85 protein-coding genes and 13 pseudogenes (2 of these 98 cut by a window edge) are annotated in these 115343 nt (G+C 69.8%); 42 read left to right on the top strand and 56 right to left on the bottom strand.

The window, feature by feature from the left end; all coding sequences use genetic code 11:
• Positions 1–352 (bottom strand): IS5 family transposase gene (locus ACO0M4_RS30650; protein ID WP_430374203.1). Its coding sequence is split into 2 segments (ribosomal slippage): positions 1–23 and positions 26–352, totalling 930 coding nucleotides (it extends 580 nt beyond the left edge of the window); the frame shifts between segments, so codons are not numbered across the junction.
• A 237-nt stretch (positions 353–589) separates the two neighbouring features.
• Between ACO0M4_RS30650 and ACO0M4_RS30645 the strand changes: the two genes are divergently transcribed.
• Entirely contained in the window at positions 590–1024 is a 435-nt protein-coding gene (locus tag ACO0M4_RS30645) for a VOC family protein (RefSeq protein WP_430374324.1), read from the top strand.
• A gap of 14 nt (positions 1025–1038) precedes the next feature.
• On the opposite strand, the pseudogene ACO0M4_RS30640 reads toward ACO0M4_RS30645, so the two are convergent.
• The 5 genes and pseudogenes from ACO0M4_RS30640 to ACO0M4_RS30620 all read right to left on the bottom strand — a co-directional run.
• Positions 1039–1467: pseudogene (locus tag ACO0M4_RS30640) on the bottom strand (transposase family protein); the annotation flags it as partial.
• A gap of 117 nt (positions 1468–1584) precedes the next feature.
• A pseudogene (locus ACO0M4_RS30635) lies at positions 1585–1698 on the bottom strand (UBP-type zinc finger domain-containing protein); the annotation flags it as partial.
• Positions 1678–2429 (bottom strand): annotated as a pseudogene (locus tag ACO0M4_RS30630) (histidine kinase); the annotation flags it as partial. The pseudogenes ACO0M4_RS30630 and ACO0M4_RS30635, both read right to left, overlap by 21 nt.
• Positions 2430–2513: 84 nt before the next feature.
• On the bottom strand, positions 2514–5780 hold the full coding sequence (locus ACO0M4_RS30625; protein WP_430374323.1) for an NACHT domain-containing protein: 3267 nt from the start codon (positions 5778–5780) through the stop codon (positions 2514–2516).
• Positions 5777–6118: a trypco2 family protein gene (locus ACO0M4_RS30620; protein WP_430374322.1), complete on the bottom strand. Its 342-nt coding sequence runs from the start codon at positions 6116–6118 to the stop codon at positions 5777–5779. Before ACO0M4_RS30620 ends, ACO0M4_RS30625 begins: the two co-directional genes overlap by 4 nt.
• Positions 6119–6546: 428 nt before the next feature.
• Between ACO0M4_RS30620 and ACO0M4_RS30615 the strand changes: the two genes are divergently transcribed.
• Positions 6547–6738 carry a hypothetical protein gene (locus tag ACO0M4_RS30615; RefSeq protein ID WP_430374321.1) on the top strand — a complete coding sequence of 64 codons (192 nt, stop codon included), beginning with the start codon at positions 6547–6549 and terminating at the stop codon, positions 6736–6738.
• Positions 6739–6907: 169 nt separating this feature from the next.
• Here the strand turns inward: ACO0M4_RS30615 and ACO0M4_RS30610 are convergent, their stop codons facing one another.
• Positions 6908–7255, bottom strand: a complete 348-nt coding sequence (locus ACO0M4_RS30610) for an ArsR/SmtB family transcription factor (RefSeq protein WP_430374320.1) — start codon at positions 7253–7255, stop codon at positions 6908–6910.
• Positions 7256–7370: 115 nt separating this feature from the next.
• On the opposite strand from ACO0M4_RS30610, the gene ACO0M4_RS30605 reads away from it, so the two are divergent.
• Both ACO0M4_RS30605 and ACO0M4_RS30600 read left to right on the top strand, forming a co-directional pair.
• Positions 7371–8480 (top strand): Gfo/Idh/MocA family protein, encoded by a 1110-nt coding sequence (locus ACO0M4_RS30605; protein WP_430374319.1) that lies wholly within the window; start codon positions 7371–7373, stop codon positions 8478–8480.
• 250 nt (positions 8481–8730) lie between these two features.
• A complete protein-coding gene (locus ACO0M4_RS30600) occupies positions 8731–9036 on the top strand; it encodes a hypothetical protein (RefSeq protein ID WP_430374318.1) in 306 nt (101 codons plus the stop codon).
• On the opposite strand, the gene ACO0M4_RS30595 is transcribed toward ACO0M4_RS30600, so the two are convergent.
• From ACO0M4_RS30595 to ACO0M4_RS30565, 7 genes are all read right to left on the bottom strand, one after another.
• A complete protein-coding gene (locus ACO0M4_RS30595) occupies positions 9033–9728 on the bottom strand; it encodes a L,D-transpeptidase family protein (protein ID WP_430374317.1) in 696 nt (231 codons plus the stop codon). The two genes, ACO0M4_RS30600 and ACO0M4_RS30595, sit on opposite strands and share 4 nt — an antisense overlap.
• 316 nt (positions 9729–10044) lie before the next feature.
• Entirely contained in the window at positions 10045–10542 is a 498-nt protein-coding gene (locus tag ACO0M4_RS30590) for a hypothetical protein (RefSeq protein WP_430374316.1), read from the bottom strand.
• Between the two features lie 324 nt (positions 10543–10866).
• A complete protein-coding gene (locus tag ACO0M4_RS30585; RefSeq protein ID WP_430374315.1) occupies positions 10867–11085 on the bottom strand; it encodes a transposase in 219 nt (72 codons plus the stop codon).
• Between the two features lie 162 nt (positions 11086–11247).
• Positions 11248–12861 (bottom strand): multicopper oxidase family protein, encoded by a 1614-nt coding sequence (locus ACO0M4_RS30580; RefSeq protein WP_430374314.1) that lies wholly within the window; start codon positions 12859–12861, stop codon positions 11248–11250.
• A gap of 131 nt (positions 12862–12992) precedes the next feature.
• Positions 12993–13214, bottom strand: a complete 222-nt coding sequence (locus ACO0M4_RS30575; RefSeq protein WP_430374313.1) for a hypothetical protein — start codon at positions 13212–13214, stop codon at positions 12993–12995.
• A 279-nt stretch (positions 13215–13493) separates the two neighbouring features.
• Entirely contained in the window at positions 13494–13868 is a 375-nt protein-coding gene (locus ACO0M4_RS30570) for a hypothetical protein (protein WP_430374312.1), read from the bottom strand.
• 287 nt (positions 13869–14155) lie between these two features.
• Positions 14156–14746, bottom strand: coding sequence for a snapalysin family zinc-dependent metalloprotease (locus tag ACO0M4_RS30565; protein ID WP_430374311.1), 591 nt, complete (start codon positions 14744–14746; stop codon positions 14156–14158).
• 779 nt (positions 14747–15525) lie between these two features.
• Here ACO0M4_RS30565 and ACO0M4_RS30560 point away from each other — a divergent pair.
• Positions 15526–16206 carry a phosphatase PAP2 family protein gene (locus ACO0M4_RS30560; RefSeq protein WP_430374310.1) on the top strand — a complete coding sequence of 227 codons (681 nt, stop codon included), beginning with the start codon at positions 15526–15528 and terminating at the stop codon, positions 16204–16206.
• A 37-nt stretch (positions 16207–16243) separates the two neighbouring features.
• On the opposite strand, the gene ACO0M4_RS30555 is transcribed toward ACO0M4_RS30560, so the two are convergent.
• From ACO0M4_RS30555 to ACO0M4_RS30455, 21 genes are all read right to left on the bottom strand, one after another.
• Positions 16244–17605 carry a glutamate-1-semialdehyde 2,1-aminomutase gene (locus tag ACO0M4_RS30555; RefSeq protein ID WP_430374309.1) on the bottom strand — a complete coding sequence of 454 codons (1362 nt, stop codon included), beginning with the start codon at positions 17603–17605 and terminating at the stop codon, positions 16244–16246.
• A gap of 24 nt (positions 17606–17629) precedes the next feature.
• Positions 17630–18178, bottom strand: a complete 549-nt coding sequence (locus ACO0M4_RS30550) for a dTDP-4-dehydrorhamnose 3,5-epimerase family protein (RefSeq protein WP_430374308.1) — start codon at positions 18176–18178, stop codon at positions 17630–17632.
• Entirely contained in the window at positions 18175–19419 is a 1245-nt protein-coding gene (locus ACO0M4_RS30545; RefSeq protein ID WP_430374307.1) for a polysaccharide pyruvyl transferase family protein, read from the bottom strand. The genes ACO0M4_RS30550 and ACO0M4_RS30545 overlap by 4 nt, the downstream gene beginning before the upstream one ends.
• Entirely contained in the window at positions 19416–20363 is a 948-nt protein-coding gene (locus ACO0M4_RS30540; protein ID WP_430374305.1) for a glycosyltransferase family 2 protein, read from the bottom strand. The genes ACO0M4_RS30545 and ACO0M4_RS30540 overlap by 4 nt, the downstream gene beginning before the upstream one ends.
• Entirely contained in the window at positions 20360–21670 is a 1311-nt protein-coding gene (locus tag ACO0M4_RS30535; RefSeq protein WP_430375325.1) for a hypothetical protein, read from the bottom strand. The genes ACO0M4_RS30540 and ACO0M4_RS30535 overlap by 4 nt, the downstream gene beginning before the upstream one ends.
• A 5-nt stretch (positions 21671–21675) precedes the next feature.
• Positions 21676–22959: a DUF4910 domain-containing protein gene (locus ACO0M4_RS30530; RefSeq protein ID WP_430374304.1), complete on the bottom strand. Its 1284-nt coding sequence runs from the start codon at positions 22957–22959 to the stop codon at positions 21676–21678.
• The gene (locus ACO0M4_RS30525; RefSeq protein WP_430374303.1) at positions 22947–23972 is read right to left on the bottom strand and encodes an NAD-dependent epimerase/dehydratase family protein; all 1026 of its coding nucleotides are present in this window, start codon (positions 23970–23972) and stop codon (positions 22947–22949) included. Before ACO0M4_RS30525 ends, ACO0M4_RS30530 begins: the two co-directional genes overlap by 13 nt.
• A gap of 3 nt (positions 23973–23975) precedes the next feature.
• Entirely contained in the window at positions 23976–24623 is a 648-nt protein-coding gene (locus tag ACO0M4_RS30520) for a PIG-L deacetylase family protein (RefSeq protein ID WP_430374302.1), read from the bottom strand.
• The gene (locus ACO0M4_RS30515; protein WP_430374301.1) at positions 24620–25453 is read right to left on the bottom strand and encodes a glucose-1-phosphate cytidylyltransferase; all 834 of its coding nucleotides are present in this window, start codon (positions 25451–25453) and stop codon (positions 24620–24622) included. The genes ACO0M4_RS30520 and ACO0M4_RS30515 overlap by 4 nt, the downstream gene beginning before the upstream one ends.
• A complete protein-coding gene (locus tag ACO0M4_RS30510; RefSeq protein WP_430374300.1) occupies positions 25453–26685 on the bottom strand; it encodes a class I SAM-dependent methyltransferase in 1233 nt (410 codons plus the stop codon). Before ACO0M4_RS30510 ends, ACO0M4_RS30515 begins: the two co-directional genes overlap by 1 nt.
• Complete coding sequence (locus ACO0M4_RS30505; protein WP_430374299.1) at positions 26682–27923, bottom strand: glycosyltransferase; 1242 nt, start codon at positions 27921–27923, stop codon at positions 26682–26684. The genes ACO0M4_RS30510 and ACO0M4_RS30505 overlap by 4 nt, the downstream gene beginning before the upstream one ends.
• A 2-nt stretch (positions 27924–27925) precedes the next feature.
• Positions 27926–29227, bottom strand: coding sequence for an O-antigen ligase domain-containing protein (locus ACO0M4_RS30500; protein ID WP_430375324.1), 1302 nt, complete (start codon positions 29225–29227; stop codon positions 27926–27928).
• A gap of 1 nt (position 29228) precedes the next feature.
• A complete protein-coding gene (locus ACO0M4_RS30495; RefSeq protein WP_430374298.1) occupies positions 29229–30767 on the bottom strand; it encodes a right-handed parallel beta-helix repeat-containing protein in 1539 nt (512 codons plus the stop codon).
• A gap of 8 nt (positions 30768–30775) precedes the next feature.
• A complete protein-coding gene (locus tag ACO0M4_RS30490) occupies positions 30776–32761 on the bottom strand; it encodes an alginate lyase family protein (RefSeq protein ID WP_430374297.1) in 1986 nt (661 codons plus the stop codon).
• Positions 32758–34950, bottom strand: coding sequence for a bi-domain-containing oxidoreductase (locus tag ACO0M4_RS30485; protein ID WP_430374296.1), 2193 nt, complete (start codon positions 34948–34950; stop codon positions 32758–32760). Before ACO0M4_RS30485 ends, ACO0M4_RS30490 begins: the two co-directional genes overlap by 4 nt.
• A gap of 29 nt (positions 34951–34979) precedes the next feature.
• Complete coding sequence (gene asnB, locus ACO0M4_RS30480; protein ID WP_430374294.1) at positions 34980–36914, bottom strand: asparagine synthase (glutamine-hydrolyzing); 1935 nt, start codon at positions 36912–36914, stop codon at positions 34980–34982.
• Positions 36915–36917: 3 nt separating this feature from the next.
• Complete coding sequence (locus ACO0M4_RS30475; protein ID WP_430374293.1) at positions 36918–38504, bottom strand: Wzz/FepE/Etk N-terminal domain-containing protein; 1587 nt, start codon at positions 38502–38504, stop codon at positions 36918–36920.
• Positions 38501–39898 carry a Wzz/FepE/Etk N-terminal domain-containing protein gene (locus ACO0M4_RS30470; RefSeq protein WP_430374292.1) on the bottom strand — a complete coding sequence of 466 codons (1398 nt, stop codon included), beginning with the start codon at positions 39896–39898 and terminating at the stop codon, positions 38501–38503. The genes ACO0M4_RS30475 and ACO0M4_RS30470 overlap by 4 nt, the downstream gene beginning before the upstream one ends.
• Entirely contained in the window at positions 39895–41175 is a 1281-nt protein-coding gene (locus ACO0M4_RS30465) for a glycosyltransferase family 4 protein (RefSeq protein WP_430374291.1), read from the bottom strand. The genes ACO0M4_RS30470 and ACO0M4_RS30465 overlap by 4 nt, the downstream gene beginning before the upstream one ends.
• A complete protein-coding gene (locus tag ACO0M4_RS30460) occupies positions 41165–42490 on the bottom strand; it encodes a nucleotide sugar dehydrogenase (protein ID WP_430374290.1) in 1326 nt (441 codons plus the stop codon). The genes ACO0M4_RS30465 and ACO0M4_RS30460 overlap by 11 nt, the downstream gene beginning before the upstream one ends.
• Before the next feature lie 73 nt (positions 42491–42563).
• A complete protein-coding gene (locus ACO0M4_RS30455; protein WP_430375323.1) occupies positions 42564–44042 on the bottom strand; it encodes a sugar transferase in 1479 nt (492 codons plus the stop codon).
• A gap of 1360 nt (positions 44043–45402) precedes the next feature.
• Here ACO0M4_RS30455 and ACO0M4_RS30450 point away from each other — a divergent pair.
• The 5 genes and pseudogenes from ACO0M4_RS30450 to ACO0M4_RS30430 form a co-directional block, all read left to right on the top strand.
• On the top strand, positions 45403–45621 hold the full coding sequence (locus ACO0M4_RS30450) for an MbtH family protein (protein WP_430374289.1): 219 nt from the start codon (positions 45403–45405) through the stop codon (positions 45619–45621).
• A gap of 334 nt (positions 45622–45955) precedes the next feature.
• Positions 45956–60292, top strand: a complete 14337-nt coding sequence (locus ACO0M4_RS30445) for an amino acid adenylation domain-containing protein (protein WP_430374287.1) — start codon at positions 45956–45958, stop codon at positions 60290–60292.
• Positions 60289–67869, top strand: coding sequence for an amino acid adenylation domain-containing protein (locus tag ACO0M4_RS30440; RefSeq protein ID WP_430374286.1), 7581 nt, complete (start codon positions 60289–60291; stop codon positions 67867–67869). The genes ACO0M4_RS30445 and ACO0M4_RS30440 overlap by 4 nt, the downstream gene beginning before the upstream one ends.
• Positions 67870–67977: 108 nt before the next feature.
• Positions 67978–68253 carry a hypothetical protein gene (locus ACO0M4_RS30435; protein ID WP_430374285.1) on the top strand — a complete coding sequence of 92 codons (276 nt, stop codon included), beginning with the start codon at positions 67978–67980 and terminating at the stop codon, positions 68251–68253.
• Positions 68254–68326: 73 nt separating this feature from the next.
• Positions 68327–68491 (top strand): annotated as a pseudogene (locus ACO0M4_RS30430) (transposase); the annotation flags it as partial.
• A gap of 143 nt (positions 68492–68634) precedes the next feature.
• Here ACO0M4_RS30430 and ACO0M4_RS30425 read toward each other — a convergent pair.
• The gene (locus tag ACO0M4_RS30425) at positions 68635–68985 is read right to left on the bottom strand and encodes an antibiotic biosynthesis monooxygenase family protein (RefSeq protein ID WP_430374284.1); all 351 of its coding nucleotides are present in this window, start codon (positions 68983–68985) and stop codon (positions 68635–68637) included.
• Positions 68986–69168: 183 nt separating this feature from the next.
• On the opposite strand from ACO0M4_RS30425, the pseudogene ACO0M4_RS30420 reads away from it, so the two are divergent.
• Positions 69169–69270, top strand: a pseudogene (locus ACO0M4_RS30420) (LysR family transcriptional regulator); the annotation flags it as partial.
• Positions 69271–69278: 8 nt separating this feature from the next.
• Here the strand turns inward: ACO0M4_RS30420 and ACO0M4_RS30415 are convergent.
• The gene (locus tag ACO0M4_RS30415; protein ID WP_430374283.1) at positions 69279–69725 is read right to left on the bottom strand and encodes an anthrone oxygenase family protein; all 447 of its coding nucleotides are present in this window, start codon (positions 69723–69725) and stop codon (positions 69279–69281) included.
• A gap of 89 nt (positions 69726–69814) precedes the next feature.
• Between ACO0M4_RS30415 and ACO0M4_RS30410 the strand changes: the two genes are divergently transcribed.
• The 6 genes from ACO0M4_RS30410 to ACO0M4_RS30385 all read left to right on the top strand — a co-directional run bounded on the left by ACO0M4_RS30410 (position 69815) and on the right by ACO0M4_RS30385 (position 75001).
• A complete protein-coding gene (locus ACO0M4_RS30410; protein ID WP_430374282.1) occupies positions 69815–70393 on the top strand; it encodes a TetR/AcrR family transcriptional regulator in 579 nt (192 codons plus the stop codon).
• 601 nt (positions 70394–70994) lie between these two features.
• On the top strand, positions 70995–71624 hold the full coding sequence (locus ACO0M4_RS30405) for a hypothetical protein (protein WP_430374281.1): 630 nt from the start codon (positions 70995–70997) through the stop codon (positions 71622–71624).
• 117 nt (positions 71625–71741) lie between these two features.
• A complete protein-coding gene (locus tag ACO0M4_RS30400) occupies positions 71742–72488 on the top strand; it encodes a YcnI family protein (RefSeq protein ID WP_430374280.1) in 747 nt (248 codons plus the stop codon).
• A 247-nt stretch (positions 72489–72735) separates the two neighbouring features.
• Positions 72736–73356, top strand: a complete 621-nt coding sequence (locus tag ACO0M4_RS30395) for an ATP-binding cassette domain-containing protein (RefSeq protein ID WP_430375322.1) — start codon at positions 72736–72738, stop codon at positions 73354–73356.
• The gene (locus tag ACO0M4_RS30390) at positions 73353–74216 is read left to right on the top strand and encodes a metal ABC transporter permease (RefSeq protein ID WP_430374279.1); all 864 of its coding nucleotides are present in this window, start codon (positions 73353–73355) and stop codon (positions 74214–74216) included. Before ACO0M4_RS30395 ends, ACO0M4_RS30390 begins: the two co-directional genes overlap by 4 nt.
• Complete coding sequence (locus ACO0M4_RS30385; protein WP_430374278.1) at positions 74174–75001, top strand: ABC transporter substrate-binding protein; 828 nt, start codon at positions 74174–74176, stop codon at positions 74999–75001. The genes ACO0M4_RS30390 and ACO0M4_RS30385 overlap by 43 nt, the downstream gene beginning before the upstream one ends.
• Before the next feature lie 67 nt (positions 75002–75068).
• Here ACO0M4_RS30385 and ACO0M4_RS30380 read toward each other — a convergent pair whose 3' ends face one another.
• A complete protein-coding gene (locus ACO0M4_RS30380; protein WP_430374277.1) occupies positions 75069–76721 on the bottom strand; it encodes a class I adenylate-forming enzyme family protein in 1653 nt (550 codons plus the stop codon).
• Entirely contained in the window at positions 76718–78490 is a 1773-nt protein-coding gene (locus ACO0M4_RS30375; RefSeq protein WP_430374276.1) for a CoA transferase, read from the bottom strand. The genes ACO0M4_RS30380 and ACO0M4_RS30375 overlap by 4 nt, the downstream gene beginning before the upstream one ends.
• 242 nt (positions 78491–78732) lie before the next feature.
• Between ACO0M4_RS30375 and ACO0M4_RS30370 the strand changes: the two genes are divergently transcribed.
• Positions 78733–79857, top strand: a complete 1125-nt coding sequence (locus tag ACO0M4_RS30370; protein ID WP_430375321.1) for an acyl-CoA dehydrogenase family protein — start codon at positions 78733–78735, stop codon at positions 79855–79857.
• A gap of 83 nt (positions 79858–79940) precedes the next feature.
• Here ACO0M4_RS30370 and ACO0M4_RS30365 read toward each other — a convergent pair whose 3' ends face one another.
• Both ACO0M4_RS30365 and ACO0M4_RS30360 read right to left on the bottom strand, forming a co-directional pair.
• Positions 79941–81080: a sugar ABC transporter permease gene (locus ACO0M4_RS30365; protein ID WP_430374275.1), complete on the bottom strand. Its 1140-nt coding sequence runs from the start codon at positions 81078–81080 to the stop codon at positions 79941–79943.
• Positions 81077–82330 (bottom strand): MFS transporter, encoded by a 1254-nt coding sequence (locus tag ACO0M4_RS30360; RefSeq protein WP_430374274.1) that lies wholly within the window; start codon positions 82328–82330, stop codon positions 81077–81079. Before ACO0M4_RS30360 ends, ACO0M4_RS30365 begins: the two co-directional genes overlap by 4 nt.
• 298 nt (positions 82331–82628) lie before the next feature.
• Between ACO0M4_RS30360 and ACO0M4_RS30355 the strand changes: the two genes are divergently transcribed.
• Both ACO0M4_RS30355 and ACO0M4_RS30350 read left to right on the top strand, forming a co-directional pair.
• Positions 82629–83429 (top strand): PE-PGRS family protein, encoded by an 801-nt coding sequence (locus tag ACO0M4_RS30355; RefSeq protein ID WP_430374273.1) that lies wholly within the window; start codon positions 82629–82631, stop codon positions 83427–83429.
• A 323-nt stretch (positions 83430–83752) separates the two neighbouring features.
• Positions 83753–84337, top strand: a complete 585-nt coding sequence (locus ACO0M4_RS30350) for a sigma-70 family RNA polymerase sigma factor (RefSeq protein ID WP_430374272.1) — start codon at positions 83753–83755, stop codon at positions 84335–84337.
• A 399-nt stretch (positions 84338–84736) separates the two neighbouring features.
• Here ACO0M4_RS30350 and ACO0M4_RS30345 read toward each other — a convergent pair whose 3' ends face one another.
• Complete coding sequence (locus ACO0M4_RS30345) at positions 84737–85039, bottom strand: hypothetical protein (RefSeq protein ID WP_430374271.1); 303 nt, start codon at positions 85037–85039, stop codon at positions 84737–84739.
• Positions 85040–85470: 431 nt separating this feature from the next.
• On the opposite strand from ACO0M4_RS30345, the gene ACO0M4_RS30340 reads away from it, so the two are divergent.
• Positions 85471–86028 (top strand): DUF3291 domain-containing protein, encoded by a 558-nt coding sequence (locus ACO0M4_RS30340; RefSeq protein WP_430374270.1) that lies wholly within the window; start codon positions 85471–85473, stop codon positions 86026–86028.
• Between the two features lie 1005 nt (positions 86029–87033).
• Here the strand turns inward: ACO0M4_RS30340 and ACO0M4_RS30335 are convergent.
• The 4 genes and pseudogenes from ACO0M4_RS30335 to ACO0M4_RS30320 form a co-directional block, all read right to left on the bottom strand.
• On the bottom strand, positions 87034–87651 hold the full coding sequence (locus ACO0M4_RS30335) for a TIGR03086 family metal-binding protein (protein ID WP_430374269.1): 618 nt from the start codon (positions 87649–87651) through the stop codon (positions 87034–87036).
• A 153-nt stretch (positions 87652–87804) separates the two neighbouring features.
• Positions 87805–88395: pseudogene (locus ACO0M4_RS30330) on the bottom strand (transposase); the annotation flags it as partial.
• 317 nt (positions 88396–88712) lie between these two features.
• Positions 88713–88892, bottom strand: a complete 180-nt coding sequence (locus ACO0M4_RS30325; protein ID WP_430374268.1) for a hypothetical protein — start codon at positions 88890–88892, stop codon at positions 88713–88715.
• Between the two features lie 203 nt (positions 88893–89095).
• Positions 89096–89404 carry a transposase gene (locus tag ACO0M4_RS30320; protein WP_430374267.1) on the bottom strand — a complete coding sequence of 103 codons (309 nt, stop codon included), beginning with the start codon at positions 89402–89404 and terminating at the stop codon, positions 89096–89098.
• 332 nt (positions 89405–89736) lie between these two features.
• Here ACO0M4_RS30320 and ACO0M4_RS30315 point away from each other — a divergent pair, with 332 nt between their 5' ends.
• The gene (locus ACO0M4_RS30315; protein WP_430374266.1) at positions 89737–90234 is read left to right on the top strand and encodes a DUF317 domain-containing protein; all 498 of its coding nucleotides are present in this window, start codon (positions 89737–89739) and stop codon (positions 90232–90234) included.
• A 28-nt stretch (positions 90235–90262) separates the two neighbouring features.
• On the opposite strand, the gene ACO0M4_RS30310 is transcribed toward ACO0M4_RS30315, so the two are convergent.
• Positions 90263–92104: an acyl-CoA dehydrogenase gene (locus ACO0M4_RS30310; protein WP_430375320.1), complete on the bottom strand. Its 1842-nt coding sequence runs from the start codon at positions 92102–92104 to the stop codon at positions 90263–90265.
• A 278-nt stretch (positions 92105–92382) separates the two neighbouring features.
• Between ACO0M4_RS30310 and ACO0M4_RS30305 the strand changes: the two are divergent.
• The 3 genes and pseudogenes from ACO0M4_RS30305 to ACO0M4_RS30295 form a co-directional block, all read left to right on the top strand.
• Positions 92383–92679, top strand: a pseudogene (locus ACO0M4_RS30305) (enolase C-terminal domain-like protein); the annotation flags it as partial.
• A gap of 197 nt (positions 92680–92876) precedes the next feature.
• On the top strand, positions 92877–93203 hold the full coding sequence (locus ACO0M4_RS30300) for a plasmid stabilization protein (RefSeq protein ID WP_430374265.1): 327 nt from the start codon (positions 92877–92879) through the stop codon (positions 93201–93203).
• Positions 93204–93261: 58 nt separating this feature from the next.
• A complete protein-coding gene (locus tag ACO0M4_RS30295; RefSeq protein ID WP_430375319.1) occupies positions 93262–93744 on the top strand; it encodes an SDR family NAD(P)-dependent oxidoreductase in 483 nt (160 codons plus the stop codon).
• Here ACO0M4_RS30295 and ACO0M4_RS30290 read toward each other — a convergent pair.
• Positions 93629–94567, bottom strand: a pseudogene (locus ACO0M4_RS30290) (IS630 family transposase); the annotation flags it as partial. The gene ACO0M4_RS30295 and the pseudogene ACO0M4_RS30290 overlap by 116 nt on opposite strands.
• A gap of 147 nt (positions 94568–94714) precedes the next feature.
• On the opposite strand from ACO0M4_RS30290, the pseudogene ACO0M4_RS30285 reads away from it, so the two are divergent.
• Positions 94715–95517 (top strand): annotated as a pseudogene (locus ACO0M4_RS30285) (winged helix-turn-helix domain-containing protein); the annotation flags it as partial.
• 283 nt (positions 95518–95800) lie between these two features.
• Here ACO0M4_RS30285 and ACO0M4_RS30280 read toward each other — a convergent pair.
• Positions 95801–96091, bottom strand: a complete 291-nt coding sequence (locus ACO0M4_RS30280) for a hypothetical protein (protein ID WP_430369030.1) — start codon at positions 96089–96091, stop codon at positions 95801–95803.
• Positions 96092–96132: 41 nt separating this feature from the next.
• Between ACO0M4_RS30280 and ltrA the strand changes: the two genes are divergently transcribed.
• The 4 genes and pseudogenes from ltrA (at position 96133) to ACO0M4_RS30260 (ending at position 98927) form a co-directional block, all read left to right on the top strand.
• Positions 96133–97563 (top strand): group II intron reverse transcriptase/maturase, encoded by a 1431-nt coding sequence (gene ltrA, locus ACO0M4_RS30275; protein ID WP_430369029.1) that lies wholly within the window; start codon positions 96133–96135, stop codon positions 97561–97563.
• Between the two features lie 133 nt (positions 97564–97696).
• Positions 97697–97975 (top strand): annotated as a pseudogene (locus ACO0M4_RS30270) (transposase); the annotation flags it as partial.
• A 242-nt stretch (positions 97976–98217) separates the two neighbouring features.
• Positions 98218–98535, top strand: coding sequence for a hypothetical protein (locus tag ACO0M4_RS30265; RefSeq protein WP_430374264.1), 318 nt, complete (start codon positions 98218–98220; stop codon positions 98533–98535).
• Positions 98532–98927, top strand: coding sequence for a GNAT family N-acetyltransferase (locus ACO0M4_RS30260; protein WP_430374263.1), 396 nt, complete (start codon positions 98532–98534; stop codon positions 98925–98927). Before ACO0M4_RS30265 ends, ACO0M4_RS30260 begins: the two co-directional genes overlap by 4 nt.
• A 277-nt stretch (positions 98928–99204) precedes the next feature.
• On the opposite strand, the gene ACO0M4_RS30255 is transcribed toward ACO0M4_RS30260, so the two are convergent.
• On the bottom strand, positions 99205–99462 hold the full coding sequence (locus ACO0M4_RS30255; RefSeq protein ID WP_430374262.1) for a DUF4267 domain-containing protein: 258 nt from the start codon (positions 99460–99462) through the stop codon (positions 99205–99207).
• Positions 99463–99678: 216 nt separating this feature from the next.
• On the opposite strand from ACO0M4_RS30255, the gene ACO0M4_RS30250 reads away from it, so the two are divergent.
• On the top strand, positions 99679–101049 hold the full coding sequence (locus tag ACO0M4_RS30250) for a Tn3 family transposase (protein WP_430374261.1): 1371 nt from the start codon (positions 99679–99681) through the stop codon (positions 101047–101049).
• A 206-nt stretch (positions 101050–101255) separates the two neighbouring features.
• On the opposite strand, the gene ACO0M4_RS30245 is transcribed toward ACO0M4_RS30250, so the two are convergent.
• On the bottom strand, positions 101256–101879 hold the full coding sequence (locus tag ACO0M4_RS30245; RefSeq protein ID WP_430374260.1) for a type III effector protein: 624 nt from the start codon (positions 101877–101879) through the stop codon (positions 101256–101258).
• A gap of 128 nt (positions 101880–102007) precedes the next feature.
• On the opposite strand from ACO0M4_RS30245, the gene ACO0M4_RS30240 reads away from it, so the two are divergent.
• From ACO0M4_RS30240 to ACO0M4_RS30225, 4 genes and pseudogenes are all read left to right on the top strand, one after another.
• On the top strand, positions 102008–102439 hold the full coding sequence (locus ACO0M4_RS30240) for an Hsp20/alpha crystallin family protein (RefSeq protein ID WP_430374259.1): 432 nt from the start codon (positions 102008–102010) through the stop codon (positions 102437–102439).
• A 101-nt stretch (positions 102440–102540) separates the two neighbouring features.
• On the top strand, positions 102541–102936 hold the full coding sequence (locus ACO0M4_RS30235; protein WP_430374258.1) for a DUF2267 domain-containing protein: 396 nt from the start codon (positions 102541–102543) through the stop codon (positions 102934–102936).
• A 66-nt stretch (positions 102937–103002) separates the two neighbouring features.
• Positions 103003–103446, top strand: coding sequence for a DUF2267 domain-containing protein (locus tag ACO0M4_RS30230; RefSeq protein WP_430374257.1), 444 nt, complete (start codon positions 103003–103005; stop codon positions 103444–103446).
• Positions 103447–103580: 134 nt separating this feature from the next.
• Positions 103581–103799: pseudogene (locus ACO0M4_RS30225) on the top strand (DUF4158 domain-containing protein); the annotation flags it as partial.
• Positions 103800–104178: 379 nt separating this feature from the next.
• Here the strand turns inward: ACO0M4_RS30225 and ACO0M4_RS30220 are convergent.
• The gene (locus ACO0M4_RS30220) at positions 104179–104895 is read right to left on the bottom strand and encodes a TetR/AcrR family transcriptional regulator (RefSeq protein ID WP_430374256.1); all 717 of its coding nucleotides are present in this window, start codon (positions 104893–104895) and stop codon (positions 104179–104181) included.
• 115 nt (positions 104896–105010) lie between these two features.
• Here ACO0M4_RS30220 and ACO0M4_RS30215 point away from each other — a divergent pair, with 115 nt between their 5' ends.
• The gene (locus tag ACO0M4_RS30215; protein ID WP_430374255.1) at positions 105011–105718 is read left to right on the top strand and encodes an NAD(P)-dependent oxidoreductase; all 708 of its coding nucleotides are present in this window, start codon (positions 105011–105013) and stop codon (positions 105716–105718) included.
• 176 nt (positions 105719–105894) lie between these two features.
• Positions 105895–106065 carry a hypothetical protein gene (locus ACO0M4_RS30210; protein WP_430374254.1) on the top strand — a complete coding sequence of 57 codons (171 nt, stop codon included), beginning with the start codon at positions 105895–105897 and terminating at the stop codon, positions 106063–106065.
• Positions 106066–106069: 4 nt separating this feature from the next.
• On the opposite strand, the gene ACO0M4_RS30205 is transcribed toward ACO0M4_RS30210, so the two are convergent.
• A complete protein-coding gene (locus ACO0M4_RS30205; protein ID WP_430374253.1) occupies positions 106070–106645 on the bottom strand; it encodes a hypothetical protein in 576 nt (191 codons plus the stop codon).
• A gap of 227 nt (positions 106646–106872) precedes the next feature.
• On the bottom strand, positions 106873–107526 hold the full coding sequence (locus ACO0M4_RS30200) for a hypothetical protein (RefSeq protein ID WP_430374252.1): 654 nt from the start codon (positions 107524–107526) through the stop codon (positions 106873–106875).
• Positions 107527–107718: 192 nt separating this feature from the next.
• On the opposite strand from ACO0M4_RS30200, the pseudogene ACO0M4_RS30195 reads away from it, so the two are divergent.
• A pseudogene (locus ACO0M4_RS30195) lies at positions 107719–108012 on the top strand (alpha/beta hydrolase); the annotation flags it as partial.
• 44 nt (positions 108013–108056) lie between these two features.
• On the opposite strand, the gene ACO0M4_RS30190 reads toward ACO0M4_RS30195, so the two are convergent.
• Positions 108057–109511: a serine hydrolase domain-containing protein gene (locus ACO0M4_RS30190; RefSeq protein WP_430374251.1), complete on the bottom strand. Its 1455-nt coding sequence runs from the start codon at positions 109509–109511 to the stop codon at positions 108057–108059.
• Positions 109512–109645: 134 nt separating this feature from the next.
• On the opposite strand from ACO0M4_RS30190, the gene ACO0M4_RS30185 reads away from it, so the two are divergent.
• Together ACO0M4_RS30185 and ACO0M4_RS30180 are read left to right on the top strand one after the other, a co-directional pair.
• Positions 109646–110371: a TetR/AcrR family transcriptional regulator gene (locus ACO0M4_RS30185; protein ID WP_430374250.1), complete on the top strand. Its 726-nt coding sequence runs from the start codon at positions 109646–109648 to the stop codon at positions 110369–110371.
• 429 nt (positions 110372–110800) lie between these two features.
• A pseudogene (locus ACO0M4_RS30180) lies at positions 110801–111088 on the top strand (alpha/beta hydrolase family protein); the annotation flags it as partial.
• Positions 111089–111097: 9 nt separating this feature from the next.
• Here ACO0M4_RS30180 and ACO0M4_RS30175 read toward each other — a convergent pair.
• Entirely contained in the window at positions 111098–112108 is a 1011-nt protein-coding gene (locus ACO0M4_RS30175) for an NADP-dependent oxidoreductase (protein WP_430374249.1), read from the bottom strand.
• A 111-nt stretch (positions 112109–112219) separates the two neighbouring features.
• On the opposite strand from ACO0M4_RS30175, the gene ACO0M4_RS30170 reads away from it, so the two are divergent.
• Together ACO0M4_RS30170 and ACO0M4_RS30165 are read left to right on the top strand one after the other, a co-directional pair.
• The gene (locus ACO0M4_RS30170) at positions 112220–112810 is read left to right on the top strand and encodes a TetR/AcrR family transcriptional regulator (protein ID WP_430374248.1); all 591 of its coding nucleotides are present in this window, start codon (positions 112220–112222) and stop codon (positions 112808–112810) included.
• Positions 112811–113793: 983 nt separating this feature from the next.
• Positions 113794–115343 carry the 5' portion of a ricin-type beta-trefoil lectin domain protein gene (locus ACO0M4_RS30165; RefSeq protein WP_430374247.1) on the top strand. It continues 127 nt past the right edge of the window, so only the first 1550 of its 1677 coding nucleotides appear in the window; it begins with the start codon at positions 113794–113796; the stop codon falls past the right edge of the window.

The raw sequence follows: 115343 nt of genomic DNA, 5'->3' as shown, positions 1-115343 counted from the left end.
CCGACGGCGGATCGGTGCGTGCGCCTGCCGCATGCTGATGCGCGCGGACGATGGTGGAGTCCACCGAGATGTCCCAGTCGATTTCACCCGCTGCATCGGCCGCGGCCTGGACCTGTTGCAGCAGTTGTTCCCACGTTCCGTCAGCCGACCACAACCGGTGCCGTTCATAGACCGTCTTCCACGGTCCGAAACGTTCCGGCAGGTCACGCCACTGCACTCCGGTCCGCACCCGGTACAGAATCCCGCCAATCACCTGCCGGTGATCTCGCCACCGGCCACAACGCCTGTTGCTGACCGGCAAGAACGGCCGCAGCCGTTCCCACTCTTCATCACTCAGATCACCCCGCCCCATGCCCACATCAACGACCCGGGCACGGAGTAGTCACATGATCGACCGGACAAGTCCTAGCTCGGCCACGGCCGCTCGTTCATCGACTTCCTCCGCCTTCCCTACGGTTGGAACTGCCAGATGCGCCGGCTCACGCTCGAAGACGGCACGGCCCTGGTGCAACGGACCACCCACCCCACCCCAGACCCTGATTGATGCCGTCACCAATGGGCAACAGAGACCTCTTGCTATGGTGCGCCGATGTCATCGATCAAGCAGTTCCAAGTCACCTTCGACTGCGCAGAGCCTGCGCGCCTCGCCGCTTTTTGGTGCGAGGTGTTGGGGTACGTCGTACCGCAGATCCCGAAGGGGTTTGCCACTTGGGAGGACTACCATCGCTCACTGCCGCCTGAGGATCAGGTCATCTACTTCCCATGCAGTGATCCCTCGGGTGTGGGCCCGCGCTTGCTCTTCCAGCGCGTTCCCGAAGGGAAGATCGTCAAGAATCGGGTGCATCTTGACGTGCGGGTCGGCACCGGGCTCGTGGGTGAAGAGCGCCTCGCCACACTGGAGGCCGAATGCGCACGACTGGTCGCGCTCGGTGCCGTACACCTGCGAACGCTGCTTGCCGATGACGACAACGAGTCGTGCATCCTGATGCAGGACATCGAGGGCAACGAGTTCTGTCTCGACTGAGCATCCTCCGAGCCGGCGAGGTTGTGAAGTCTGGCGATGCCGAGCATCGCGGTGTGACTGCCGTCTCTCTTCGGGCGGCAGTCACCAAGGATCTTCCAAGTCATCATCCGCGCGAGGACGTGCTTGACACAGGCCCGGACCTTGCGGTGGGAGGTGTTGTGCTCCTCCTTCTGCGCAGGCAGTTCGGTCTGGCCGCGTTCGCGGCGGTGCGGGATGACCAGGCCGGTACCCCGATAGCCGCCGTCCGCGACGACGAGCCGGGTTCGGCGTCGATGACGACCTGGTGGTTGGCCGGGTACCGGTAGTTCTTCGACTGCTCGGCAACCGTGTGATCCCGTGTCGAGCGACGGCCCGAGGCAGCCGATGATGCGGTCGGCGGCCGACTTCGACACCCCGAACGGCGGGGCGAGTTGCCGCAGCGTCAAGTTCGAACGCCAGTAGGCCGGGTGGCTCTCAGGGGGAGCCAGGGCCGGACCCGAGGCGTACACCTCCGAGCTCTCGTAGTTGTAGAACCAGGTTTCGCCCGGTTCGAAGCTGCGGATCACCGGGTGCTCGGTGCCCCGGGCGTGGGCCGTCGCGTGCTTGGCGGGTGAGTCGTCGCAACAACCGATGTGGCCGCACTGTGCGCAGCGTCGTAGATGGAACCACCAGCCGCCACTGGCGTCCGAAAGCACCAGCAGGGTGCTGTCCAGCAGTTCATGGACGTTTGCGACCTGGTAGGGAGCTCGATCGAGTTGCGAGTACTGCTTGGCTGCCGTGACAAGAACCGAGACGCGAGTGGTCGACTCCTCGATCTCGTTCATCAACAGTTCGGTTTCCACGGTGTAGTTGAGCCACCGCACGGCACTTTCGAGAATGTCGCCGTCCACGGCTGCGGCGACCTGGTCCAGCCAGTCGGTGTCGAGGCGGGCCTGTACGAAGGTCGGCGCGAACTGCCATGCGTCTCCGATGCCGTGGTCGTCCAGCCAATCGGAGAGGGCGTCCTCCCGGTCCGAGGCTTCCAGCGGGCTCAGGGTGGTGGCCTGGCAACGCGCTCGGCTGTGCGTTCTTGGACCTCGACGAGCGTCTTCAGGGCGTCGCGCCGGTACGGGCGTGTCGCGATGATGCCGAGCTTGTGGCGCATTCCGGCAACACGTTCGCGGAGTGCGGAGGTGGCTCGCACGGCCGCGGCGGCCGGGTTGTTCAGCTCATGGGCCAGCCCTGCGGCCAGGGTCCCGAGAGCCAGGAGCCGTTCTCGCTGGCCGACGGCCTCCTGGGCGTTCTTGGTCCCGAAGAAGAGACCTTCCAGCAGGTGCACGGCCGTGGGAAACCACTCGCGCATGATCGCGGCGAAGGTATCCGCGGGCAGCACGAAGAAGCGTGCGGGCTCGATGACACGCAGGGAGCTGTTGTACACCCGCTGTGCGGGTGATCCGGCTTGCGATCTCGCTGCCCCTTGAATACCGCTGACTTCAGGGTGGCTGTGCCGTGAGGAGCGGGCGAGACGGCCTCACTCCCACCGAAGCTGGTCCTTGGTGAAGGCTTCGGCTCCGCGGATCCGGCCATCGCCGCGGGCGAACCCGCAGAGCCGGACGCGCGGCTGCGGCATACGCGCCAAAGGGGCCAGGTCAATTGTCTGGCGGCTGTCTGCGCGGGATACGAGTACGAGCTCGGTGAGGGCCGGCAACGCGGTCGGCAGGTGGGCGAGGTCCACGTTCCGGGGCGCTTCGGTGAGGATCAGGAGCAGGTGGGTCACTCCGGGGTGAGCCAGGGTCGACGGTAGCGAGTAGTCCCTCTCGGACGCGACGTTGAGGTGGGTGAGGGCGGGCAGGTCGCGGAGTTCGCCCATGGCTTCGGCTGCCTCGTGGTACAGCCCCAGGTGCGTCAGGGAAGTCCAACCTGCCGTGTGCGCGGCCCAGTCGTTTGGCATCGCGATAAGGGACAGCGTCTTCAGGCCGGGGAGCGAAGGCAGTGAGTAGACGGCTCTGCCGTGGTCCCGGCCCCATCCCACGTGGGCGATGGACGCCTCGGACAAGGTGAGGGCACCGGAGAGACCAGTCCCGAGGTCGAGTTGGGACAACGTGCGCGCCTGGGACAGCGCGGCGAGCGAGATGCCGTTACGCAGGCTCGACTCGACGAGGTGTACCTTCCCAACGCCGTGCTCGTCGGCGAACGTGGCCGTCGCTTCGATGGGGAGGGCCTTCTGCACCACGAGTGTTTCAACGTTGCCTACGAGCCGGGCGTGGTCGAACTGATCGAGGGAGTTGATCGGCAGGACGCTCAGGTGCAGACCCGCCAGCACGTCGTCGACGTACTCCCGGCCGGGGAAGCGGTCCCATGTCGTGGCGAGTGCGGAGGACAGTTCCTGGCGCCGCTCGCGCGGGATCTGGGTGAGGAACCGGAGCGCCTCTGGACCTCCGACCTCGTTGGCCAGGAACACCGCGTGGAGACAGAGCTGTGGATCCTGCCAGTCGAAGTCCCGTTGCAGAGCCACCAGAAGATCCGGGCCCACCGCCGCGTACTGGCTGAAGTCGGGGCGCCCCACGGCCGCGTCCTGACTGAAACCGGTGTGACCACGCCGCTTCTTGGCGATCGTGCGGAAGGACTTGGCGACCCCGGCGATCAGGGACTTCCGGTCCTCCGCTGACATCTGCACCGCGTACGGGATGCACGACGCCGCGGCCATCCGCATCCGTGCCCGTTGGTCGCGATTCGACACCAGTCGTAGTTTCCGGCGGAATTGGGCGACGAACTCACCGGTATCTGCCAGGTTGCACTGGCTCATCGCGAAGTGCAGGACGTCGTCCCAGGTCTCCTCCCCGGCGTGGCCGGCCAGTTGCCCGAAGGCGCGCTGGGCGACCATGTCCGTGGCCGCGAGGTAGTCCTGGAAAGTGCGGTGGCTGAAGCGCAGCGACTCCTCACTGCGTGCGACGAGCAGTCCGCTGCGCTCTTGCAGGGCCTTGCGGATGTCCTCGGCCGAGTGGGTCCCGGCGTCGAGGCCGAGGCTGAGCAGTCGGCCCTGGACCTTCTCGTCGAACCGCTCCGGGGAGATCTCCCGCTCTCCCTCGGTCGTGAGGTACCCGGCGATCCAGGACAAGATCGCGCGGCGCTGGTGTACGTCGAGGCGGGGAAGCGGGTCGGAAATGTTGCGGTCCGCGTCGCGGAGGCCGAGCATCATGTCGATGGTCCGGGCGTACAGCTCTTGACGGAAGCGCGGGAGCCGAGTGCCGTGCACCTCGTGGAGCTTGCACAGGACGGCGCACAGCAGCGGCGTCGCGGCGAGTGCGGACAGGTCCTCCGAGGCGTTGATATGCCTGGTCAACGCCCTTTCGAGGGTGAGCAGCAGGCCGATGCGTTTCTCGCGCTCCTCGTCTGCGAGCCGTGAGGAACGGATGCCGATGATGGCCGCCTGGTGCCATTTGTGGATGAGCTCGGCGCGCTGGTCCTCGTTGAGTTCGAGGAGCCTCAGCTCGACGAAGCCGAGCCGGTCCGGTGGAGTCCAGTGGTGCAGCGCCTCGGGCCGCCCAGTGACCATGATGTGCAGCGAGGGCGCACTCCTCAGCAGCTGATTGATCCAGCGGAGCACGCCGTCGCGGTGCGCCTCCAACACCTCGTCCAGACCGTCCACGAGCAGCAGTGCGCGGTCTTGCTCCAGCATGCGACGGACCCAACCGTCCGGGGGAGTGGAGCCGTTCGCCATCTGGTTGAAGTGGAGGAACTGCTCGGGTTGCGGTGGAACCCCGTCAAGGCCCTCGACCTGCTTCCACCGGGGCGCGTACATGTCCCGCAGGCGGATCAGGAAGGGGACGCGGTCGTTGAAGGGCTCCAGCGGGCCCGTGCACGAGCGGCTCGCCATGGAAACCGCCAGCCATTCCAGGAGAGTGGACTTGCCGGCCCCGGGCTCGCCCCGCAGCAGCAGCCGGGGGTTCTTCGGGATCAGCTGCTCGACTGGCCGCGAATGATCGTTGGACGACAGGCGGCTGGTGGGCAGCCCCGCATGAAGGCTGACGTAGGCGTGCTCGATGGCGATGTCATCCGTGAGATGCCCTTGCATCCCCAGCCCGAACAGCTCGATGTGCCCGTGGCGGAGGATCACCTCCTTGCGGTACGTGTCGAGGAAGGAGGCGTCGCGGGCCTCCGACTCGGTGATCGGTTGGAGGACACGGAGCACCCTGTCGGCCAGTGGCACGGCATGGAAGAAGGCGCCGATCGGTGCGGCTTCGAGCCGGGAGTGGCCCCAGCCGGCCGAGTCGCGGACGATGACGCCCACCAGCCACCGCCCGGCGTGGAAGACCGGGGCACCCGACATGCCCCGCCAGGGCGACGGCCCCTCGGGAGGGTGGCCGACGAGTTCGAGAGAGAGGTAGCCGTGCCCGTCGGCGCTGTTCGACGCGATGCGGAAGTCGGCCTCAAGTGGGGCGACACCGGAGGTCACCCTGGTCATGACGGCCGGCAGCCCGAGAGCTGCACAGTCGTCAAAACGGGCGTCGGCCGCCAGTTCCCTCCTCTCCACGTCAGGCAGCTCGTCCTGATCGGCCAGGTCCTCGCCCGCGAGGAGGAAAGCCACCTCACCTGCGACCTTCAACACCTCGGCCGACGTGCTGCGCAGTGTCTGCAGGCGGCACACACGCAGTTGGGCGGAGGGAATGTCCGCAACCACATGACCTGCGGTCAGCACCACGCGACCGTGGAGGAGGTATCCACTGCCACGGACCTCGTCGTCCTCCGTGGTGATGGCGACGAGGCGACCGCGGGCGGGGTGACGGGGAACGCTCATCGAACGAGACGGTGACCGGAGTCGGTGTTGCTGATCTCCGGGCTCTCACCGGTGGAGGCCGAAATCGGGGTGAGGTTGAACTTCACTCGATGCGTTTGCGCCGTCGAGCGCCGTGCGTCGGCATCGGCCGATACCACCCACGCCTTCACCCCGCCCTTGACGCTGCGGTCGCGGGTGAGCGCAACAGTGAATTCGAGCTCTATCGGCCCGATCTGGAAGCGGACGTCCGAGCCCGGGTCGGTCGCGGCGGCCTCGGTGATCTGGGCCCGCAGGGCCTGTACCGCCGAGACCAGATCGATCTGAGCGCCGATGTCCGCATGGTCGCGCGAGTTCGGCATGGGTGGCCAACTCTCCTGTCTAGCCGGGTGGTTTCCACGTCCCATGATGCTGCACCGGATCGCCCGCGCGCAGGTGATCCGGTGGCCGGGCACCGCCTGCCCGCAGACTCGCAGTCGCCTCGCGATACGGGGGACGGGCACCGAACGTACGCGCTCCCAACTGGGACCGTCGGCCAGGGCGTAGCACGAGGTGGGGCCGGTAGCCGCCGATGATGGATCCCCATGGCCTGGTCCTGAATATGGTTATTCCGTAGCAGGGTTGGTCTTCTCAGCCTCGGTACGAGTGCGACCAGAGCCGCTTCCGAAGGGGCCCGCGCGCAGCCAACGGCGGTTCGCCTTTCAGGAGTTCAGCCCGACGTGGCGCCACTTCGGTGTGCAGTGCCCGGCCTGGGCAACGTCGTACTCCGGCCCACCGCTTTCGATGCGCCGTGGGTGGCAGACAAGCGGCGGGTGATGACGCCCGGCTGGTACCCGTCGTCTGGGACGGTACCGAGGCCAGGATCGTCGGGGGACACCGAGCGGCCTTCCTCCAAGGCGCCGCCGTGGGCGACGCGCTCGCCGCGATCACCTCCGACTGGACCGACGGCAGCCCGGCACCGCTGGTCCTGACGACCGGTTGATGGCTGCCGGTGTCACGTCAGGTCCAGCAGTCGCTTGTCTGCCCGTTCCTCACTCGCCGCGCGCCCTGCTCACCGGACCCGGCGGCGCGCCAGACGCAAGGGACGCCGAGAAGCGCCGCACCGTCGGCCGGCCGGTGACGGGAGCTTCGATGTGGTGCGGGCGTGACGTTCAGTCCGTGCCGCCTACCGCCACCTCCCGCCCGGCCCCCTCCTGCAGCACGAGGTCGAGCAGCCCGGGGAAGCGGCGGTCCAGTTCCTCGCGGCGCAGGGTGTTCACCCGCCGGGTGCCCGCGTCCCGCTGCCGGAGCAGTCCGGACTCCCGGAGGATCTTGAAATGGCGGCTGAGCGCGGACTTGGCGACCGGAAGTCGGAACGTCCCGCAGGCGACCTCGGCGTGCACGCCGAGCGTCACGACGATGCTCAGCCGGATCGGGTCGGCGAGGGCGCTCATGATGACAAAGAGGTCCAGGTCCCGTTCGTCGGGGTGGACCAGGGGTGAAGAGGTTCGGCTGGCCATGGATCCAGTATCCATGACCACAGCCTCATGTTCACATTCACGCGAACATGGGCTACGGTCGTGATCATCGGCCGCGGGACGCCCTGCCCCGCTCCGCAGCACCAAGGAGACACCCATGCCTGCCACCCCCTCACGCCGTTCCCCCATAGGCGTCGGCATCATCGGCCTCAGCGCCTCCGGTGGCTGGGCGGCCACCGCCCACCTGCCCGCGCTGCGTGCGCTGGACGGCTTCGAGGTCCGCGCGCTGTCCGCCTCCAGCGCCGCCTCCGCCAAGGCGGCGGGCGAGAAGTACGGCATCCCGCTCGCCTTCGGCACCCCCGAGGAACTGGTGCGGCGCGACGAGGTCGACCTGGTGGTGATCACGGTGAAGGTGCCCCAGCACCGGGAGCTGGCGCTGGCCGCGCTGCACGCCGGGAAGATGGTGCTCAGCGAGTGGCCGCTGGGCAACGGGCTCGCCGAGGCCGAAGAGCTGGCAGCCCTCGCCGAATCCAAGGGGCTGCGCACCTTCGTCGGCCTACAGGCCCGCTCCGCTCCGCCGGTCCGCTACGCCCGCGATCTGATCGCCTCGGGGTACGTCGGAGAGGTGCTCTCCACCAGCGTCATCGCCTCAGGGCGCGGCTGGGGCGGGGAGATCCCGAGCCGCAACGCCTACACCCTCGACCCGGCCAACGGCGCCACCATGATGACCATCCCCTTCGGCCACACCATCGACGCGCTCACCATGACCCTCGGGGAGTTCACCGACCTCGGCGCGACCCTGGCGATCCGCCGTACGTCCGTGCGCGACGAGACGACCGGCGAGACCCTGCCGATGACCACACCTGACCAGCTCGTCGTCAACGGCGTACTGGAAGGCGGCGCGGTGGCCTCCGTACACTTCCGCGGCGGCCTGTCCCGCGCAACCGACTTCCACTGGGAGATCAACGGAACCGAAGGCGATCTGCTGCTCACCGGCAGTTCGGGCCACCTCCAGTTCGGCCAGGTCACCCTCCACGGCGCCCGGGGCGAGGAGACGAACCTCAAGGAACTGCCAGTTCCCGCCTCGTACGAGACGCTTCCCCAACTGGCCGGCCGCCGCACCGAGATGGCGTACACCATCGCCCACGCCTACGAGCAGATCCGCGCCGACCTCGCCAACGGCACCCACCACGTCCCGGACTTCGCCCACGCGGTACGCCGTCACCGCCTCCTGGACCGGATCGAGCGCGCATCCGCCGAAGCCTGACCCGCCCGCACACGCGACAAGGCGGCGCGCCCAACGGCACGCCGCCGCAGTGCACCTACGGAGACGTTCGGTGTGAAGTCGGTGGTGACGGATGATGATCCCGGCAGTAGGTCTGGTTCATGCGCGGAGATCCCGGCCCGTTCGCCAACTGCGGCCACGATGGGTGGGGTCCGCCAGGATTCTGAAGCCGCCGGCCACCAGCGAGCTTCGGCTCGGCTGAGCGCCCCGTGGACGGTGGGATGATGCGACGGTGACCACTGTCCCATCTCTGCCGCCCCGCGACCGCGCTCTCGGACGCGGCGTCAGCACCCTCATTCCACAGTCCGGTTCAGACGTCGCGCCGGCCACGGAGCAGGCCGCGGCCGCGCTGGCCGCGCTGGAGACGGTGCCGGTCCAGGCCGGACTGCTGCAGGCCGCCGCGGTGCTGCTGGAAGAACGGGCCCGCATCAGCGAGGACCAAGCCGAACGGGCGGCCGCCGGCACCACGGCGGCATTGCTGCGCCGCGCCCTCGACGGCCGCCGCGATGATCGTTCGGAGCCCTCGCCCTCGTTCTAGTAACGAGTGATCGCGGTGGGTCCGGAGGTGGTTCCGATCGCGATGTGCGGCCGCTGCCGGGGCTTGGCCCAGGCCAGGATCCGGCGCACTGCGTCCGCGGGCGCGGAGACACAACCCGACGTCGCCGCCCGCCCGTTGACGTGCAGAAAAATGCCCGCGCCCCGGCCGCGTACCGGTTTGTTGTAGTTGAAGCCGATGACGAGCGCGTGCGCGTACTGGGTGCCGTAGTCGGCAAGGTGCTCGGACTCGGCGGCGCGGCAGTCGGCGGGCAGCGGCTCGGCCCAGCGGTTGTAGGCGCGCGAGCGATTGTCCTGGCACCACCAGGAGTTCCGGTTCACCCGGCGGTAGGGCGCCGAGGTCCCGCTCGGCGCGGCCTTGATCCCGAAGCCGTAGGGGAGGTCGTACAGACCGGCGGGGGTGGTGTCGGTGCCCTGTCTGCGCTTGCCGCCCTCGACAAGCCCCTTCGCCCCGAACCGGGCGGGCGCGCTGCCGGCCACGACCCACTTACCGCCCCGCCGATCCCACCAGGCCAGCGTCCCCGTCGTGGCGCCGGCGCGGGGCGCGACGGCGGTGATCAGCTGACTGCCCCCGCCGGTGTCGGCCAGCCGGTCCGGCAGCGGCGGACCGCTGCTGTCCGGGGTCAGAGCGAACAGGACGGCAAAGAGTGCGACACCGGCAGGTACGACGGCCACGGCAACCCCCGAAGGGAGAGGGACGGTTGCTCAGAAGTTACTGGGCGGCAGCGGAAGAGGCAGCCTGGGCAGGCAGTCGATGCCTGTGCAATGTGGTCGGTCAGCGCTACAGCGATTGTCGTGACGTGGGGACAGCGGACTTTCTGCGGGGAAGTCTGGGCGGCTCCGAACTCTGGGCGTTGGCTGGGCTTCCCCGAGAAGCCCAGCCAACTGGCCTTTTATTCCGACTGCGGATCGAGCTGACTCCAGCAGCCTGGCCCTGAAGAGGTCATGAGGGTCCCGGACCGGACTGTGGCGCGGACACCGGGCCCCGGTGTCACTCCCCGCCGTCCCCGCCTACCGCGCGTGCCGGGCCTTCCCCGCCTTCCCTGGCCTCCCCACCGTCCTTGCCTTCCTTGCCGTTTCTGCCTTCCCCGGCTTCCTTGCCGTCGTTGCCTTCCCTGGCCTCCGAGCCGCCGCCCTTGCCTCCGCGACCACCCTCGTCTTCGCCTCCGCCCTTGCCTCCGCGACCACCCTCGTCTCCCTTGAAGGTGAAGCTGTTGTCGCAGCCCATGGACGAGCCCATTCTGGTGCTCTGGGCACCCGGGGAGCCCTCGCCGCCGAGCGCGTTGCCCAGCACGCCGTTGAGGATCCCGACCTCGCCGAGGACGTCGACGTTGAGGTCGTGCGACCGGCACTGGCTGCCTTGCTTGATGTCGAAGTCGGTGCCCATCCCGCCTTCCCTCCCGCCGTTGGCGTAGGCGCTGCCGGCGCCGAGGAAACCAAAGCTGCCGATGACGAGGGTCACGACGGCAGCCTTCTGAAGCTTGCGCATTTCTTCTCCGGTGGTCGAACGGACGCAGTCCGTGATATAGCAACTTCGTACAGTCACAAGAGACTAATGCGAAATATGCCGCAGGGAATCGGCGACGCGCCGGATCCATGGCCATCGCGAACGAGTGGCTGTCCGGGAGCCGTCCCGCACCCTGAGCAGGTCAGGACATCGACCGGCCGCGACAGGCGCAGACACTCCGCCCCAACGGCCCTACCTGGAGCTGGCGGCAGCATTGGCCAGGATCCGGCTGAAGCCCCGGATGCCGAAGGCCCGAGCGGGGGCCGCAGTGAAGGTTCGGATTGTTCGGGGGGCTCGTCGGTGGTGTCACGAGCGCGGCAGAGCCGTGGTGGGGAAGCGGAAGCTCCTTCCAGGGCGCGCACACTGCCGGGTCCGGAAGCGGGACAGCAAGATCGGGGCGGAGCCAGTGTCCGTCAGCTCCGCCCCGATCGCGTACTTCCAGTCGATTGCGAGCACGGCCCTCGCCGCCGCCTGCCGGTCGGTCAGGTTCTCCGTGAACTGCAACACGGTGACCAGCGACAACATCGCCGGCGACAGGCCCGATGCCCTGCGTCGGCGAACGGCTCATCCGCGAACATCTCGCCCAGCCGGCTCACGGTAGTCGTTCTCGATGCGCCGGCGGAGTTCGGCCAGGGGGCCCAGGGGGCCCAGGGCGGCCAGTGGGTTATCGGCGGGTGCCTGCTGGCGTCACCTCTCCGCCTTGTAGCCCAAGACCGTCATCATCCCCGACTCCGAGTGGTAGACGTTGTGGCAGTGCAGCATCCACAGGCCGGGGTTGTCGGCGTCGAAATCGACGGAGACCTTCTTGTCCGGCAGGACGATGGTGGTGTCCTTGCGGGGGCCGCCGTTGGGCAGCGCGAAGGTGTGTCCGTGCAGATGCATCGGGTGCCACATCTTGGTCGTGTTGTGGAAGGTAATCCGTACCCGCTCCCCTTGGTGTACGGGATACCGCTGTGATGCCGTGTACGGCTTCCCGTTGATCGCCCAGTCCCAGTCTTCCGCGGAGCCGGTCAGATCCATCTTGATGATGCGGTCGGGTTCGCTGTCCGAGAGCCTCACCGATGCGGCGGCCTTGAACTTGTCGGCGCTCAGCCCCCCGCTCCTCAGCTCCTTCGGGCGGGTCTTCACGTCTGGCGCCTCGCCGTCGCCGGTGCGCAGCAGGGCCTGTGCGGTCTGGTTGTTGCTGCCCGCGGAGAGCGCGGTGAGCGGGAAGACGCCGTCCTTCGCGGTGACCAGGACGTCAAAGCGCTCGCCCATCGCGATCAGCAGGCTGTCGGTCTGCTTGTGCTTCACCGGGTAGCCGTCGGTGTGCGTCACGGTCATGTTGTGGCCGCCGAGCGCGACCCGGTAGGCGGTGGCGGCGGCCGCGTTGATCAAACGGATCCGGATCCGGTCGCCGGGTTTGGCACGGAAGGTCTCCCGGTCCCTGGCCACCCGGCCGTTGATCAGGTGGAAGGCATGCTCCACGTCGTCCGAGGGATCGTCGGACATCAGGTGCCCGGCGCGTCTCCGCATCCGAGACATGGCAGCCGCCGACCGACTGCCGCTCGCCTGCATGCCGTCGTGGCCATCGGCCCCGCTGGGCTTGTTCTTGTTGAGCTTGGCCAGCATCGCGTCCGGAGTCATTCCGTCAACCCCGTCGAGCCAGTCGTCGATCATGACGACCCACTCGTGGTCGTACGCGAGGGGTTCGCGGGGATCCTCGATGATGAACGGTGCGTACAGCCCGCGGTCCAGCTGCACGCCGACGTGCGAATGCAACCAGTGCGTACCGGGCCTGGTGACCGCAAAGGTGTAGTCGAGGGAGGCGCCGGCTCTCACGGAGCGCTGGGTGACGGCGGGGGAGCCGTCCATGTCGTTGCGGATCTGCACCCCGTGCCAGTGGACGGTGGTGGAGTGCGGGAGGCGGTTGTGGAGGGTCAGGGCGACCTTGTCGCCCGCCGTGACCCGGACCTCCTTGCCGGGTAGCAGGCCGTCGTACGCCCAGGTTTCGACGATCTGGCCGCCCATGTCGAACTTGTCGATGGCGGCGGTCATCGAGAAGCGGCGTAGGGGGCCCGACCCCCGGCTGCGCTCCTTTCTGATGACCTCCGGACCGTCAGGGGCGACATAGCTGGACGGGGAGGAGTGGGAGCCGTGCGAGCCGTGGCCGTCGTGGGAGTCAGGAGGGGGAGGCGTGTGGTGGGAGTGGTGCCTGCCCTTCTTGGCGTCCAGGGCGGCGGCCCCGGTGGAGGTCAGCAGCCCGCTGCCGGCGGCAGCCATACCTACGCCGAGCAGGGAACGTCTGGAGTGTGTACGCATGGGAAACCACCTCGTGGTGATCGTGTCGGTGCGATGTGTGGGCGGCGAGGAGGCGCTACCGCGCACTCCTGGGGTGTCGGCGGCGGGACGCGCTCCCATACGCGCAGCACCGACAGCCGGGCAAGGAGTCTCTAGCCCGGCGCCGGGCATATCGACCACAGCCCGCGCGGCCGACAGGCCGGGCGGGCGGGCGCCGGGCCGTACTCCCGGGGGCCGTTGTGCGGGCTGGCACCGAGGAGGGCGAGCAGGGCCGGCGTTCGAAAGGAGAGCACAGCCGTACAGACCGAGGCGGGGCCCATGGCGCCGCCGTCGGTGTCCGCGACCGACCGTTCGGCTTCCTGGTGCACCGTCATGTGGTCATGATCATGTGCACCTTGGCGCGTCGTCATGCGGTGATGCGCCATCTGGGACGCCGCCCTGGGCAGGGGCTCAGCGGTACGGTCGGCTCCGGGCGTCAGCGTCTCGCGCCCGTGTCCTCGATCTGAGGCTGGGCGGGGGTGGTCGTCGAGCTGCTCCTCCTGGTGCTCGCCCTGTGGCCCCGCGGCGACCCGCCATCCCGGCCGAGCCGCCGCCGTCGTCCGCCGTCAGTGCGCTCCTGGGCGGCCGGCCTGCCGGGCACCGGCCTCTCGGATTCATGGACGACGCCGTGCGAGGACGGCAGCGCCCGGCATCGTGAGGGCAGTGCCGAAGGCAGCCCAGAACACGAGCTTGCCGGTCAGCCCGTTGACCGTCCGCAACTCCCCGTCAGCGTGCAGGCAGAACGAGTCGGGCGGGAAGTACTGCACGATCGGAGTGCCCGTGCGGTAGCACGGAGACGTATCGGGAAATAGGCCCCCCTGCGCTCGCTGCGAGAGGGCCCCTCCGACAATCATCGCCAGCCCTCCAGCCAGCAAAAACACAGCCAGCACCCAGACAGGCACCCGCAGCCGGCGTCCCAGCAGCCAAACTACGGCTGTCGGCAAGAGGAAGACGGCGAGCAGAGCGGACAGCAAGAGCAGTTCCTTCATGATCCGATTACAGCATCGGGAACTCATCACCCCAGTTGCCTGGCGGGGCAGGCCGATGACCATCGCCGTCCGCGGCCGTGCCTGGGGCGGCGTCGGCCGTCTGGTCGACGCGTGCGGGCTTGCGGTTGCGTCGTGTTCGTCGCGACCTGCGGCTGCCCGTCCGCTGTTCGCGACCGGGCTGGGCGTCTGTTCCGGTGGCCGCGCCGTGTTGCTGTTGGTCTACGCCGGCATACGACCCTGTGGGCCGGTAGGCCACCTGTGTTGAGTGGGGCTGGCCTGCTGGCCAGTCAGCGCGAGCCGGTGAGGACCCGGCCGGACCAGATGTCGATCACCACCTGGTGGTGATGCGGGCGCACCGTCGGCGTGCCGGCGGCGTAGTTCTTGTCGACCTGTGCCGCCTCGGTCGCGTCCGGCTTGGCGTTCGTGCAGGACGTGCCGGGGCCGTGGCCGGACATGAGTTCCGAGCACGGGCCGCTGTAGTCGTCGGGCAGCCCGAGGATGTGCCCGGTTTCGTGCGCCGCGATCCGGGTCGCGTCGTAGCCCTCGTCCACCGCTTGCTGGCCCAGCTGCACGTCACCGTTGCCGCCGGGGAAGATCGGCCCCAACGTGGTCTGCGGCCAACCGCTGGTCGCCTCGTAGACGTAGTCGGCCGAGCCGGGGGTGCTCGTCGGCTCCAAGCGCACGTTGTGCACCGCGTCGTTCCAGTTTTGCACGGCCTGCTTGATCGGGCCCGCCCACTGACCGGCACCGCTGGCGTCGTAGGTCAGGGTGACCACAGCCTGGGTCGCGTGCGGCGCGGAGTGCGCCGAAGCGACGCCGACCGTAGTGCCCAACAGGGCCGGGATGAGCGCCGTCAGGGCGGCTATTCGTTTGATCATGAGCCTGGTACGCCTCCTTGAGTCTCAGCTGCTGTCCGCAGTAAACGAGTTCGTCGCGAACACGACAACCTCTCTGTCGGTGATCGGGCTCAGCGGCTGCCAAGTTGGCTCGAATGCATAGGAGTTGGCAGAGGGGCGGAACTCGGGCCGCGGACGACCAGTCGATCACGCCGTCAGGTTTGGTGATCCTGCGCTTCTTGAAGGCGGAGGTGTCGTTCTCCCTGCAGACCTCGACGAACCGGCCCCGGCGGAGTCGGGCTTGACTGGACCGGGCGTCATCGAGCTGGCGGTCGACGCCGGCCTCCAGGTCGAAGCGGTCGGAGGAGACGCGGAGGCAGGCGCCTGGGCGTATGGGGGCGTACGAGGCCAGGTGGGCGTAGAGGTTGGGGGTGACTTGCCCGCCGCGGGCGTGCGCGGAGACTTCGAAGTCCTCCCAGGCGGGGGCGGCGAATCTTGCCCCTGCGGGGTAGGAGGTCGAAGGGGGGCGGTGAACCGGATTGTTGGTTAGGGTGACAACTGGAGGCCGATTCCGATGTGTTGGCCAGGCTGACAGCCAGGCTGGCGAGTTCGGGGCTGCACAGGCTGACGGCTCCCGCGGCGCCGTACAGGCCAGGAGCGGGTGTCCGCGGGGTGGTTATGGTCGCCGGAGGGTGGGTCGGACACGACGGGGGGCTCGCGTTGGATCGCCTGACCGGGGCGGACCTGGAAGTCCGCCCAACCCAGTTCGTGCTTGACGGGTTTGTGGTGGTGGCCGTGACGATGCCGGACGAGGTGGGCGGGTGACCGGCCGGCCGGGGCCCGCGGTGCTGCCCCGGTCGCTGCGCGCGTGGCTCGGGCTGATTGCGGCCCTCGCCGCGTTGGTGGTCGTCGTGCTCGGGGTCCGGTATGCCGACGACGGCAAGCCCGGCATGGTGGATGCGTGGATCTGGGCGGCGGTGGACGGTGTGGGGCCGTCATGGCGGTCGGTCGCTCTGGCCATGGACTTCTTGGGGGAGCCCGTAGGAGCGGTGACGCTGGTCGTGGCCACCGTGACGGGCTGCCTGCTGCTTCGGCGTCCTCGCGCAGCGGTGTTCGCGGTCGCCGGGGTCGGCATGACCGTGGGGACGGCGACGCTGGTCAAGTCCCTGGTGGGGCGCACCATTCACGGCGACAATCTGTCCTACCCGAGCGGGCACACTGCCTTCTTCACCGCGCTCTCCCTCGTGGTGGCGCTGCTCGCGACCGGCCGACTCGGCCTCGGCAGGACGGCCGGCACGTTGCTCGTGCTCGCCGCGGCGCTGGTGGCCGGCGCCGCCATGGGTTGGGCGCAGGTCGCCCTGGGCGCGCACTACCCGACCGACGTCCTCGGCGGCTGGTGCACCGCGCTCGCGGTGATGTCGGCGACCGCGTGGCTGGTCGACCGGATGGCCGACTGGCTGGCCGATCGGCTGGCCGACGCCGATCGACACAAGCGTCGCTGACATCACGTCACGTCACGTCACGTCACGCCAGGTCAGGTCACGCGAAGCGGCGGAATACGGGCTTCACGGGGCGCCCGGCCAGCCAGGGGGTGGGGTCAGCGGCGTCCAGTGCCTTCCGGTACACCGCACATGCCTGGGCCACCACATCGACGGTGCGGTCGATGTCGGCGTCGCCGAGCGCGCTGCTCACCACGAACGACGGGGCCAGCACTCCGCCCGCGAGGAGCCGGCGCAGGAACAGGGTGCGGTACTGCTGCGACGGCCGCAGCTTCTCGTCGAGGGTGGCGAAGACCAGGTTGCTGGCCCGGCCCCGGACGACGAGGTGGTCGCCGACGCCCATGCTCGCCGCGGCGTCGCGGACACCCGCGGCCAACCGCTCACCGAGGGCGTGCAGCCGCGCGGTGATCCCCTCCTCGGTGTAGGTGGTCTGCACGGCCATCGCGGCGGCCAGGGAGTGCGTTTCCGCACCGTGCGTGGTGGACAGCAGGAACACCCGGTCGCGGGAGTGACGCAGTCCGCCCCGCTCCATCAGGTCCCGGCGCCCGGCCAGTGCGGAGACGGCGAACCCGTTGCCCAGCGCCTTGCCGAACGTGGAGAGGTCGGGGACCACGCCGTACAGGCCCTGGGCGCCTGCCTCGGACCAGCGGAAGCCGGTGATCATCTCATCGAAGATCAGTACGCAGCCGTGCCGGTCGGCCAGTTCGCGCAGGCCGGTGAGGTATCCGGGCGGAGGCTCGATGTGGCCGGCGGGTTCGAGGATCAGGCAGGCGACCTCGTCCTCGTACCGGGTCAGGAGTTCTTCGGTGGCGGCCAGGTCCCCGTACGGGAACGAGATGGTGAGCTCGGTGGTGGCCGCCGGGATGCCGGCGGACATCGGTGTGGTGCCGATGAACCAGTCGTCGACGGAGAAGAACGGATGGTCGCCGCAGATGGCTACCCGCGGGCGCCCGGTGACGGCGCGGGCGAGGCGCACCGCGGCGGTGGTGGCGTCGGAGCCGTTCTTCGTGAACTTCACCATCTCGGCGGTGGGCACCGTGGCCAGGAAGCGTTCCGCGGCCTCGACCTCCACGATGGACGGCCGGACGAAGTTGCTGCCGCGGTCGAGTTCCCGCCGCACCGCCTCGATCACGCGTGGGTGGGCGTGGCCGAGGCTGACCGACCGCAGGCCGGAGCCGTACTCGATGTAGCAGTTGCCGTCGACGTCCCATACGTGGGCTCCGCGGCCGTGGCTGATGACCGGGGCGAGGTGCTCGGGGTACTGGTCGTCGCCTTTGGCGTAGGTGTGCGCGCCCCCGGGGATCAGAGCGTGCAGCCGCTCGTTGGCCTGCCGCGACCGGGGCAGGAGGAATTCCTGGGTCTCCTCGGTCTCCTCGGCCTCTTCGGTTCGTTCGGTGTCCACGCCGGCCTCAACTCTCCTTGTGCTTCAGGAATTCTGCTTCAGGACCTCGGCGAGGCTCGGCGCCTCCCGGTCCCGCTGGGACATCGACGCGGCCGGCAGCGGCCAGGGAATGGCGAGCTCCGGGTCGTCGAAGGCGATCGTCACGTCCTCGGCCGGGTCGTGCGGGCGGTCGATCCGGTACGAGGTGTCGGCGGTCCCGGTCAGCGCCTGGAAGCCGTGCGCGCATCCCGCCGGGATGTACACGGTCGCCTGCGTCTCCCCCGACAGCTCGAAGAAGGCCCGGCCGAGGTAGGTCGGCGAGCCCGGGCGAAGGTCCACGACGACGTCGAAGATCTTCCCGGACGAGCAACGCACCAGCTTGGCCTCGCCGTTGCCGGAGCGCAGGTGCAGGCCGCGCAGCACGCCCCGGACCGAGCGGGAGACGCTGTCCTGGACGAAGGCGGTCGGGTCGAGGCCCACTGAGCGGACGACGTCGGCGTCGAAGGTGCGGCAGAAGAAGCCGCGTTCGTCGGCGTACGGCGTCGGCTCGAAGAGATACGCGCCGGCGATCTCCGGGACTTCGGTCGCTTTCATGCAGCCTCCTGCTGTGCGTGGGCACGGGTGTCGGTGTGGTCGTTCGCCCGGAACAGGGCAGTGGTCAAGTCGTGGAACTGCTGCGCCAGTTGGCGGGCAGCGACCTCGTTCCGTTCGGCGAGGGTCTGCCGCAGCTGTGCCGATCGCCGCTCCAGCTCCCGGAACTGCTCCAGCAGCCGGTCGGCGTCGACCTCGCGCGCCGGGTGGCAGTAGGCGGCGAGGCCCATCCGGTCCATGAGCGCGTCGCTCTTCGCGGCATAGCTGAGGGCGAGCGTCGGCGTGCCGACCTTCAGCGCGCAGATAAGGTTGTGGTAGCGGGTCGCCACCACGGTGTCGGCAGCCGCCGTCTCCTTCATCAGGTCGGCCAGCGAGCCCGCCTCGGCGGCGGTGACCAGCGGCGAGTCCACCGCGTCGAGGATCGCGGCGACCACTGGCGCATCGCACTCGTCGCCGGTGAGCAGCCGGACCGGCCTGCCGTCCTCGACCAGCGCGCGGACGAAGCGCGTTGTCCCGTCGAGGTAGCGCCGGTGGATCTCCTCGGCCCGGGCGCGGTCGTCGTTGCCGCCGTGGAAGTCCATGACGCCGACGCAGACCGGGCCCGGCGGGCCCGAGAGCTCGGGGGGCGGCGGCGTAGGCAGGGCGAAGGCGAGGTCCGGGTAGACCTCGTCGCGCGCGGTGTCCACGCCCATCGCCCGCATCGCGTCGCGGGACAGGGCGTCCCGGTACGAGCGGTACGTGGCCAGCCGCGCAGACCAGCGCACCAGTGCCCGGGTCGCCCGGTCGCCGATCGCGTCGGCGCCGACGCCGACCAGCGCGACGCGGGTGCCGAACAGCCGGCCGGTCGCGCAGAGCAGGAACAGTGAGTACGGGAAGCCCCACGGCCGCAGCGGCAGTGTGGCCTCCAGGACGCCCATGCCCGGCACGATCACCACGTCGTGCCGCCGTACCCAGGCAGCGGTGCGGACGGCGTCGACGAGTTTGCCCAGGCCCTTGGCCGCGATCGCGCTCGCACGTGACGCGGTGCGGTACTCCCCGCGGTACCAGTGCAGCCGTGTCGCGGGGATCCGGTACCGGGTCGTGACGACCTCGGGTCCGCCGCACAGCGCGTCCACGACTGCCGCCGAGTGCTCGGCACGGAGGTACCCGAGCACGGCCTCAAGCGACCCGTCGTTGCCGAGGTTGCCGGCGCCGAGCAGGCCGAACACCCCCACGCGCACCGGAGTTTCCCTCGCGGACGTCATGCCTGTGTTCCCTCCCGGCCGGCGACGAGGGCGTCGACGGAGACGGTGAGCAGACCCGGGTCGACCGGGGCGCGGTCCTCGACCCGCTCGCCGGCGCCCGGCCGGACCCGGCTGGTCACCCATGCGGTCAGGTGGCGGAAGCACGTGCGTCGGTCGGCCGGGGACAACGGCGCCCGTCGGATCGCCGAGGCGAAGCCCCAGACGTACTCGGCGAGCAGCCGGGGCGTTGGGTGCAGCGGGCCCGCCCGGCGCGGGTCCAAGTTGACGCACCGGGAGCGCTTGGAAGGGTTCGCCCGTTCGGCGCGGGTGGGGTGGTCGCGGCGGAAGTACAGCAGCTCCGGCACCTGGTGGAAGGGCCCGTGCAGGACGATCTCGGCGACGAACGTGCGGTCCGCGTGGTGGTAGCTGTCGTGCGGCCTCACCCGGCGCAGCACGTCGGCCCGCATTACCCCGTAGAAGTCGTCACCACCGGGCTCGAACAGGAAACTGCGGAAGCGCTCCGGCGCGTGCGGCGAGTCGGTGGCGAGCCCGTACTCGTACGGGACCTTCACCTGGCTGTCGCCGTCGATGACCGCCTGGCCGGAGTGCGCGAGGATCACGTCCGGCCGCTCGTCCAGCGCCTCGACGCAGCGTCGCAGCAGGTCGCGGGCGTACAGGTCGTCGTGCGAGGCCCACTTGAACAGCTCGCCGCGGCATTGGGTGAACACGTAGTTGTGGTTCGGTGCGGCGCCGATGTTCTTCGGCAGCCGGAGGTAGCGGATGCGCGAGTCCCGCGCGGCGTACGTGCGGCAGATCTCCTGCGTCCCGTCGGTCGAGGCGTTGTCGGAGATGACCAGCTCGAAGTCCTCGTAGGTCTGGCCGAGCAGGGCGTCGAGCGATTCGGCGAGGTACTCCTCGCCGTTGTACACGGGAAGGCCGATGCTCAACCGGGGATGGGGGGTCATGGCGTCCTCACTTCGCGGATGGGGTTGTGGTGGTGCTCGCGCAGGGCGGACCGCAGCTGCAGCCACCACGCGGCCGAGCCGCAGACGGTCGCGGCGGCGACGCCCCAGGCCGAGCCGACCGTGCCGGCCACCGCCGCACCGCCGAGCCCGCCGATGACGTAGCAGGTGGAGGCGAACAGCTGGCAGCGCAGGCTGCGTCGTGCCGCGGCGAGCGCGCGCAGCCCGGCCGCCGCGCCGGTGCCGAGGCCGGCGCCCGCGACGCCCAGCGTGACCGGCACGATGAGCGCCGAGGCGGAGCTCCAGACGTCGCCGAGCACGAGCCCGCCGATCCGGTCCGGTATCAGCAGCAGCGCCCCGCCCCAGAGCAGCGCGGCGACGGCCTGTCCGCCGCCCAGCACGAGGCAGAACGTGCCAAGGCGGTCCGGGGCCCGCCGCAGCACCCGTGCCGCCTCCGCGACGGTGACCAGCGAAAGACCCATCAGCACAGCCATGAACGGGCCGAGCAGGAGCTCGGCTCCGCGGACCACACCCACCGCGCTGACCCCGACGATCGCGCCGAGCCCGTACGCCCGCAGCTGGCTCGCGCCGCTGACGCCGACGTTCTCGATCAGGTACCGGTAGCCGAGGTCGCGGTGGTCGCGAAGCCACTCGCGCGCTCCGGTCATCCGGGGCCGGATCCCGGACTGGAGGCAGCCGTACACCGCGGCCACCGCGGCGGATCCGCCCCAGGCGAGTACGAAAGCGGCCACGCTGCCCACGCGCGCCGCCAGCACCATGGCCGGGACGAGCGCGATGGCCCACACCAGGTCGTTGACGAACGCCTTCCGCCCAGTGCCGGCGGCGAAGAACGCGTACCGCCAGGCATCCTGTAGCAGCAGCCCCGGCAGCATGACGCCGAGGCAGGCGAACGCGGGCCCCACGCGGCCGCCGATGGCAAGGCCGACCACCAGACACGCCGCGCCGATGGCGGCACCGACGCCGAGCGCGGTGCCCGACGACCGGGCCACCGCCCCGCGCCAGGACGCGTCCGAAACGCCGCTGAAGCGCACCACGAGCGGGTCGGTGGCCAGCCCGCGGGAGACGCTGAGCACCACGCCGTAGGTCACCCAGGCCAGGCTGAACACGCCGAACGCGGTCAGCCCGAGCGAGCGGGCCACGTAGATCCCCACCGCGAAGTTGGACACGCTGGAGGCCGCCTGGTCGGCCAGTCCCCAGGACAACCGGCCGACAACGGCCCGCTTGGCGGTCCGCCGGGCGTGTCCGGCCGGGGCCGCCGATGCCGTCGTCTTCTCCCCCTCGGTGGTCATCGGCGTCATGCCTTGATCAGCCCGGCGCCGTGCAGGGCGCCGGCCGCGGCGGCGACGGTGTCGAACGGCAGCCCGGACCGCTCGGTGACGTCCAGCAGACTGTGCTCGCCGTCGGAGAGGTTGAGCACCCAGAGCATGGCCATCTCGGCCTGCTTCGCGTCGCTGCGGCCGCCGAGCGAGTCGTACAACCCACGCCGGCCCAGCTGTGGTTCGCCGTAGGGGCTGAGGTTGAGGTACCGCCGGTTGCGGTCGAGGACGGCGAATGCCTCGCGGCAGACGGCGAGTGTGTCCGCCATCGCCTCCGGGGAGACGAAGTCCAGGTTGTCCGCCGAGGTGTGGTACTCGGGGTAGCGGGCGTACGGGGTCCGGCTGAGCGAGCCCACACCGAGATCGAACCCGGGCGAGCAGAACTGCCGCTCGTCGTAGCCGTACGGAGTGAACTCGGCAACGTGGTGCGGGCGTTCGGAGGCGAGCAGGACGTGCCGCAGCACCCGGTCGATCTCCGCGTCGCCGCGCCTGCTCCGCTTGTACGTCAGCCGGCCCGGGTCGCCGGCGCAGGCCAGGACCAGGCCGTGCTTGACCTGATCGATCCGCTCCGCGTTGCGGGCCAGCCAGGTGATCGCGCCGATGGTGCCGGGCGCGTAGATGAACCGGTAGGTGTAGTACGGCGTTTCCTGCGCGAGCGCGCGGGCCAGGAACGTCGCCACCGCGATGCCGGCCAGGTTGTCGTTGGCCAGCGACGGGTGGCAGACGTGGCAGGAGACGATCACCTCGTCGGGGACCTGACCGGGGACCACGTGCTCGGCGTAGGTGAGGTGGCCGTCCGCGAGTGTGGAGTCGATGCGGACCTCGTACTCGCCCTCCGGCAGCGCGTCCAGGGTCTCCTGGGCCAGGCAGAACCCCCATTGCGGCTGGTAGTAGCTGGTGCGGTACGGCACCCAGGTGGGGTGGTCCGGCAGGGTGTGCAGGTGTTCGCGCAGCTCGGCCAGCGGCATGGTCGCCGCCACCGGCACGCTGTAACCCAGCACGTGCAGGCTGGACTTGGCGAAGTCGACGACCCGCCTGCCCGTGGTGTCGGCGATGTACGCGTCCCGGATGTTCCACTCCTGCGGCACCGTCCAGTCCAGCACCTGAGTCCCGGTCGGCACCTCGTGCACCTGCAGCGGGACGTACTCGCCGACGATCTCCAGGGTGGCGCGCACACCGTCGCCGGTGATGCTCCGGCACAGCGGGTACAGCCGCTCCACCAGCGCGTACATCTCTTCGCCGGCCGTGGTCATCGGCGCCACCGCAGGGTGTCGTCGACGGCACCGACGTCGCACGCCGCGCGCAGCACGGCAAGACGGGTGAAGCGCCGCTCGAAGTCCTCCCGGGCCAGGCCGAACTTCCGGTAGGCGTCGGCGAGTTGGAGCGCGCCCCGCTCCACCGTCCACTCGCAGTCGAAGCCGGGGATCGCCGTACGGAACCGGGAGAAGTCCACCCGGTACGAGCGCGGGTCGGCACCGTTCTCGCCGGTGATCCTCACCTTGGCGCCGGACACCGCCTCGGCGACCTGCCCGGCGATCTCGGCGACCGTGACGTTGTTGGCCTCACTGCCGATGTTGAACGCCCGGTCGTGCACCGCTTCCCGCGGCGCGATCAGCGCGGCCGTGAAGGCCCGGGCGATGTCGGCGGCGTGCACCAGCGGGCGCCAGGGGGTGCCGTCGGAGAGCACCAGCACCTCGCCGGACAGCAGCGCGTGGCCCACCAGGTTGTTCAGCACGATGTCGGCGCGCAGCCGGGGTGAGTAGCCGAAGGCGGTGGCGTTCCGCATGTACACCGGGGTGAAGTCGCCGTCGGACAGCGCGTGCAGGTCGTCCTCCACCCGCACCTTGGACTCCGCGTACGGCGTCACCGGGCGCAGCGGGGCGTCCTCGGCCACCAGGTCGTCACCGCCGGCGGCACCGTAGACCGAGCAGGTCGACGCATACAGGAAGCGTCGTACTCCGGCGTCGCGGGCCAGTTGGGCAAGGCGTACGGACGCGCGGTGGTTGATGTCGTAGGTGAGCTCCGGTGCCAGCGATCCGAGCGGGTCGTTGGACAGCGCGGCCAGGTGGATCACCGCGTCGACCCCGGCCACGTGTTCGGCCGTGACGTCTCGCAGGTCCACCTGATGCCCCGGCGGGTCCGCGGGCGTCGGGCCGAGGACGCAGTCGGCGAACAGGCCGGCGTCAAGGCCGAAGACCTCGTGCCCGGCGGCCGTGATTACCGGGGCCATCACGGTGCCCAGGTAGCCCTGGTGTCCGGTCAGCAGTACGCGCAAGGTTCAATCCCCCAGGTTGAGAGTGAGTTTGGTGACGGCGAACGCCTCGGCGTAGCGCGCGTGGCATTCGATGCCGCGGATCCGTGCAAGACCGAGGAATGCCTCCCGGTCGTACCAGGGCCGGTGCCGCTGCGAGGGGTAGTGCTCCTGCAACAGCCGCACCTTCTGTTCGGCGATCTCCGGCGAGAGCAGCTGGTACGCCGTCGGGCGGCCGAGATCCCCGTCCCACTTGACGATCTCGTAGCCGAGCACGAGGTGGTCGCGGAACGCGGTGGGTACCAGCTGCGCCAGGCCGCGGTGGTCCTGGTGCGCGTCATCGGTGCGCGGGGCCAGCACGAGATCCGGTTCGGTCCCCGCGCGCAGCTCCTCGACCGCGGCCTTGGCCTCCTCCCAGCGCGCGGGCAGGCGGCCGTCCGGCAACTTGAGCACGGTCAGGTGCAGTTCGGCGCCCGGACAGAAGGCGGCGAGCGCGGCCCGCTCCTCCTGCTCCCGCTCGCTGCCGCCGCCGGAGAGCACCAGCGCGTCGATGCGGATACCCGGCCGCGCGAGGCACATCGTCAGCAGCGTGCCGCCGGCGCCGATGGCGATGTCGTCGCAGTGCCCGCCCACCGCGACGATCCGGTCCAGGCGCCCGGCGCCGAGCCGGATCACGCGCTGGCTCCGGCGCAGTCCCTGCTGCCGGTCGCGCTCGCCCCCGCGTCGTCCCGTTCCCACACGGCCCACGGGCGGTCGCCCCGGGCGTAGGCGGCGTCGAGCGCGGCCCGCTCCTTCACGGTGTCGGTCGGCTTCCAGAAGCCGCGGTGCTGGTGCGCCATCAACCGGCCGCGCTTGGCGAGTTGGGCGCATCCGTCGGCGACCAGGTCCCCGTTCTCCGGTATGTGGTCGAAGACCTCCTGGCGGAGCACGAAGTAGCCGCCGTTCTCCCACAGCGGCAGTTCGCTCACCGCGGTGATGCCCCCCACCAGGCCGTCCTCGCCCAGGTCCACGCAGTGGAACGAGGACTGCGGTGGCACCACCATCATCGACGCGCCGGCGTCGCGCCGGGCGAAGGAGTCGATCATCTGGGGCAACGGGGCGTCGGTGAGCACGTCGGCGTAGTTGGCGAGGAACATCTCGTCGCCGTCCAGGTGGTGCCGCACCCGGCGCAGCCGCTCCCCGATCGGCGACTCGACGCCGGTCTGCGCGAACGTGATCGTCCAGTCGGCGATGTCGGTGGACAGCAGCTCGGTCCGCCCGCCCCGCAGCACGAAGTCGTTGGACGTCGTCTCCTCGTAGTTGAGGAAGAAGTTCTTGATGTGGTGGGCCCCGTATCCGAGACACAGGATGAACTCCGTGTGCCCGAAGTACGCGTAGTAGCGCATGACGTGCCAGATCAGCGGCCGCGGGCCGACCATCGCCATCGGCTTGGGCGCTTCATCGTAGACGCCGGCTCCGCTGCGCATACGCAGCCCGTAACCACCGCAGAACAGAACGACCTTCATCACTTAACCTCGACAATGCTCAGTTCCGGGATGGGGAAGACCAGCCGGCCGCCCCAGTCGTGCACGAAGGACAGCTGCTCGATCAGCTCGGCCCGCAGGTTCCACGGGAGGACGAGGACGTAGTCCGGTCTGTCGGCGGCTATCTGCTCGGGCGGCAGGATCGGAATGCGGGTGCCCGGGGTGAACCTGCCGTGCTTGTAGGGGTTGCGGTCGACGGTGTACGGGAGCAGGTCGGGGCGGATGCCGCAGTGGTTGAGCAGGGTGTTGCCCTTGCCCGGGGCGCCGTAGCCGACGACCGTCTCGCCGCGCTCGGCCGCCTCGATGAGGAACCGCAGGAGGTCCCGGCGCACCTTGGCCACCCGGGCGGAGAACTCGGTGTACCCGGACAGCTCCTGCAGCCCGGCGGCCTTCTCCCGGTCAAGGACGTCGGACACACGCTGCGTCGGCTCCCCTGCCACCTCTGTGGGCCGGGCCCACAGCCGGATGGAGCCGCCGTGCGTGGGCAGCAACTCGACGTCCACGAGCGCGAGTCCGCCGCTCGCCAGCGCCCGGATCGCGGACGCGACCGTGTAGTACTGGAAGTGCTCGTGGTAGATCGTGTCGTACTGGTTCTCCTCGATCAGGGTCAGCAGGTGCTGCACCTCGATGGAGACCCAGCCGTCGTCGGCGACCAGGGCTCGCAGTCCCTGGGTGAACCCGACCACGTCGGGGATGTGTGCGTACACGTTGTTGGCCACGACCAGGTCCGCCGGGCCGTGCTCGGCGCGGACGGCCGAGCCGGTATCCGGGGCCAGGAACTCCGTGAGCGTGGGCACACCCGCGTCCCGCGCCGCGGCACCGACGTTCACCGACGGCTCGATGCCGAGGCAGCGGATCCCCCTGTCCACCATGTGCCTCAGCAGGTACCCGTCGTTGCTCGCGACCTCGACCACGAAGGAGTCGGAGCCGAGAGCAAGGCGCTGCACGGCGTCGGCGACGAACGTGCGCGCGTGCTCCACCCAGGACGTCGAGTAGGAGGAGAAGTACGCGTACTGCGTGAACGTCTCCTCCGGCGTGATCAGCGGAGGGATCTGCGCCAGCCAGCAGTCGGTGCAGACCCGCAGGTGCAGCGGGTACGCCGGCTCCGCCGTGTCCAGTTGGTCCGCGGCGAGGAAGCTCTCACATGGTGGCGTCGCCCCAAGATCGACGACGCTCGCCATCGCTTCCGAGCCGCAGAGTCGGCATCGTGTCATCTACTGTCCCCATCCCCCCTGTTCGCGCGGGTGTCCCCGCCGCGAGCCAGTGCTGACCGACCCGCGATCGCGGTGCGGTATCCATCCACCAGGCGCTCCAGGCCGACGGCCGGGCTGAAACCCTGCTCGTAACGGCGCCGGGCTGCCTGGCCCATCTCCCGGTTGCGGCCCGGTTCGGCCGCGATCCGGCGTATGCAGGACGCGAGCGAGGCGGGCTCGCCCGGCCGGTGCAGCAGTCCGGTCACCCCGTCCTCGACGAGTTCGACGAAGGCGCCGTGACCGGCGGCGACGGTCGGGACGCCCGCCGCCATCGCCTCGACGACCACCAGGCCGAACGCCTCCAGCCACGTCGAGGGAGCCACCACGGCGACCGACCGCGCGATGGCCTGCCGGCACTGAGCCGTGTCGTACAGGCCGACGTACCGCACGTCGCCCCGGGCCGCCGCCCAGGCGGTCACCTCGCGCTCCAGTGGCCCCGTGCCGGCGATCACGAGCGGCACGCCCACACCGCCGCTCGCTGCGATCTCGTCCCACGCGGCCATGAGCAGCCGCACGCCCTTGGCCTCCGCGAGCCGACCGAGATAGAGCAGCTGCTCGCCGGCGCCCGATCGGCGGGCATCCGGGTCGGGCACGAAGTTGTGTTTCACCGCCAGCCGCTCCGCCGGCATGCCGGCCCGCACCAGGACGTCGCGCTGCGCCGCGGAGATACAGAAGAACCGCTCCACGCCGGACCACCACCGCCGCCGGTTGACCGACAGGCTGACCGCGAGCGGCACCGTCGCAAGGCGGGAGCCCCGGTAGCAGCCGTGCCGGACGGCGGGCAGCGGCGTCGCCCCGACGCACTCGGTGCACGGCCGACCGTCCCGTTGCAGCGTGCCGGGCGGGCAGACCTGGGTGTAGTTGTGCAGCGTGGCGACGGCGGGCACGTCGGCGTCGGCGCAGGCGGCCAGCACCGCCGGCGACAGGAGCGGGAAGACGTTGTGGACGTGCACCACGTCCGGCCGTTCGGCACGGAGCCGGCCGGCGAGTTCCGCGCGGACCGCCGGATTCCACGGCACCAGCAGCGGCACCGCGGCCTTGCCCAGCAGGGACCGGGCGGCGATGTCGTCGCTGCGCCGCTCGAACACCTCGACCCGGTGGCCGGCCGCGCGCAGCAGCGCCACCTCCTGGTCGACGACCTTGTTCTCCCCGCTCGGCTGCGCCGAGGAGTAGCGGTTGTGCACCACGAGGACATGCATGTTCAGGTCACCTCCGATCTCCGGGCCCATCCCGGGATGCGTCGTCGAGGGACGCCGGGCGTCGCGAGGGGCGTGGCCGCGGCGGGTGCCGCCAACAGCGAGGCGGCCACGGCCAGATGCAGCAGATACGGCGAGGCGTCGCCCAGGCCGGCCTCGGTGTACGACGCGATCGCGCAGTAGCTGATCAGGAAGATCGCGCAGGCCCTCGGCAGCGACGGTGGCCGCAGCAACGCGACGCCGCCCAGCACGATGATGATCGCCGCCACGAGGGCGACGCCGATCAGACCCTGCTCGTTGTAGACGGCCAGCCAGCTGTTGTCGATCGGCAGCCCGCCGAACGACTTGTCGCCCAGGCCCACGCCGAACAGCTGCTCCGAGGTCGTCCGGGGCGCCGCCAGCAAGGCGTCCCACACCTTGGCCCGACCGGTGAGGCTGGAGAAGTTCTCCTGGCTCTGTCCGCGCAGGAACCACGCCTCCAGCACGGAATCGAGCGCCACCGCGGCCACCGCCGCGCACAGCACCGCCCAGGTGAAGAACCGGCGGGCGGCGGCGCTGGTCAGGATGAGCGAGCCGATCGCCAACGCCAGCCCGATGAACAGGCCGAGCGTGGCCGTCCGGGTATGGGTCAACGCGAGCAGGACGAGTGACGGCACAATGACGACCGCCGCGCTGGCCCTGTCGGTCCGGCGGCCCAGTACGAGCAGCACGGTGAGCCCGATGATCACCGCGGCGTACTGTCCGATCTGGGGCGGAGTCAGCGGCCACAGCGCGCCGACAAGGCGCCCGCCGTAGAGGTCGGGCATGGCCGCACCCGGTGAGACGACCAGGCCGGCGGCCACCGACCCGAGCACTGCGAAGTACATGCGTATGTGGTGCCGGACGAACGTCGGGCCGCCGTCCCACCAGCGGCTGAGCAGCCACAGCGTGCTGACGAAGAGAGTCAGCCGGAAGCAGCGGAACAGCGCGCCGAACCCGGACTCCAGGTGCGCACTGGAGATCACGCTCGACACCAGCAGCAGGGTGAGCAGGAACAACGAGGCGCTGGGCCGGATGCGCAGCCGGGCATTGAGAGTGAGCGCCAGCGTGAACGCGGCGACCAGCGCGCCCATGGTGACCAACTGGATGAGGGAGCGGGGCAGCGGAATGATGGTCTTCGCCCCGGCGGAGCCGAGCGTGTTGAGGATCAGCAACCCCCAGACGATCCCGACGATCTTCGGTGTGCCGGCAGGCCGCGGTTCTGCGCCGGGCCGCGTTCCCGCCGTAAGTCCGCCCGGCAGCCCACCGCGCGTCACGTCCCCGCCCATCTCAACCACCGGCCTGTGGGTCGAGGGTGCTGCCCGCGTCCTGTTGGTACGGCGTGCCCTGCCACTGCCCGAAGTCGAGCACCTGGCTGGGATCGTGGGCGACGAATTTCCACGGTCCGAGGTAGACGTTGTCGTGCCAGCGGTTGTGCTGCTTGCCGGTGATCGCATCAGCCACCCGTTCGCCCTTGTACGGCGACCAGTCCGGATAGGTGCCGTAGTTGGCCAGCACCGCCATGCGGTCGCACTTCGCCGTGCACTTGACGACGGACTTGTCCAGCACGAAGCGGTTGCCGTGGATGTCCACCCGCTGGGTCTTCCACCGGCAGTCGGCGTAGAGCGGTGTGCTGGTGATCGCCGGCTTCACGCAGCGGTCGGTGTCCCGCAGCAGCAAGGTGCAGTCACCGGACGAGGTGTTGGCCGGGCTGTTGCAGAACCGGTCGGCGTTTTCCCACAGGGTGATCCCGGACCAGTTGTCCTCCAGCACGTTCCGGTAGATCTCGATCTTGTCGGTGCGGGCTCGGATCCGTGGTTCGCCGCCGGACTCGGACAGGTAGACGGTCGCGAACGGGAAGTTATCGCCGCGGTCGGCTGCCTTGCGGCCCTCGACCCAGTTGTTCCGCCGGATCGTGTTGTTCCGGATGACCGCGTTGTAGCTGGTCTCGTAGATCAGGGCGGCTCCGTCGTTGGCCTCGATCACGTTGTTCTCGATGCGGAAGTCGTTGTTGTTGGTGTCCGCCCACAACCCTGTTCCGCGGTTGTCGTGCACCCAGTTGCCGCGTACGTCGGCGCCGTTGACGGCCCAGAACTTCACGCCTCCGGTGCAGCCGCAGCCCGGCTGCCGCCGTTCCCAATCGCCGGTGTTGTTGCCCACGATCTCGTTGCCCTCGACCACCAGGTCGCTGACCCGGCCGCCGGTCGTGTACGCGTTCATGCCGTACTGTCCGTTGTCGCGCAGGCAACTGGCGCGGACCCGCTGATGGGCACCGGCCATCAGCCCGGCCCCGGAGTTGTTCTGGATCGTCGCGTGCTCGATCACCCACCCGTCGGCCGAGTCATGGTTGACCACGCCCTCGTTCTGCGGCGCGACGAAACGCTGCACGGTCAGGTAGCGGATGGTGACTTCGGGGGCGGTACCGCCGAACGCGTACTGGTTCTTCTCCTGGCCGTCGAGCACCGCGCCGGGCGCACCGAGGTAGCGGTCCCCCTCCTTGGGGATGACCTGGGCGTAGCGATCCGGGTCGAGCCTGTGCTTGCCCGCTCGAAGCCAGAACGTGGTGTTCGGGGGGGTGCTCTTGGTCTTCGCTGCCAGGTCACCGACCACCGCGGGGTCGACCGTCACCGCGCCCGCCGGCGCGTTCGTCGGCCCGGCCGCGGGCTTGGCGCACACCCGAGCCACGGACGTGGACGGTGCCCCGGACGTGGTGGGCGCGGCGGTCGGCTTGGCCCCGGCGCCTTGTGTGCTCTCACAGCCGGTCGCCGCCAGCAGGGCCAGCGCCAGCGGTGCCGCCGCCAACGCCCAGTGCCGCCTCTTGATCCCCACGCGCCCCCCTAGCCGCGGAACCTGAGCACGGTGGTGAACTCCCCCAACAGCGCAGTGCCGTCTGCGAAGCCGGTGCCGACCAGCGTGGTGGTGGGTTCCTTGCGCCCGAAGCCGGCGGAGTACCAACCCAGCGGCGGGTCACTCTCGCCGCGATGCGCCCGCCAGCTCAGCTGCCCGGGCAGATCGAGCACCGCGGAGCGCCCCTCGCCGTCCCGGATCCAGGTGAGCTCTGCCCGGTTCTCCACCAGGTCCGCGGTGATCGCCGGGCCGAGGTGGAACGCCAGGCGTACGGCCTGGCGCGGGCCGCGGACCTCGTCGACCACCCTCAACTCCTGGTGCGCGGCGGTCAGTTCCACCCGGCGGCGGTGCACGGAGTGCTGGTAACCGTCGTGCTCGGCACACCAGCGGGCTGTCCCCCCGTTGGCGGCGCCGGACGTGTCCACGGCCAGGACGCGGCTCTTGGCATGCCGGGTCCACAGGAACGGGCCGCCGGAGACGGACTGGTCACTGCCGTCCAGCTCCAGGGTGTTGTGGCCGAGGGTCGACCGGAAGTACCGCCGCCACTCGGGTTGCCCGTGGTAGCAGAACGTCCCCGGGTCGGCGAGCACATCGACCCCGTCGTGCCGTACCTCCACGGACAGCGCGTCCGCGTGGGCATGCGCGGCGATGGACAGGAAGCCGTGCGGACCACCATCGCAGCGGCACCAGATCCCTGCCGGACCGCGCAGGATGGTCATACCCGCGTCGGCGAAATGGGCCGGCCGGCTTGCCGGGCGGGTCACGGCGGGCGCGGTTCCCTTTTTCGCGTACGGCCGGATGAGCGCGGCCAGCAGCGGGGTGCGCACATCGGTGCCGGTCACCGTCGGCCACCAGGCGAGCCGGCCGAACACGGCGTCCCCGGTGGCCAGCAGCGAGGCCCAGCGGTCGGTGCCCGCCCCGTCCACGACCAGACCCTGCCCGTCGTCCGCGTCCCCCTGGCGCGGCGGCCGCAACCGGCCGTCCACGACGGCCGCGAGCGCGTCGGTCATCCGCAGCAGCACCAGCCGGATCGACGCGGGGACCGGCACGCCTGCGGCATCCGCCTCGGCCACCGCGGCCAGGCCGAGCTCCAGTACGAGTCCGTGATACTCGGTCGCCAGCTCGCGGTTGAGGCCGGAGCCGAAGGTGTTGCCGCGCAGGTGCCGCTCCAGCGACCGCAGCGCGCCGGCCTGCCAACGCGCCGAGGAGGGGAACCACCCGAACGCGCAGGCCGCGGCGAACTGCCCGGCGGCCTCGGCGATGACGTGGTTGTTCGACGAAGACCCCCGGCTGGGGAAGGCGGCCAGCCAGCGCTGGTGGTGCCAGATCTGGTTCAGCGCCACCGGGTTGCCCTCGAACAGCCCGGCCGCGCCCGGCCAGCCGTCGAGCAGCCGGCGGATCCACACCCAGGACAGCAGCCGGATGCCCAGCTCGATGCCGCTGATCCAGTGCACGCCGCGCAGCGGTGGGTTGGCCGCCCACCACGACCGCAGGTGCTCGGCCACTCGCTCGGCGTACCGCTCGTTCCCGGTGATCGCGTAGGCGGCGGCGAGCACGGTGAGGTACTGATGCCGGGACGGTTCCCAGATCTGCTTGATGTCCCCGACCGCGTCCTCGTTCCGGTACGGCACGTCGAAGGCGTAGCCCCACGGAGCCCGGCGCCCGGTCTTCGGGTCGTACCACCAGTCCGGGTCGGACAGGTCGTCGCGGACCACCCCGAAGTACTCGGCGTGCCCGTCCATCAGCCGGTCCGCTTCGGCGATGAGACGTTTCGCGGCGTCCGGAGGTATCGCGGCGATCGTCCCGGCGGGCAGTACCGCGGTGAACCGGGCGCCGGTCACCCTCGGGCAGTGGGGCCGCGCCGACCGCCACCGCCGCCTGCGCACCGCGTCGCCCACCCGGCCGCCGACCTCCCGCGGTCCCATCCGGGACAGCCGCCGCAGGTACCAGCCCGGACTCCCCGAGCCCACAGTCATCGCGCCCTCGCCAACGTCACCGGCGCGCCGCCGGCCAGGCCGGCCTGCACGGCGAGGGTGGCCGCCGTGGTGGCGACCAGCGACTCCAGGGACACCGGCATCGGCCCGCTGGTCCGCACGGCCTTGATGAACGCGGCCAGTTCGGCGGACTGGCCCTTGTCCCGGGCCTTGGGCAGCCGCGAACTGGCCCACCGCTTGCGGCCGTACACAGCGGCACGGACGAAGTCGTCGAGCCGCAATACCTTGCCGTCCGCGACCAGGTCCAGCGTCTCCTTGGGGAAGCCGGGCGCGCCGCTGGTGACGTAGCTGATGGTGGCGGTGGAGCCGTCCGGGTAGCGCAGCACGACCTGGAGGTCCTCGTTGCCGGAGGTGGCGACCGCGTACACCGAGACCGGGTCGGCCTCAAGCAGCCAGCTCGCCGTGTCGATGAAGTGCCCGCCCTCACCGGCGAACCGCGAGCCCTCAGTGCCCTGTTGGAGGTACCAGCTGCCGTGCTGCAGCCGGCCCGCGTTGACCAGGTAGCGCAGGCTCGCCGGTCCGGTCCGGGCGCCGAACCGCTTCCTGGCCTCGTTCAGCAGCGGCGCGAACCGGCGGTTGAAGCCCACCTGGAGCCGGTCGTTGCCGGACTCCTCCACCGCCGCGAGCACGCCGGCCAACTCGTCCTCGGTGAGCGCCAACGGCTTCTCCACGAACACCGCCTTGCCGGCCAGCAGCGCCCTCCGGGTCAGTTCGGCGTGCGAGCTGTGCCGGGTGACCACGAACACCGCGTCGATGGACGGGTCGCCGAGCACGGCGTCGAGATCGGTGGTCGCCTCGGCGAAGCCGAACTTCCGCTGCGCGTTGGCCGCGGACAGCGCCGTCGTGGTGACGACGGTCGACAACTCGACGCCGTCGCGCTGTGCCAGATGCGGCAGCAGCATCGACGTGGCGTAGTTTCCCGCGCCGACGAACGCCAGCCGCACCGGCGCCTTGGCGGACCGCGCCGGGGTGGGCGCCGTGCCGCTGCCTCTCTTCACCGCGGGCACGGCGACCGCCGGGGCCTCCGCCTCCGCAGCTTGGCCGGGGTGGGCGGGATACCGGAACAGCACAGCCACGGCCTTGAGATCGCCGTCCTTCAGGCGCTGGTACGTCTCGACGGCGTCATCGAAGTCGGCGATGTGGGAGACCAAGGGCTCCACGTCGACGCGGCCGCGGGCGACGAGGTCGAGGAAGCACGCCAGGTTGCGGCGCTCGGTCCAGCGCACGTAGCCGATCGGGTAGTCCCGCCCCTCCAGCTCGTACTCCGGGTCGTAGCGCCCGGGGCCGTAACTGCGGGAGAACCGGACGTCGAGCTCCTTCTCGTAGTACGCGTTCCACGGCAGGTCCAGGCGGCACTTGCCGATGTCGACGACCCGGCCGCGGTCCCGGCAGAGCCGGGCGGCCAGCTCGACGGGTTGGTTACTGCCGCCGCCGGCGGCCAGGTACACCTGGTCCACGCCGTGACCGCCGGTGAGCTCGCCGACGGCGGCTTCCACGGCCGCGGACTCGGGATCGCCGCAGACCGCGGCGCCCAGGCGCTCCGCGAGCTCGCAGCGCACCGGGTCGGGGTCGACCCCGACGACGCGGACTCCCGAGGCGGCGAGGAGTTGCACCACCAACTGCCCTATCAGCCCGAGGCCGATGACCAGCGTCACGTCGCCGAGCTGTGGCTCGCCGCGGCGGACGCCCTGCAACGCGATCGACCCGACGGTGCCGAAGGACGCGTGCCGCGGCGCGAGGCCGTCCGGCACCCGGGCGTAGAGGTTCTTCGGCACCCAGTTCAGCTCGGCGTGCAACGCGTGCTCATTGCCGGCACAGGCCACGAGGTCACCGACCTTCACCTCGTCGATCCCGGTGCCGACCTGCTCGACCACCCCGCACAGCGAGTACCCCAGCGGCGTGTAGGAGTCCAGCTTGCCCATCACCTTGCGGTAGGTGGCGGGCACCCCGTTGGTGGCCACGCTCTGCATGACCTTCGCCACCTGGTCCGGCCGGGAACGGGCCTTGCCCAGCATCGACATGCCGGCCTCGGACACCTTCATGAGCTCGGTCCCGGTGGATATCAGCGAGTAGGCGCTGCGGACCAGCACACCGCCCGGCTTGCACCCCGGCACCGGCACGTCGAGCACCGTCAGCTCGCCGCTCTTGTAGTTCTGCACAACCTGTTTCACCCGAAGTCCCCTTGTTTCTACGCCGTCTTCTACGTCGCCGAGCGAGCGCTCCGGCCCGACCCGGAGGTCGCGCCGCGGTACCAGTACTCGAGGGTCAGTACGTGCCACAGATGCTTGGAGAAGTCCCGCTGCCCGGCGGCGTCCTCGGCGACCATGCGCGCCAGCGCGTCGCGCCGCAGCAACCCGGAACGGACGAGCACACCGTCGTGCACCACCTCACGCACCAGCGGTGCCAGATCCCGGCTCATCCAGGCGCGCAGCGGAGCGCTGAACAGGCCCTTGGGCCGGTAGACGATCTCCCGCGGCAGGATCGAGGTGGCCGCCTCCTTGAGGACGGCCTTGCCCTGTCGTCCGACGATCTTGCGATCGCCAGGCACGGCGAACGCCGCCCTGACCACCTCGACGTCCACGTACGGCACCCGCACCTCCATCGACGCGGCCATGCTCGACCGGTCCGTGTAGGCGAGGTTCAGGCCCGGCAGGAACATCCGGGCGTCGCCCAGGCACATGCGGTTGACGAAGTCGTCGAGGTCGTTGTCCTGATAGATGTCCGCATGCTCGGTGAGCACGTCCTCGACCGTCCCGGCCAGGTCCGGATCGAGCAGGGCGAGCAGTTCGTCCTGGTCGTACATCGTGTAGCTGCGCCGGAACGCGGTCTCCTCCGGCAGATCGGCGAAGGAGAGGAACCGCTTGGCGAAGCGCACCGACCGGTACCCCCGGCGGGCCGTGGCGACCGGCAACCGGTCCACGGCCCGGGACAGGCCGCGCCGCAGGGGTCGCGGGACGCGCTGATAGCGCAGTGCGATCAGGTTGGCCAGGTGCTTGCGGTACCCGGCGAACAGCTCGTCGGCGCCCATCCCCGAGAGCATCACCTTGACCCCGGCCTCCCGGGCGGCCGAGCAGATCAGGAACGTGTTGATCGCGGCGGGGTCGCCGATCGGCTCGTCCAGGTGGTACGTCATCTGCGGCAGCAGGTCGAGCACATTCGGAGCGATCTCGATCTCGTGCAGGTCGACGCCGAACCGCTCGGCCACCTGCCGGGCATAGCGCAGGTCGTCCGGCATCGCCTCGAATCTGGCGTCCTCGGCGCGGAACCCGATGGTGTAAGCGGAGATCCCAGGCCGGTCGCGGGCCGCCAGCGCGGTCAGGTAACTGGAGTCAAGACCGCCGGAGAGGAAGGTCGCCACGGGTACGTCGGAGAGCAGGTGGCGCCGGGTCGACTCCGCCACGATGGCGGCCAGGTCCGGACGCTCACCGCTCCGGGCCCGCTCCCGGCCCTCGGCGGCGACCTCCTTCAGGTTCCAGTACCGGCCGCGCTCCACCCGGCCGTCGGGCCGGCACCTCAGCCAGCTCCCCGGCGGCAGCTTCTCCGCCTCGCGGAACGCGCACCGTGAGTCCGGCACCCAGTAGTACAGCAGCGAGGCCACCAGCGCCGCATGGTCCACCTGCAACGATCCGCCACTCGCGGCGGCGAGCGCCTTGAGCTCGGAGGCGAACGCCAGGCCCGCACCGCGCCGGAGCAGGAACAGCGGCTTGATGCCCAACTGGTCACGGGCGAGCACCAGTTCACCGGTTCGCTCATCGAAGATCCCGAACGCGAACATGCCGCGCAGCCGGGGCAGGCAGTCCGTGCCCCAGCGCCGCCATGCCTCCAGCACCACCTCGGTGTCGGAGGTACCGCGGAAGCGCACCCCGGCGGCTGCCAGCTCGGCCCGCAGCTCGGGCGCGTTGTACAGCTCGCCGTTGTACGTCAGGGCGAGGCCGCCCGAGACCATCGGCTGGGCGCCGGTCTCGGACAGGTCGATGATGGCCAGCCGGCGGTGCCCGAGGTGCACTTCGCCGTCACCGACGGGGTGGCTGTACCGGCCCGCCCCGTCCGGACCGCGGTGGGCGAGGGTATCGGTGAGCCGGTCGGTCACGACCTTCCCGTCCGGCCATCGGTAAGTCCCAGCGATGCCACACATGTCCTACCGCGCCTCCTGGTCGTTGTCCGGGACCCGTCCCCGAGCTCTCAACTCCTCCCCCAGCCTTCGGCCGGGAGGGGCCCCCAGAGCAGGGGAGGCCCCACTGGCCCACGTCGGCTGCCGCTCCGCCCGCCGCAGGCCCGTACCGTTCTGCCGGGCCGGCTGCTCGCTCCGGCCGCGCAGCGCGGTCTGCACGCCGTCCCACAGCGTGCCGTCGGTCCGGTCCCGCGGATCGGGGTCGATCAGCACCACACCGATCACCGGAATGCGCTGGTCCGCGAGTTGTCGCGCCACGGTGTGCAACCATGCGGCGCTGCCGTGCCCGGCACGCACGACGAGCACGGTCCGGGTACCGAGGTACTGGAGGTCGGTCCACGCGGTGCCGGGCGCCACCGAGCCGACGCCGAACCAGCGCTCCTCATACGACACGGCCGCGGCACGCTCGCCGCTGACCACGCTCGGACCTCCTGGCTTCTGGCGGCGGCCCGCGAGCCGCGAGCCGGGCAGACCATCGATGATCACCACTGGCCCGTCCGGTGCCAGGGACCCGGCGAGGTCCAGGGCGATCGCGCTCGTGCTGGGTGCACAGCCCAGTTCCAGCAGCGACACCGGTTCCGCGGAGCCACGCACGGTGCGGGCCAGGGACACGATGAGCCGTTCGCGTGCCGCCCGAATCCGACGGCGCTGCCATAGCCTGCCCGACCGGCGGGGCAGCTCCGCGATGACCGAGGCGCCCAGGTTCGCCGCGATGTCCCGGCGCAACACGGGGCGGTCCGCCACCACCACGCCGATCGCGGCCAGCGCGAGCCCCAGGACAAGTCCGACGGCGAGCCCGATCGCGGCGTTGGTGGCAGCGGCCTTGGGCAGGGACTGTTGCACCGCCCGCGGGGCGTCCACGATCTGCGTGCCGGCGATGACCCGGGGCGTGCCGGTGCGCGCCTCCTCGGAGCGCTGGTCGAAGTCGGCGATCCGCGAGTTGAGCTCGGCCCGGCGGGCGAAGAGCGACTCGATGCTCGCGGAGTCTTTCGCCTTGCTGTCCGGCGATCGGTCTCCTATCGCCTTGTTGACCTGGGCGAGCTCGTCCCGCATGCGGTCCCGCTGGTCGCCCAGGGCCTTGGCCTCGGCCTTCGCGGCTGCCCACATCCGCCGCACACGGTCCGCGACGAACGCATCGGCCAGCGCCTTGGCGCGGGCCACCGCTTCCGCGTCGCTGCCACCTGTCACATCGATCTGCAGCAGGTTGTTGGTCAGGCCGGTACCCCGGTAGTCCTTCATGAAGTCCGCCGGTTTTTCCGGGGACTTCAGGGACTTCAGGGCCTGGTCGGCGATCTGCGTGGTCCCCAGCAGCGCGACGTCGGTGCGGATCAGCGTTCCGGGGTCGTTCGGCTGGTCCTCCTGATGCGCGACCAGCACCTTGGTCACCGCGCTCGGTGGCGGCGGCAGCAGGACCGCCACGGCCGTGCCGACGAGCAGCCCCAGGAGCGCCATGGACCACCAGAGGCGGCGCCGCCTGCGCACCGCCACCACCAGTGCGTGCAGGTCCAGCAGCGGAGCGGCGGCCGACGACTCCGACGTCGTACTCGTCGTCACCCTGGACCTCCCGTCGCGTCGCTACCCACCGCGAGCGCCGGTATGGCGGCATCCCGAGGACGGCCGGCAGACCGCGTCGAACGGGACCGGACCGCGCCGGCGAGGACGATGCCGACGACCTCGTGCTTGGCGTCCGCACACGCCTCGGCGATGCCGGCGAGCTCCCCTGCGGTCCAGCTGCCCGCGCTGAGCACGACCAGGGCACCGGACTCGTCGTCGCGGTCCGGCACCATCGGCCGGTCCACCGAAACCCCCACCACCCGCAGCATGGGGTATCCCGTGCTCGAAGAGCTTGGGGAAGGATCGTTCTCGGCCTCGGCGACGAGCCGCCCGGCGGCCCGGTGGGCGATCTCGTCGCCGTCCGGGACGACAACCAGCAGCCGCCGGGGGAGCGGAAGTTGACTCCGAAGGCGGGCGTACACCCGCCGGTAGCGGATCTGCCTGCCGGCCTCGTCGCCGGACGTCCGCGGGGTGGGTATGTCCCACCGGACGTCGACGCCCAGCAGCCAGCGGATCCGGGCCCGCGGGCCACGGCGTTCCGGCCGGTGCGCGGGCCGTTCATCAGGTACGTCGACGGTACCCAGCAGCACCGAGCCCAGCGCCGCGGCGATCTCCGGTTCGGTGCGCGGTCGGCGACTCATCCGCGCGGCGGTGAGATGGCCGATGACCGCGAGCAGGAAGAACAGCAGCGCCCCGGCGACGATGAGCTGCACTCTCGTCGGCGGTGCCTCGCCAGCTGGCCGGGCCGCCGGCCCCATGACGACCATGTTGGCCTTGTTGGCAGCCGGGGCGGCCTGGTCCAGCTTGTTGGTGGCCTCCTGCAGCGCGGTGCGCAGCTTCGCGAGCTCGGTGCGGGTCTGCACGCTCGCCACGGTCTGCCCCGGATCGGCCGCATCCGCCAGCTCGGTGATCCGGCGGCTGGTCTGCACCACCATCTGCCGCAGTGCCTCGGGCTGTGTTGCCGCTTCGGGATCGGTGTTGTCGCCTACGAGCCGTGCGGCGAAGGTAACGAACTGCTGGACCACCTGGTCGGAGAGCTGCTGTGCGCGCTCCGGGGTGTCGGCCGTGCCCGAGATCGTGATGATGTTCCCGTCGGCGGCCTTGGCGCTCACCCGATCCTGCAGCTCGCGGCCGCTGACCCCGGGCCAGCCGAGGGTGGCCGCCGCGCGGTCGACCACCGTCGAACTGGTCGCGATATCCACCTGGGTCAGCAGCTCGCGCTCCTCCCACTGCCCCGGCAGCAGTACCGATGCCGACGCCGTGTAACTCGGCGGAAACAGCAGAGAGGCGCCGTAGCCGACGAGCGCACCCACCACGGTGAGGACGGCGAGAAGCCGCCAGCGCCGACGGATAATCCGCCCGATCGTGACCAGGCGTATCGTGTCCTCGCTCAACGGCGGGGCCTCCGCCCTGCCCGGTACGGGTCGCCCGCCGAAACCGGAGTGCGGTCACGGCAGGCAGCGGCGTAGGCGGCGAGCAGCAACGCTTGCGAGTTCCGCCAGGAAAGCTGCCCGCTGATCCGCTCCTGGCCGATCTTGCCCATCCGGGCCCGTTTCTCCGGGTCGTCCAGCAACAGCGCGATGAGCCTGGCGAACTCGGCCTCGTCGTTGGCGGGCGCGTAGACGGCGGCGTCGCCGGCGGAGACTCGCGCCTCCCGGAGGTCGAACGAGACGATCGGTCGGCCCATCGCCATGTACTCCAGGACCTTGTTCATGGTCGACACGTCGTTGAGCGGATTGCGCGGGTCGGGGGAGAGGCACACGTCCGCGGTGGACAGATAGCGCACCAGGTCGGCGTCCGGAATGCGCCCGGTGAACTCCACCTGCTCACTGAGCCCGAGCCGCCGGGACAGTTCCACCATCGCGTCGAAAGCGTCGCCGGCGCCGACGAACACCGCATGCCAGTCGGTCCGCCCGAGCTCGTCGCGCAGTTTCGCCAGGGCCCGCAAGGCATAGTCGACGCCGTCCTGCGGGCCCATGACGCCGAGATAGCACAGCAGTTGAGGCTTGCCATGCTTCAACTCCGGTTCGGGCGGCACTGGTTGGAACCGCTCGATCTGGGGTGCGCTGCGCACCACGAAGACGTCCGCCGGCCGTTTGCCGCCACGGCGCACCGCGACGTCCCGGTAGCTCTCGTTCGTGGCGAGCACGACGTCCGCGGCCCGGTAGGTCAGCCGTTCCAGCGCGCACACGGCGCGGTAGAGCAGATCTTCGCCGCGGTCGAACCGGGAGAGGTACAGCTCGGGTACCAGGTCGTGCTGGTCGAAGACGAACCGCGCGCCGCGCCGCTTCAGCCACAGTGCCGGCAGGAACAGCAGGTCGGGCGGGTTGCAGGCGTGGACCACGTCGACCGGGCCGACCTTGCGGGCCAGCCGGGCCGTATGCCACAGCGCCGATCCGTACTCCCGCAGGTAGCCGGCCGGTCCTCCGGTGGCCGCGCGCAACGGGTAGCGGTGGATCCGCACCCCGTCGATCTCCGCCTCCGGTTCCGTGTCCCGCTTCTCCCCACGGGGGCAGACGACGTGCACCTCCCAGCCCGCGTCGCGCAGCGTCGTGCACTCCTGCCACACCCGCCGGTCGAACGGCACCGACAAGTTCTCCACCAGGATCAGCGCGCGCCGGGCCGCCCCGTCGCCGCTGCCTGTGTCACCAAACGACGTGTCACCAAGCAAGGCCCATGTACCCCGGTTCGGCCCGGCGCGCCTCGGCGTCGGGAAGGCGGATGAGGTCGACTATCACCAGGCCGCCGCCATGGGGCAGCGCCGACACCACGGCCGGATCCCTGGTCCCGACCAGGCACACCTCGGCGTGCTCCAGCACCTCCTCGACGGAATCCGCGAGCAGCTGCGCGAGGTGCGGCAGCCGGGTCTCGATGTACTCGCGGTTCGCGCCGAGCAGCCGGGACAGGCTCACGTTGGCATCGTGGATCCGCAGGTCGTAACCCTTGCCGAAGAGCAGCTCCGCCAGCTCGACGAGCGGGCTCTCGCGGAGGTCGTCGGTGCCGGGTTTGAAGGACAGCCCGAACAGGCCCACCCGGCGCTTGCCGGTGCGCTCGACCAGGTCCACCGCGCGCTGCAGATGGTCGGAGTTGGAGGGCAGCACGTGGGCGAGGATGGGCACCGAGACGTCGGCCCGCTGTGCCGCGTGGACCAGGCTGCGCAGGTCCTTGGGCAGGCAGGAGCCACCGAAGGCGAAGCCGGGCCGCAGGTAGGCGGGGCTGATGTTCAGCTTGCGGTCGGCCAGGAACACGTCCATCACCTGGTGCGAGTCCACCCCGAGCGCCTGGCACACCGCGCCCAGCTCGTTCGCGAAGCCGATCTTGAGGCCGTGGAACGCGTTGTCCGCATACTTGATCGCCTCGGCCGTCGGCACCGGCACCCGGAACACCTCACCGGGCAAGCCGTCGTACAGCGCCACCACCGCATCGCCGCTTGCCGGGTCGAGCTCGCCGATGACGGTTTTGGGCGGGTCGAAGAAGTCCCGCACGCTGGTGCCCTCGCGCAGGAACTCCGGATTGACCGCGACCCCGATGTCCACTCCGACCGTGCCGCCGACGTACTTCTCCAGGATCGGTACCAGCAGGTTCAGGCAGGTGCCCGGGAGCATGGTGCTGCGGAACACGACGGTGTGCCGCCCACTGCGCCCACCGTGATCCGCCAGCGCGGCACCGATCTGCTCGGTGACCCGCTCCAAGTACGTGGTGCACAGGCTGCCGTTGGGCTCCGACGGGGTGCCCACGCAGACCAGCGACACCTCGCTGCCCATGATCGCCTCGCGGACGTCGCCGGTGGCGCGCAACGCTCCGGTCCGCACGACCTCGGCGATGAGTTCGCCGATCCGCTCCTCGACCACCGGGGCCTTGCCGTCGTTGACCAGGTCGACCTTCACCTGGTTCACGTCCACCCCGATGACCTCGTGACCCATACTGGCCAGGCACGCGGCCGACACGCAGCCCACGTAGCCGAGCCCCAAGACGCTTATTCGCATGACTCGTTCCTCCCCCCAGGCAGGCCCCTTCGGCCTGCGGTCCGTGCGCCGGTCCGACGACGATCCCCGCGCATCAGTAGGCCCCCTGTCCTTGGAGCACCGCACGCAGCGTCTTCCACAAGATCACTGTGTCGAGGGCGAGCGACCAGTCCTCCACGTACCGCAGGTCCAGTCGGACGGCCTCCTCCCACGGCAGGTCGCTGCGTCCGCTGATCTGCCACAGGCCGGTGAGCCCGGGCTTGACCAGCAGCCGCCGCCGGATGTCCGGGCCGTACGCAGCGGACTCCTCCGGCAGCGGAGGCCGCGGACCGACGAGCGACATCGATCCCGTGAGCACGTTGAAAAGCTGCGGGAGCTCGTCGATCGAGTACCGGCGCAGCACCGTTCCCACCCGGGTCACCCGCGGGTCCCGGCGGAGCTTGAACAGCAGACCGGCGCCCTCGTTGCGGTCGGCCAGCTCGGCACGCGCCCCGTGGGCCCCGGCGACCATGGTGCGGAACTTGAGAATGGTGAACTCGCGGCCGTCCTTGCCGACCCTGCGCTGGCGGTAGAACGCCCCGCCCCGACTGTCCACCAGCACGAGCAGCCCGACGAGCGCCATCAGCGGCGCGAACAGCATCAGCAGGATCGCCGCGCCCAGCCGATCGACGACCTCTTTGACCGCCCGGCGCCCCCCGGTGAAGGTTGGCATGCTGACCCGCAGCAGTGGGATCCCGAGCACCGCGTCGACGTGCAGCCTCGGGCCGGCCACCTCCATCAGCACGGGGGCCACGACCATCTCGGCATCGCTGCCTTCGAGGTTCCAAGCCAGCCGCTGCAGCCGGTCCGGTGACCAGTGCGGGTCCGGTGTGACCGCGACGACACGGTAGCCGTCGCGGTGGACGTGACCCGCGACGTCCGCCAGTCGGCCGACGACCGGCACCCCGTCCAGTTGGTCACCGTCGAGCCCGAGACCGTCCGTCGTGCACACCGCATCGACCCGCCAACCGAGGTGCGGGAACTTGCGGGTTCGGGTGATCAGGTCGTGCACGGTGGCCAGGCTCCCGGCCGCGAGCACCGGTCGCAGACACCGTCCTTCCTTCCGCTGTTTGTGCAGCCAGAGGCGCAGCAGATACCGCGCGGTCATGGTGATGAGCGCGATCGCGGGGATCGCGACGAATATCCAGAGCTTGATGTTGTGCGAGGCGAGGGCGATCCCGCCGAGCGCCAGTACGACGGTCGCCGTGAACAGTGAGCGTCCGAGCCGGCGGAATTCCTCGGCACCCTGGCCGAGCACGGCCGGAGCCCACGACCGGCTCACCGCAAGCGCCCCCAGCACCAGCAGCTCGGTGCAGAAGGCGAGAATTCCCCACTTCTCATGCCAGTTGGCCGCGTCCCGGGCCCCGAAGAAGTTGCCGATCGCCGCCACCACGAAGGCGGTGGCCAGGGTATCGCTGGTGATCACGGTGCGGCGGTACCGCTGCTCCCAGTCACTCGCGGATTGGCTGATTGCCCCGTTCAGCGGACGCCCGCGCGCCGATATAAACGGGTTGACCAATTCTCCCTGCTGCACAGCCCCCCCCAGGTCGTCAGTGGGCTCGACGTGTTCGCTCCACACGGTTCCTCCCCCCGGGAGGCCCGTGCCCCCCGCGCTGTTCCACCCCCGGGAGGCCCCCGCCCCCCGCGCCGCGCTGTTCCTCCTCCCGGGAGGCCCCCAACCCCCCGCGAATGACATCCCGGCTATTGCAGCGCTACTCGAACACTGCACTCAGGCGGCAGCGGACTCGCATGTCTTGCTGGACTCTCAAGGTGCGCGGAAACCCGTCGAAACCTCGGGCTCTGAGAATTGATCAACCCCACGTCTGGCGCCGGGGACGCGACTGCTGGCTGCCCGTAGCGCCGGACCTGAAGATCACGATTTGTCGCCTCGTGTCATGTGAAGCAGGGTCAATGTAGACCATCGGGGCCCGCTCGAAGAGGGGGATGTGTGCAACTTGTGCTCAAACTTTGAAGCTGGATCGATCGAACGGCCACCGCCTGCGGTGCGTTGACGACGAAGACGCACCTTGTGACCTGTGACGACGGAGATCTCCGGACTGCTGGCACCGGCAACCCCGAGGCGTCTCGGCGCTGCCGGCTGGGTCGCGTTCGGAGCCCCACAGTGCCTGGATCCTGCACGCCATGTATGAGGACCTGCGGCATTCGGCCATACCGGCCAGCTTGCCCGCCGGACGGATCTCCAAGGCGGCGAAGTGCGGCTTCGGGCCCGTCTCGCTGCCCTCGTGCCAGGAGGGAGTCGGCCACGCACTTCGCCAGCTCACCCCGGAGCCGGTCCACTGGGCGGACCTGCTGCGGGAGAGGGCCGGAGACTCGCGGCGAACTCGACACGACGAAGAGCCTCGGTGCCGACACAAGGATCACGCGGCATTAGCGTTCTCGCCCTTGGTTCTGCAAGGGCGCATTCCCGGCGCATTGCAGTTTGTTTCACGGGATGAGGGCGTGATGGAGCTTCGGCGTGCCCTGGGCGTGATGCATGTCGGGCGCGTCCGGGGTGCGTTGTCGGCATATAGGGAATCGGCCAGGTTGCGGCTGAATTTCGACCACTGTAGGGCGCCGTGCGTGTGTCACAGGCGAAGCCCTGGTGTTTCTTTCTTGTGAATCGGCAGGTCGGTGACCCCGGGCGGAAGGGTAAGCGGCGGGTTACTTACGAGGATGCGGACCGCTGTTGCCGCCGTGGCGTGTGATCGCGTGGTGAGGTCGTTCGATGAACTGGTCTGGTGTGAAGGTTTCGTGGTGTACCGTACTGACGCTCGGCCGATTTCCGTTCGGAATATCGGCCAATGCCGTAGCGCGTAGGTGGGGGCGGGATGCGGTGCGATCCCGATCATCTCCCGGTTTGCAGGTCAGCAGGAGGGAAGGAGAAGGGGGAAGCTATGGCCAATGCTTTTGACGATGAGTTTGCCCGATTCATCGTTCTGGTCAATGAGGAGCGTCAGTACTCGCTCTGGCCCGCCACCACAGAGGTGCCGGGCGGATGGCAGGTTGCGCGGCCGGAGGGGTCGCGCCAGGAGTGCCTGGAATTCGTCGAATCCACCTGGACGGACATGCGACCAGCCAGCCTGGTCGCCGCCATGGAGGCTCAGGGCTCCTAGCCCACGGCCGTGACCAGGGCAAGTACGGCTGAGGCGCGCCCCATTGAGGGCGCGCCCGCCGGTGGTGCCGCGTGGTCGCCGGCCGTCCCATCGCCATCGCCCGTGCCGGGCGGTGCTGCGCAGGTACAACAATTCTTCCGTTTCGGTTCTCGCCGGCAACGCCTGTTTGCCATGCTCGGAAGGGATTTCCGGGGATTGCGGGCACGGCGATCGACGGTAATTCTTCGGGCCTTGCCACATCATTCACATGTCGCCTGACTCCGGGTGATCCGGGATTCTTTCCCGTGCCCTGAAGGGGTGGCCGAAGCACACCCCCTGAAAGGGCGGAAGCACTATGCAGAAAAACCACGCTCGCCTCCTCCCGCTGACGATGTCGCAGCAGGGAGTGTGGTACGGGCAGCAGTTGGATCCGCAGAGCCCGAAGTACAACATCGGTGAATGCATAGAAATCCAAGGCCCCCTGGATGAGGCTCTTTTCGTAGCGTCGCTCGAAAAAGTCAGCAGTGGCTGCGACAGCCTCAATACCGAGTTCGTGGAGCAGGGCGACGGTATTCACCAACGCGTGGTGCGCACGTCACCGGGAGGCCCATGCGTCGTCGACCTCTCCGCCGAGGCGGACCCGGCCGCGGCCGCCGAGCGCTTTATGGCCGCCGACATGTCCACCGCAGGCACGTCGGCAGCGCCGCACCACGCCTTCGTCCTGCTCACGCTGGGCCCCGACCGCCACTACTGGTACATCCGCTATCACCACATGGTGATGGACGGACTCGGTGGCTCCGTTCTCGCGCGCAAAGTGGCCGAGACGTATACCGCCGCGGTGCACGGTGAAGCGGCGCCGGAATTATTCGCTCCGCTCAGTGCTCTCGTCGACGACGAGATGGCGTATCGACAGTCCCCTGATTTCGAACGTGACCGGGCATATTGGACCGAGAAATTCGCCGACTTCTCCCGGTCCGGCCGCGACACGGGAAACCCGCTACTCGCCACCGCTCACCGAGCGGGCGAAGACGCTGCCCTGCCGCAGTGCGTTCCTTCGCGACCGGGAAACGGCGGAGAACAGCATTCTGGGCACGGCAACCACCTGCACCAGGGGGAGACTCTCGATCCGCAGGTGATGGACGGCTTGCGCGGGCTGGCCGCCGCGACCAGAACCACGTGGTCCGCCGTCTTCGTGACCGCGGTCGCCGCGTACCTCAGCCGTGTCACCGGTACCGGCGACGTGACGATCGGGCTCGCCTCGAACGGCCGCCCCGGCCGTCTGCGCGCGATCCCAGGCATGACCGCGAACATTCTCCCGCTGCGCGTGCGGATCACCCCGAGCATGACCGTCGAAGCACTGGTGCGGGCCGTCGCCGCCGAGATGCGGCTGGCGCTGCGTCACCGCCGCTACTCCAGGGAGCAGCTCGCCCGAGACCTCAGGATCACGGGCGACGCGGCGCGGTTGTGCGATGTGGTCGTGAACGTCATGCCCTACGAGTACGACCTCGACTTCGCCGGAAGCGCCGGTGACTCAAGGCTGCTGTCCACCGGGCCGGTCGACGACGTCTCCCTCTTCATATCCGAGCGCTCGGAGGGGAAGGGACCGCTGATCGGCTTCGATGTGAACCCGGACCTGTACCGCCCCGAGGACGTCCGGCCGCACCAGCAGGGCATCACCGCGCTGGTCGCCGAACTCTCCCGGGCGGACGCGACGGGCCCCCTCTCCCGCCTCGCGATGCTCGACGAACAGACTGCCGGTCAGGTTCTCGCGGCAGGGCGCGGCGCCCCCCTCGAACGACGAGACCGCGAGCCGGACCGGCGGGCATCGCTGCCCGGGCTGTTTGCGGCGCGGGTGGCTGTGGACCCGTGCGCGGTGGCGGTATCCGGTGGCGAAGTGGCCTTGTCCTATGGGGAGTTGGCCGAGGTTTCGGGTGTTCTGGCGTCGTGTTTGGTGGGGTGTGGGGTAGCGGCCGAGGACGGGGTGGGTGTGCTGCTGGGGCGTTCTGCCGCTGTGGTGACGGCGTCGTTGGCCTCGGTGCGGGCGGGTGGTGCGTATGTGCCGCTGGACATCCGCTGGCCGTCCGAGAGGTTGCGACAGACCGCCCATGGAGCCGGTCTGCGCGTGCTGATCGTCGGCGAGGAGCTGGCCGGCCACGCTTGGGTTGCGGAATTGCGCGCGTCCCTGCCGGTCGTGGTGGTCGATGCCGTGGGTCGTGTGGTCGACGGTGCGCCTGTGCCCGCCGCTGCGACGCTGCCCTCGGTGCAGGCCGGTGACCAACTGGCGTATGTGATGTTCACGTCCGGTTCTACGGGTGTGCCCAAGGGTGTTGGGGTTTCGCATGCGGATGTGGCGGCGCTGGCCGCCGACAGTGCCTGGACGGGCGGTGTCGCCGACGCGGTCCTTCTGCACTCGGCCTATGTCTTCGACGCCTCGACCTTCGAGATCTGGGTGCCCCTCCTCAATGGTGGGCGTGTGGTCGTCGCACCGGAGGGCGCCCTCGAACCCCACGTCCTGCGCGACATCGTCACCACGGAGCAGGTCACCGCCCTGTTCCTGACCACCGCCCTGTTCAACGTCATCGCCGAAGTCGACCCGCAGGCCCTCGCCGGGGTCCGCGCGGTCTGCACCGGCGGCGAACGCGCCGCGCCCGGTGCCATGCAGCACCTCGCCCGCGAACTGCCTGGCACCCGCGTACACCACGTCTACGGGCCGACGGAGACGACCACCTTCGCCACCCACTACCACGTCGTCGCCGAAACCCCCACGGGCCCACCGCCCATCGGCCGCCCCCTCGACGGCATGCGGGCCTACGTCCTCGACTCCGCTCTGGGACTCGTACCGCCCGGAGTCGCAGGTGAGCTGTACCTGGCGGGCCAAGGCGTCGCCCGCGGCTACACGGGTCGTCCAGGACTGACCGCCGCACGCTTCGTCGCCGACCCCTTCGATCCGTCGGGCGGGCGGATGTACCGCACCGGCGACCTCGTCCGGTGGGACGCGGCCGGCCGGCTCGTCTACCTCTCCCGGACCGACGACCAGGTCAAACTCCGCGGCCACCGCATCGAACCCGGCGAAATCGAAGGCGTCCTCGCCGGACTGCCCTCGGTGGTCGCCGCCTGCGTCGTCGTACGTGAGGACCTGCCTGGCGACCGGCAACTGGTGGGCTATGTGGTAGCCGCGGACGGCTCCCCGGTGGACGAGGGCGAACTGTCCGCGGCAGTGGCCCGCGTACTTCCCTCCTACATGATCCCCTCGGTCTTCGTGGCTCTCGCGACGCTGCCGCTGACGCCGAACGGGAAGGTCGACCGCCGCGCCCTGCCCGCGCCCCGGGTGCCGGAACGCAACTCCGGGCGCGGCCCGCGTACCGTCCGCGAGGAACTCCTGCTCGCTTTGTTCGCCGACGTCCTCGGCACCGACGGGATCGGCGTGCACGACGACTTCTTCGCCCTCGGTGGGCATTCGCTCCTGGCGACGCGCCTGGTCAGCCGCGCGCGCTCGGCACTCGACGCCGAACTGGACGTGCGCACGCTCTTCCAGCACCCGACCGTCAGCGAACTCGCCACCGCACTGGGCACGGCCGACCGGGCGCGGGCCGCCCTCGTACGCGAGGAGCGTCCGCGAGATCTCCCGTTGTCCTTCGCGCAACAGCGCCTGTGGTTCCTCAACCGGTTCGAGGGACCCGGCGCCACCTACAACATCCCGCTGGTGCTGCGGCTCGACGGCCCGCTGGACCTTGATGCGCTGCGCGCCGGACTCGCCGATGTCGTCGAACGCCACGAGACCCTGCGCACCGTCTTCCTGGAGGAAGGCGGAACACCGCGTCAGCATGTGTGCGACGCGGCAGAAGCAGCCGGCCTGGTGCCGCTGCGCTTCGAGGAGGCGCCGGGCGGCGGGGATCCGGCCGCGGTCGAGCAGTGGGCCGACGGAGCGATTCTGTCCGCGGCGACCGAAGCCTTCGACGTGTCGGGAGACCCCGCGGTACGGGTGCGGTTGCTGCGGTTGGGTGCCGAGGCGCATGTACTGGTGCTGGTGGTACATCACATCGCCGCGGATGGTTGGTCGTTGGCACCGCTGGCACGGGATCTTGGGACCGCATATCGGGCGCGTGCCGCGGGCGGGGCTCCTGACTGGTCGCCGTTGCCGGTGCAGTACGCCGACTACACCCTGTGGCAGCGACGCATGCTGGGTGAGGAGTCCGATGCCGAGAGCCTGACGGCAGGCCAGTTGGAGTTCTGGCGCCGGGCACTGGCCGGTGCGCCCGAAACGCTGGCACTGCCACTGGACCGGCCCCGGCCTGCTGTGCCGCGGCACCACGGTGACGCCGTTCCCTTCCTCGTCACGGCGGACGTGCATCGGGCGCTCGTCGAGTTGGCGCGGTCGTGCGGGTGCACGTTGTTCATGGTGGTGCAGGCGGCGGTGTCGGTCTTGTTGTCCCGGCACGGTGCCGGTGACGATGTCCCGCTCGGTACGGCGGTGGCCGGCCGGAGTGATGAGGCCCTGGACGATCTGGTCGGGTTCTTCGTCAACACACTCGTGCTGCGGACGGATCTGTCCGGAGATCCCACGTTCCGTCAACTGCTCAGCAGGGTCAGGGAGTTCGACCTGGCCGCCTACGCGCATGGGGACGTGCCGTTCGACCGGGTCGTGGAGGCGTTGAATCCGGCACGCTCGCAGAGCCATCATCCGCTCTTCCAGGTCATGCTGGTCCTCCAGAACCAAGCCGCGGCCGACCTGGACCTGCCCGGGATCACGGTCACCAGTCAGCCGGTGCACACAGGGATCAGCAAGTTCGACCTGACCTTCTCACTCACCGAGATCCACGATGAGGGGGGCCGGCACGCAGGGGTGGACGGGTACCTGGAGTACTCCACCGAGCTGTTCGAGCCCGGCACCGCGCGGGCGCTGTCCGACCGGCTGTCGCGGCTGCTGACAGCACTGATCGCCGATCCGGATCAACGGATCCACGACATCGAGCTGTTGGACGCGCCCGAACGCGCCGTCGTGCTCGGACAGGGGCAAGGCGACGTCCGTCCGGTGCCGCGACTGACCCTGCCGGAGCTCTTCAGTGCGCAGGTGGCGCGGACTCCGGATGCGGTGGCGGTCCGTGATGGTCGGCGTGTCCTGACGTACGCGCAGTTGGAGTTGGAGTCCAACGATCTGGCGCATCATTTGTCGGGGTGTGGGGTGGGCCCGGAGGATGTGGTGGCGTTGGCGCTGCCGGGTGCTGCGGGGATGGTGGTGGCGATGCTGGCGGTGTTGAAGGCGGGGGCTGCCTATCTGCCTGTGGATCCCGCTTATCCGGCCGCTCGTATCACGTATCTGCTGAAGGATGCCTGTCCCAAGCTGCTGATCACTGATCGCGTGGTTCAGGGGCAACTTCCCTCGACCGACCTGCCGTTGGTCGTGATGGATGATTCCGCGTCTTGGTCTGTGGGTCGTGTGTCTGGTCCGCGGGGTGCTGTGTCGGTGGCTGGTGCGGCGTATGTCATTTACACGTCGGGTTCTACGGGGCGTCCGAAGGGCGTGGTGGTTACCCATGCTTCTGTGGCGACTCATATGGCGTGGCTGGCTGAGCATCTTGCGTTGACGTCCGAGGACCGGGTGTTGGCGCGGACGTCTCCGAGTTTCGACGCGTCCGTGTGGGAGATCTGGCTGCCGTTGCTCCATGGCGCATCGGTGTGCGTGATGCCGGCCGACGCCAACAAGGATCCCGATGCTCTCGTGGGCTGGATGCGGGACTTCGGTGTGACGGTGGCGCAGTTCGTGCCGTCGCATTTGTCGTTGGTGTTGGGTGGTGGGGGGTCGGTTCCTGGGTGTTTGCGGGCTGTGTTGTGTGGTGGTGAGCCGTTGATGGGGGAGTTGGCGGCTCGGGTTGCTGATGCGTGGTCGGTGGAGGTGCATAACCTCTATGGGCCGACGGAGGCGACGATTGATGCGGCTGCGCATGTGGTGGTTGGTGGTGGTTCTGGTCCGGTGCCTGTTGGGCGGCCGATCTGGAATGTGCGGGCGTATGTGTTGGATGGGTCGTTGCGTGTGGTGCCGCCTGGTGTGTCGGGGGAGTTGTATCTGGCGGGTGGGTTGTTGGCGCGTGGGTATGCGGGTCGTGCGGGGTTGACGGCGTCGCGTTTCGTGGCTGATCCGTTTGATCCGTCGGGTGGGCGGATGTATCGCACGGGTGATGTGGTGCGGTGGGATGGGCTGGGGCGGATCGAGTATCTGGGGCGGTGTGATGACCAGGTCAAGTTGCGTGGGTATCGCATTGAGTTGGGTGAGGTGGAGAGTGCGCTGACGGCGCTGCCGGCTGTGGCTGCGGCCCGCGTGTTGATCCGCGAGGACCGACCGGGCGACAAGCGCCTGGTGGCCTACGTCGTTCCCGCGGGCGGCAGCGCCGTGCACCAGGCAGCACTGCGGACCGAACTGGCCGGCACACTGCCCGACTACATGGTTCCGGCCGCGTTCGTCGTCCTCGACGCGTTGCCGCTGCTGCCCAACGGCAAGGTCGACCGCCGCGCCCTGCCCACACCCGAGGCGTCGGCGGGTGGCAGTGAGGGGCGCGAACCGCACACGGTCCAGGAAGAAATCCTGTGCGGTCTCTTCGCCGACGTGCTGGGCCGGCCGGGGGTCGGCGTCCATGACGGCTTCTTCGAACTGGGCGGGCATTCGCTGCTCGCCACCCGGCTCGTCAGCCGGGTGCGCTCCGTCCTCGGAGTCGAGCTCGCCGTCCGCACGCTCTTCCAACATCCCACGCCCGCCGGTCTCGCCGCCACGCTGGATGGAGTGGGGCGGGCCAGGACTCCGGTGGTGCGGGCCGAGCGGCCCACGACCGTGCCGCTGTCCTTTGCCCAGCAACGGCTGTGGTTCCTCAACCGACTCGACGGGCCCGGTGCCACCTACAATATCCCGCTCGTGCTGGAACTCGCCGGGACGCTCGATTCCCGTGCCCTGAGCTCGGCGCTCGGTGACGTGGTCGAGCGGCATGAGGTGCTGCGCACGGTATTCCCCGAGCGGGATGGCGTACCGCGTCAATGCGTGCTGGATCCCTCGGTCGTGGACCTGGACCTGCGGGTGCGTGAGATCGACGCCGACGCGCTCGACGCGGCTGTCAGCGCCGCGGTGACGAGTCCGTTCGACGTCGTGACCGATCTGCCGCTGCGTTGCTGGCTGTTCAGGACCGATACCGAACGCCATGTGCTGGTGCTGGTGCTGCATCACATAGCCGGTGACGGCTGGTCCCTGGCGCCGCTGGCCCGCGACCTGGGTGGCGCCTATCGGGCGCGCATCGCAGGCCAGGCGCCTGACTGGCCGGCGCCGGCGGTGCAGTATGCCGATTACGCCCTCTGGCAGCGGGACGTCCTCGGCGCGGAGGGCGATCCCGACAGCGTGGCGTCACATCAACTCGCCTTCTGGCGAGACACGTTGAGTGAACTACCGGAGCTGTTGGAACTTCCCCTCGACCGGCCCCGCCCGCCCGTCACGGACCCCGCCGGCGGCGTGTGCGTCCGCACGCTGGACGCCGCCCTGCACCACCGGTTGCTCGGCCTGGCCAGGTCCTCCGGCAGCACGCTGTTCATGGTGCTGCAGGCCGCCGTGGCGACGGTCCTCTCCCGGCACGGCGCCGGGGACGACATTCCCCTGGGCGCCCCTGTCGCAGGCCGTACCGACGAGGCACTGGACGATCTGATCGGCTTTTTCGTCAACACCCTCGTCCTGCGCACGGACGTGTCGGGCGACCCGACGTTCCGCGAACTCCTCGGCAGGGTAAGGGAGTTCGACCTTGCGGCCTACGCCCATCAGGATGTGCCCTTCGAGTGGTTGGTGGAGAGCCTCAACCCGGTACGGGCGCGCAACCATCACCCGCTGTTCCAGACGATGCTGGTGCTGCAGAACCAGGACACCGCGGACACCGAGTTGCCGGGACTGACGGTCGGCAGCCGTCTGGTGCACAACGGGGTGAGCAAGTTCGACCTGACCTTCGCCTTCGGTGAGGACCGCGCGCAGGGCGGGCTGACGGCCGGAGTCGAGTACGCGACCGCGCTCTTCGACGCCGCCACCATCGAGGCACTGACCGGTCGCCTGGTCCGACTGTTGGAGGCCGTCGCCGCCGACCCGGATCGGCCCCTGCACAGCTACGACCTGCTGTCCGATGGCGAACGCGCCGAGGTCGTCGGCTGGGGCGAGGGCGAGCGCCTCCCGGCCGCTACCGCCGGATCGAGCCTGCCCGAGCTGTTCGCGGCGCGGGTGGCTGTGGACCCGTGCGCGGTGGCGGTATCCGGTGGCGAAGCGGTGTTGTCCTATGGGGAGTTGGCGGAGGTTTCGGGTGTTCTGGCGTCGTGTTTGGTGGGGTGTGGGGTAGCGGCCGAGGACGGGGTGGGTGTGCTGCTGGGGCGTTGTGCCGCTGTGGTGACGGCGTCGTTGGCTGTGGTGCGGGCGGGTGGTGCGTATGTGCCGCTGGACATCCGCTGGCCCGTGGAGCGGCTGCGTCAGGTCGCGGACGTCGGTGGCATCCGGGTGCTGGTGGTCGGTGAGGAGCTCGCCGGTCACGAGTGGATCGCCGAGATGCGGCGACAGGTGCCGGTCGTGGTGGTCGATGCCATGGGTCGTGTGGTCGACGGTGCGCCTGTCCCGGCCGCTGCGACGCTGCCCACGGTGCAGGCCGGTGACCAACTGGCGTATGTGATGTTCACGTCCGGTTCCAGCGGTATGCCCAAGGGCGTTGGGGTCTCGCACGCGGACGTGGCGGCGCTGGCCGCCGACAGTGCCTGGACCGGCGGTGTCGCGGATGCGGTCCTCCTGCACTCCGCCTACGTCTTCGACGCCTCCACCTTCGAGATCTGGGTGCCCCTCCTCAACGGCGGACGGGTGGTCGTCGCCCCGGAGGGCCCTCTCGAACCGCACGTCCTACGCGACATCGTCACCACTGAGAGCGTCACCGCCCTGTTCCTGACCACTGCCCTGTTCAATGTCGTGGCGGAGGTGGACCCGCACGCCCTGGCCGGTGTGCGGATGGTCTGCGCGGGCGGCGAAACGGCCTCGCCCGGAGCGATGCAGCAGGTTGCCGGGCAGGTGACCGGCACGCGGATCCAGCACGTCTACGGCCCGACGGAGACGACCACCTTCGCCACCCGCCATCACGTCAACCCCGACACACCGCTGGGGCCCCCTCCCATCGGACGGGCCCTCGACGGCATGCGCGCCTACGTGCTGGACGCGGGCCTCGCAAGGGTGGCGCCAGGCGTGACCGGCGAGCTGTACCTCGCCGGACCGGGCGTGGCCCGCGGCTATCTGGGTCGCCCAGCCCTGACGGCCACGCGTTTCGTGGCCGATCCGTTCGATCCGTCGGGTGGGCGGATGTACCGCACCGGCGACCTCGTCCGGTGGGACGCGGACGGCCGGCTGGTCTACCTCTCCCGCGCCGACGACCAGGTCAAACTCCGCGGTTACCGCATCGAACCCGGTGAAGTGGAGGGCGTTCTGGCCGGCCTGCCGGGCGTCGCCACCGCGTACGTGCGGGTCCGGGAGGACCTGCCGGGCGACCGGCGGCTGGTCGGGTATGCGGTGCCCTCCGCCGGTGCGGCGCTGGACCCCGCGGAGCTGGCGACAGGTGTGGGACTGACACTCCCGGCGTACATGGTTCCGTCCGCGTTCGTCGTGCTGGACGCGCTGCCGCTGACGCCGAACGGGAAGGTCGACCACCGCGCGCTTCCGGCGCCCGAGGCGTCCGGCGGCGGCGAGGGCCGCGGTCCGCGGACGGCCCGCGAGGAGATCCTGTGCGGCCTGTTCGCCGCGGTCCTGGGCGTTGAGCGGGTCGGCGTGGCGGACAACTTCTTCGCCCTCGGTGGGCATTCGCTCCTGGCGACGCGACTGGCGAGCCGGGTGCGCTCGGCCCTGGGCGTCGAGATCGAAGTCCGTGCGCTCTTCGAGCACCCGACAGTCGCCGGACTCGCCGAGGTCCTCGACGCCGCCGACGCGGCACGGCCGTCGGTACTGCCCGAACAGCGGCCCGAAGGCATGCCGCTCTCCTTCGCGCAGCAGCGCCTGTGGTTCCTCAACCGGCTCGAAGGACCCGGCGCCACCTACAACATCCCGCTGGTGCTGCGGCTCGACGGCCCGCTGGACGTCGAGGCGCTGGGCGCCGCGCTGGGCGACCTCGTCGAGCGCCACGAGACCCTGCGTACCGTCTACCCGGTGACCGACGGCGTCGCCCGTCAGCTGGTGCTGGACGCGTCCGCCGTCGACCTCGCACCGCGACCCCGGGACGTGTCGCCCGCCGAGCTCGACCGGGTGCTCACGGACAGCGTCAGCTGCGCATTCGACGTGGCAACGGACGTTCCGGTGCAGGTGCGGTTGCTGCGGTTGGGTGCCGAGACGCATGTACTGGTGCTGGTGGTGCATCACATCGCTGCGGACGGCTGGTCGGTGGCGCCGCTGGCCCGGGATCTGGGTGCCGCCTATCGGGCGCGTGCCGCGGGCGGGGCTCCTGACTGGTCGCCGTTGCCGGTGCAGTACGCCGACTACACCCTGTGGCAGCGGCGCATGCTGGGTGAGGAGTCCGACACCGCGAGCCTGACGGCACGTCAACTGGACTTCTGGCGGCAACAGCTCGCGGACATACCCGAGTTGGTCGAACTCCCTTGGGACCGGCCGCGGCCCGCAGTGCTGAAGCACGAGGGTGATGCCCTCACCTTCTTGATCGACCAGGACACGCACCGAGGGCTGTCCGAGTTGGCGCGGTCGTGCGGGTGCACCCTGTTCATGGTGGTGCAGGCGGCGGTGTCGGTCCTGCTCTCCCGGCACGGTGCCGGTGACGACGTCCCGCTGGGTACCGCGGTGGCCGGCCGGAGCGATGAGGCGCTGGACGACCTGGTCGGGTTCTTCGTCAACACGCTCGTACTGCGCACGGACCTGTCCGGCGATCCCGGTTTCCGTGAACTGCTCGACCGGGTCCGGGAGTTCGACCTGGCGGCGTTCGCGCATCAGGACGTGCCGTTCGAGCGGTTGGTGGAGGCGCTCAACCCGGTGCGGTCGCAGGATCGCCATCCGCTCTTCCAGGTCATGCTGGTGCTGCAGAACCAGGCAGCGGCGGACGTCGAACTGCCTGGGATCACGGTGACCGGCCAGCCGGTGCACACGGGTATCAGCAAGTTCGACCTGACCTTCTCGCTGACCGAGAAGCGGGACGAAGCGGGTGGTGCCGCGGGCATCGAGGGTCACCTGGAGTACTCCACCGAGCTGTTCGAGCCCGGCACCGTGCGGGCGCTGGCCGAGCGCCTGTCACGGCTGCTGGCAGCCGTGGTAGCTGACCCCGACCTGCGCGTGCACGATGTCGAGCTGCTCACCGACGAGGAGCGGGCGCGTGTGATCACCGCGGGCAGCGGTCAGCCTCGGCCGGTGCCGCGACTGACCCTGCCGGAGCTCTTCAGCGCGCAGGCGACGCGTACTCCGGATGCGGTGGCGGTCCGTGATGGTCGGCGTGTCCTGACGTACGCGCAGTTGGAGTTGGAGTCCAACGATCTGGCGCATCATTTGTCGGGGTGTGGGGTGGGCCCGGAGGATGTGGTGGCGTTGGCGCTGCCGGGTGCTGCGGGGATGGTGGTGGCGATGCTGGCGGTGTTGAAGGCGGGGGCTGCTTATCTGCCTGTGGATCCTGCTTATCCGGCCGCTCGTATCACGTATCTGCTGAAGGATGCCTGTCCCAAGCTTTTGATCACTGATCGCGTGGTTGCGGGGCAACTTCCTTCCACCGACCTGCCGTTGGTCGTGATGGACGATTGCGCATCTTGGTCTGTGGGTCATGTGTCTGGTCCGCGGGGGGCTGTGTCGGCGGCTGGTGCGGCGTATGTCATTTACACGTCGGGTTCTACGGGGCGTCCGAAGGGGGTGGTGGTTACCCATGCTTCTGTGGCGACTCATATGGCGTGGCTGGCTGAGCATCTTGTGTTGACGGCTGAGGATCGGGTGTTGGCGCGGACGTCTCCGAGTTTCGACGCGTCCGTGTGGGAGATCTGGCTGCCGTTGCTCCATGGCGCCTCCACCTGTCTGGTGTCACCCGATGCCAATCGCGACCCGGATCAACTGCTTTACCACATGCGGGACTTCGGTGTGACGGTGGCGCAGTTCGTGCCGTCGCATTTGTCGTTGGTGTTGGGTGGTGGGGGTTCGGTTCCTGGGTGTTTGCGGGCTGTGTTGTGTGGTGGTGAGCCGTTGATGGGGGAGTTGGCGGCTCGGGTTGCTGATGCGTGGTCGGTGGAGGTTCATAACCTCTATGGGCCGACGGAGGCGACGATTGATGCGGCTGCGTATGTGGTGGTTGGTGGTGGTTCTGGTCCGGTGCCTGTTGGGCGGCCGATCTGGAATGTGCGGGCGTATGTGTTGGATGGGTCGTTGCGTGTGGTGCCGCCTGGTGTGTCGGGGGAGTTGTATCTGGCGGGTGGGTTGTTGGCGCGTGGGTATGTGGGTCGTGCGGGGTTGACGGCGTCGCGTTTCGTGGCGGATCCGTTTGATCCGTCGGGTGGGCGGATGTATCGCACGGGTGATGTGGTGCGGTGGGATGGGCTGGGGCGGATCGAGTATCTGGGGCGGTGTGATGACCAGGTCAAGTTGCGTGGGTATCGCATTGAGTTGGGTGAGGTGGAGAGTGCGCTGACAGCGCTGCCGGCTGTGGCTGCGGCCCGCGTGCTGATCCGCGAGGACCGACCGGGCGACAAGCGCCTGGTGGCGTACCTGGTGGTCGACGCCGGGCAGCAGGTGGACGCCGCCGAGCTGCGCCGGAGCCTTGCGACGGCCCTGCCCGACTACATGGTTCCGGCCGCGTTCGTCGTCCTCGACGCGTTGCCGCTGCTGCCCAACGGCAAGGTCGACCGCCGCGCCCTGCCCGCCCCCGAACCGGACCCGCACCGGGGCGGTGGACAGGCTCCGCGTACCGACGAGGAACGGCTCCTGTGCGGGGTGGTCGCCGAGACGCTCGGCATCCCGGAGGTCGCTGTCGACGACGACTTCTTCGCCCTCGGCGGCGACAGCATCCTGTCGATCCAGGTCGTCAGCAGGGCCCGCAACGCGGGACTGGTCATCACGCCGCGCGACGTCTTCGTCCACCGCACCGTGGAGGCGATCGCGTCGGCCGCCGTGCCACTGGGTGCGGAGCCGGAGACCGCGGCCACCCCGGGCATCGGAGAGGTGCCGCTCACCCCCATCGCCGCGTGGTTCCTCGACCGACCCGGCACCCTCGACGGCTACAACCAGTCGACCGTGCTGAGATCACCGGCCGGAGCAACGGAGAGCGACATCGCGGCGGCGCTCCAACTGCTCCTGGACCACCACGACATGCTGCGGCTCCGGGTGAGTGCAACGCCCGGGGGGCGGCCCGGGCTCGAAGTCCTGCCGCAGGGCGCCGTGAGTGCCCGGAAGCGGCTGACGCGGGTCGACACCGCCGGGCTCGACGGCGCACGGACCGATGCGGTGGTCGCGGAGGCGGCCGAGGCCGCCCGTCTGCGGCTGCGGCCCGGCACGGGCGACGTGCTGGAGGCCGTCTGGTACGACGCGGGGCCCGACCGGCAGGGTCGGCTGCTGCTCGTCGTCCATCACCTCGCGGTGGACGCGGTGTCGTGGCGCACCCTCACCACCGACCTGGCCGCGGCCTGGCAGGCGGTCACCGCCGGCGCGGCGGGCGAGACCTCGCCGCTGCCGCCGGTGCGTACCTCCTACCGCAGATGGGCGGAGCTGTTGGTGGCCGAGGCGCGGAGTGCCGAGCGCGCCGCGGAACTGCCGCTCTGGCAGGAGATCCTGCGCACCGAGGACCCGCAGTGGGGATACCGGCCGCTCGACCCGGACCGGGACACCGCCGACGGCGTGCGGACGCTGACGGTCACCCTGCCCGCACAGTGGACACAGCCCCTGCTGACCACCGTGCCGACCGCGTTCCACGCAGGCGTCAACGATGTGCTGCTGACGGGCCTGGCGCTGGCGATCGCCGGGTGGCGTGCCGAACGCGGCGATGCGGGCGGGTCGGCCGTCCTGCTCGACCTGGAGGGGCACGGCCGCGAGCAGATCGCCGAGAACATCGACCTGTCCCGGACCGTCGGCTGGTTCACCAGCATGTACCCGGTGCGGCTCGATCCGGGTCCGGTGAGCCGGTACGAGGCGCGGGCATTCGACGCCCCGCTCGTCGACCGCGCGCTGAAGCGGATCAAGGAGCAACTGCGGGCCGTCCCGGACCACGGCATCGGCTACGGCCTGCTGCGCCACCTCAACCCGCGCACCCGCGACATGCTCAGCGACGCCGTGACGCCGCAAATCGGCTTCAACTACCTGGGCCGCTATGCCGGTTCATCGACAGCGGGCGACGCGGGGGACTGGCAGCTGCTCTTCGACGGGGGCGGGCCCCGCAGTCAGGACCCGGACATGCCGGTGCATCACGTGCTGGACATCAACGCCTACACCAAGGACCTGCCGGAGGGGCCGCAGCTGGTCGCCGGCTGGACCTGGCCGACGGATCTGCTCAAGGAGGAGGACGTCGAGGAACTCGCCGAAGGCTGGCTGCGGGCGTTGCGTGCCGTCGCGGAACACGCCCAGGCACCCGACGCCGGCGGCTACACGCCTTCCGACCTTCCGTTGGTCTCGCTCAACCAGGCCCAGATCGATCGACTGCAGAACAAGTTGCAGAACAAGCTGCAGAACAAGTGGGGTGGACGCAAGTGACCGGGTTCCAGCTGCAGGACGTCCTGCCGTTGACACCGCTGCAGGCAGGCATGCTGTTCCATGGCGTGTACGACTCCGAGGCGGTGGACGTCTACACCGCGCAGTTCGTCTTCGACATCGAGGGACCGGTCGACACGGCGCTGCTGTACGCGGCCGTCAAGGGACTGCTGCGCAGGCACGCGAACCTTCGCGTGGGATTCCTCTACGAGGACCTCGACGAGCCGGTCCAGGCCGTCGCCGTGGAAGTCCCGCCGGTCTTCGAGGAGCTCGACTTCGGCACGGGTGACGACGCCCGGCGCGCCGAGCGGCTCGCCGCGTTCCTGGCCGCCGACCGCAAGCGGCGCTTCGACCTCTCCGAACCGCCGCTGATGCGGTTCACCCTGATCCGGATGGCGCACCACCGGTACCACCTGGTCATGACGAACCATCACCTCCTCCTCGACGGCTGGTCGATGCCGCTGCTGGTACGGGAGCTGTTCGAGCTCTATGCGCGCGGCGGGGACGGCAGCGCGATGCCGCGCGTCGCCCCTTACCGGGACTACCTCGCCTGGCTGGCGGCCCAGGACCGTACGGCCGCGGTCGGCGCCTGGCGCGCGGCGCTCGCCGGAGTGGCCCAGCCGACCCTGCTGGCCGGGGAGAAGCCGGCCTCCGCGTCGTCGGGCGAGCTGCCCGAGCAGCTGGTGCTGCGGTTGGGCGCGGCCACCACCGCCCGCCTGCGGGAGACGGCCCGCCGGAACCGCTTGACACTCAACACGGTGGTGCAGGGCGCCTGGGGAGTCCTGCTGCACCAACTCACCGGCCAGGACGACGTGTTGTTCGGCACCACCGTCTCGGGACGGCCGCCGGAGCTCCCCGGTGTCGAGACCATGGTCGGACTGTTCATCAACACGATTCCGGTCCGCGTCGGCATACGCCCCGACGACACCCTGGCCACGCTGCTGCACCGGATGCAGGACGAGCAGGGCCGGCTCCTGGGCTGCCAGCACCTCGGGTTGACCGAGATCCGCGCTCTGACCGGCCTGGGCGACCTCTTCGACACGCTCGCCGTGTTCGAGAACTACCCCATGGACGCGGAGGCGCTGCGGCAGGCGCAGGAGGGCCTACCCGGCCTTCGGGTCACCGGCTTCCGCGGCACCGACGCGGCGCACTATCCGCTCACCCTCACGATCGCGCCGGGCGATGATCTGCGGATCACCTTCGCCCATCGCACGGAAGCCTTCGACGCCGACACCGTGCGACTGATGGCCGAGCGGCTGCGGCGGCTGCTGGAAGCCTGCGCCGACGACCTGGAGCAGCATGTCGCCGGCCTCTCGGTGCTGCTCGACGGAGAGCATGCACGGCTGCTCGACCAGGGGAGGGGCGCCCCCTTGCCGGCCGGTGTGCGGCATGCCGGCCTCCCGGAACTGTTCGCCGCCCGGGTGGCGTCGGACCGGGACGCGGTGGCGGTCAGGCAGGGCGAAAGCGCCCTGTCCTACGGGGAGTTGGACAAACTCTCCGGTTCCCTGGCGCGGTGCCTGACGGGCCTGGGCGTGGCCGCCGAGGACGGTGTCGGTGTGCTGGTCGGCCGCTCGAACGCAGTGGTGACGGCCTCACTGGCCGCAGTCCGGGCCGGCGGCGCGTACGTCCCGCTGGACGCCCGCTGGCCGGCCGGGAGACTGCGCCGGATATCCGCCGTGGCCGGCCTGCGCGCACTCGTCGTCTCGGCGGACCTCGCCGAGCACCCCTGGGTGACGGAAGCCCGCGGCCTTCTTCCGGTCGTCGTGGTGGACACCGACGGCCGCGTCATGGACGGCGCACCCGTCGAGCCGGGCACGCTTCCCGGCCTCCCCGGTGGCGCGCGGCTGGCGTACGTGATGTTCACCTCCGGCTCCACCGGCGACCCCAAGGCCATCGGTGTCACGCACGGCGACGTGGCGGCGCTCACCGCCGACGCCATGTGGCGCGGCGCCGCCGACGCGGTCCTGATGCACTCCGCCTACGTCTTCGACGCCTCGACCTGCGAGATCTGGGTCCCGCTGCTCAACGGCGGCACGGTCGTCGTCGCCCCGGACGGGCCACTCGAACCGCATCGTCTCGGCCACATACTGGCGGCCGAGAAGATCACCGCTCTCTTCCTGACCACCTCCCTGTTCAACATCATCGCCGACACCGATCCGCACCTGTTCGAGACGGTGCGACTGGTGGCGACCGGCGGCGAGACGGCGGCAGCGGGCGTCCTGCAACGCGCAGCGACCGCCTGCCCCCGGACGTCGTTCGTCAACGCCTACGGGCCGACGGAAACCACGACGTTCGCGACGCGCTACGAGGTGCCGTCGCAGCCGATCGCGGAGCACCGCGTTCCGCCCATCGGCCAGCCGCTGGACGGTATGCGCTGCCACGTCCTCGACGCCTGGCTGCGACCGGTGCCCGCGGGCGTGGTGGGTGAGCTGTACCTCGCCGGTCCGGGGGTGGCCCGTGGGTACGTGGGACGGCCCGACTTGACGGCCACACGTTTCGTGGCTGATCCGTTCGATCCGTCGGGTGGGCGGATGTACCGCACCGGCGACCTCGTCCGGTGGGACGCGGACGGCCGGCTGGTCTACCTCTCCCGCGCCGACGACCAGGTCAAACTCCGCGGCCACCGCATCGAACCCGGCGAGATCGAAACCGCGCTCACCGCCCTGCCGACGGTGACGGCCGCCTGCGTCGTCGTCCGCGAGGACACCCCCGGCGACCGGCGGCTGGTGGCCTATGCCGTGGCGGCGGACGGCGCGACGACCTCCGCGGAGGCACTGGCGGAGCAGCTGGGCCGGACGCTGCCCGGGTACCTGGTCCCGTCGGTGTTCGTCGTGCTGGACGCACTGCCGCTGACCCCGAACGGAAAGCTCGACCGGCGGGCACTGCCGGCGCCCCGACACACCGCGGACACCGGCGGACGCGGCCCGCGCACCGTGCAGCAGGAACTGCTCGCCGACCTGTTCGCCGACGTGCTCGGCACCGGCCGCGTCCCCGTCGACGAGAGCTTCTTCTCGCTCGGTGGGCACTCCCTGCTGGCCACCCGCCTGGTCAGCCGCATCCGCACCGCACTCGGCGTGGAACTCGAAGTGCGCACGCTCTTCGAGCACCCCACCGTCGCCCAACTGGCTGCGGCCCTCGACGGAGCGGGCACGGCGCGGGACGCCATCGTGCCCGCGCGACGCCCGGCGCGACTGCCGCTGTCCTTCGCACAGCAGCGCCTGTGGTTCCTGGGAAGGCTGGACGGACCCGGCGCCACGTACAACATCCCGCTGGTGCTGCGGCTCGACGGGCCGCTGGACGTGGACGCGTTGGGTACCGCACTGGGCGACGTCATCGAGCGCCACGAGGCCCTGCGCACGGTCTTCCCCCAGCACGACGGCGAGCCCGAGCAGGTGGTCCTCGGCCCGGCCCAGGCACAGCTCGCGCTGACCGTCGAGGATGTCGAGGAGTCCGACCTGTCCGGCCGGATCTCCGCGGCGGTGACCGAGCCTATCGACGTGGAAGCCCAACTGCCGCTGCGGGTAAGCCTGTTGCGACTGGGCGCGGAGAGCCACGTAGTGGTACTGGCGTTGCACCACATTGCCGGCGACGGCTGGTCGCTGGCGCCACTGGCCCGGGACCTGGGCGCCGCCTATCGGGCGCGGACCGCCGGCAGGGCTCCCGACTGGTCGCCGTTGCCGGTGCAGTACGCCGACTACACGCTGTGGCAGCGGCGCATGCTGGGTGCGGAGTCCGACGCCGAGAGCCTGTCGGCACGCCAACTGGCCTTCTGGCGCCAGGCCCTGGCAGATGTACCGGAGGCGCTGCTGCTGCCGTGGGACCGGCCGCGGCCCGCAGCGCTGAAGCACGAGGGCGACGCCCTCACCTTCGTGATCGACCCGGACACGCACCGCGGGCTCGTCGAGTTGGCGCGGTCGGCGGGATGCACCCTGTTCATGGTGGTGCAGGCGGCACTGTCGGTGCTGTTGTCCCGGCACGGCGCCGGTGACGACATCCCGCTCGGCACCGCGGTGGCCGGCCGGAGCGATGAGGCGCTGGACGACCTGGTCGGGTTCTTCGTCAACACGCTCGTACTGCGCACGGACCTGTCGGGGGATCCCACCTTCCGTGAACTCCTCGACCGGGTACGGGAGTTCGACCTGGCGGCGTTCGCGCATCAGGACGTGCCGTTCGAGCGGTTGGTGGAGGCGCTCAACCCGGTGCGGTCGCAGGATCGCCATCCGCTCTTCCAGGTGATGCTGGTGCTGCAGAACCAGGCAGCGGCGGACGTCGAACTGCCTGGGATCACGGTGACCGGCCAGCCGGCGCACACCGGCGTCAGCAAGTTCGACCTGAGCTTCAGCTTCACTGAGACGCGGGACGAGGCGGGTGGTGCCGCGGGCATCGACGGCCACGTGGACTACTCCACCGAACTGTTCGAGCCCGAGACGGTGCACCGGCTCGCCCACCGGCTCCGCTGCCTGCTGTCCGCGGTCGTGGCCGACGCCGACCTGCCGGTCCGCGGCTACGACCTGCTCACCGCCGAGGAGCGGTCGCGGATGCTGGAGGAGTGGGGACGCGGCCCCGTCGGATACCTGCCGACCCCGACGGTGCCGGAGCTCTTCGGAGAGTGGGTGACGCGTACCCCCGATGCCCAGGCCGTACGCGATGCGACGGGCGCCTTGACCTACGCGCAGCTCAACGCCCGAGCCAACGACCTCGCCCGGCACCTGTCGGGACAGGGCATCGGCCCCGAGGACCTGGTCGCCCTCGCTCTGCCCCGGTCGGCCGACATGATCGTCGCGATACTGGCGGTACTGAAAACAGGAGCCGCCTACCTGCCGGTCGACCCCGCGTACCCGCCCGCCCGCATCTCCTTCATGCTCGACGACGCTGCGCCGGCCTTCCTCATCACCACCACCGCTCTCCGCGCCGGACTGCCCATCACCGCCCGCTGTCTCGCACTCGACGACACCGCCGCCTGGTCCACAGGCCACACCGCCAACCCGCGCACCGGCCCCCTGCCCACTCACCCCGCCTATGTCATCTACACCTCCGGCTCCACCGGCCGGCCCAAGGGCGTCGTGGTCACTCACCAGGGCGTCGGCGCGATGGTCCGTACACAGGCGGAAAGGCTCGGCCTCACCCCCGCCAGCCGGGTCCTGCAGATGGCGTCGGTCAGCTTCGACGCGGCCTTCTGGGACATCTGCATGGGACTGCTGACCGGTGCCTGCCTGGAGGTCGCGGACCCGGCACAGTTGGTGCCGGGGCCGCCGCTCGCCGGCCTGCTCGCGGAACGCGGTATCACCCACCTGACCCTCCCGCCGGCCGCCCTGGCTGTCATGCCGCAGGACGAGGGCATACCCAGCGGTACCACCCTGGTGCTCGCCGGGGAGGCGTGCCCACCGGCGCTGGTCGCCCGGTGGGCCGATGGCCGACGGTTGGCCAACGCCTACGGGCCGACCGAGACCACGGTCTGCGCGACGATGAGCGACTTCCAGGAGGCGGCCGGCCCGGAGGCGCCGGCCCACCGGGTACCGATCGGCGTCCCGGTGCGCAACGCACAGGTGTATGTGCTCGACGCGGCAATGGAGTTGGTGCCGCCGGGGGTGATCGGAGAACTGTACGTGGCCGGTGACGGACTGGGCCGCGGCTACCTGCACCGTCCGGGCCTGACCGCCGCCCGGTTCGTCGCCGACCTGTTCAGCCGCACCGGCGGACGCATGTACCGCACCGGCGACCTCGTCCGCTGGAACGACCGGGGCGAACTCGAATACGTCTCCCGCGCCGACGACCAGGTCAAGCTACGGGGCTTCCGCATCGAACTCGGCGAAATCGAGGCGGCGTTGACCGCGGTGCCCGGGATCACCGCCGCCTGCGCCGTTGTCCGGGAGGACCGGCCGGGCGACCGGCGGTTGGTCGCCTATGCCGTTCCCGCCGAAGGGCAGCGGGAGCCGGCGACCGCCCGGATGCGCCAGGCACTCGTCTCGCAGCTGCCCGAGCACATGGTGCCGTCCGCGTTCGTCGCGCTCGACGCCCTGCCCCTCACACCGAACGGGAAGATCGACCGTCGGGGACTGCCCGTCCCCGGCCCCTCCATGACCACAGGCGCCGGACGCGCCCCGGACACCGAACAGGAGAAGCTGCTGTGTGAGGTGTTCGCCGATGTCCTCGGTGTCCCTGATGTGGGTCTCGACGACGACTTCTTCGAGGCCGGCGGACACTCCCTGCTCGCGGTCAAACTGGCCCAGCGCATCGAGGACAGGTTCGGCGTACGGCTGTCGATGCGTGCCCTCTTCGCCGCACCCACCCCCGACGGCGTGCGGCGCCTCCTGGACGAGCCGGCCGGCGGCTCCGGCCACGCGCCCGGCCCCGATCCGCGCCAGGACGTGCACCTGGCGCCCGACATCACCCCGGCGGTCGGGCCCGCGGCCGGCGAACCCGTAAGCGCGCGCCGCCCGTTGCTGACCGGCGCCTCGGGCTTCCTCGGAGCGTTCCTCCTGCGCGATCTGCTGGAGAAGACGAGTGGTCCGGTGGACTGCCTGGTGCGGGCTCGCGACACGGCCGAGGGAGCGCGCAGGTTGCGGTCCGGCCTGGAGCGGTACGGGTTGTGGAAGGAGCACTACGGCGACCTGATCCGCCCGCTGCCGGGCGACCTGGGTGCGCCGGGCCTGGGCCTGTCCGACGCGGAGCACAAGGCACTGCGAAAGCGGGTCGGCGCTGTGTACCACAACGGCGCCACCGTCAATTTCGCCGCCCCGTACACCGAACTCCGCGCTGCCAATGTGCGGGGCACCGAGGAACTCCTCCGCATCGCCGCCGCATCGGAGTCGACCGGCATGCACTACGTCTCGACCACCGGCGTGTACCCACCACACACGTCCGCCCGCGGCCCCCTCACGGAAGCCTCCGCCATCGGCCCCGTGCACGAACTGCCCGACGGCTACTCGCAGAGCAAGTGGGTCGCCGAGGAGATCGTACGTATCGCGCAGAGCCGCGGAATCCCGGTGACCGTCTACCGTCCCGCGCGCATCTCGGGCGCCTCGCGCACGGGCGCCTGCCAGGACCGCGACCTGCTGTGGCAGTACATCAAGGGATGCCTCCAGGCACAGGCGGTACCCGAGGGATCCGACGAGTCGACCGACTGGATACCGGTCGACTACGTGAGCGCGGCAGTCGTGGCTCTGGCGAGCAACCAGCAGGCCGTACAGAACCCGGCACAGTGCCTGGCCGGTCCGGAACAGACCGCCTTCCATCTCACCCACCCCGCACCGCCCATGCTCTCGCAGGTGTTCCAGACAGCGGCCACCCTGGGGTACACGGTGCAGCCGGTGCCTCTCGACCACTGGCGCAAGTTGGTGGCCGACCAGGCGGACAATGCCGCCCAGCTCTTCCTCGGCGGCACCGGCCGGCAGGAGCCCGCCGGCCAAGCCGAGGGCCGGCCCCGCCGCCGGCGTCGGACCTTGGACTCCTCCCGCACCCACCGAGCGGTGGCCGCATCGGGAGTCCACCTCCCGCCCCTCACCGACGAGACCGTACGGGCCTACCTGACGTACTTCGCCGGCACGGGATTCCTCCCCACGCCCACCCCCAACCGTTGAACCGGTCGCACACGCCCTCTCGGAACCGACGACGCACACGGTGGAGGTAGATCCGTAACCTGCCCCTTGACCTGCGCCCCAGCAGGCCAAGGGGCAGATCGGGCCGCCGTGCTGGCCGAGCTCGACCACGTCGTCGACACCCTCGCCGCCCGCATAGCCGTTCTGCCGCACGGCGTCGCTCGCGCCGCGGTCGAAGCGGTCGACGCCGCGACGGAGTCGACCACTCATGGCCTGCAAAAGGCGAACGAGCTTTTCGGTCGCCTCTTGGTCGAACCCGTCGTGGGTCGTTTCACCAGGGCCGCACTGGCCGCCGGCGCACACACCCGCGACGGAGAACGCCACCTCGAAGCCCTCGTCGACAAGCTCACAGGGCAATACACCTAGGGCGCGTATCGGGTCGTGATCAATGAATGGGATTTCCCCTCGTGATGATCTTCGATCCGGTAGATCGTCTTGCATGACACGTGCACAACTGGCCCATGTGGAGTGGGAGTTCATCGATCCGTACCTGCCGATCGGCGAGTATGGCCCGTACCCGGTGCGGCTGCGGCAGCAGTTCGAGGGGGTGCCGTGGCGGTTTCGGACGGGCGGGCAGTGGCGGGGAATGCCCGGACACGGCGGATGTGGCGGGCGTAGCGGGGGCGGCTGTGACGGCCGAAGGGGCTGGGCGTGCGCGAGGTGTCGCAGGAGATCCGGAGCTGGATCGCCCGCCCGCAGGGCTGAGCACGAGGACATCGCCCCCGTCACGCGGCTACAGCTGCCGTGTCATACGTCGATCTGCTCGAAGATGTGCGGGTACGACACGATGTCGTCGGGGGACTCGGCCACCATGCGCTGGAACTCCGGGCTGCCGAACGCCGTGGCGAGCGCCTCGGTCGACTCCCAGACCGCGACGTTCATCAGAAGCTGACTGTCCGCCGTTCCCTTGTGCATCTGCAGAGAGACGAATCCCGGCTGAGCCCTCATGAACTCGGCCTGCCTCCGAAAGAGGGCCAGGAACGATTCAGTCCTCTCCTTCGGGACGAAGAAGGTGTTGGCCAGGACGATGGGCCCGGTCTTCTCCTTCAACTGCGCGAACATCGGCGTGTGCGGGTCGAGACTCTGCAGCTTGGCCATTTCGGTACTTCCTCTCGCTATCGGTCAGTGGGTGTCGCTGGGGCCCGCGTCCTGGGGATACCAGCGGAGTTCGAGGGTGTTGGTGGTCTCCGGGGTGATGCCTCTTATGTCTGCCGCCCGGTGGGCCTCAACAAGGCACCATCCACGTACGGCCGTTGGGCCGTACTCAACGCCGGAGGCGCCCTGCTGGAGCGCGCGGAGGCGGAGGCTTTCCTGACGCTCGCCGAGGAACTGCACTTCGGGCGCACGGCCGAGCGGTTGCGGCTGACGACCGGGCGGGTGAGCCCGCGGGCTCAGGTGAGGGCGGCGGCCAGGAAGGCGAAGGCGGCGATGATGACGGCGACGCGGACGTAGTGGTAGCGGTCCCAGCGGTTCGCCTGCTCCTTCCAGTCGGCGGGCCGGTTGTCGGGGGTCCATGTCTTGCTCCGGTTGTTGATCGGGACGAGCAGCAGGATCGACATGATCACGCTGATGATCAGCAGCGCGCCGGCGGTGACGACGAGGCCGGTGCCGTGGTGGTGCCATCCGGAGATGGCCCAGACCGCGACGAGGACGAGCGAGCTGATGTACCAGACCGGCATCACGGCGCCGAGCATCCGGCCCCCGTGGGCGCGGCCGAGTTGGCCACTGTCTTCCGGGAGGGCGTCGAGGATCCGGTTGATGACGAAGGCGACGGAGAACTCCACCCCCACCATCACGCCGACGATCACGGTGGTGACGACCTCGAGTGCATTGAGCATGATGACCTCTTGGCATCTAGTGCTGCTAGCTGATGAGGCAACGCTAGTACTGCTGCCGCTTGCTTGTCTAGCGGTGCTAGGATCGAATCATGTCGGTACAGGAACGCAAGCAGCGCGAACGGGCGGACCGCGAGCGCCTCATCGTGGCGACAGCCCGCGAACTCGCCGAGCAGCAGGGCTGGGACGCGGTCACCACGCGCCGGCTCGCCGAGCGCATCGAATACAGCCAGCCCGTCCTCTACAGCCACTTCCGCGGCAAACGGGAGATCATCGGCGCCGTCGCCCTCCAGGGCGCCGGCGAGATGGCCGCGGCGGTGCGTTCCGCGGCCTCCAGCGCGAACAGCCCGCGCGAGCGGGTCGCCGCCCTCGCCCGCGCCTACCTCGACTTCGCCGCACGCAACCCGGCGGTCTACGACGCCATGTTCCAGCTCGACGGCGGCCTGGCGTTCGCGCAGGAGGACACCCCGGAACCGCTGAAGGACGCCTTCGCCGCGCTGCTGGAGAGCCTGGGCGAGGTCGCCGGGGACGGCGTCGACCCGGGGCTGTTCACCGAGGTGTTCTGGGCAGCCCTGCACGGGCTGGCGACTCTGACCCGGGCGGGACGGCTGCCGCCGGAGGACGCCGAGCGGAGGACGGAGCTGCTGGTGGACCGGCTCGCCGTGGTCTGACGCACCGTCCCGGCGGGCGCGCAGCCGGGGCCCTCGGGCCCCGCCGCTGCCTGCCTGCGGCATCGCTTCCGGTCACTCGCGCCCACACCGCAGCCGCAGATCGCCGGGAGGCGGCCAGGTTGGCCAGGGGAGTCCGATGCGTCGAACCTGGCTGTACGGCTGGCCGCCCAACCGTCAGCCATCCGCGTTCGCAGTCGCTGGGTCACCTGGGTCACCTGGATCACCTGGGTGACCAGGTTCTCCTTGGAACCGAAGTGATGGAGCAAGGCGCCGTGGGTCACTGCGACCGACGTGGTCAGGGGGCGAACGCGCACAGCCGGTGTCCTCGCAGTCGTCGGCGGGTGACCTGCACCCATGTCGCCGGTCATCCAGAACGTCCATCTCACGCCATCACGCGTGATATCGGTCCTGGGGCAGGCCCCACGGGTCGGGCCGAATGGGCTGCCATTACAGTGGCGGCGCCCTGTCGGCAAGCCCCGAGGGGCTGCGCACGGGCTCGCAGCTGAGACCTGGTGGGCATCTGTGCGCTCTGGTGGCCTGTGTTCAGCACGCCTCATCCTGGGACGGCCGTGCCGACCCTTCCGGAAGGAACCCCGTCCTCGTGCGCGCATCAATGGTGCTGCGGAGCCTGCGGGCCGCCGTGTTCGCCGTGGTGTGCGTGACGCTGGCAGCGGCAGCGCACAGCCTCGGGTGCCGCCAGACACCCTCCCTGTGGGTCGAGGGCGTCGGCCTTGCCGCGGTCTTCGGGCTCGGTTACCTGCTCGGCATGCGGGAACGGTCGCTGAAGGGGATTGCCGGCGCCATGGGTGTGGTGCAGGTGGGGCTTCACGCGCTGTTCGACGCTACTGCCCCGCCCGCCGGGCCCCCGGCGGGCGGTATGCCGGGAATGGCCATGTCGGCCGCCCTGCACCACCCGGCGATGACGATGCTGTCGCACCACGGTGAGAGCGGTCGGGCGATCACGGCGCACGCTGCCGCGGCGCTGGTGGCGTCGTGGTGGCTGCGGCGCGGTGAAGCCGCGGTGTGGTCTCTGCTGCGCCAGGTGGCCGCGCTGGTACCGGGACTTGTGGCGTGGTGGCGTGCTGCCGGGGCGTCGCAACGGCGTCCGTCGGACGTACGGGTGCGGCAGCGCGATGCGCGAAAGGGGTGGGCGCGGCAGCTCCTGTTGCGCCATGCGGTGATCCGCCGAGGGCCTCCGGTGCCCGGGCCCGTTGCGGCCCTGCCCGAGTGAGCCGTCCTGTCGTACGGCTCCGTACACCGCCCCGCTGAACTGCGCCCGGCGGTGCCCCCTTCACCGCTTCACCGGCGGATCGTGCTGTCCGTCGGTCGACCCCTACGGAGTCCTCGCATGTCTACGTCTGCGACACCCATACGTTCCGCTCCCCGGCGCGCACTGCGCCGCGTGGCCGTGGTCGGCGCACTGGCCACCGCCGGTGTGCTGGCGAGCGCCGGTGCGGCGTTCGCCCACGTCACCGTCCACCCCGACAGCTACCCGCAGGGCGCATCCGACGGCACCTTGACCTTCCGGGTGCCCAATGAGGAGGACAACGCGAGCACCGCCAAGGTCGACATCGCTCTCCCCGTCGACCACCCGATCCCCTCCGTCCTGGTCACGCCCGTCGCGGGCTGGACCGCCCAGGTCAAGACCACCCGGCTGAAGACCCCGATCAAGACCGACGACGGCGACATCACCACCGCCGTCTCGGAGATCATCTGGACCGGCGGCAAGATCGACCCCGGCAACTACCAGGACTTCACCGTCGCCTTCGGGCAACTGCCCACCGGAGCCAGCCAGTTGGCCTTTAAGGCGTTGCAGACCTACTCCGAAGGCAAGATCGTCCGTTGGATCGAGGCGAAGCGGCCCGGCCAGCCCGAGCCGGAGAACCCGGCCCCGGTGCTGAAGCTCACCGCGGCGGCCCCCGACGACGCGGCGAGTGCGGCGCCGAAGACTCCGACGGCCGCGTCGGCCAACGCCCACGACTCCACGGCCCGGAACCTGGGCATCGCCGGCCTGTCGGTCGGCGTCCTCGGCCTGCTCGCCGGCGTCCTCGGCCTGGCCCGCTCCCGTGCCGGCAAGCAGGAGCGCGGGGCATAGCCCACGCGATGCCTGGTGGGTGACCTCTGTAGTTCCGGAAGCCCACCGGGCATTGCCCTCGATCCGCGGACCGGAACCGGGGTGTGAAGGGAAGTAGCGAGCGCTCCGCAAGTCCGTACCCCCTCCGGTTTCACGGAAGTCGGGAACCGACGGGAACTGGAGGACCGTTCCGTCCGACTAGTGGGCCGTGGATTCCGGTAAGAGTCATGCGAGGCGCGTGGATGTGTCGAGCGGCACGGCCCTGGACATGCGGCTGCGGGGGGTGGTGTGCCGGCACGGGCGGGTGGCGGCGGTGAGCGGTGTCGATCTTGACGTGGCGGCCGGTGAGCGGATCGCGTTGACGGGGACGAACGGCTCGGGGAAGACGACGCTGCTGCGGGCTGTGCTCGGGCTGCACCGGCAGGGATCCGGGGAGATCTCGGTGGGTGGGCGGGGCAGTCGTACCGCTGCCGAGTGGGCGTGGCGGCGGCGTGCGTGTGCGTGGATTCCGCAGCGTCCGGCTGCCGGGCGGTTTCCGCTGCTGGCGCGTGAGTTGCTGGCGAGCAGTGGCGCTCCCACGGAGGCGGCCTGCGCGGCCGAGCGGCTCGGGGTGGGCGGTCTGGGGGAGAGGCCGCTGGGGAGTTTGTCGGGTGGGCAGTTGCAGCGGATGCACCTGGCTCGGGCGGTGGGCTGTGTTGCGGCCGGCAGTGGGGTGGTGCTCGCCGACGAGCCGACTGCCGCGTTGGATTTCGACGGGCAGGAGGAGGCCGCGGAGGTGCTCACCGGGCTGCCGGTGACGCTGCTGGTGGTGACGCACGACCGGGCGATGGCTGCACGCTGTGACCGGGTCCTGGAGATGGCGGCGGGCCGGTTGCGGGAGGTCCGATGAGTGCGCTGACACAGGTGGGGGACCTGTTGCAGTTGGTTCCCGTGCAGCGGGCGGGGATAGGGCTGCTGCTTGCCGCGATGGGGCTTCCGGTGGTCGGTGTGGTGATCGTCGGGTTGGACATCATGCCGGTCCGTTTCGCCATGATGCATGTCGCGCTGCTGGGGATCGCGGTCGGCCAGATCGTCGGTCTGGACCCCGTGTTGTGCGCGCTGTTGGCCTGTGGGCTGGCGGGTGCGGGTGTGGCGCCGCTGGCCCGTACGGCCGAAGCCCTGTCGGGGGCGATGGGGCTGCTGATGAGCCTGGCGATTGCCGCGGCGCTGCTATTGCTGGCCCTGTCCGGGGTGAACGCCAACGGCGCCTTCGCCCTGCTCTGGGGGTCGATCCTGGCCGTGCGGCCGGTCGACCTGGTGGTGCTCGGGGCACTGGCCGTGACGGTGCCGACGTTGTTCGTCTGGCGGCGCCGGGATCTGGCGCTGCTGCTGCACGACCGGGAGCTGGCGTTGTGCTCGGGCGTTGCGGTGCCGCGGCTCACGATGCTGCTGCTGGTCATCGTCGCGGTCGCGGTGGCCGGAGCCATCCGGCTGACCGGCGCACTGCTGGTGGACGCGCTGACCCTGCTGCCCGCGCTCGCCGCCCGGCGCCTCGGCCACTCCCTGGTGTCGATCACCGTATGGGCGATCGGCATCGGTGCCGTGGTGAACGTCGTGGGCTTTCTGATCTCGCTGGCCTGGGACCTGCCTCCCGGCCCGATTCTCGTCCTCGCGGCGGGCGCGGTCGCCCTCGCCGCCCATCTCCTACCCGAACGGAGAACCTCCTCATGGCGCCTCCCCGCCTCCTCGTCCGCTCCCTCACCGCACTGAGTGCGGGGCTGCTTCTGCTCACCGCCTGCGGCGGCTCCGGTGATTCCGGCGGCTCCGGTGGCAAGACCGCCTCGGGCGGGAAGGGCGGCACGTCCCCGTCGGGTGGTCCGGTGGTCGTGGCCACCTCCTCCTGGGAGGCGGCGCTGGCGAAGGCTGCCGGGGCGAAGAACGTGCAGTACATCGTCCCGGCCTCGATCCGCCACGCACCGGACTACGACCTCAAGCCGTCCGACCTGACGAAGGTCGCGGACGCCGACTACGTGCTCTACGCGTCCTTCGAGCCGTTCGCCGGCAAGGTCAAGGAGGCCGTCGGTTCCAAGGCGAAGCTGGTCGAGGTGAATCTCGACAACGACCCTGCCACCACGGAGGCCGCTGTCACCAAGCTGGGCAAGCTGTTCGGCACCGGGCAGGCGGCCGGCAACTGGAACGCGAAGTTCGATGCCCAACGCAAGAAGCTTGCGGAGCAGGTGAAGTCCTCCTGGCCCGGAGGAAAGCAGCCGGTGGTTGTCGCGCAGGTGTTCACGACGTGGGCGGCCAAGCTCGCCGGAGCGCAACTGGCCGGCACCTACGGCCCGGACCAGGTCACCCCCGCACAGCTGTCGAAGCTGTCGGCCGAGAAGCCGGCGTTCGTCCTCGACAACGAGAACATGTCCACCGGCACCGTGCTGCCGGGCTCGGGAGCCAAGCAGCTCAACATCGTCAACTACCCAGGCGCCGACCTCGATGTGATCGCGGTCTACCGCAAGGCGGCGGAGCAGATGGAGAAGGCGTTCGGCGGTTCCTGACAAGGACCGGCAAGCCGGGAAAGTTCGGGGGTGGGGTCGCGCCGTGAGCGGCCCCACCCCCTGTGAGTCAGTGGGCTCGCTGCTTCGTGAGCCCGGCGGACAGCTGTCTGCGCAGGGCCGCGCGGTCGGGCTTGCCGGCCGGGGTCAGGGGGAGTTCACCCGTCACCACCAGCAGTCGTTCGGGGTTCTTGCGCCGCTCCAGGCCGCGCGCGTCCAGATGCGCGCACAGGCTCTCAAGGGTCGGCGTGCGCCCGGCCTTGGGCACGACACAGGCCGCGAGCCGTTCGCCCATCAGCGGATCGGGGAAGCCGACGCACATCACGTCCCTTACGTCCGGGTGCGAGGACAGTTCGCCTTCGACTTCGGCGGGGCTGATGTTGGCTCCGCCCCGTATGACGATGTCCTTGAGCCTGCCGATGACGCGAAGCGAGCCGTCGGCGTCGAGCAGGCCGAGATCGCCGGTGCGTACCCAGCCGTCAGCGGTGCGGTAGCGCGTGTTCAGCTCGGGGTCGCCGACGTAGCACAGCGGGCTCATGGGGCCGCGGGCGAGGATCTCGCCGGTGCCGGCCGTCGGGTCACCGCCGCGTGAGGGGTCGATACGGATGTCGCAGACGGCCGGATCCGGACGGCCGATCACCGTCCCGGGACCGCTGCCCGAAGGGCCGTCGCCGCCGAGGCTGGAGTGGCAGTTGACCCCGTCCGCCGATCCATAGAGGTTGGTGACGGCGCAGCCGAAGGCGCGGGCGGCCTCTTCGCGGGTGGCGTCGTCGAGGGCGGAGCCGCCCAGTATGAGGGCGGTGATGCCGCTCGGCGGGTCGCCGGCGTCCAGCTGTTCCAGCATCATGCGCACCATCGTCGGCACGCCCAGAACATGGGTCGGCCGATGGTGGCGGATCGCCTCCAGCGCGGCCTCGGGCGTGAAGCGGTCGAGCACGACGAGAGTGCCGCCGTGCCGGGCGAGGGTGACCGCTGTTCCGCTGCTGCCGAAGGCCGAGGCGAGCGGGACCAGGAACAGGCAGCACGGCGGAGTCCGGTCGGGGAGCAGGGCGGAGAGGAAGTTGCCCCGGCCGCCCGCGAGGGCGTTGTGCGAGTAGGCCACCATCTTGGGTTCGGCTTCGGACCCGGAGGAGACCAGGATGCGGGCGGCCGTGTCGGGGTCGGGGCGGACCGGGGTGACGGGGGTGGCGTCGGCGCGGAGCAGTTCGGCCATCGACAGGCAGCCCTCGGGTGCGGGGCCGGGACCGGCCGCGATCACGCTCCGCAGGTCGGGAAGTTCCTTGGCGAGCCCGGCCAGTTCGCGGGCGTGCCGGACGCCCCGGTGTTCAGTGACGGCGATGACCGCCCGTGCCCCGGACCGGCCGAGCAGGGACAGCGCCTCCCGCCCGCCGCGCCCGACGGGGAAGGGAAGCGCGACCGCGCCGAGCGCCGCGAGGGCCAGGTCGGTGGCCACCGCATCGCGGCCATTGGGGAGTTGGACGCCCACGACGTCCCCGGCGCGTACGCCGGCCGCGTCGAGACCGGCGGCCAGGCATCGTGCTCGGCGGTCCAGCTGTGCGTAGGTGACGGCGCCTTCGGAGTCGATCACCGCGGTCCGGTCCGGGCCGGTACAGCGGTGCGCCCGGAAGAGCGCGTACAGGTCGAGGTCGGGGTAGTGGCCTTCGGCGGCCCAGGTACGCCGCAGCGAGGCCGGTACCAGGTCGTGATACCGGGGGTTCGTCACGAAAACCTCCAAGGGGAAGGGACGGCGACGCAGCCGTGGGAGTCGCGGCTCAGCGCCCCGCCCAGTCGGGGGTCATCGGGCAGGCGGGCCAGGTCGGTGGTGACCGGAGTGGCCGCGAGCCCTTGTCGACGGAGGGCCGCGATGGCTTGCCCGTTCGTCAGCTTCGTCGGTGAGGGGTGTAGGTCGTGGGCCGCGGGTGCCGAGTCGTCCGTCGGGGCCATCCAGCCGTCGGCGGTGGGCAGGGGGCGTCGGAAGCCCGCCGGGCGGCGCCGGTGCCGGGCGGCCGTGGTGAGCGTTTCGGCGGCGCCGAGCAGCGAGGACTCCACCCGTACGCCGGTGCCGGAGCGTTCGCGCAGCAGCAGTCCGGCGAGGATCGCCTCTGCTCCTTGTAGACCGCCGAGCACGTCGATGAGGGTCATGAGGGAGGGGGCGGGTGGCTCGTCGAGGGGGCGGACCGCCTCGCCGATGCCCATGCGGGCCTGCACCATGAAGTCGGTGCCGATGGGAGTGTCGGGGAGCCTACCTGCCCATCCGCTGGTGTACGCGTACACCAGCCCGGGGCTCGCGGCTCCGAACGATTCGGCATCCAGGCCGAGTTGTTCGGCCTTGCCCGGTGCCCAGTTGTGCAGGAAGACGTCCGCACCGGAGGCCAGCTCGCGCAACTCCGCCTGTCCGGCGGTCGACTTGATGTCGATCTCCACGGCGCGCTTGTGCCGGTTCAGCGCCAGCCAGCGGGCCGACACGTCCGAACAGCACGGTGGCATGCCGCGCAGCGGGTCACCGCCCGGCGGCTCGATCCGTACGACGTCGGCGCCGAGCAGGCCGAGCAGATGGGCGGCGAGCGGGGCCTGGATGCGACGGCCCGCCTCCAGGACGGTGAGGCCGGCCAGAGGGCGTGCCGGGTCCTGCGGAGCGGTGACGGGTGGCCGCGCGGTCCAGGGCTCGGACGTCTCCACGGTCCATGGCGCCGCGGATCCGGCCGGCGGTGTCATCGCGTACAGCGGGCACACCGCGGCCCCCGCGACGGTGGCGGCCTGCCGGATCCGCTCCCACGTGGCGCCCCGCGTGGTGGCGTGCAGTGCCTCGGGCAGCGGTGCACAGGCAGTGGCGTAACGGAACTGGAAGGGGCGCCAGCCCGTCCGTATCGCCTCCGCGGGAGCGCCCAGTGCACGCCAGAACCCGGCCCACACGGCAGGCTCCAGCGCCTCCAGCTCGAATCGTGTGCTGTCGGAAGCGGTGAACGGCGGACCGCCCGGCGACATCGGTACGGCCTCGGCCTCCGGCGCGCAGGCGGCGGCCAGGTACTGGGAGACGGTCAGCAGCGCGGCCCGGTCCGCTCCGGTGGCTGTTCGTTCGGCGCCGCCGCCACGTGCCTGCCCGACCAGTGCGGCGAGCATGCCCTGCACGGTGAGGACGGAGGCGCAGGTCGCCGCGTAGTCGACGGCGAGACCGCGCGGTGAGCCGTCGCGCCTGCCGTGCACGGCCATCACGCCCGTCGCCGCCTGGACGGTCGTCTCGTCGTCGATGCCGTCCATACCGTGCAGTACGTCCACCCATACGGCCTCGGCGCCGACCGCACCCACCCCGGGAACGGTGAGGAAGAACCGGGCCGGACCGCCGCCCTGCCCTTTCCCGTCCCGCTGTTCTGTCGTCGCGCCGAGCGCACGAAGGTGACCGACCGCGGGTCCCGTGAGCGCGCGAGAGCCCGAGACGTGCACCGTCGCGTCTTCCAATGGGCGGGTGGCATGGAGCGTGGTGAGGCGTCCCATGGCTCTCCTCTCCTGCGGCGGCAGGTGCTGACGTCCGGGCGGTAGGGATGCGCGGGAACTGGACGGCACCTGGCGCCGACCAATTCCACGGCGAGTAAGTCGGACCGTTGGGCCACCGGGTTCCCGGTGACTTCGGCTCCCGCTGTCTGTGGAGGAAAGCCGTGAACGAGAGCACTGCCGCACCGGCAGGCAGATCAGCAGCCAGGCATGGAACGCCCGACTGCCCGACCGAAGTTGTCGCATTGCGTGCCCGGGTCGCCGCGTTCGTCCGGGAGCGGGTCATGCCCTGCGAGCCCTTGCTCGACGCGGGTGGCCCCAAGGCCATGGCGCGGATGCGTGAGCTCCAACACGAAGCGAAGGAAGCCGGGTTGTGGGCGTTGCCGCTGCCCGTCGAGCTGGGTGGCCAGGGGGTGCGGCTCTCGCACTACGCGCACCTGGCGGAGGCGGAGGGCGCGAGCGACCACGGCCCGAGCGCGCTCGGCTCGGCTTCGTTCCTGGACGTGCTGATGCTCAGCCGGCACGCCAGCGAGCCGGTCCAGGAGCGGTATCTGGCACGGATCGCGGCCGGGGAGCTGCGCGCCTGCTACGCGATGACCGAGCCCGACACCCCGGGCACCGACCCCAAGCTGATCGCGACCCGGGCAGACGAAGCCCGGGGTGGCGGCGCATGGACGGTACACGGCCGGAAAGGGTTCATCACGGGCGCGGGCAACGCCGATCTGGTGACCGTCATGGCGCGTACGGACGGTGCGGCGCCGGGTACCGACGGGCTGTCCCTGCTTCTCGTCCCCACCACGGCGCCCGGCTTCCGGGTGGTACGCGAACTGCCCGTTCTCGGCGCGGGCGGCCAGTGGGAGATCGCGCTGGACGGTGTGACGGTGGACTCCGACCACCTGGTGGGACCGCGGGGCCATGCCCTTCGGATCGCCGGCGAACGGATCAGGCTCGGCCGGGTCCTGCGCTGCCTGCGCTGGCTTGGCCAGGCCACTCGTGCCTTCGACCTGATGTGCGCCCGCGCCTGCTCACGCACCCAGGCGTCGGGCCCCCTGGCGGACCGTCAACTCGTCCAGCAGATGGTGTTCGACGCTCTGCTGGCCATCCGTACCACCCGGCCGCTGGTCCACGAGGCGGTGGCCCGTCTGGAGGCGGGTGAGGACGCCCGGGTGGAGTCGGGGATGGCCAAGGTCGCGGCGGCCCGGATGCTCCAGCAGGTCGCCGACGCGGCGATCCAGGTCCACGGTGCGGCCGGGCTGGGGCCCGACACGCCGCTGCCCGCCCTCTTCCGCGCCGGCCGCGCGGCCCGGCTCCTCGACGGCCCGGACGAACTGCACATCTCGTCGGTCGCGCGGCGGGTCCTGCGGGCCTGATCCCCGACGGTCCTATGCCCTGGGCAGCCCAACGGCGGCCCTTCGGAGGACAGAGCGAGAGGCGACAGGCGACAGGCCGAGGCTCAGGTGGCGAACGGCCCGACCAGCCCGGTCACCACCGCCAGCCCCAGCGCCAGGAAGAAGTCACCCCATACGAGTTCGTGGCGGACGGCGACGCCGCGCGCCGCGTCGTAGCAGCCGTCGAGCAACCCGCCCGACGGCGAGAGGTGGTGCGCACACAGCCGACGCAGCACCGCCTCGGCCCGGCCCGCCAGCCGATCGGCTTCGCTGGTCCGCCCCTCGGCACGGGCGAGGGACGCCAGCTTCAGCACGGCCACCGCCTCGATCGCGGCCGCCGAGGTGTCCACGGGGCCCGAGGGGTCCCCGTCATGCGGTACGAGCTGGGCCGGACCGTCGCACCGCATGGCGATCAACCGCCGTGCCGCATCCCACAGACCGCTCGCGGTGACGTCACCTCGCGGAACACTCGTCGAGCCTTCCTCCGACCGGAAAGGTACGAAGTGGAGCCCGTCCGCCGCCCCCAGCAGAAGCCACGCAACCGTACGGCTCCAGCCAGGCGCCGGTTCCGCACGGCCTGTCCACCTCCGGGCGCCCAACGCCTGCCAGGAGGGGCGCGGCGGCTCTTCGGAGAGGCACAGTTCGAGGTGCTGGGTCAGATGCCCGCGGGCCGCCGCCGCGCCACCGCCAGGCGCACACGGCAGCAGTGGCACCAGCCCTGGTACGCCATCCGCCCGCGCCAGCAGCCGGGGCCCGCCGAATGCGTCGCCCCAGGGGACCACCCGCAATTCCGGGTCGTAGGCGGCCAGGCAGGCTCGCGCCGCTCGGCCACGCAGTTCGGCAGCGGTCCGATCGCCCCCGGGCCCGGCCGCCAAGGCCGTCCCGTACCACAGCACCAACCCCCGGGTCGCGGTGTCCCGGTCGGCCCAGTGCGCCAGACGTCCGGTACACGCGGCGGCCTCCGCCCGATCGGTGGCGGAGCCGTGAGCCAGCGCACGCAGCCACAGCAGTCCGGCCCAGAAGCCGCCCGTCCAGGAGCCGCGTGATGTCGTGGTCCACCGGTCGGTGCCGGGTTCCGCGTAGAGGGGAAACCGCGGCCCCACCTCCGCCGCTGTCGTACGGACCCGCTCCAGCACCGCCGCGAGCGCCTGCTCCCCCCAACCCGGCGTCCCCGCAGGCGCGTTCACCTCCGTCGTCGTGGTCACGGTCGCCCCTCGGACAGGTCGCTCCCGTCCACCCGGCGCAGTAGGCGTGGCAGGGCGACCAGCGCCGCACCCGCGAACTCCACCGCCACCAGCAGCCAGCCCGGCCCGTAACCGGTGGCCGATACGAGCTCACCGAACAGCGGTGGGCCGAGCGCGAATCCGGCGAAGAAGCCGGCCGACACCAGTGCCGAGTCGGCGCCTGCCTTGCCAGGTGCGGCCCGCTGCATCACCAGCACCATCGACACCGCATTCGCTGACACGGCGAACACCCCCACTGCCACGACCGCCGGCCACGCCAGCAGATGGACCGGCAGCGAGGCGGCGAGCAGGAGTGCCGCACCCACCGCCCCGGCGGCCAGCAGGGCGGGGAGGGCCGCGGCCCGGCCCGGCCGGCCCGCTGAACGCGACCACGCGACCCGCCCGCCGATGCCCGCCACTCCCAGCGTGGCCAGCAATGCGGCGGCGGGGGTCGGCGCCAGGCCCAGTCGCTGCGTGCCGAACAGCGCCAGATAGGTGTTGACCGAGGCTATGCCGCAGCCCAGCAGCAGCGAGAACGCGGCCAGCCGCCACACGACCCCACGCGGCGAGGTCACCGGGCGCGCACCGCCGGCTGCCGCGACGGCCGGGTCTGAGGGAAGGGCACGTGCGGCCCATACGGCCGCCACCGCAGCCGTTCCCGCAGCCGCCCACACCGCCCCGCGCCAGCCGACGCCCGCCGCGAGCAGCGACAGCGGCAACCCCGCCGCAAAAGCCCCGAACTGCACCCCGGACTGTTTGAACCCGGTCACCGAGCCACGTCGCGCGGGCGGGAACGCGCCCAATATGACCTTGTTCGTGGCCGGGTTGGCGAGCGCCTGCGGCAGCCCTCCCAGCGCCACCGCGATCAGCAACACCGTGGGGCCCGGAGCAGCGCCGATCATCGCCAGCGCGGCCGCGGCCGTCAGCAGCAGCGCCACCAGACACCGTCGCGGCCCCACCCGGTCCACCAGCCGCCCCGCCACCGGCGACAGCGAAGCCGCGATACCGAAGCCCGCCGTGGTCGTCAGCCCCAGCACCGTCCGCGAGATGCCCAACTCGCCCACCAGGCGCGGACCGAGCGCCCCCAGGAGAAAGAGCTGCATCATCGAGAAGGCCATCGCACAGGTCAGCAGGACGATCACCGAAGGGCCGGGCCCGGTCGACCGGTCGCTACCGGGAACCATGTCCGGAGCCGCGACATGAGCTTCGGCGTGCCAGTTCGTCTCTTTCACCACTGTGTACTCACCCTCACCACTGACCTCCCGAGGATCCCCGGCCCTGGCGTCGGGCCCGGATCAGTCAGTCGGTCCAGCCCGTTGCCCAGTTCCCGGAGCATCGGCGAGTGGCGTGATACGTCTCCCACGGCATCGCGCGCCGTGCGGCTTCTCGGCAACGCCGAAGCCGAAACCTACCCACGAGTCGGCTCTGGGCAGGCGTGAGTTCCGGCCGCATCATGTGATGCGGCGCACAGGGGAGCGGGGCGGCGGCAGGCCGGTACCGCCCTGCAGACGCGTGCGGAGGGGGTGGCCGATGTCCGCCATGACGACCGGGTCTGCCGCGCGCGCCGCACGAGCTGCGACCTTCGCAGCCGTCTGCGTGACGACGACCGCCCTGGGACACGCACTCATGTCCGGCGCTGTTCCCTGGTGGGCCCTCGGGGCCGCGTTCTTCGGAACGGGCGCCGCGGCGTACTGCCTGACCGGGCGGGAACGCGGAGTTCTGGTCGTCACCGGTTCCACCGTCGCCGCACAGCTCGGACTGCACTCACTGTTCGGCCTGGCCCAGGCGTCGGCGTCCACGTCGGCGTCGCTGTCCACGTCGGCCCTCCTCTCGCCCGCGCAGTGGGCAACCGCGCTGATGTGCGGCGCGACGGGCACGTCACCCGGGCGGGATGCGCAGACCGCGGCGATGCGTCTGCTGCGGAATGCCGGACGGACCCCGGTCACCATGCACGGGTCGTCCGCCACGCCGATGGGCGGCATACCGGGCATGGAGGCCATGCCCGGTATGGACATGAGTCACCCTGACCAGATGACACCCATGAGCCATGTCGGACATGGGGCGTTGGGGATGTTTCTCGCCCACTTGCTGGCCGCCCTGCTGTGCGGTCTGTGGCTGTGGCGCGGTGAGGCGGCTGTCTTCCGACTGGCCCGCAGCCTGGCCGGACTGCTGTTCACGCCACTGCTGACAGTGCTGGCAACGCACGGCTGGACCGGATTGAGCCTGCCCGCACGCCCGTTGGCCACCATGCCCGTGCCGACGTTGCGCGCGGCACTGCTGCACAACGTCGTCTCCCGCAGGGGCCCACCGCGGCCTTCGTGCTGCTTCTGACCGCTCGTCACGGCCGTCCCCGATGCCCGAGGTGTTCCCGGTGTCCCGTTCCGGACTCCGCACTCTGGGCTCCGGATTCGGATTCGGTTCCGGGAACGCCATCAGGGAACGCCATCCGGTGACGAGCGGAGTACCGGCGTGCCCACGCGCCTGCTGCCGTAAGCGGTTCAGCAGGGCGTGATCCACCCGCCGGCCCGTGTCTCCGTGACCTTCCGGCCTGCCCACCCTGCTTCAGCCAGGCGCGGTCCGGAAGGTTGCTCACCGACGGGGTCCCGCCCTGCCATGGCCGGCCGGGCCCCGCAGGCCCCTAAGGACGACTTGCGATGACCCCTGCCCTCGAAGTGACAGCCCGTGCGGCGCGGACCGCGGCCAACGACGCTCAGATGACGGAGTGGGCACTGGCCGCCCGCAGTGGAGAACCCGAAGCGGTCGAGCGCTTCATACGCGCCGCCCACCACCACGTATGGAGGTTCGTGGCCCACCTGAGCGACGATGTGCATGCCGCCGACGACCTTGCCCAGGAGACCTACCTCCGGGCCCTGACAAGCCTGCCGCGTTTCGCCGGACGCTCGTGCGCCCGCACCTGGCTCCTGTCGATCGCCCGCCGGGTGGTGATCGACCGCTACCGCTCGGCCGCGGCCCGTCCCCGTATCGCCGCCGTCGACGACTGGCAGGAGATGGCGGAACGAGCACAGCCGAGCGGGTTGCCGGGCTTCACCGAAGGCGTCGCGCTGCGCGAGCTGCTCGACGCGCTGGACGACACCCGCCGCGAGGCGTTCGTGCTCACCCAACTGCTCGGCCTTCCGTACGCGGATGCCGCGGCGGTGGTGGGCTGTCCCGTCGGCACGGTCCGCTCCCGGGTGGCCCGTGCACGTGACGACCTCACCTGCTGGCTGAGCGCGGCGTAGGACGGTGTCGGGCAGGCACAGGTAATCGCGGCGTAACCGGCTCCGGTTCCGTTCCGATTCCGGTTCCGGCCGCGAGGTCCATCTGGGCCCAGCCACGCGGACGGCCGACGGCAAGACGTACGAGTACGGGCTGGACGCAAACATTGACGCCCCGCCACGGTGGGTCGATCGGCAGCAGGCCCCTGACCCACGCGGTGCGACGCACCAGGGGCCTGCTGCCGGACCGGTGGGAGCGGGCGTTGGCCGAATGCCAGGGTGCGGAAGGTGTTGCGGACGGTCCTGCAAGGTCCGCTTCCACAAGACGGAGGTCTACAAGGGAAAACGCGGCACCACCCACACCGTGCGCTGGTCGGTGAACGCGCGACATGGAGCGGTCCCGCATCTCCGCGAACAACCGCATCAGCACGGCCGAGGCGTTTCGGCCTGGACCGCGCCTTCATCGCCACCATGCCGGTCGGCGGCCCGGGCACGCCCCGCAGCCGCAACCCCTTCCCCGGCGAGGTCGCCCGCGCGCTTGCGGACGAGGCCAACCTGCAGCAGCTCGCCGACGGGCACGACCCACACGACCATGGCCTGCGGGATGTGTGGGAGACCATCATCGTCACCGGCCGGCGCGCCAGAGAGGCCCTCCAGCTCCGCTACGCCGACCGGCCCGCCGGCCGCCACGGCCCGTCCACCGTCCGGGTGGACGGGCCGTCCCATGAGACCTCCCAGGCGAGTTACAGCAACTGTCCTTTGACAGTGAACCCAGTCGCTCCGTCATCCAACCCAGTCGGCGCCGACAACGCCGCTGGCGTCGCCCCGGCACACCGGCTTGAGCGGGGTTGTCGATGCTGCTTCTCGGCATTTTCTGGGCTGATGCGGACTTCCACGGCGGCAGGCAGCGCCACCGCCCAGTTCCCGCAAGGACCTGTGCAAGAGGCCACTTGGACAGGGAAAACGCAACTTCGACATGGCCCGCAGAGGCAGCTACCTTCACCTGACCTTCGGCGGTCAACCACGGTCGCACAGGGGTTCCTTCAGGCTGGGCCACCCGCGACGGGATGAGTCGGTCACGCCCCACGAACCCTCGCCCCCATGCGTAAGCCACCGAACCGGATCCACGCCAGGCACCCCCAACCAGGGAGAGACGCATGCCCCATCTTGCGCTGTACACATTCGGCGTCCTGAAGTCACCTCTCGCCGATCCCGCACCTCTCACGCGCGAGTTCTACGACATTGGTGAGGCCGTCTACCGGACGATCAGTCAGCACCCCGGATACCTCGCGCATGCTGAAGCGGCATACGGTGACCGGGGCGCACACTTCGACTTGGACTGGGGTGCATGGGGAGAGTTCGCCGTACCGACCTGGTACAGCAAGGGCCGTACGGCGGAAACCGCCGCCCTGGCCGCGACCCTCTCACTCTGGACCGACCTGCGCCTCGCCTTCGACGCCATCTACACCGGTCTGCATCGTGCGGCGCTGAACAGGCGTTACGACTGGATCGAGAGGACAGAACACCCGGGTTACGTGTTCTGGTGGGTCTCCGACGGCGTGATACCCACCTGGCAGGACGGGGTTGCCAGGCTGGAGCACCTCCACGACCACGGCTCCGCGCCGCACGCCTTCACCTTCCACCACTCGTTCGCCCCGGACGGAACTCCGACCAGGATCAAAGGCATCGGGCCGAAGAGCGACCAGGTTCGCTGACAAGGAAGCCTGAACGACTGGGTTCGCTGTCAAACGCCTCGATTGAATGACGGCGAACAGCAACGGCCTGGCTTTGTTCACGAGAACCCGGTTCTCGTGAACAAAGCCAAGCGGCCCCGACTCCCCGTCACGGACGTGTAGCCGATGAGTCGTCGCAGTTCAGAGCCGGTTCACGAGCTCCTGCGGTCGGTAAGGTCGAGTACGAGCGGGGCGCTGACGCAGGTGTGATGAATCGGGGCTTGTTCTACCTGACTTGGCTCACCAGGCACCGGGGCGCCTTCGACAGCCTGGTCCGCTGTGACAACAGGCGATAGATGACACATACCGACGATTACTGGCACCAAGATCGTTTGGCTGTGAAGGGGAGACTTGGCGGGCCCGCGCCTGTTTCAGGTGGACGACGATCCGTCTGAGGAGGTCACCAGCTCGGGTGGTTTCGGGAGCAGGGCCGGGGCCGGCGGTTTGCGTCGCGGCCACGGTGGGTGCGGACGGCCGGGATGACGTCGAGGGTCCGGCGCACCGCACGATCGACGTGCCTCTGGGGCTGTTCGCACCCACCGCGTGGTTCAGCGTGGGCGGGCCGTCATCGTGTCTTGCGCCATTGCGCGCTGAGCCACGGGTCCGGCTGGGTGAGGCTGTCCAGGGGCGGAGCGTCGGGCGTCGTGCACACGGTGGCGAGGTCCCGTGCCCTGGTGAGCAGCCCGTCGACGTAGTGCGCCGGTACGAAGGCCGGGTCGTAGACGACGGCGAACCTGAGTCCGGTGCCGCGTCCGGCTTCTCGGACCTGATCAGCCCGACCAGTTCGTCGACGTCGGTGGAGAGCCGGGCCCGGTACTTCGTGCGTGGGACCGACGTACGGGGGAGAGGGCGGCGAGGTGGTCGGTCTGCACGGCGGAGGATTTCGGGCCGCGTTGGGAGGCGATGGTCTTGCCGGTGTTTGCCGGGGTTCTTGACGTACGGCTAGGACCGTCGTCTGTCCCTGCGGAGGCTCGTGGACACATGGGCTCAGTGGCCTCGTGCGGGCGTTCTCCCCATTCGGTGCAGCAGTCGCGACTGTGGGGATGCGTCGTGAGCGAGCACGCCCTCGGGAGCGGCGAAGAACCGGTGAGTCGTCCCGATTGCGGTGGGCGTTTCCGGCAAGCCGGCGTAGATCTCGTCAAGATGCTCGTCGATCCACGCCACGAGGCTGCCATCGAGGGTGTCGTCCACGCTGACGGCCCGTGCGAGGTCCCACGTGTGGACGGTGCTGTCGGTGATTCTCACGGCAAGTGCCTGCTGGCCGGTCACCGGACCCAAGGGATAGTCCAGGATCCGCTGAAGAGCACCGGTCTCGCCGAACGCTTGGGCACACTCCCGGACGGACAGGGCGTACGCTCCAACCGGATCCGCGCCCAGTGCGTCAGCGTCCCGCAGCCGCAGGAAATCGGCGGCGCCGCCGCCATGCAGCAGACTCACGTAATTGAGGTTTCCGCGGGTCATGTGGTTGACCAACTGCCGCACGTTCCACTCGGTGCAGGGAGTTGGCCAGGACCACTGCTCGGATCGCACTGCTCGCAGCTTCCGTTCGAACTCGGCGCTGGACCCGAGGAACCGATCGATTAGCCCTTCAAACGCGTTGACCATGTGGCCCAGCATGCTCGCCGTGGGCGACCGGGTCCGGCGGGTTTCAGACGTCAAGGTGTAGTTCTGGAAATGCGGATACCCGCCACCCCAGTCGCTGCCAGGGCTCACCGTTTTGCAAACCGGGCCATATGCGATGGGGTTCGCCGGGTTGGATCAAGCTGCGGTCTTGAGAGGGCGTCCGCCCCAGCGGCTGCCTTTCGCACTTCGGATGCGGGCGCGTTCCTTGCGTTCGGCGGCCAGGACGTCGCGTTGGCGGGCGTTGGCGTTGCGCCAGTGCAGGTAGGCGTGCAGGGCCCGGGTCTGCACTGTGTGGTTGGGGTGGTTTGAGTTGGCGATGCTGAACTGCCTCAGCGGTCCGAAGTGCGCCTCGATCGGGTTCGCCCACGAGGCGTAGGTCGGGGAGAAGCACAACGCGACCTTGTTCTTCTTCGCCCAGCGGCGGATGCCGGTCCCTTTGTGGGCGGACAGGTTGTCCAGGATCACGTAGATCGGGGCGCCGTCAGGCCGGTAGGTGCGGATCGACTTCGGCGCGGCCAGCGTGTTTGCCGGACATTTCTTGCGGCGGTTGACGCCCCACAGGGTGTCGTCACCGACTGAGTGACAGCCGTGGAAGTACCGCACCCCGTGGGTGCGGTGGAAGGTGGCGGGCACCCGGTCGGGGTGCCCCTGACCTGCCCAGCCCGAGCCTGCGGTGGGCCGGATCCCGAGCGGGCCGAACTCGTCGAACGCGAAGACCCGGTCGGGGTTCGGGACGTCTGGATGACAACTCATTGGGGCCGACGTAGTAACACCCGTGAAAGCAACGGACATCACCGACCTGGGGCGATGCTGCTCGGAGGGCCGTGTCGCCCGGGGAGCACGCCGTGAGTGCTCCGGCTCAGCCGCGTTGGCGGGCTGCCGGGTCGCGTGAGGTGACGCGCTGGGTAACTGCGTCGGCACCGGGGTGTGCGTACCGTTCCAGGGACCGTACGGAGGCGTGGCGGGAGCGGGCCGGCCGAATCGCCCGGATGGTCAGCGCGGGGCGTCCTGGCTCCTCCTGGCGGTGGGTGGCGTCTGCCGCATCACTTTGCGAAGTAGGGGATGAGCCTCACCAGCCAGAACCCCAACAGGGACAGCAGGAGCAGCCCTGATCGGGTGTTGGTCTTCCAGGCGTATGCCAGCATCCGGGCCTTGTCCGGGCGTTCGGGACGGTAGGCGATGGGGACTCGGGTGCCGATGTCGGGGGCCGACTTCGTCGTCATGAGGAGGGCGTTGATATCCCGCTGCCGGCCGCTGTGTCGGTGAAGGCGATGGTCACCTTTGTGCGGTGCTGTTCGTCCTTGTTCACGACCTCGCGGCCGACCACGCGACCTTCGGTGTGCAGGCTGCTCCGCTTCAGCCGCCACGCCCTGACGGGAGCCCATAGCGAAGCCGGACAGCACGGCGGTGGCGATCAACATGATCGCTATGCCCACAATGAAGAGCCTCTCCGGAACGCTGCCAAGACGGTCACAAGAGGGGGCGGCCCGTCGCTCCGCATCGGTTCCGTCGTGCCGGCGCCGGCCGCACTGTCCAGCCCGGCCGAAGGACCGGCGGCCGTTGCACGTTGCCTGGGCCTCTTCGCATGCCGCGGGGTGCCCGTCCGGGTCAGCCATCGCATGCCGCCTATGAGTTGCCGCCGGGGCCAAGCCGGAGGCCGCCCAGGCTTCTTGCCTTGTGGCAGCAACGGTTCCAGCTTGCCCCACTGGCGGTTCGTCAGTTCACCGCACCTCACGAGGCGTGATCATCTGCCACCAAGATCGACGTTCACAACAGCCCCGCCCCATCGCCAGTCTGCGCACCCAGCTCGAAGTGGCCGCCCAGCAACCGGAGTTGCGGGTCGCCGCCGACCTGCTGATTGCTGACCCAGCCAGTCAGCCAGCCAGCCAGTCAGCCAGTCAGTCAGTCAGCCGGCCAGCCAGGCAGCCAGCCTTCGGTGACGGTGAGGCAGATGGCCTCGTACCAGTCGGTGGCGTGGGTGGTCTGTTCTGCCGACGACTACGCCTTGTCCGCGAGTGTCGAGGGGCCGTTGGGGGCAGGCGCGGGTGGGCGGTGGGCGCGGTTGCCATGGTGCGACTCCTCGAAGACGGGGTGGTCAACCGCCGCCTGGAGGGAGGAGCAAGATCGGCCGACCGCGGCCGTTGGCGGCGTATGGGCGGGCCCGTCCGCAGCGCCCCGTGCCTATGGTGCGCCAGTTTCAGAGTGAGCGTTCCCCACGGCCTGGTCGCAGCCTTCGCTGCTTCGCTCGTCTTACCGGGCCCGGTAAGACGCCACATACTGCGGGAGAGTGCGGAGGGCCGTCTGCCGCTGACTGTGGGAGCGGGCTGGTTCCCGTTGACGGTGGACGCATGCCACGGCCGCCGTCAGACAGGCACCTCGGCTTGTCAGACCGGAGGCATCACCGAACATCGCCCGGAAAGGGGCAGTCCGCGGCTCCGGCCTGGGAAAGAGCCGCTGGACCGCCGCATACCTTCGCCTGGCTGCACCTGTTCAAGCACCTCGCATCCGCTGCGAGATGCGCGTGACCTGGCTTACCCCAACTCGCCTGCAAGGAAGTCTACTTGAGGCACGTTTACGCCACGTCCTGAAAAGTTCAGCAAGTCGCCAACTGCCCCGTGCCTCCACGGGTGATGGGATGGTCGAGAAGGACGTCTTCCGAAACGCCCATGCCGGCTGCGAGGGTCAGTGCGTGCGGCGAGAGGGCGTCGATGGCCGCCTCGGTCAGATCAGGGAGCTGCCTGACCTGGTCGGCCGTCAGGCATCCTTCTGCCAGGAGGTCCCCGCTCTGGGCGGCGATGCGACGCAGGGCGAATAGCCGGTGCAGGCTGTACAAGAGATCCTGCGCCTCGGGATCGCAGGTCTGTTGGGCAGCGTCCACCAGGGCCTGCGCGGCCAGACGTCCAGCGTGGGACTCTACGAGTTTGAGCGCGGGAGTGGCCGCCTGGTTCCACCGGTTGAGGGGGTTGCCGGGCTTCGCTGCACGCAGGCGGGTGCGGGCGCGATGGTGCCATATCCGCTCGGCCCCCTCCAGGAGGCTCTGGAGGAAGGCGGGGTCTGTGAGGTCGCGATCTGTGGCAGGGATGTCGCTGGGCTTGCTCGGCGTGAAGTTGCCCAGGAGGAATTCGCCACCGGCCTTGAGCCAGATCACCAAATTGTCGCCCTCTGCTGTGATCGTTCCCTCGTTCGCGACAAGCTGGCCGGCAATGCCGTTGCCGAGGAACAGCCCTGCAGCGCCGCAGCGTTCACGGCACTCGGTCATCACCTCCCGGGCGCGCCAGGTGATCCATCCCTTGGCGACTGCGACGAGGCGTTCGGCGTCGTCACGGCCGGCTTCCGTGGCCTGCGCCCACTGCCGTACCGCAGTGCGATGCAGGAGAGTCGCCGCGTAGATGGTGGCCAGGGCGTCGATGAGAGGGGCTGCGTGGCTGCGGTGGGCGAACAGAGGGACAGTTCCCCCCGTGACTCCGCTGGTCTGACGGTTGTGGGCGTGACGGACGGCGACGGTGACAGCGTGCCGGGCCACGCCCAGACTGTAGGCACTCATGCACAGTTTGCCGGTGGTGACCCGGCCGATGCTGGCCAGGAAACGCTTACGAGGACTGCCGATGGAGCTGGTGAACGTGCCGTCCGGGGCCAGACGCCCGTGGTCGGCTTGTAGCAGCGCAGCGTAGGGCAGCCGGACGTGCTCGAAGGACGTCGAGCAGTGGTCGATGGGAGCAGTCGCAGTCTGCGGCAGTCTTTCTATTCGCACGCCAGGCAGGGGAGCACCGCTCGGATCGCTGAGCGGGGTGAGGAACAGGAATACCCCGCGATCCGTGGAGCCGTCGGTGATCAGGCGAGCGGCGACGACAGCAGTCTTGGGACCGCCGGTTGAGCTCGTGTTCGGCATGAACTTGCGTGCGCCGCTGTGCGGTGTGTGGAGGTCGAAGGTACGGCTCAGCGGGTCATAGGTGGCAGTGGTCTCCAACTGGGAAGCGGCGTTGCCGTGGTCGGCCTCGGTGCACAGGAAGGTTCCCGTTCGCTCCAGGCCCCTGAACTCCTCCAAGTCACGGCGGTCATGGTCGAGGAGACTTCCGAGGAAAAGGTTGTAGTGAATGCTGGCGACCGTGCCCAGGCCCGGGTCCACTGGGCCAGCCCACTCGTGCAGAGCGGCGAGTCGCTCCACATCCAGAGCCAGCTGCTCCGGACTGTCGAGGGACTCGTTGACCAGCCGCAGCCGCTGGTAGGAGAGTGCCGCTCGTTCCTCCGGGGCAAGCCCTTCCTGGAAGCGGAAAGCGTCGGTGCTGAAGAGTTTGCGCCATGGCTCGTGGAGCTGTTCGAACCGGTCTCCAAACAGGGTGCGCGCAAGACCTGCGGAGACTGACGGTCTATAGATCGGGGTGAATTGAAAGGTCACGCCCGAAACGGTAATGGGAGTGCTGTCTGGGATCAGCATGATGATCGACACGATTGACGTCTCATCAGGCACGCGGTATTTACACTGCGACCTGTAGCCTGCAAGTCAGGGAGCGGTATTCACCGGAACCTGACTGGGTCTCAAGGCTGCCTGGAGACGTACGGTTCCACACCTTGCCATCGAGCCGGGGCGGTGGTGTGGTGTGTCGCGTGACGGCGGCCGTGGCATGCGGCTCCCAGTAGGTGGACGATTCGGCTCCCCACTTGCGGACACGATTCCGGCTCTTCCAAGATTCTCGTGAAGACGGTCAGCAAGCCGCCGGTCTGGTCCGCTGCGGCGGCCTCACGGTCTGGCTGCGCGTCGCGGCCCTGGCACAAGCCGCCGGGCTGGAGATCTCCGGTCACTGCGCGCCCCACCTGCACGCCCAGGCCGCGGCGTCCGTGTCCAACCTGCGGCACCCGGAGTGGTTCCACGGCCCTGTCCGCATCGAGAGCCGGTTCTTCGACGGCATCCTCGACCCGGCAGGCGGAACCGTCCGGCCGGGCGCCGATGGCGCGCCGGGGCACGGCCTGTCGCTCCGCGGCGCGGAGGCCGAACCGTACCGGGTGGGCTGACGCACGGGGAGTGCCCCGGCATGGCTGTGCGGACGCAGTCAGCGCGCCGTCCCCGGCGCCAGTCTCACGGACTGCCCTGGGTAGCGTCCCCGGGCCACCGGAGCTGAACTGGTACCCGACGACGGCCACAGGCACGCCTACGTCATCAGACCTACGCCTACGCCATCAGACCACGTCAACAAGCCGAGGAGGCCGTCATGCCCGCTGGTTCGAGCAAGAAGCGTGAGCGTCAGTACGAGCACATCAAGGAGAGCGCCGAGCAAAGGGGCGAGTCCACCAAACGCGCGAAGGAGATCGCCGCCCGCACGGTCAACAAGGAGCGGGCGCGCGCCGGCGAATCCCGGACGGCCAGCAAGGTCTCCACCCAAGACAAGAAGTCCGCCCCACAGCGCGGCGGCGAACGTTCCCACCAAGGGGCCCAGGGGCCGACCAAGGACCAGCTCTACGAGGAGGCGAAGAAGCGCCACATCGACGGCCGCTCGACGATGAACAAGGACGAGCTGCGCAGGGCCCTCGGCCGCTGACGCCCCGGCCCCGCCCGCTACCGACTCAGCCCGCTCCCCACGAAGGGCAGCACGTCCCATGCGGCAAACGGTGGTCATCACCGGCGCCAGCGGTGGCATCGGCCTTGCCACGGCCCGCGCGTCCGCCGTGCGCGGAGCACGCATCGGCCTCCCGGGCTGCGGCCGGAAGGGCCTGGAGGCCGCGGCCCGCGAGGTCGTCGCGGTCGGCGGCGAGGCCCTGGTGCTGACCACGGACGTCGCCAACCCCGCGGCGTTGGAGCCCGCCGCGGACGCGGTGGAGGCGGCGTCGGACCGATCGACGTATGGGTCAACAATGCCTTCACCCCCACCGTGCCACCCGCAGCCCGTACCGCCGATCTACCAGCCCGAAGTGGCCGCCCGCGCCATCCTTTACGTCGCCGACCACCCCCGCCGCAAGCAGTACAGGTTGAACTCGCGGCGTCCGGTGGTCTCATCGCGTCGCCGTCTACGGTCAAGCCTGGGGGCAGGCACCCGTCGATCAGGTGGGGCCGGTACTGGATCTTCTTCAGCTTTCGTTTGATCGCGCGGGTCAGATGGGCGAGGTCGGCCGCAGCGAATTCGGCCAGGTGCCGCATGAGTAGCGACCAGATCTCCTCGGTGGGATTCAACTCCGGTGCACAGGAAGGCATCTGGAAGATACGTAACCAGTCCTAACCAGTCCTTGTGCTCCTCGGCGAAGTCCGCCAGCTCCTTGACCAGGTGCACGTTCAGGCTGTCCCAGCTCCCCACCACGGGAGTGCCAAGCTGCAGGTGGGTCATGACGATCAGGTCGCGGTACGGGCGCCAGGCGAACACCTTTGGCTCGCCCCGGCGCCTGTGCCAGATGTGCAGCTCGAAGAAGAAGCGGGAGCGGTGTCCGGTGCGGTAGCAGACCACACCGGCGATGTTGACCCGCCCGGCGGTGGCGGCCACGCACCCGGACTACCGGCCGCTGCCCGCGTGGCGCCCAGGTGCGTCCCGTCGGCGGCCTCAGCCTCTGGCCCGCCTCGTCCTCGAAACAGATGTGGGCGCCCAGGTGGGCCGCGGTCTTTTTACCTGCGGCCACACCTCGGCCTTCCACACCTCGATCGCCCCCTCGTCCCGCGCCAGCGCCCGCCGCGCGGAAACCTGCGCGGACCAGTCGTGCCGCCACAGCAGCTTCCGCACGCCCTGGTCGATGTAGCCGACGCGGAAATCCGCCCGATCAGCAGCTTGACCCGCTTCAGCGTCCACCCCTGGAACTCGTCGTCCCAGCCGTGCGCGAGCGGACCACGCTTCAACTCCCGCACCAGTCGCTCCCACTGCCGCGGGCTCAGCCGCTCCAGCGACGCCGACCCCGTCGAGCGCAGGGATTCGCACCACCCTGCTGCCCCCCCGCCGCTGGCGACGTCGTACCGCAACGATCAAGAACCGCCACGGGCCTCGGATTCTGCGAGTTCAACCTGAGTTACTGACTTTGTTGGCGTGATGTCGTGGCTGACAAGTGGTGGTTACCGCGGTAAGCCGGTTGCATGAGGTATCCGCAAGGTGGCGGGCTGACCGCGGAGCGACGCTCGTTTCGCGAGCACATCCGGGTGCAGGCAGCCGAGTTGTTCGCCCTAGGACACGACAATGCCGTGGTCGCCAGACAGTTACGTGTCAGCGTGAGGTCGGTGCAGCGGTGGCACCAGGCGTGGGAGCACGGCGGCACGTCGGCCTTGGAGTCGAAGGGGCCGGCGTCCAGGCCCAAACTGAGCGAGGCACTGTTCGAGGTGTTCGAGCAGGAGTTGGCCCGTGGGCCGGTGGCGCACGGCTGGCCGGACCAGACCTGGACGCTGGCGCGGATCAAGACCCTGATCGGGCGCCGGTTCCACAAGAGCATGACGCTGTCGGCGATCGCGCAGATGCTGCACCGGCACGGCTTCAGCCACCAGGTCCCGGCCCGCCGCGCGCTGGAGCGCAACGAGGAAGCCGTCACCGGCTGGGTGAAGGAGACCTGGCCACACGTGGAACCGTCGTGGCGGCGCTCGGGGCCTGGCTCTGCTTCGAAGACGAAGCCGGTTTCTCGATGACGCCGCCCACAACGCGCACCTGGGCCAGGCGCGGGCACACCCCGGTGATCAGGGTGCGGGGACGCTCCCAGCGCCGCTTCTCCATCGCTGCTCTGGCCTGCTACAAGCAAGGTGAACGCTCACGCCTGATCTACCGGCCCAAGCGGCACGTCGATCACAAGCGGGGCGGCAGACGCAGTTTCACCTGGACCGACTACCGCGACCTGCTGACCGCCGCCCACCAACAACTCAACGCTCCGATCGTGCTCGTCTGGGACAACCTCAAGTGCGCCACGAGGCGCTACGGAATCGAGTGGAGGTGAAAGGACTCCACCGCCGGGTGGTCGCAGCCGCTCGGTGAAGCTGGGGGCAGTCGCCACGTGGGAACGCAGGTGGCGGCGGGAAGCAGCCCCGACAACGTACGGGACGGGTCGGCACTGTCAGACGGTCCGGGTCCGGCAAGCAGCGAGGAGAAGGTGTACGAGAGGAACCGCTGTCTGACGCCCCGTAAGTGTCCCGCTCGGCTCAAACCTGACGGATATGGGCCGGGTTGCAGCGCGTGAACTGTCACTCGTCGGGGTGGCGTTCAACTCCGAAGCCGGTTTTTAGGTCCGGTGGGGAGGCCATGTCGAAAGCCTGCGGCGTAGGCATGGCGAGGCTGTCGGGGTAGAGGTGGGCACCTCCCTCCTTGATCGATTCTGTGGTGAACGTGGGAACCGCCTGCGGTTGCCCTTCCCGCCGGACAGCCAGTTCGGAGGCGGGCAGGTCCGTTGCCAACTGATGGCCGTTGGGCGGGGCGGAGGTCTCGTAGTAGTCCGAGCGCGCGAGAGGCGCGTACACGGCGAAGGAGACCAGCAAGTCAGCAGTGGACGTACTGGAAAGTCAGGAGGCTGTCGCCGGTGAATACCGACGAACTTGACTCCGTTCTGTTCGGAGCGGAGCGCAGGGTACTGAAGATCCAGACCAAGCTGCACTGTTGGGCCCGTGATGACCCTCATCGCAGGTTCGATGATCTGTTCAACCTCGTTGCCGATCCTGCGTTCCTTCTGGTGGCGTGGGATCGGGTGCGGGGCAACAAGGGAGCACGCACGGCCGGAGTGGACGGGCGCACGGCCCGTTCCATCGAGGCCGGGCAGGGCGTCGTGGACTTCCTCGACGGGCTGCGGTCGCAGGTCAAGGGCCGCAGTTTCTGCCCGCTGCCGGTGCGGGAACGGATGATCCCGAAGGCGGGCGGCAAATTGCGCCGCCTGGGGATCTCCACCATTGCCGACCGAGTGGTGCAGGCTTCTTTGAAGCTGGTGCTGGAGCCGATCTTCGAAGCGGATTTCTACCCGTGTTCCTACGGGTTCCGCCCGAATCGTCGTGCTCACGACGCCGTGGCTGAGGTGCGCTACTTCGCGTCCCGCTCCTACAAGTGGGTCGTCGAGGGCGACATCACGGCATGCTTCGACGAGATCTCGCACACGGCCCTGATGGACCGGGTGCGGGAACGAATCGGAGACAAGCGCGTCCTGGCACTGGGGAAGGCGTTCCTCAAAGCAGGCATCCTCAGCGAGAACCGCATGCTGCGAGACAACCGCGCCGGAACCCCGCAGGGTTCGATCCTTTCGCCGCTGCTGAGCAACGTAGCCCTGACGGTCCTGGACGAGCACATCGCTCAAGGACCCGGCGGACCCGCCTCAAGCCAGACGGAGAGAGCCAAGCGCCGTCGCCACCGCCTGCCCAACTACCGGCTCGTCCGCTACGCGGACGACTGGTGCTTGATGGTGTCGGGCACGAACGACGACGCCGAAGCCCTCCGGGAAGAGATCGCAGAAGTCCTGTCCGGGATGGGCCTGCGCCTGTCACCGGAGAAGACCCTGATCACCCACATCGACAAGGGCCTCGACTTTCTCGGCTGGCGCATCCAGCGCCACCGGAAGCGGGGCAGCAACCGGCACTTCATCTACACCTATCCGTCGGGCAACGCCGTCAAGGCCATGACGGGCAAGGTCAGGACGATGTGCCGGACGACGGATACGAGCCAGCCGCTCGATGCCCTGCTGCGTCAGCTCAATCCGGCGCTCAAGGGCTGGTGCGTCTACTTCCGGCCCGGCGTGTCCAGCGCGACCTTCTCCTACCTGAGCTTCTACACGTGGCGTCAGGTTGGGAGCTGGTTACGCCGAAAGCACCGCCGAGCCACCTGGAAGGACCTCAGGCACCGCTACTGCGACGTCGGATGGTGGCCGGCCTCGGAGGAACGACAGCTGTTCAACCCGGCGAAGGTGACCACCACGCGTTACCGCTACCGGGGAACAGTTATCCCGACTCCGTGGCCGAGCCTGGAATGAGGACAACACACAGGTCCTGAACAGGGCTTGTGGAGCGCCCGGTGCTCGGAAACGGGCACGCCGGGTGCGGGAAGCGGTCTGGGGAAACGGGCTGGTCGATGAGACCGGAACCGCGCCCCGGATCGACTTCACCGTGCACAAAGACCGCCGACTGCGAGCATTCATCGACGCTCACGACTGGATCACCTGCTACTTCCTGCCGGCCTACGCGCCAGACCTCAACCCTGTCGAGGGCATCTGGTCACTGCTGCGCCGCAGCAGCCAGGCCAACACCGCTTTCACCGACCCTGACCACCTGATACGCACCCTTCGGCAGGGCCTCCGCGCAATCCAGTACCGCAGCAACCTCATCGATGGATGCCTCACAGAAACCGGCCTCAGTTTGACGACATCACGCCAACAAAGTCAGTAGTACTCCAAGGCAGTTCGCGGTTCCTGCTGGTCAGGAGCCGCTCACGTCGCCCGGCGGACCTCTTGCCGGGCCGTGAGGCGGGCACACTGGCGGCGGCCTGGTTCGCCGAGCGGCCCGGCATCGAGATCGTCTGCCGCGACCGCGCCCCTTCTTCGCCGAAGGCGCCACCCGCGGGGCCTGCGGGCACTCCAGGCCGCCGACCGGTGGCGCCTCTGGCACAACCTGGCCGAAGCCGCCGAGAAGTGCGTCTACCGGCACCGAGGCTGTCTTCGCCCCTCCCAGGCACCGCCGAACAAGCCGCAGGAGGAGGCGGAGCAGACTGCGTAATCGCCCTGGCCGACGGGCCACCGTTCGCCGAACGCACCCGCGCCAAGCACGCCACGACCCACGCCCTCCCGGCCGCCGGCCACAGCAAGCGGTCCGTCGCCCGGCAGCTCGGCATGACGCTCAACACCGTCCTGCGCTTCTCCCGCGCCACCACCCCGGAGGAACTGTTCACCCCCTCACTCCGCCATCCGATCGCAGAAGGACTTGGCACGGACATTACGATCGAGGAGTGACGATCAAGTACGAGTGGCGGAGTGACTTCGACAAGGCAGCCCTCAACGCACTGCACGCTGACGGCTTCGGCCACCCGGTCGCTCAGACTGACTGGCGAGAACGACTTGAGCGCCACAGTCTCGGCTGGGTCTGTGCCTGGGAAGACGGCTCGCTGATCGGCTTCGTCAACGTGGTCTGGGACGGCGGAGTACACGCCTTCATCCTGGACACGGTGGTCGCCCAGGACCGCCAGAGCAGAGGTATTGGTGCCGCGCTGGTCGCAGTTGCGGCTCATGAAGCTCGTGCCGCGAAGTGCGAATGGCTCCACGTCGACTTCGAGGAGCATCTGCGTTCGTTCTACTTCGATGCCTGCGGCTTCAAGCAAACGACAGCCGGTCTCATCGCCCTGTAACACCATGGGCCAGGATGGGGCCAGAGGCGGTGTCAACGAGCCTTCACCAGACGCCTGCCCCCATCTCAGCCGCCACTGACAGGAACTGCACCACACGAGTTGGAGCAGAGCCTGAGTCGTGAGTCGCGACCTCACCCGTACACGGATGTGGGAGGCACCCAGATCCTCGGGCAGGCGATGTTCACGAGGTTCGACGTCACCGGGGTGCTTGCCACGGGAGCATCGGAGTGCTCCCGTCGACGGACAACTCCTAGCGGGGGACTGCCGGTGGCCGCGGTCAAGACAGCAGTAGCACGGCGCCGGCGGCGGCCATGACCGCGGCGGTGCCGCCGTGGATGCCGTAGTACGCCGTGGCGGGTCCGCCGCTGAGCTTCGTGACGAGCGCGTCGCCGAGCGGTATCACCGAGCCGGCCAGCATCATCCCGCCCTGCTGGTTGTGCCGCCGCAGAGCAGCACGACCAGCAGGAAGAGCCCGGAGCCGATGTCGCGGAAGGCATAGACGGGGTATCGCCGAGGTGAGCCCAAAAGGGGCCATGGGATGATCTTGAAGCGGTGAGGGCCCGGCCCATCACCCGTTCGGCTCAGTGTCGTTGGTGGTGATGTTGACCGTCGTCTAGGGGCCTGGGGTGGGTTGTGACCTCGATCGAACGGACCGCATATCCGCGGTTCAAGCGGCTGACCACCGCGCACGAGCTGCATCTGTTCTTCTCCCCGACACGCGATGAGCTTCAGTGGGCGTCCGATGCCACGGATGGTGATGAGCATCTGCTGGCCCTGCTGCCGCGAGGCGAACACCGCGATCCGCGACGGCATCCACGACCGGATCAGCCCGGCGGAGCGGGCCGGCCTGGCGCGGCTGCTGGAGGAACGCGATGGCGACGGCACCACGCTGTTCAACCGGCTGAAGAAGCCCGTGCAGGGGCCGAGCTGGTCGCACTTCAAGCGCCTGACCAGCCGTCTGGAGTGGGTGGACGGCCTCGGCGACACGGAGGTGTGGATGGATGGGGTGGCCGCGGGGAAGGTCACCGACTTCGCCGGGGAGGCGGACGCCGCCGACGTGGCGGAGCTGCGGGACTACAAGCCCGTCAAGCGCATCGCGCTGGTGGCCTGCCTGGTGCACAAGGCCCGGATGAGGGTCCGCGACGACCTGGCGACGATGTTCTGCAAGCGGGTGGCGACGAAGGTCAGGAAGGCGAAGCAGGAGCTGGAGGAGATCCGGCTGGCCGAGCGGGAGATCGTCGAGGCCCTGATCGGCAACTACCGCACCGTGCTGAAGAACATCGACGAGGGCGGCCCGGCCCAGGCCGCGCTGGGCAAGGCCGCGGCCATGACCGCCGAGACCCGGCAGGCGTTGGACGGCCTGGACGAGACGGCGACGGCCGAGGAGGTCGCCCACCTGCTGGGCTTCGACCTGATGCCCCGCATCCGGAACTGGAAGGACTCCACGTTCTACCGGCCGTCCAAACAGAGCGAGTACGTGCACATCGACGCCCTGTTCGGCGAGCCGGGCAAGAACACAATCGACTGGGACCTGATCGAGTCCCAGTTCCGGCATCTGATGCGGGTGGCGGTCTCCGTGCGGGAGGGGGCGATCTCCTCGTCCACGCTGCTGAAGCGCCTGCGGTCGGGGTCGCGGAAGAACGCCACCTACACCGCGTTCAGGGAGGTCGGCCGGGTGATCCGCACCGTGCAGCTGCTGCGCTACCTCTCGGACGCGCCGCTGCGCCGGCGGGTGACCGCGGCGACGAACAAGGTCGAGCCGTTCAACCGGTTCTCACAGTGGGTCGGCTTCGGCAACCGCGGCGTCATCGCCGACAACGACCCCGTCGAGCAGGAGAAGGCGATGAAATTCAACGCTTTGCTCACGAACGCAGTGATCTTCCATAACGCCCTGGACATCGTCGAGATCGTCCGCCAGCTGCTGGAGGAGGGCTGGACGATCGAGCCGGAGGACTTGGCGTGCATCTCGCCGTACCTGACCGAGCACATCAACCGGTTCGGCGAGTACAGCACGCACGAGCTGGGCCTCCAGCCGAAGGCGTACGACCCGAAGCTGGACGTGGACTTCACCCCGCTGCGCGATCAGGACCCGGCCGCAGCCGGCTTCGGTCAGGCCGCCTGAAAGACCGGGACCGGGTCGGCAGCCTGGCACGAACCGGTGCCTCGGCACCTTGGCCACCGGCTGTATCACCCCCTCGCCCAGACCCTGCTCGGTGCGGGAGCGGGGCCCGGTGGGCCCGCAGGCCGGCCGTGTCGGTCTCCAGGTCACCGCTCGCATGCCGAAGGGCGGAGGCTGACCGGGCTGCTGTTGCGGGGCACCTGGTGGGGTCAGGGGGGAGTGAGGCTGTCGGCCTGGACAGCTAGTTCGGGGTGAGCACTGGCGAGATGACGCCGGGTGGCGGCCAGGGGGGCAATGAGGTCGGCAGGGTCGTCGTGGGCGAGGGCCGCGTGGAGCTCGCTGACAGGGCGACGGGCGGCGGGGGGAAGGTCGGTGAGTGCGATGATCTGGCCAGCGAGACGGCGCAAGTCGGCCGCGTTGCGGCGGGCCCAGGTGGCGGTGTTGCGGTCGACGGCCCGGGCCTGGCGGGTGGCCTGGACGCGCTGCTCGCCGGTGGTCCCGGCCGGGCCGGGACGGCCCCGCAGGTAGCGGCGCTCGGCAGCCTGCCGACTGGCGACACCCAGGGGAGAGGCGAGGTCGGCCCAGCTGGCGCCCGCGTCCCGGGCCGTTTCGATCAGGCCGGTCTCCCATCCGGCGAGCTGCTCGCGCACCTGCCGCAGCAGCGACAAGGAGGCCAGCGCCTGTTCTGGGCCGGGACCGGGAGCGTCGGGAGTCTCGTGCTGGGCTTCGCGCAGAGCATTGTCTATGGCTTGCAGGGCCGCCGCGGCGGCGAGGAACGACGCCGGGCTGTGAGCGCCGGTGCTGGGCGGGGACGGCTGGTCGGCCGGGGTCACGGGCACCTCCCTCAGGTTGTCATCAGGTAGACGACATCATGTTTGTCATCTGTTGGATGACATGTTACAACGGTGTCAGTGAGGCGCATTGGCAGTAACTGCCTGAACCTGCTGGAGGTGTTTTCACGATGTTGATGCGCACTGACCCCTTCCGTGAGCTGGACCGGCTGGCACAGCAGCTGATGGGCCCGGGCACCTGGTCGAGGCCGTCGGCGATGCCGATGGACGCCTACCGCGAGGGCGACGAGTACGTGGTGGCCTTCGACCTGCCCGGCGTCACCGCGGACGCGATCGACATCGACGTCGAGCGGAACATGCTCACCGTCAAGGCCGAGCGGCGGCCGGTGGCGAAGGCCGACGACGTGCAGATGGAGCTGTCCGAGCGGCCGCTGGGCGTCTTCTCTCGCCAGATCGCGCTCGCCGACACCCTCGACACCGAGCACATCGAGGCCGACTACGACGCGGGCGTGCTCACTCTGCGTATCCCGATCGCCGAGCGCGCCAAGCCCCGCAAGATCTCCATCGGCGTCGGCTCCGGCCGCAAGGAGATCTCCGGCTGACACCGGCCGGACGGGTGCGGAGGACGGGCATCTGATCTCCCCCTTCATCCCGCCCTCCGCACCCCCGTGGGCAGTCCGATGAAGAAGGGATGGCGGCCGACATGACTCTGCGACGCGAAGCGTTCCTCGACCGCGTGAAGGAACGCGGCGAGTACGGCACTCCGGAGGAAGCCGATCGCGCGGCCCGCGTGGTGCTCGCCCTGCTCGGCGCGCACCTGGTCGGCGCGGTCCGCGCCCAGCTCGCGGCACGCCTGCCGGAGGAATTCGCCCTGATCCTCCTCAACCCGCTGCAGAGCGCCGAACCGCTGCCGCCGGAGCGGTTCGTCCGGGCGGCCGCGGCCTGGATCGAGGGCGCCACCGAACAGACCGCGACCTGGGACGTCAGCGCCGTGCTGTCCACGGTCGCCGACACCGCCGGCGAGGACCTGCTGGGGCAGATCCTGCTCCAGCTCCCCGTCGGCTACGACCTCCTCTTCGGCCACCCTCAGCCCACCTGACCCTGACCTCGTGGTGCCATACACCGGCACCACCCCACCCTGGCTCCACGAAAGGCATGCACCGCAGTGATCACCGACGTGCGCGCACCGCTTGGGCACCAGCAGCCGTACGGGACAGCGTACGAGCAGATGCTGGAGAAGGTCCGTTACGAAGGCGCCTACCCCACCCGCGAGAGAGCCGAGGAAGCCGTCCGCCTGGTCCTCGCAGGGCTGGGACGCCAGCTGACCGGCGACGAACGCGTCGACCTGGCCGCCTGCCTGCCCCTGGAGGCCGCACGGGTCCTGACCGCGCAGATCCCCGACACCCAGCCGCTGACCGGCTGGGCCTTCGTCAAAGACCTCGCCGCCCGCTCCGGCGCCTCCCCAGCCACCACCCGCTGGGACACCGGCTCCGTCTTCGCGGCCGTCGCCGCGCACGCCGGCCCCGACGTGATCACCCGCATCCTCCACCAGCTGCCCACCGGCTACGCGCTGCTGTTCGGCCGCGCCGAACTCCGCCCGGCCGCGTAAACGGGTACGGGTGGGAGTAGTTGCGGTACAGAACGTGCCGCTGAGATTGATCATGGTCGGCTAGCACATGGGATGCCGTTGCTGCTGGGGTTCGTAGAAGGATCGTCGGGCGGCTGTTGGCGGTGGCTACGGTCGTGCTGGTGGAGTTTCTGACTGACGAGCAGGCCGAGGCGTACGGGGCGTTCACCCAGGTGCCCACGCGCCCGGAGCTGGAGCGGTTCTTCTTCCTCGATGACAACGACCGTGACCTGATTGCGCTGCGTCGTACGGACGCGCACCGGCTGGGCATGGCGGTGCAGATCTGCACGCTCCGCTACAACGGCAGGTTCCTGGGTGATGATCCGCTGGCGGTGCGAGGACGGGTCAGCCGGCCTGGCCTGCACCAGGCAGCCGGCCGCTGCAACTCACGGCGAGCTGCTCCGCACCCGGTAGGCGGGCGAACGCGGCCTGACACCGACTGGAGCCCGCTCAGAGACCTCACGGCCAACACGGAGACACTGCGCAACTGGATCCGCGCCGGCCGAGCCTCGCAACCCGGTGGAGGCCGAACTCGCCGCCGCGCGCCAGAGGATCTGCGAGCGTCCGGCGCGACGGAGAACCAGGCCACCTCGGCTACCGGTGTCGGCGTTCGCGTGGAAGTGCGCAGTCGCGTACCCGCGGACATCCCCAGGACGCTGTTCGCCCCGCGACCGGAGCCGGCCCGGTTTCGGGGGCAGTGGGGTCGAGAGTCGTTCAGCCCTGGTGAGGGATACCCAGTGACCGTACGAGCTGGGTCAGTTCCTCGTGGAAGAGCTTTTCTGGGCTGATGGTCTGGTTGCGCATATGGCCGTAGACCTCCAGCGACACCAGGCCGTGCAGGTGGCCCCAGATACGCAACGCGAGGGCGACGGCCGCAGGCGGCAGTTCCGGGAAGGCCGGGCGCACTTTGTCGAGAAGCCCGGCGTCGAAGTCGGACCACTCGAACTTGCTGCCGTCGTAGAAGCTTTGGGCGTAGGGCCAGGCGCCTGCCGCAAGTGCGGTGAGCCCTGTGCAGACCCGGTGTGCGGCATCCGGGGCGGCGCCCTGCTCGGGGGCGCGGTAGCCGGGAACGGGGTCACCGTAGATGAGGCGGAAGCCCTGGGGGTTGGTCAGAGCCCAGTTCCGGAAGGCGCCGGCCCATGCCTGGATCCGGGTGGCGGGATCCGCGCTGGGGGAGGTCTCCCAGGCAGCGTCCACGGCGTTGGCCAGGGCGGTGTACACGTCGCTGATGAGCGTGGTGACCAGGCAGTCGCGGGTGGCGAAGTAGCCGTAGATGGCGTTGGCAGTCATGCCCATCTCGCGGGCGATGGCCCGCAGTGTGATGGCGTCGGGTCCGCCTGACGCCATCAACTCCAGCGCCACGTTCTTGATTTCGGCCGTCGTCTCGGCGCGCAGCCGCTCGCGCCTTCCCCTGCTCGCATTACCTGCCACGTGAGCACTCTACAGCGTCACTGAATTGGTAGCCGTATCGAAACTTCACGCCGTATAGTCAACTGGGCGGCACGAACCATTGACGCCCAAGTCCGCATGAACAAAGGGGAGAACCATGCACATCGGAGTCATCGGAGCCACCGGAACCATCGGCAGCCGGGTTGTCACCGAGGCCCTCGGCCGAGGGCACCTCGTCAAGGCGTTCAGTCGCGATGCCTCGCGGGTCAAGAGCAACGAGCGTCGGGACAACGTCAGCTGGGTGAGCGTCGACGTCCTGGACCCGGCGAGCATCGCGGCCGTCCTCCCGAGCCTCGACGTGCTGATCAGCGGGTTCCAGCCCGGCAACGCCGCAACGGATATCGCGGACACCGTGCAGCGTTCGATCGCCGATCCCACGGTCTTTGCCACCGCAGCGCGGGCCTTGCTGAAGGCGCTGGAGAGTCACCCCCGGACCAGGCTCATCGTGATCGGCGGCGCGGGCAGCCTGGAAGTCGAACCGGGGATGGTGCACGCCGACTCCGATGAGTTTCTGCACGACAGCCTCGATCAACTCGGGCTGCCTCGCGAGTATGCGGCAGCGGTGCGCGGCCACCGCGACGCCCTGAACGTTCTGCGCACCTCCAACAGACTGTGGACCTACTTCAGCCCGGCGGAGGACATCGCCCCCGGCGAGCGCACCGGTCGCTTCCGGATCGGCGGTGACCAGCCCGTCCTGGACGCCAACGGACGCAGCCGCATTTCGGCGGAGGACGCCGCTGTCGCCTTGATCGACGAGGCGGAGCTGCCGCGGTTCATCCAGCGCCGCTTCACGATCGGCTACTGAGGCCCGCAGGTCCTGCTCACCCACGACCGGGTCCGCCCCTCACGTGGGCACACTCGCCCCGCTCCGAGACCGCGGGGGGCGAACCCGTCCGTCGGCCAGATCCCGGTACGGCAGCTGTAGTGGGCTGGCGGGCGTATCGGTCACTTCCGGCTCCCGGGCCAGCGCCATCAGCGCGTGTGACCTCACAAGTGCTCACCGTCCTGGTGGCGTTGGAGCTGACCGCCGACCCGCTCAGCTTCCTCGGCCACACGGTGCAGCGGCTCGCCGCACCCCGAGTCGGCTCCTGCGAAGACCGCCTCCTTCGCGAGGCCGAGGCCACTGGCGGCGGCCCTCGCCACCTTCGGTAGCCGGTCAGCGCTCCCAGTACTTTGCCACCGCCTGTGCGTAGGCGACTCGGTGGTCGAGCCCGTCGCCGCGGAGGCGGAACCGGCCACGGGCGGACTCGGTCAGGGCCGCCCGGCTGAAGGGCTTGCCCGGCTGCTTCCAGGCCGTCCGTAGTGGGGCGGTGGTGGTGCCGGCGGGGGAGTCGGAGAGTGCCAGGGCAACCAGGTACAGCAGAACCACCGGTAGCAGCACCAGGCACAGGAGCAGCGATGGTGCTGTCCCTTCCCGTCCACGCAGCACGGTGCCGTCGGGTAGGTGGATCTCGTATGTGGGGCGCCATCGTTTCTTGCGTGGTGGCAGGCGTAGTTCGGCCAGGTGCTTGTGGTCTGGTGTGAGCACGGCGAGGCGACCGCCGTCCTTGCGGGCGATCACGGCCAGTGGCGAGGTACCGGCAGGGTCGGCGGCGAGGGTGAAGCGTGGCTTGTGTCCCTGGGGGAGGGGGCGGCCGTCGGGGGCGCCGCGGAGCACGTGGACGGCGGCTGCACCTCGGGGCCGTAGTTCGTAGCGCTTGGCGTCGGGGTGGCGGGTGAAGACCAGTGTCATGGCGTCCTGCCTTGTTGCGTCGGTACGGGGTGCCATTGCCGATGGCAGAGTTCAACAGGGGAGATGATCATCCGCATCCCAACGCGCGTGAGGAGGCCGGGCGGCGGGTTGTTCGCCCGCCGCCCAGTGGCACTGACCGGGACCGGTACCACGATGCGCACTCGCAGGCGCGCTGCTTCCTGGTTGTCGAGAACAACCGCCACCATCCCGTTCACCCATGCTTCGGCCTAACCGAACACGGCGCGCACGTCGCCGGCCGACGGCGTCTGCGACAGCTCGTCCGCCTGCTCGGCCGGGCGGACGACCAGGGACTCTCCGATCTGCGGCAGGATGCCTGTGTACCGAGGCAGGTCGGTGAAACATGGTGTCGTCAGGGCAAGCACTATCAGCCAGCCTCGGACCGGAGCGGGGACGTACAACTCGACCTGGGCGAACTCCAGTTCCGGGAGGACGGCCTCGCCCTCCGTCTCGGTGGCGTGCAGAGAAAGCACTGCCGGGCCGCAGGGCAGGTCCACACGGGCGACGTTGCGGTGCTCGTCGAAGGAGAGCGTCTCCTGGAACGAGGCAGCGACGATTTCCGGGGCCTCCGGGTCCACGGCCTGTGCGCGTACCAGGAGATGAGCGGTGCTTGCGGTGCCTTCCTCCGTCTCGTAAAGGTCGACGGCTGCGTGAAGGACGTCGTCGGCGGTCAGAGCCGTGGTGAGGTCGGAGTAGACGATCGCGGTGGTTTCCCGCTGGAACTCCGTACCACCTGGCCAGATCCTTTCCGCCAGCTCCCACAAGGCGGCGTCGAGGACGTCCGCGGGGAGGTGCAACGGTAGATCGTGGAAACCTTCCGGGGTGTCCAAGGCGATCGATACGCTCTGCGGGGACAGGGCCATCAGAGCCTCCCCGCAGCCGGTGTACCGGTGTCGGTGATCTGAGTGTGAGTGTCGATGGCGATGCCTGGCACCTGCTGGGCCACCTGTGGGCCTTTGGACCACCAGGAGAGCGGGTCGATGGAGCCGTCGGCCCTCATGGCGCCGCGCAGGGACGTTTTGATCGCGTTGTCCCGGCGCTTCCGCGGCCACGGCGACCAACGCGGGCTCGCCCCCCCGCTTGTGGTGGTGCCCGCCCAGGACGCGGTCGCCGATCACGGTCGTCGCTACGCCGAGCGGCTGCGCGAGGCCGGGACCTCTGTGCGGCTCGCTGAACACCCGGGCGCAAAGCGCGCGTTCCTTGTCTTACCCGGGGTGGAACCACAGGCCGAGGCTGCCCAGGCGGAGATCCTCGCGTTTCTCCGTGCGGCCCTGTCCGCGGCTGGGTGTCGACTTCGGCCAGGTCGTATGAACTCCCGACCGATGAAGGACGCATCGGATTCCGGTTGACCGGAGCCGAGGAAGCCACCCCAACTCCGGTCGGCGCAGCCGGGCTACGCGACCTTGGGGCCGCAGCGCATCCCGATGTACACGCACCCGGTGCCGTCCAGCAACGTGGAGAAGATCACGGGCATGTAGTCCTCGCTGAACGCCGCGCCCACCCCCGTACCGGCGAAGACCGTCTCCGTCACCGGCACCAGATCGATCTCCAGGGGTTCGGAGAAGTCCTTCATGCCGTCGACGAACTCGTACACCAAGTGCCCCGCACCGTCCCGCTCGGTCACGGTGATGACCACGCCCTCGCGCCGGTACGTGCCGACGAGCGGCGCGAAGTCGACCACGGGAGGCTTGGCCGGCGGGGCGAAGGCGTCCGGCATCGTCACCCCGGCCAGTTCGGCGAGGAGTTCCCGGTAGAGCGCCGCGTACAGCTCACGCGCACCGCCGCCGTTGGTGAGCAGCGCGACCGCGACGCCCGCAGACGGGACGACGCGCAGATAGCCGTACTGCCCGATGGAGGCGCCGTCGTGGCCGTAGCCCTGGACGCCGTTCCAGTCGTAGAGGGTCCAGCCCAGGCCCCAACCATCCGCGCTGACCGACCACTTGTCGGGGGAGTCCACGACCCGGCGCTGCATCAGCGCGACGGTCTCCTCGGAGAGCACCCGGGTACCGTCCTCCGCCACTCCGCCCGCGAGGTGCATCCGCGCGAGCCGCGCGAGGTCCCCGGCCGAGGCGATGACTCGGCCGTACGGGCCCGCCGAGCGCGGCATCAGGTCCCAGGACGGCGCCGGGTCCGGGTCCTGGCCCGGCTCGCCCAGGTGGCTCATCGCTGCGCGGAACCGCAGCGCCTCCTCGGGCAGCGTCATCGTGTGGTCGAGGCCGAGCGGGGTGAAGAGCAGGTCCTTCAGCGCCTCGTCCCAGACCTTGCCGGTCAGCACCTCGATGATGCGGCCGAGCACGTTGTACCCGATGCCGCTGTACGAGAGCGCCTCGCCGGGCGGGCAGTCGAGTGCCACGCCCTTCGCGGCCTCGACGTACTTGGCGAGGCAGTCGTCGCCGCGCCCGCTGTCATAGGTGAAGTCGCAGGTGAGGCCGCTCGTGTGGCTGAGCAGCTGGCGCGTGGTGATCGCCCTGGTCACCTCGGGGTCGGCGACCGAGAACTCCGGCAGTATGTCCACGACCGGTGCGTCCAGGTTCAGTTGGCCCGAATCGGCGAGCTGCATGATCAAGGTGGCGGTGTAGACCTTGGCGATCGAGCCCATCTGGAAGACCGAGTCGGTCGTCGCCTCCACGCCCGTCCCGCGGTGGAGCACGCCGCTGGCCAGCTCGTGGACGGTCCCGTTGACGAGGATCGCCAGCGACGCAGCCGGGACGTGGTGCTTGGCGCGCAGCTCGTCGAGCCGGGACTGCCAGTGGGCGAGGTCCAGCTTCCGGCCCGCCGAGTCCCGGGTCCCCCACTCGCCCTTGGCGTCCCAGTTGCCCTGCTCGTCCCAGCTCACGCTCGTCGACATGTCTGCTCCCACCTGATGCGTACGGCGTTCTCTCGATGCGAACACTGTACGCACATCAGAACGCTGTACGCAAGATGCGTACGGCGTGCGCTACCGTGGAGGAGAAATTACGGGCGAGCAGGGATGAGGGACGTATGCCAGCCGACGAGAAGCCGATCGCATCGGTGTGGACCCGTCCGCGCCGCCCACAGCGGGAGCAGCTGACCCGCGAGCAGATCGTGGCCGCGGCGATCGAACTGCTGGACCTGGACGGCACCGAGGCGCTCAGCATGCGCAAGCTCGGCACGCGCCTGAACGCTGCGGCCACGTCCCTCTACCGACACGTGGCCAACAAGGACGAGCTGATCGAGCTGGTCGTGGACGACATCTACGGAGAGCTGGAGGTACCGGCCGTCGCCGACCGCGCCGAGTGGCGCGCGGTCGTCACCCGCAGCGCGGCCGACCTGCGGGCGATGACCCTTCGCCACCCCTGGATCGCCCCTGAGTTGAGCCAGGTGGGCCTCGTCCACTTCGGCCCGAACGCCATGCGGATGTCGTCCGGGCTGCTCGCGCAGTTCGAGGCGGCGGGCTTCACCGCGGACGAGAAGGACCGGGCCGTGGGGACGCTCATGGCGTACGTCATCGGGATCGCGACCTCCGAGGCCGCGTACCTCTCACAGATCGCCCGCAGCGGCAAGACCGAGCAGGAGTGGGTGGCCGGCCTGCGGTCGGCCTTCGACCAGGCATCGCAGGAGCACCCACAGCTGCGCGAGACAAGCTCCGCCCGGCAGGACGTACACCCACAGCAGATCCGCGACGACGACTTCGCGTACGGGCTCGACCGCGTCCTCGACGGCCTGGCGGCCCGGCTCGACGCCTGAACCGACACACCGATGTGCGCGCGTTCGTTCACAACACCCCGAGGACGGGGGTTCGGACGACCTCTCGCAAACGGTCGACGTGCTGCCGTACGTGGTCGGCGAGGTCGGCATGTCTCAGCCTCCGGCCGCCCCGACAGCCACCCCCACCGCAGGCTGCCGCTGCGCCCCGGCCGCCGTCACGCCCGCGGCCCCGCAGACCCGACGCTGTCCGTCTCTGCCTTCGGCTCCGTGGCATCCGGCCACGGAGCCTCCGCAAAAACCCGTTGGCGGACCACGGCGACCACTTCTACATTTCCGGAGGCCGTGCGAGAGAACGAGGAGGTGGTACCCGTGAACGCAGTATCGACATGGGTGCTCCCCTCCGGGGTCACGGTCGGGCGATAGGTCGTCCGGGAGCGCCGTTCAAGAGCACTCCCGAAAGGCACGACCATGCAATTCACTTCCGAACAGCACCACGACGACGGCGTCCTCGAACGCGAATTCACCCTCGGCGAGATCCCCGGCACCCTGTGGACGCCTGGATCCGCACCGGCTCCGCTGATCCTGATGGCCCACAACAACGGCCTGCCCAAGGGGGAACCCCGGCTGGTGGTCCGGGCCCGACAGTCCGCGGCGTACGGCTACGCGGTGGCCGCCATCGACGCTCCCGGGTGCGGTGAGCGGCCCCGTTCCGCCGCCGACGAGCAGGCCCGCGCCGACCTCCGCCGGGCGATGCAGGGCTCGTTCCTAAGCGACCGTGAGTACGATCTTGCCCTGGATGTGCCCTCGGGCGGCGCGTTCGTGCGCTGCTTGGGCTTCCGCGAGCGCAAACGTGCTGTCGATCGCGACGCGGACCGTGCCCGCGCCGAGCAGGCGTCCAAGTTCGGCGAGTTGAGCCCCATTCGAGCGGACCTGGGTGCCCGTGACCGTGACACCCAGTCTGGTGGTCTCTTCTTCGTCGAATTCGCCGAAGAACACGGGGAACTGGGAGCCGCCGCGCTTGAGCGTGCGAAGGAAGCGCTTGCTGCCGGGGCCGCCGACGGTGTCGAGAACGAGGTCGACGTCGCGTACGAGTTCCTCGGGGCGACTCTTGGTGTAGTCGATGAACTCGTCAGCGCCGAGTTTGCGCAGGAACGATTCATGCGTGCCCGATGCCACCGCGATCACACGTGCGCCCTTCCACTTCGCCAGCTGTAGTGCGAAGTGCCCCACCCCACCCGCGGCGCCGTTGATGAGCACCGTCACGTTGGCGTCGAGTGGCACCGGGCGATGCTTCGCGGCCTGGAAGGGCGACGGATGATCGTGTCCGAGCTCGATCAGGAACTGCCATGCGGTGAGCCCGGCCATGGGGGCACCGGCGGCGTGCACATGATCGATGCCGGTCGGCTTGAGTGCGAGGTCCGAGGCAGGCGCGGCCACGTACTCGGCATATGTGTGGCCATCGAAGCCGGGGAAGCGCAGGAGACCGAAGACTTCATCGCCGACGGAGAAGTCGTCCACATCCGCGGCGACGGCCTCGACGACGCCCGACAGGTCCGTACCCGGAATCATGGGTAAGTCGAACTTCGGCCTCGTCTCCGGAGGCAGGTTGGACATGCCGTTGCGCAGGTACCAGTCGGGGGGATTGATGCCGACCGCGTGCACGCGGACGAGCACCTCGCCCGGCCCCGGCTCAGGAATCGGCACCTCGTCGTACCGCAGAACCTCAGGGCCGCCGTGCTCGTGGAGCCGGATCGCCCTCATCCTGTGTGTCGGCATCATTTTCTCCTACCCGCGCCGCGGGATACGCTTATCCGGATCAGTGATCCACATAAATGGACCACTGATCCGAATATATGGACCACTGATCCGGATAGTCAAGAGGGACAGATGCGGGCCGACGCCAGGAAGAACCGCGACCACCTGCTCGCCGTAGCGGGCACCGCCATCACGGAGCAAGGCATCGACGTGTCACTGCGCGATATCGCGCGCAGGGCCGATGTTGGGCTCGCGACGCTGCTGCGGCACTTCCCGACGCGCGAGGCGCTGCTTGAGGCCCTGCTCCGCACCAGCTTCGACGAACTGACGGCAAAGGCAGGCGAGTTCGAGACGTCGAGCTCACCCGAAGACGCTCTCGTTTCGTGGGTACGCGACTGCGTCGCGTGGACAACCGAGTACCGGGGCGTGACCGTGCTGATGGCAGCCGCCATCGCGGACACCGAATCCGCACTCCACGCTTCGTGCGTCACGCTGCGCGCAGCCGGTGCGCGGCTCCTCACTCGTGCCCAGGTCGCAGGCATGGCGCGGAGCGATATCGATGGCGACGATTTGTTTGCGCTGGTGGCCATGCTCGCTTGGCTCGGCGATCAACCCTCGCTTGCGCCACGCGCCGACCACCTCTTCGACGTCGTCGCGAGCACGATTCTGACGAGCGCAGGAAACAGCGTTACCGAGGGGGAACGCCCCCCCGCGGACGCGTAGCTGAAACGTCGTGCGGGCCAGCGGAGTCGGCCGCGCGCTCGGCAAGGAGCGATTCGACGCCGAGTTCGCCAAGGCGGACCAGACCCCAGCATCGAGTCGCACGCCGTTCAAGAGCGGACCGTGACCGCCTGAAGCGGCAGTTGGTTGGCAAGGGACCTCCAGCGGCGCGTACCCCGAATCGCACGAGGTGTTCCCTGTTCCGTTGGCGTCCTGCCGGCGGCTGCGCGCTGTGCCCGGCCGTGCGACCCACTTTCGTACCCCGGAATGGCGCCGCCATGCCGCTCCCCTTTCCCCCTTCCTTCCACTGGACCCCGTTTAAGGACAATGTCGCCTCGACTTTTCGGTGTTCGGTCCGAAGTGGTGTATCGCCAGGCAGTGGCGCCTTCCCGGGACGGTCCGGGGCCGTGGCGCCGGGCCGCCGGGTCGAGTGCGTGTGCGAACTTTACGGCTCCGTTCGCACTGGCCAGTCGTCTGAAGGCCGGACGGGACGCGGGGTGTGGGGGAGGGGCCGGATATCGATGGGGTCCTGAACCGCGTGAGCTCGATCTTCCGTCTCCTGTGACCGCGGGGCCGGCGATCGCTCGTTCGACGGTCCGTGCACCACTCGCTCGACAGCGGATCGAGGGCGAGCTCGGCCCCGCTCCGCTGCCGGTACGGCAGCACGGTGCCGCCACGGGGAGTTGGTGGCTTCGGCAGTCCCCCCGCGCCGCCGGGCGCGGGGGCCGACGGGAGAGGCTTGATCATTGAGTAGAGGCAACCGTTCGCAGACCCTGGGGGCCCTGCGGACCACGAGGACGCGATTACGGTCGCGGCGGTGGACCACCGCCGTGCTTGCCGTCCTGAGCGCGGTGGCGGCTCTGCTGACTGTTCCGCTGACCGCTGCGCCTGCACACGCGGTAAACCTTGACGGCAGTTCGCCGTTCGCCTCGTACAACATGCACGGCTCGGACAACGGTTCAAGGTGGACTTCAGAGATCAACCGGATGGTCGCGAGCTACCCGGTGGTGATGTTGCAGGAAGCCGGCAGCGGGCCACCTCAGCCGGCGGACGACCACCGGAGCAATTACCGGCAGTTGCGGCTCACTCCGAACCGCGACCCCCAGCCCAGTTCCTACACGCTCTCGACCTGGGCGGGCGGCCCGAACGGCACCAACCGCTACGTGTACTTCCTGCAGACCGACCCCCGCAGGATCAGCGAGACGAATGAGGACACGTGGGACGGCGGCCAGATGAACCTGGCGACGGTCACCGATACCCGGGCCCATGAGGTCCGCGTCCTGGAGAACAATTACTACGACCCGGACCCGAACGCCCCGAACAACCGTTACCGGGCCCGCCCGTTGCTCGGTCTGCGGTTCGGGAACACCTGGTACTGGAACACGCACGCCCGCGGCGAGGACGTGACCGGAGACGAGCACCGGCCCGGACTGCTCGACCAGGTCCGCAACTTCATGGCCAGGAGCGACCAGCACGGCCGGAACTGGGTCTTGGCCGGCGACTACAACGTGAACATCCTCAACCGCAACAACAACGAGGCCCGCCAGTCGCTGCATCTGCACGACGGCGAGAGCCTGCTGCGCACGGGCCAGCCGACGTACATCAACGGCGATCACCCGAGCGAGCTGGACTACGCGGTCACACGCGGCCTGCCCGGCGGCTTCACCGCGAACCGCGCCGACGGTGCCGGATCCGACCACGTGGCCGTGCACTTCACGCGGACACCACCCATTGTCGCGCCCACCGGCCCGTCACACGTCTACGCCACCAGGCTGGCCGCGCCCAACGGCAATCAGCTGCAGGAGAACCCGGACCGCTCGTTCGGGATCGGCACCCCCAGCAATGACAGCAGCCAGACCTGGCGGATGTACACCAACGGCGACGCCCTCACCCACTACCTGCGAAACCCCGGCACGGGAGACTGCATCGCCGCCCCGACGGGCGCCCGCCGGGATACGTCCTCCCAGGTCGTCGCCGGCGACTGCGCTGATCCGCGGGCGCAGTGGACGATCAGCCACCTTGAGGACGACCCCGGCTGGAACAACGACAGCGGGGGTCCGCAGCGCTGGCAGAACGTGGCCTTCCCCGGGATGTGCCTGACCCCGTCCGACAAGCAGGTGACCGTGGCACCGTGCACGGAGAACCCCGCCCAGCGATGGTGGGAGAACCCCGCCTCGCTACCCAAGGACTGGCCGACGACCACCGGCAACGTACGCCTGGAATCCGCCTTCATGGGCGGTCGCATGCTGAACGGATCCTTTCCCGGGACCACCATCCACACCGCGCCCGCTCCGCCCAAGTGGTGGTGGATCTACTGGCTGCGCCAGGAGCGCCTGGACTTCGGCTGGAACATCCAGCGCATCAGCCCGGACGACAACCTGGTCCGCTTCAAGAGCGAGTTCGGCAACAACTACTGCCTGGGCGTCCGCGATGAGCACGCCGCCTCGCAGACCGATGCCATGCTGCGGACGTGTGACGACGCGCGTGGCGTCGACGCGGCCGGTCAGCGCTGGCTGGCCGAGACCTACGCGGACGG

It is taken from the genome of Streptomyces sp. RGM 3693, from assembly GCF_050471125.1.
GTDB lineage: Bacteria > Actinomycetota > Actinomycetes > Streptomycetales > Streptomycetaceae > Streptomyces.
Note: the sequence above shows the minus strand (reverse complement) of the source record. Positions and strands in the feature narration are given on the sequence as shown.

Excerpts from the sequence above, each read along its gene's own strand:
- ACO0M4_RS30235 (WP_430374258.1), top strand. The coding sequence starts at position 102,541 with ATGACTCTGCGACGCGAAGCGTTCCTCGACCGCGTGAAGGAACGCGGC.
- ACO0M4_RS30400 (WP_430374280.1), top strand. The coding sequence starts at position 71,742 with ATGTCTACGTCTGCGACACCCATACGTTCCGCTCCCCGGCGCGCACTG.
- ACO0M4_RS30515 (WP_430374301.1), bottom strand. The coding sequence starts at position 25,453 with ATGAAGGTCGTTCTGTTCTGCGGTGGTTACGGGCTGCGTATGCGCAGC.
- ACO0M4_RS30295 (WP_430375319.1), top strand. The coding sequence starts at position 93,262 with ATGCGGCAAACGGTGGTCATCACCGGCGCCAGCGGTGGCATCGGCCTT.
- ACO0M4_RS30375 (WP_430374276.1), bottom strand. The coding sequence starts at position 78,490 with ATGGGACGCCTCACCACGCTCCATGCCACCCGCCCATTGGAAGACGCG.
- ACO0M4_RS30590 (WP_430374316.1), bottom strand. The coding sequence starts at position 10,542 with ATGCGCAAGCTTCAGAAGGCTGCCGTCGTGACCCTCGTCATCGGCAGC.
- ACO0M4_RS30540 (WP_430374305.1), bottom strand. The coding sequence starts at position 20,363 with ATGACCCCCCATCCCCGGTTGAGCATCGGCCTTCCCGTGTACAACGGC.
- ACO0M4_RS30240 (WP_430374259.1), top strand. The coding sequence starts at position 102,008 with ATGTTGATGCGCACTGACCCCTTCCGTGAGCTGGACCGGCTGGCACAG.
- ACO0M4_RS30300 (WP_430374265.1), top strand. The coding sequence starts at position 92,877 with ATGCCCGCTGGTTCGAGCAAGAAGCGTGAGCGTCAGTACGAGCACATC.
- ACO0M4_RS30190 (WP_430374251.1), bottom strand. The coding sequence starts at position 109,511 with ATGTCGACGAGCGTGAGCTGGGACGAGCAGGGCAACTGGGACGCCAAG.
- ACO0M4_RS30445 (WP_430374287.1), top strand. The coding sequence starts at position 45,956 with ATGCAGAAAAACCACGCTCGCCTCCTCCCGCTGACGATGTCGCAGCAG.
- ACO0M4_RS30385 (WP_430374278.1), top strand. The coding sequence starts at position 74,174 with ATGGCGCCTCCCCGCCTCCTCGTCCGCTCCCTCACCGCACTGAGTGCG.
- ACO0M4_RS30205 (WP_430374253.1), bottom strand. The coding sequence starts at position 106,645 with ATGACACTGGTCTTCACCCGCCACCCCGACGCCAAGCGCTACGAACTA.
- ACO0M4_RS30310 (WP_430375320.1), bottom strand. The coding sequence starts at position 92,104 with ATGCTGATCCCAGACAGCACTCCCATTACCGTTTCGGGCGTGACCTTT.
- ACO0M4_RS30570 (WP_430374312.1), bottom strand. The coding sequence starts at position 13,868 with ATGAAGGAACTGCTCTTGCTGTCCGCTCTGCTCGCCGTCTTCCTCTTG.
- ACO0M4_RS30340 (WP_430374270.1), top strand. The coding sequence starts at position 85,471 with ATGCCCCATCTTGCGCTGTACACATTCGGCGTCCTGAAGTCACCTCTC.
- ACO0M4_RS30355 (WP_430374273.1), top strand. The coding sequence starts at position 82,629 with ATGTCCGCCATGACGACCGGGTCTGCCGCGCGCGCCGCACGAGCTGCG.
- ACO0M4_RS30215 (WP_430374255.1), top strand. The coding sequence starts at position 105,011 with ATGCACATCGGAGTCATCGGAGCCACCGGAACCATCGGCAGCCGGGTT.
- ACO0M4_RS30575 (WP_430374313.1), bottom strand. The coding sequence starts at position 13,214 with ATGACGGTGCACCAGGAAGCCGAACGGTCGGTCGCGGACACCGACGGC.
- ACO0M4_RS30580 (WP_430374314.1), bottom strand. The coding sequence starts at position 12,861 with ATGCGTACACACTCCAGACGTTCCCTGCTCGGCGTAGGTATGGCTGCC.
- ACO0M4_RS30505 (WP_430374299.1), bottom strand. The coding sequence starts at position 27,923 with ATGCATGTCCTCGTGGTGCACAACCGCTACTCCTCGGCGCAGCCGAGC.
- ACO0M4_RS30325 (WP_430374268.1), bottom strand. The coding sequence starts at position 88,892 with ATGACGACGAAGTCGGCCCCCGACATCGGCACCCGAGTCCCCATCGCC.
- ACO0M4_RS30460 (WP_430374290.1), bottom strand. The coding sequence starts at position 42,490 with ATGCGAATAAGCGTCTTGGGGCTCGGCTACGTGGGCTGCGTGTCGGCC.
- ACO0M4_RS30450 (WP_430374289.1), top strand. The coding sequence starts at position 45,403 with ATGGCCAATGCTTTTGACGATGAGTTTGCCCGATTCATCGTTCTGGTC.
- ACO0M4_RS30585 (WP_430374315.1), bottom strand. The coding sequence starts at position 11,085 with ATGTTGTCGCTGGTCACCGTGTTGCAGTTCACGGAGAACCTGACCGAC.
- ACO0M4_RS30625 (WP_430374323.1), bottom strand. The coding sequence starts at position 5,780 with ATGAGCGTTCCCCGTCACCCCGCCCGCGGTCGCCTCGTCGCCATCACC.
- ACO0M4_RS30200 (WP_430374252.1), bottom strand. The coding sequence starts at position 107,526 with ATGGCCCTGTCCCCGCAGAGCGTATCGATCGCCTTGGACACCCCGGAA.
- ACO0M4_RS30605 (WP_430374319.1), top strand. The coding sequence starts at position 7,371 with ATGCCTGCCACCCCCTCACGCCGTTCCCCCATAGGCGTCGGCATCATC.
- ACO0M4_RS30250 (WP_430374261.1), top strand. The coding sequence starts at position 99,679 with ATGGTGATGAGCATCTGCTGGCCCTGCTGCCGCGAGGCGAACACCGCG.
- ACO0M4_RS30185 (WP_430374250.1), top strand. The coding sequence starts at position 109,646 with ATGCCAGCCGACGAGAAGCCGATCGCATCGGTGTGGACCCGTCCGCGC.
- ACO0M4_RS30345 (WP_430374271.1), bottom strand. The coding sequence starts at position 85,039 with ATGGGACGGCCCGTCCACCCGGACGGTGGACGGGCCGTGGCGGCCGGC.
- ACO0M4_RS30410 (WP_430374282.1), top strand. The coding sequence starts at position 69,815 with ATGTCGGTACAGGAACGCAAGCAGCGCGAACGGGCGGACCGCGAGCGC.
- ACO0M4_RS30255 (WP_430374262.1), bottom strand. The coding sequence starts at position 99,462 with ATGGCCCCTTTTGGGCTCACCTCGGCGATACCCCGTCTATGCCTTCCG.
- ACO0M4_RS30500 (WP_430375324.1), bottom strand. The coding sequence starts at position 29,227 with ATGGGCGGGGACGTGACGCGCGGTGGGCTGCCGGGCGGACTTACGGCG.
- asnB (WP_430374294.1), bottom strand. The coding sequence starts at position 36,914 with ATGTGTGGCATCGCTGGGACTTACCGATGGCCGGACGGGAAGGTCGTG.
- ACO0M4_RS30415 (WP_430374283.1), bottom strand. The coding sequence starts at position 69,725 with ATGCTCAATGCACTCGAGGTCGTCACCACCGTGATCGTCGGCGTGATG.
- ACO0M4_RS30395 (WP_430375322.1), top strand. The coding sequence starts at position 72,736 with ATGCGGCTGCGGGGGGTGGTGTGCCGGCACGGGCGGGTGGCGGCGGTG.
- ACO0M4_RS30620 (WP_430374322.1), bottom strand. The coding sequence starts at position 6,118 with ATGCCGAACTCGCGCGACCATGCGGACATCGGCGCTCAGATCGATCTG.
- ACO0M4_RS30170 (WP_430374248.1), top strand. The coding sequence starts at position 112,220 with ATGCGGGCCGACGCCAGGAAGAACCGCGACCACCTGCTCGCCGTAGCG.
- ACO0M4_RS30565 (WP_430374311.1), bottom strand. The coding sequence starts at position 14,746 with ATGATCAAACGAATAGCCGCCCTGACGGCGCTCATCCCGGCCCTGTTG.
- ACO0M4_RS30545 (WP_430374307.1), bottom strand. The coding sequence starts at position 19,419 with ATGACGTCCGCGAGGGAAACTCCGGTGCGCGTGGGGGTGTTCGGCCTG.
- ACO0M4_RS30550 (WP_430374308.1), bottom strand. The coding sequence starts at position 18,178 with ATGAAAGCGACCGAAGTCCCGGAGATCGCCGGCGCGTATCTCTTCGAG.
- ACO0M4_RS30490 (WP_430374297.1), bottom strand. The coding sequence starts at position 32,761 with ATGACTGTGGGCTCGGGGAGTCCGGGCTGGTACCTGCGGCGGCTGTCC.
- ACO0M4_RS30350 (WP_430374272.1), top strand. The coding sequence starts at position 83,753 with ATGACCCCTGCCCTCGAAGTGACAGCCCGTGCGGCGCGGACCGCGGCC.
- ACO0M4_RS30425 (WP_430374284.1), bottom strand. The coding sequence starts at position 68,985 with ATGGCCAAGCTGCAGAGTCTCGACCCGCACACGCCGATGTTCGCGCAG.
- ACO0M4_RS30610 (WP_430374320.1), bottom strand. The coding sequence starts at position 7,255 with ATGGCCAGCCGAACCTCTTCACCCCTGGTCCACCCCGACGAACGGGAC.
- ACO0M4_RS30175 (WP_430374249.1), bottom strand. The coding sequence starts at position 112,108 with ATGCCGACACACAGGATGAGGGCGATCCGGCTCCACGAGCACGGCGGC.
- ACO0M4_RS30335 (WP_430374269.1), bottom strand. The coding sequence starts at position 87,651 with ATGGTCAACGCGTTTGAAGGGCTAATCGATCGGTTCCTCGGGTCCAGC.
- ACO0M4_RS30390 (WP_430374279.1), top strand. The coding sequence starts at position 73,353 with ATGAGTGCGCTGACACAGGTGGGGGACCTGTTGCAGTTGGTTCCCGTG.
- ACO0M4_RS30535 (WP_430375325.1), bottom strand. The coding sequence starts at position 21,670 with ATGACCACCGAGGGGGAGAAGACGACGGCATCGGCGGCCCCGGCCGGA.
- ACO0M4_RS30315 (WP_430374266.1), top strand. The coding sequence starts at position 89,737 with ATGGTGCGACTCCTCGAAGACGGGGTGGTCAACCGCCGCCTGGAGGGA.
- ACO0M4_RS30645 (WP_430374324.1), top strand. The coding sequence starts at position 590 with ATGTCATCGATCAAGCAGTTCCAAGTCACCTTCGACTGCGCAGAGCCT.
- ACO0M4_RS30510 (WP_430374300.1), bottom strand. The coding sequence starts at position 26,685 with ATGACACGATGCCGACTCTGCGGCTCGGAAGCGATGGCGAGCGTCGTC.